Source organism: Cellulomonas sp. P4_A2 (assembly GCF_056402515.1).
On sequence record NZ_JBFUHG010000009.1, the window covers coordinates 1 to 108675 of the forward strand.

Annotated in this window: 106 protein-coding genes and 1 pseudogene; 47 read left to right on the top strand and 60 right to left on the bottom strand. The window is 72.0% G+C overall.

All coding sequences use genetic code 11. The features are described from left to right. The 3 genes from cobA to AC1DUE_RS11025 form a co-directional block, all read left to right on the top strand. Positions 1-901: uroporphyrinogen-III C-methyltransferase (gene cobA, locus AC1DUE_RS11015; RefSeq protein ID WP_477039462.1), on the top strand; the 901-nt coding region annotated here is incomplete at its 5' end. A 2-nt stretch (positions 902-903) separates the two neighbouring features. Next, positions 904-1674: a dihydrofolate reductase family protein gene (locus AC1DUE_RS11020; RefSeq protein ID WP_477039463.1), complete on the top strand. Its 771-nt coding sequence runs from the start codon at positions 904-906 to the stop codon at positions 1672-1674. Next, the gene (locus tag AC1DUE_RS11025; RefSeq protein WP_477039464.1) at positions 1671-2156 is read left to right on the top strand and encodes a hypothetical protein; all 486 of its coding nucleotides are present in this window, start codon (positions 1671-1673) and stop codon (positions 2154-2156) included. The genes AC1DUE_RS11020 and AC1DUE_RS11025 overlap by 4 nt, the downstream gene beginning before the upstream one ends. A gap of 76 nt (positions 2157-2232) precedes the next feature. On the opposite strand, the gene AC1DUE_RS11030 is transcribed toward AC1DUE_RS11025, so the two are convergent. Further along, positions 2233-3012, bottom strand: coding sequence for a helix-turn-helix transcriptional regulator (locus AC1DUE_RS11030; RefSeq protein ID WP_477039465.1), 780 nt, complete (start codon positions 3010-3012; stop codon positions 2233-2235). Between the two features lie 158 nt (positions 3013-3170). On the opposite strand from AC1DUE_RS11030, the gene AC1DUE_RS11035 reads away from it, so the two are divergent. Next, on the top strand, positions 3171-3386 hold the full coding sequence (locus tag AC1DUE_RS11035) for a hypothetical protein (protein ID WP_477039466.1): 216 nt from the start codon (positions 3171-3173) through the stop codon (positions 3384-3386). A gap of 3 nt (positions 3387-3389) precedes the next feature. Here the strand turns inward: AC1DUE_RS11035 and AC1DUE_RS11040 are convergent, their stop codons facing one another. Beyond that, positions 3390-4637, bottom strand: coding sequence for a carboxylate--amine ligase (locus AC1DUE_RS11040; RefSeq protein ID WP_477039467.1), 1248 nt, complete (start codon positions 4635-4637; stop codon positions 3390-3392). Further along, positions 4634-6088 (bottom strand): NADP-dependent phosphogluconate dehydrogenase, encoded by a 1455-nt coding sequence (gndA, locus tag AC1DUE_RS11045; protein WP_477039468.1) that lies wholly within the window; start codon positions 6086-6088, stop codon positions 4634-4636. The genes AC1DUE_RS11040 and gndA overlap by 4 nt, the downstream gene beginning before the upstream one ends. A 167-nt stretch (positions 6089-6255) precedes the next feature. Here gndA and AC1DUE_RS11050 point away from each other — a divergent pair, with 167 nt between their 5' ends. From AC1DUE_RS11050 to AC1DUE_RS11070, 5 genes are all read left to right on the top strand, one after another. After that, positions 6256-6840 (top strand): DUF3000 domain-containing protein, encoded by a 585-nt coding sequence (locus AC1DUE_RS11050; RefSeq protein WP_477039469.1) that lies wholly within the window; start codon positions 6256-6258, stop codon positions 6838-6840. Between the two features lie 38 nt (positions 6841-6878). After that, entirely contained in the window at positions 6879-7424 is a 546-nt protein-coding gene (locus tag AC1DUE_RS11055) for a helix-turn-helix transcriptional regulator (protein ID WP_477039470.1), read from the top strand. A 189-nt stretch (positions 7425-7613) separates the two neighbouring features. After that, positions 7614-8801 carry an HRDC domain-containing protein gene (locus AC1DUE_RS11060; RefSeq protein ID WP_477039559.1) on the top strand — a complete coding sequence of 396 codons (1188 nt, stop codon included), beginning with the start codon at positions 7614-7616 and terminating at the stop codon, positions 8799-8801. Between the two features lie 127 nt (positions 8802-8928). Beyond that, positions 8929-10164 carry a thiolase family protein gene (locus AC1DUE_RS11065; protein WP_477039471.1) on the top strand — a complete coding sequence of 412 codons (1236 nt, stop codon included), beginning with the start codon at positions 8929-8931 and terminating at the stop codon, positions 10162-10164. Continuing rightward, positions 10161-12254, top strand: a complete 2094-nt coding sequence (locus AC1DUE_RS11070) for a 3-hydroxyacyl-CoA dehydrogenase NAD-binding domain-containing protein (RefSeq protein ID WP_477039472.1) — start codon at positions 10161-10163, stop codon at positions 12252-12254. The genes AC1DUE_RS11065 and AC1DUE_RS11070 overlap by 4 nt, the downstream gene beginning before the upstream one ends. Positions 12255-12311: 57 nt before the next feature. Here the strand turns inward: AC1DUE_RS11070 and yjfF are convergent, their stop codons facing one another. The 11 genes from yjfF to dxs all read right to left on the bottom strand — a co-directional run bounded on the left by yjfF (position 12312) and on the right by dxs (position 27686). Continuing rightward, on the bottom strand, positions 12312-13331 hold the full coding sequence (yjfF, locus tag AC1DUE_RS11075; RefSeq protein WP_477039473.1) for a galactofuranose ABC transporter, permease protein YjfF: 1020 nt from the start codon (positions 13329-13331) through the stop codon (positions 12312-12314). After that, positions 13331-14365 carry an ABC transporter permease gene (locus tag AC1DUE_RS11080; RefSeq protein ID WP_477039474.1) on the bottom strand — a complete coding sequence of 345 codons (1035 nt, stop codon included), beginning with the start codon at positions 14363-14365 and terminating at the stop codon, positions 13331-13333. Before AC1DUE_RS11080 ends, yjfF begins: the two co-directional genes overlap by 1 nt. Continuing rightward, the gene (locus AC1DUE_RS11085; protein WP_477039475.1) at positions 14362-15903 is read right to left on the bottom strand and encodes a sugar ABC transporter ATP-binding protein; all 1542 of its coding nucleotides are present in this window, start codon (positions 15901-15903) and stop codon (positions 14362-14364) included. The genes AC1DUE_RS11080 and AC1DUE_RS11085 overlap by 4 nt, the downstream gene beginning before the upstream one ends. Before the next feature lie 99 nt (positions 15904-16002). Beyond that, entirely contained in the window at positions 16003-17019 is a 1017-nt protein-coding gene (locus AC1DUE_RS11090; protein WP_477039476.1) for an ABC transporter substrate-binding protein, read from the bottom strand. A gap of 210 nt (positions 17020-17229) precedes the next feature. After that, positions 17230-18732, bottom strand: coding sequence for an L-arabinose isomerase (gene araA, locus AC1DUE_RS11095; protein WP_477039477.1), 1503 nt, complete (start codon positions 18730-18732; stop codon positions 17230-17232). Continuing rightward, positions 18729-19469: an L-ribulose-5-phosphate 4-epimerase gene (locus AC1DUE_RS11100; protein ID WP_477039478.1), complete on the bottom strand. Its 741-nt coding sequence runs from the start codon at positions 19467-19469 to the stop codon at positions 18729-18731. The genes araA and AC1DUE_RS11100 overlap by 4 nt, the downstream gene beginning before the upstream one ends. A 3-nt stretch (positions 19470-19472) precedes the next feature. After that, on the bottom strand, positions 19473-21038 hold the full coding sequence (locus tag AC1DUE_RS11105; RefSeq protein WP_477039560.1) for a xylulokinase: 1566 nt from the start codon (positions 21036-21038) through the stop codon (positions 19473-19475). Between the two features lie 458 nt (positions 21039-21496). Continuing rightward, a complete protein-coding gene (locus tag AC1DUE_RS11110; protein ID WP_477039479.1) occupies positions 21497-22510 on the bottom strand; it encodes a LacI family DNA-binding transcriptional regulator in 1014 nt (337 codons plus the stop codon). Between the two features lie 97 nt (positions 22511-22607). Then, positions 22608-23441 carry a pyruvate formate-lyase-activating protein gene (gene pflA / locus AC1DUE_RS11115; RefSeq protein ID WP_477039480.1) on the bottom strand — a complete coding sequence of 278 codons (834 nt, stop codon included), beginning with the start codon at positions 23439-23441 and terminating at the stop codon, positions 22608-22610. Then, a complete protein-coding gene (gene pflB, locus AC1DUE_RS11120) occupies positions 23438-25711 on the bottom strand; it encodes a formate C-acetyltransferase (protein ID WP_477039481.1) in 2274 nt (757 codons plus the stop codon). Before pflB ends, pflA begins: the two co-directional genes overlap by 4 nt. Before the next feature lie 91 nt (positions 25712-25802). After that, positions 25803-27686, bottom strand: coding sequence for a 1-deoxy-D-xylulose-5-phosphate synthase (gene dxs, locus AC1DUE_RS11125; protein WP_477039482.1), 1884 nt, complete (start codon positions 27684-27686; stop codon positions 25803-25805). Between the two features lie 110 nt (positions 27687-27796). Between dxs and AC1DUE_RS11130 the strand changes: the two genes are divergently transcribed. The 5 genes from AC1DUE_RS11130 to AC1DUE_RS11150 are packed head-to-tail and all read left to right on the top strand — an operon-like array spanning position 27797 to position 31924. Then, a complete protein-coding gene (locus AC1DUE_RS11130) occupies positions 27797-29251 on the top strand; it encodes a GuaB1 family IMP dehydrogenase-related protein (protein WP_477039483.1) in 1455 nt (484 codons plus the stop codon). A gap of 5 nt (positions 29252-29256) precedes the next feature. Beyond that, positions 29257-29949 carry a type 1 glutamine amidotransferase gene (locus tag AC1DUE_RS11135; RefSeq protein WP_477039484.1) on the top strand — a complete coding sequence of 231 codons (693 nt, stop codon included), beginning with the start codon at positions 29257-29259 and terminating at the stop codon, positions 29947-29949. Beyond that, on the top strand, positions 29946-30620 hold the full coding sequence (locus tag AC1DUE_RS11140; RefSeq protein WP_477039485.1) for an NUDIX hydrolase: 675 nt from the start codon (positions 29946-29948) through the stop codon (positions 30618-30620). Before AC1DUE_RS11135 ends, AC1DUE_RS11140 begins: the two co-directional genes overlap by 4 nt. Continuing rightward, a complete protein-coding gene (locus AC1DUE_RS11145) occupies positions 30620-31483 on the top strand; it encodes an aminoglycoside phosphotransferase family protein (protein ID WP_477039486.1) in 864 nt (287 codons plus the stop codon). The genes AC1DUE_RS11140 and AC1DUE_RS11145 overlap by 1 nt, the downstream gene beginning before the upstream one ends. 12 nt (positions 31484-31495) lie before the next feature. Then, positions 31496-31924, top strand: coding sequence for a DUF1801 domain-containing protein (locus tag AC1DUE_RS11150; RefSeq protein WP_477039487.1), 429 nt, complete (start codon positions 31496-31498; stop codon positions 31922-31924). Here the strand turns inward: AC1DUE_RS11150 and AC1DUE_RS11155 are convergent. From AC1DUE_RS11155 to AC1DUE_RS11180, 6 genes are all read right to left on the bottom strand, one after another. Further along, positions 31910-32785 carry an SRPBCC domain-containing protein gene (locus AC1DUE_RS11155; RefSeq protein WP_477039488.1) on the bottom strand — a complete coding sequence of 292 codons (876 nt, stop codon included), beginning with the start codon at positions 32783-32785 and terminating at the stop codon, positions 31910-31912. The genes AC1DUE_RS11150 and AC1DUE_RS11155 overlap by 15 nt on opposite strands. After that, entirely contained in the window at positions 32782-33099 is a 318-nt protein-coding gene (locus tag AC1DUE_RS11160; RefSeq protein ID WP_477039489.1) for an ArsR/SmtB family transcription factor, read from the bottom strand. The genes AC1DUE_RS11155 and AC1DUE_RS11160 overlap by 4 nt, the downstream gene beginning before the upstream one ends. A gap of 108 nt (positions 33100-33207) precedes the next feature. Then, positions 33208-35952: an aconitate hydratase AcnA gene (acnA, locus tag AC1DUE_RS11165; RefSeq protein WP_477039490.1), complete on the bottom strand. Its 2745-nt coding sequence runs from the start codon at positions 35950-35952 to the stop codon at positions 33208-33210. A 183-nt stretch (positions 35953-36135) separates the two neighbouring features. Then, positions 36136-36309 carry a translation initiation factor 2 gene (locus tag AC1DUE_RS11170; protein ID WP_477039491.1) on the bottom strand — a complete coding sequence of 58 codons (174 nt, stop codon included), beginning with the start codon at positions 36307-36309 and terminating at the stop codon, positions 36136-36138. A gap of 77 nt (positions 36310-36386) precedes the next feature. Beyond that, positions 36387-37643 carry a class I SAM-dependent RNA methyltransferase gene (locus AC1DUE_RS11175; RefSeq protein WP_477039492.1) on the bottom strand — a complete coding sequence of 419 codons (1257 nt, stop codon included), beginning with the start codon at positions 37641-37643 and terminating at the stop codon, positions 36387-36389. Beyond that, the gene (locus tag AC1DUE_RS11180; protein ID WP_477039493.1) at positions 37633-39636 is read right to left on the bottom strand and encodes an APC family permease; all 2004 of its coding nucleotides are present in this window, start codon (positions 39634-39636) and stop codon (positions 37633-37635) included. The genes AC1DUE_RS11175 and AC1DUE_RS11180 overlap by 11 nt, the downstream gene beginning before the upstream one ends. A gap of 118 nt (positions 39637-39754) precedes the next feature. Between AC1DUE_RS11180 and AC1DUE_RS11185 the strand changes: the two genes are divergently transcribed. Both AC1DUE_RS11185 and AC1DUE_RS11190 read left to right on the top strand, forming a co-directional pair. Continuing rightward, positions 39755-40405 (top strand): potassium channel family protein, encoded by a 651-nt coding sequence (locus AC1DUE_RS11185; protein ID WP_477039561.1) that lies wholly within the window; start codon positions 39755-39757, stop codon positions 40403-40405. Further along, the gene (locus AC1DUE_RS11190; RefSeq protein WP_477039494.1) at positions 40402-41076 is read left to right on the top strand and encodes a potassium channel family protein; all 675 of its coding nucleotides are present in this window, start codon (positions 40402-40404) and stop codon (positions 41074-41076) included. Before AC1DUE_RS11185 ends, AC1DUE_RS11190 begins: the two co-directional genes overlap by 4 nt. On the opposite strand, the gene AC1DUE_RS11195 is transcribed toward AC1DUE_RS11190, so the two are convergent. The 4 genes from AC1DUE_RS11195 to dut form a co-directional block, all read right to left on the bottom strand. After that, positions 41009-41773 (bottom strand): DUF3159 domain-containing protein, encoded by a 765-nt coding sequence (locus AC1DUE_RS11195; RefSeq protein ID WP_477039495.1) that lies wholly within the window; start codon positions 41771-41773, stop codon positions 41009-41011. The two genes, AC1DUE_RS11190 and AC1DUE_RS11195, sit on opposite strands and share 68 nt — an antisense overlap. Further along, entirely contained in the window at positions 41766-42134 is a 369-nt protein-coding gene (locus AC1DUE_RS11200) for an OB-fold nucleic acid binding domain-containing protein (RefSeq protein ID WP_477039496.1), read from the bottom strand. Before AC1DUE_RS11200 ends, AC1DUE_RS11195 begins: the two co-directional genes overlap by 8 nt. After that, entirely contained in the window at positions 42131-42895 is a 765-nt protein-coding gene (locus AC1DUE_RS11205; RefSeq protein WP_477039497.1) for a DUF3710 domain-containing protein, read from the bottom strand. Before AC1DUE_RS11205 ends, AC1DUE_RS11200 begins: the two co-directional genes overlap by 4 nt. 145 nt (positions 42896-43040) lie before the next feature. Beyond that, positions 43041-43511 (bottom strand): dUTP diphosphatase, encoded by a 471-nt coding sequence (gene dut, locus AC1DUE_RS11210; RefSeq protein ID WP_477039498.1) that lies wholly within the window; start codon positions 43509-43511, stop codon positions 43041-43043. Between the two features lie 39 nt (positions 43512-43550). Between dut and AC1DUE_RS11215 the strand changes: the two genes are divergently transcribed. After that, positions 43551-44033 (top strand): DUF3093 domain-containing protein, encoded by a 483-nt coding sequence (locus AC1DUE_RS11215; protein WP_477039499.1) that lies wholly within the window; start codon positions 43551-43553, stop codon positions 44031-44033. 71 nt (positions 44034-44104) lie between these two features. Here the strand turns inward: AC1DUE_RS11215 and AC1DUE_RS11220 are convergent, their stop codons facing one another. Together AC1DUE_RS11220 and AC1DUE_RS11225 are read right to left on the bottom strand one after the other, a co-directional pair. Further along, positions 44105-44404 (bottom strand): DUF4193 domain-containing protein, encoded by a 300-nt coding sequence (locus AC1DUE_RS11220; protein WP_028046491.1) that lies wholly within the window; start codon positions 44402-44404, stop codon positions 44105-44107. A gap of 160 nt (positions 44405-44564) precedes the next feature. Beyond that, on the bottom strand, positions 44565-45371 hold the full coding sequence (locus AC1DUE_RS11225) for an inositol monophosphatase family protein (protein ID WP_477039562.1): 807 nt from the start codon (positions 45369-45371) through the stop codon (positions 44565-44567). 121 nt (positions 45372-45492) lie between these two features. On the opposite strand from AC1DUE_RS11225, the gene sepH reads away from it, so the two are divergent. Then, the gene (gene sepH / locus AC1DUE_RS11230; RefSeq protein ID WP_477039500.1) at positions 45493-46551 is read left to right on the top strand and encodes a septation protein SepH; all 1059 of its coding nucleotides are present in this window, start codon (positions 45493-45495) and stop codon (positions 46549-46551) included. A gap of 1 nt (position 46552) precedes the next feature. On the opposite strand, the gene AC1DUE_RS11235 is transcribed toward sepH, so the two are convergent. From AC1DUE_RS11235 to AC1DUE_RS11250, 4 genes are read right to left on the bottom strand one after another with little or no spacing between them, the layout of a single operon-like run. After that, positions 46553-47203 (bottom strand): thymidine kinase, encoded by a 651-nt coding sequence (locus AC1DUE_RS11235; RefSeq protein ID WP_477039501.1) that lies wholly within the window; start codon positions 47201-47203, stop codon positions 46553-46555. Between the two features lie 28 nt (positions 47204-47231). Next, positions 47232-48431: an alkaline phosphatase family protein gene (locus AC1DUE_RS11240; RefSeq protein ID WP_477039502.1), complete on the bottom strand. Its 1200-nt coding sequence runs from the start codon at positions 48429-48431 to the stop codon at positions 47232-47234. Further along, positions 48428-49045, bottom strand: a complete 618-nt coding sequence (locus AC1DUE_RS11245; protein ID WP_477039503.1) for a DUF5998 family protein — start codon at positions 49043-49045, stop codon at positions 48428-48430. Before AC1DUE_RS11245 ends, AC1DUE_RS11240 begins: the two co-directional genes overlap by 4 nt. Next, positions 49042-51723, bottom strand: a complete 2682-nt coding sequence (locus tag AC1DUE_RS11250) for a bifunctional acetate--CoA ligase family protein/GNAT family N-acetyltransferase (protein ID WP_477039504.1) — start codon at positions 51721-51723, stop codon at positions 49042-49044. The genes AC1DUE_RS11245 and AC1DUE_RS11250 overlap by 4 nt, the downstream gene beginning before the upstream one ends. Before the next feature lie 103 nt (positions 51724-51826). On the opposite strand from AC1DUE_RS11250, the gene AC1DUE_RS11255 reads away from it, so the two are divergent. After that, on the top strand, positions 51827-54301 hold the full coding sequence (locus AC1DUE_RS11255; protein WP_477039505.1) for a DNA gyrase/topoisomerase IV subunit A: 2475 nt from the start codon (positions 51827-51829) through the stop codon (positions 54299-54301). Here AC1DUE_RS11255 and AC1DUE_RS11260 read toward each other — a convergent pair. The 4 genes from AC1DUE_RS11260 to AC1DUE_RS11275 form a co-directional block, all read right to left on the bottom strand. Continuing rightward, complete coding sequence (locus AC1DUE_RS11260; RefSeq protein ID WP_477039506.1) at positions 54273-55058, bottom strand: lysoplasmalogenase; 786 nt, start codon at positions 55056-55058, stop codon at positions 54273-54275. The genes AC1DUE_RS11255 and AC1DUE_RS11260 overlap by 29 nt on opposite strands. Positions 55059-55176: 118 nt before the next feature. Then, positions 55177-56205 (bottom strand): GNAT family N-acetyltransferase, encoded by a 1029-nt coding sequence (locus tag AC1DUE_RS11265; RefSeq protein ID WP_477039507.1) that lies wholly within the window; start codon positions 56203-56205, stop codon positions 55177-55179. A gap of 47 nt (positions 56206-56252) precedes the next feature. After that, a complete protein-coding gene (locus AC1DUE_RS11270) occupies positions 56253-56612 on the bottom strand; it encodes a DUF2200 domain-containing protein (RefSeq protein ID WP_477039508.1) in 360 nt (119 codons plus the stop codon). 22 nt (positions 56613-56634) lie between these two features. Beyond that, entirely contained in the window at positions 56635-58761 is a 2127-nt protein-coding gene (locus AC1DUE_RS11275) for a DNA gyrase/topoisomerase IV subunit B (RefSeq protein ID WP_477039509.1), read from the bottom strand. A gap of 217 nt (positions 58762-58978) precedes the next feature. On the opposite strand from AC1DUE_RS11275, the gene AC1DUE_RS11280 reads away from it, so the two are divergent. Then, on the top strand, positions 58979-59188 hold the full coding sequence (locus AC1DUE_RS11280) for a DUF7455 domain-containing protein (RefSeq protein ID WP_477039510.1): 210 nt from the start codon (positions 58979-58981) through the stop codon (positions 59186-59188). 86 nt (positions 59189-59274) lie between these two features. After that, a complete protein-coding gene (locus AC1DUE_RS11285) occupies positions 59275-59538 on the top strand; it encodes a hypothetical protein (RefSeq protein ID WP_477039511.1) in 264 nt (87 codons plus the stop codon). Here AC1DUE_RS11285 and AC1DUE_RS11290 read toward each other — a convergent pair. The 3 genes from AC1DUE_RS11290 to AC1DUE_RS11300 all read right to left on the bottom strand — a co-directional run bounded on the left by AC1DUE_RS11290 (position 59526) and on the right by AC1DUE_RS11300 (position 62953). Further along, on the bottom strand, positions 59526-61127 hold the full coding sequence (locus tag AC1DUE_RS11290) for an RNA polymerase sigma factor (RefSeq protein ID WP_477039512.1): 1602 nt from the start codon (positions 61125-61127) through the stop codon (positions 59526-59528). The genes AC1DUE_RS11285 and AC1DUE_RS11290 overlap by 13 nt on opposite strands. 203 nt (positions 61128-61330) lie before the next feature. After that, positions 61331-61720: a universal stress protein gene (locus AC1DUE_RS11295; protein ID WP_477039513.1), complete on the bottom strand. Its 390-nt coding sequence runs from the start codon at positions 61718-61720 to the stop codon at positions 61331-61333. Between the two features lie 114 nt (positions 61721-61834). Continuing rightward, positions 61835-62953, bottom strand: coding sequence for a DUF4192 domain-containing protein (locus AC1DUE_RS11300; protein ID WP_477039514.1), 1119 nt, complete (start codon positions 62951-62953; stop codon positions 61835-61837). Between the two features lie 143 nt (positions 62954-63096). Here AC1DUE_RS11300 and AC1DUE_RS11305 point away from each other — a divergent pair, with 143 nt between their 5' ends. Next, positions 63097-63630, top strand: coding sequence for a hypothetical protein (locus AC1DUE_RS11305; protein WP_477039515.1), 534 nt, complete (start codon positions 63097-63099; stop codon positions 63628-63630). Between the two features lie 10 nt (positions 63631-63640). After that, positions 63641-64762, top strand: a complete 1122-nt coding sequence (locus tag AC1DUE_RS11310) for a polyprenyl synthetase family protein (RefSeq protein WP_477039516.1) — start codon at positions 63641-63643, stop codon at positions 64760-64762. A 154-nt stretch (positions 64763-64916) separates the two neighbouring features. Here the strand turns inward: AC1DUE_RS11310 and AC1DUE_RS11315 are convergent, their stop codons facing one another. After that, a complete protein-coding gene (locus AC1DUE_RS11315) occupies positions 64917-65330 on the bottom strand; it encodes an Rv2175c family DNA-binding protein (protein WP_477039517.1) in 414 nt (137 codons plus the stop codon). 142 nt (positions 65331-65472) lie between these two features. Between AC1DUE_RS11315 and AC1DUE_RS11320 the strand changes: the two genes are divergently transcribed. Both AC1DUE_RS11320 and pknB read left to right on the top strand, forming a co-directional pair. Then, positions 65473-66627, top strand: coding sequence for a LysM peptidoglycan-binding domain-containing protein (locus AC1DUE_RS11320; protein ID WP_477039518.1), 1155 nt, complete (start codon positions 65473-65475; stop codon positions 66625-66627). Between the two features lie 31 nt (positions 66628-66658). Next, entirely contained in the window at positions 66659-68686 is a 2028-nt protein-coding gene (gene pknB, locus AC1DUE_RS11325; RefSeq protein WP_477039519.1) for a Stk1 family PASTA domain-containing Ser/Thr kinase, read from the top strand. 39 nt (positions 68687-68725) lie between these two features. Here pknB and AC1DUE_RS11330 read toward each other — a convergent pair whose 3' ends face one another. The 3 genes from AC1DUE_RS11330 to AC1DUE_RS11340 all read right to left on the bottom strand — a co-directional run bounded on the left by AC1DUE_RS11330 (position 68726) and on the right by AC1DUE_RS11340 (position 72177). After that, entirely contained in the window at positions 68726-70081 is a 1356-nt protein-coding gene (locus AC1DUE_RS11330; protein ID WP_477039520.1) for a class II 3-deoxy-7-phosphoheptulonate synthase, read from the bottom strand. Continuing rightward, positions 70078-71298 carry a pyrophosphate--fructose-6-phosphate 1-phosphotransferase gene (locus AC1DUE_RS11335; protein ID WP_477039521.1) on the bottom strand — a complete coding sequence of 407 codons (1221 nt, stop codon included), beginning with the start codon at positions 71296-71298 and terminating at the stop codon, positions 70078-70080. Before AC1DUE_RS11335 ends, AC1DUE_RS11330 begins: the two co-directional genes overlap by 4 nt. 78 nt (positions 71299-71376) lie before the next feature. Beyond that, positions 71377-72177 carry a lysophospholipid acyltransferase family protein gene (locus AC1DUE_RS11340; protein ID WP_477039522.1) on the bottom strand — a complete coding sequence of 267 codons (801 nt, stop codon included), beginning with the start codon at positions 72175-72177 and terminating at the stop codon, positions 71377-71379. Positions 72178-72290: 113 nt separating this feature from the next. Between AC1DUE_RS11340 and AC1DUE_RS11345 the strand changes: the two genes are divergently transcribed. Continuing rightward, complete coding sequence (locus AC1DUE_RS11345) at positions 72291-72833, top strand: hypothetical protein (protein ID WP_477039523.1); 543 nt, start codon at positions 72291-72293, stop codon at positions 72831-72833. Between the two features lie 4 nt (positions 72834-72837). Here AC1DUE_RS11345 and AC1DUE_RS11350 read toward each other — a convergent pair whose 3' ends face one another. Then, on the bottom strand, positions 72838-73782 hold the full coding sequence (locus tag AC1DUE_RS11350) for an ROK family glucokinase (RefSeq protein WP_477039524.1): 945 nt from the start codon (positions 73780-73782) through the stop codon (positions 72838-72840). A gap of 200 nt (positions 73783-73982) precedes the next feature. Between AC1DUE_RS11350 and AC1DUE_RS11355 the strand changes: the two genes are divergently transcribed. Then, the gene (locus AC1DUE_RS11355) at positions 73983-75797 is read left to right on the top strand and encodes an AMP-dependent synthetase/ligase (RefSeq protein WP_477039525.1); all 1815 of its coding nucleotides are present in this window, start codon (positions 73983-73985) and stop codon (positions 75795-75797) included. Positions 75798-75800: 3 nt separating this feature from the next. On the opposite strand, the gene AC1DUE_RS11360 is transcribed toward AC1DUE_RS11355, so the two are convergent. Continuing rightward, positions 75801-76013, bottom strand: coding sequence for a hypothetical protein (locus AC1DUE_RS11360; protein WP_477039526.1), 213 nt, complete (start codon positions 76011-76013; stop codon positions 75801-75803). A gap of 35 nt (positions 76014-76048) precedes the next feature. Then, a complete protein-coding gene (locus AC1DUE_RS11365; RefSeq protein WP_477039527.1) occupies positions 76049-77344 on the bottom strand; it encodes an NYN domain-containing protein in 1296 nt (431 codons plus the stop codon). 77 nt (positions 77345-77421) lie between these two features. Here AC1DUE_RS11365 and AC1DUE_RS11370 point away from each other — a divergent pair, with 77 nt between their 5' ends. After that, positions 77422-79314 (top strand): DEDD exonuclease domain-containing protein, encoded by a 1893-nt coding sequence (locus tag AC1DUE_RS11370; protein WP_477039528.1) that lies wholly within the window; start codon positions 77422-77424, stop codon positions 79312-79314. Positions 79315-79322: 8 nt separating this feature from the next. Beyond that, on the top strand, positions 79323-79604 hold the full coding sequence (locus AC1DUE_RS11375) for an Lrp/AsnC family transcriptional regulator (RefSeq protein ID WP_477039529.1): 282 nt from the start codon (positions 79323-79325) through the stop codon (positions 79602-79604). A 28-nt stretch (positions 79605-79632) separates the two neighbouring features. Here AC1DUE_RS11375 and trpD read toward each other — a convergent pair whose 3' ends face one another. Then, positions 79633-80679 carry an anthranilate phosphoribosyltransferase gene (gene trpD / locus AC1DUE_RS11380; protein ID WP_477039530.1) on the bottom strand — a complete coding sequence of 349 codons (1047 nt, stop codon included), beginning with the start codon at positions 80677-80679 and terminating at the stop codon, positions 79633-79635. After that, complete coding sequence (locus AC1DUE_RS11385; protein ID WP_477039531.1) at positions 80676-81104, bottom strand: hypothetical protein; 429 nt, start codon at positions 81102-81104, stop codon at positions 80676-80678. The genes trpD and AC1DUE_RS11385 overlap by 4 nt, the downstream gene beginning before the upstream one ends. A 311-nt stretch (positions 81105-81415) precedes the next feature. On the opposite strand from AC1DUE_RS11385, the gene ctaE reads away from it, so the two are divergent. From ctaE to AC1DUE_RS11410, 5 genes are all read left to right on the top strand, one after another. Further along, the gene (gene ctaE, locus AC1DUE_RS11390) at positions 81416-82063 is read left to right on the top strand and encodes an aa3-type cytochrome oxidase subunit III (RefSeq protein WP_477039532.1); all 648 of its coding nucleotides are present in this window, start codon (positions 81416-81418) and stop codon (positions 82061-82063) included. Positions 82064-82131: 68 nt separating this feature from the next. Beyond that, complete coding sequence (qcrC, locus tag AC1DUE_RS11395) at positions 82132-82917, top strand: cytochrome bc1 complex diheme cytochrome c subunit (protein WP_477039533.1); 786 nt, start codon at positions 82132-82134, stop codon at positions 82915-82917. After that, entirely contained in the window at positions 82914-83957 is a 1044-nt protein-coding gene (qcrA, locus tag AC1DUE_RS11400) for a cytochrome bc1 complex Rieske iron-sulfur subunit (RefSeq protein ID WP_477039534.1), read from the top strand. Before qcrC ends, qcrA begins: the two co-directional genes overlap by 4 nt. Then, positions 83954-85699 (top strand): cytochrome bc1 complex cytochrome b subunit, encoded by a 1746-nt coding sequence (gene qcrB / locus AC1DUE_RS11405; protein ID WP_477039535.1) that lies wholly within the window; start codon positions 83954-83956, stop codon positions 85697-85699. Before qcrA ends, qcrB begins: the two co-directional genes overlap by 4 nt. Before the next feature lie 99 nt (positions 85700-85798). Further along, positions 85799-86401, top strand: a complete 603-nt coding sequence (locus AC1DUE_RS11410; RefSeq protein ID WP_477039563.1) for a superoxide dismutase — start codon at positions 85799-85801, stop codon at positions 86399-86401. 73 nt (positions 86402-86474) lie between these two features. Here the strand turns inward: AC1DUE_RS11410 and AC1DUE_RS11415 are convergent, their stop codons facing one another. From AC1DUE_RS11415 to ctaC, 4 genes are all read right to left on the bottom strand, one after another. After that, positions 86475-86825: an META domain-containing protein gene (locus AC1DUE_RS11415; protein WP_477039536.1), complete on the bottom strand. Its 351-nt coding sequence runs from the start codon at positions 86823-86825 to the stop codon at positions 86475-86477. A gap of 108 nt (positions 86826-86933) precedes the next feature. Next, the gene (locus tag AC1DUE_RS11420; RefSeq protein ID WP_477039537.1) at positions 86934-87332 is read right to left on the bottom strand and encodes a cytochrome c oxidase subunit 4; all 399 of its coding nucleotides are present in this window, start codon (positions 87330-87332) and stop codon (positions 86934-86936) included. Beyond that, positions 87329-89149 carry an aa3-type cytochrome oxidase subunit I gene (gene ctaD, locus AC1DUE_RS11425; RefSeq protein WP_477039538.1) on the bottom strand — a complete coding sequence of 607 codons (1821 nt, stop codon included), beginning with the start codon at positions 89147-89149 and terminating at the stop codon, positions 87329-87331. Before ctaD ends, AC1DUE_RS11420 begins: the two co-directional genes overlap by 4 nt. Then, positions 89149-89988, bottom strand: a complete 840-nt coding sequence (gene ctaC, locus AC1DUE_RS11430) for an aa3-type cytochrome oxidase subunit II (RefSeq protein WP_477039539.1) — start codon at positions 89986-89988, stop codon at positions 89149-89151. The genes ctaD and ctaC overlap by 1 nt, the downstream gene beginning before the upstream one ends. Positions 89989-90342: 354 nt before the next feature. On the opposite strand from ctaC, the gene AC1DUE_RS11435 reads away from it, so the two are divergent. Both AC1DUE_RS11435 and AC1DUE_RS11440 read left to right on the top strand, forming a co-directional pair. Beyond that, a complete protein-coding gene (locus AC1DUE_RS11435; RefSeq protein WP_477039540.1) occupies positions 90343-91473 on the top strand; it encodes a cysteine desulfurase family protein in 1131 nt (376 codons plus the stop codon). A gap of 5 nt (positions 91474-91478) precedes the next feature. Then, entirely contained in the window at positions 91479-91691 is a 213-nt protein-coding gene (locus tag AC1DUE_RS11440; protein WP_477039564.1) for a sulfurtransferase TusA family protein, read from the top strand. 23 nt (positions 91692-91714) lie between these two features. Here the strand turns inward: AC1DUE_RS11440 and AC1DUE_RS11445 are convergent. Next, a pseudogene (locus AC1DUE_RS11445) lies at positions 91715-92029 on the bottom strand (HesB/IscA family protein); the annotation flags it as partial. Positions 92030-92170: 141 nt separating this feature from the next. Then, positions 92171-93361, bottom strand: coding sequence for a glycerate kinase family protein (locus tag AC1DUE_RS11450; RefSeq protein ID WP_477039541.1), 1191 nt, complete (start codon positions 93359-93361; stop codon positions 92171-92173). A gap of 65 nt (positions 93362-93426) precedes the next feature. Between AC1DUE_RS11450 and nadA the strand changes: the two genes are divergently transcribed. From nadA to AC1DUE_RS11470, 4 genes are read left to right on the top strand one after another with little or no spacing between them, the layout of a single operon-like run. Beyond that, the gene (gene nadA, locus AC1DUE_RS11455) at positions 93427-94623 is read left to right on the top strand and encodes a quinolinate synthase NadA (RefSeq protein WP_477039565.1); all 1197 of its coding nucleotides are present in this window, start codon (positions 93427-93429) and stop codon (positions 94621-94623) included. 1 nt (position 94624) lies between these two features. Beyond that, positions 94625-95224: a DJ-1/PfpI family protein gene (locus AC1DUE_RS11460; protein WP_477039542.1), complete on the top strand. Its 600-nt coding sequence runs from the start codon at positions 94625-94627 to the stop codon at positions 95222-95224. Beyond that, positions 95221-95544, top strand: a complete 324-nt coding sequence (locus tag AC1DUE_RS11465) for an antibiotic biosynthesis monooxygenase family protein (protein WP_477039543.1) — start codon at positions 95221-95223, stop codon at positions 95542-95544. The genes AC1DUE_RS11460 and AC1DUE_RS11465 overlap by 4 nt, the downstream gene beginning before the upstream one ends. Positions 95545-95570: 26 nt before the next feature. Beyond that, positions 95571-96194: a VOC family protein gene (locus tag AC1DUE_RS11470; RefSeq protein ID WP_477039544.1), complete on the top strand. Its 624-nt coding sequence runs from the start codon at positions 95571-95573 to the stop codon at positions 96192-96194. Here AC1DUE_RS11470 and AC1DUE_RS11475 read toward each other — a convergent pair. Beyond that, positions 96185-97546, bottom strand: a complete 1362-nt coding sequence (locus AC1DUE_RS11475; RefSeq protein WP_477039545.1) for a M20/M25/M40 family metallo-hydrolase — start codon at positions 97544-97546, stop codon at positions 96185-96187. The two genes, AC1DUE_RS11470 and AC1DUE_RS11475, sit on opposite strands and share 10 nt — an antisense overlap. A gap of 32 nt (positions 97547-97578) precedes the next feature. Between AC1DUE_RS11475 and AC1DUE_RS11480 the strand changes: the two genes are divergently transcribed. Continuing rightward, positions 97579-98157, top strand: coding sequence for a DUF3043 domain-containing protein (locus tag AC1DUE_RS11480; protein WP_477039546.1), 579 nt, complete (start codon positions 97579-97581; stop codon positions 98155-98157). A gap of 9 nt (positions 98158-98166) precedes the next feature. Beyond that, entirely contained in the window at positions 98167-99177 is a 1011-nt protein-coding gene (locus AC1DUE_RS11485) for an aldo/keto reductase family protein (RefSeq protein WP_477039547.1), read from the top strand. A gap of 1 nt (position 99178) precedes the next feature. Here the strand turns inward: AC1DUE_RS11485 and AC1DUE_RS11490 are convergent, their stop codons facing one another. Then, the gene (locus AC1DUE_RS11490) at positions 99179-99670 is read right to left on the bottom strand and encodes a YczE/YyaS/YitT family protein (protein WP_477039548.1); all 492 of its coding nucleotides are present in this window, start codon (positions 99668-99670) and stop codon (positions 99179-99181) included. A gap of 197 nt (positions 99671-99867) precedes the next feature. Between AC1DUE_RS11490 and yczR the strand changes: the two genes are divergently transcribed. Continuing rightward, a complete protein-coding gene (yczR, locus tag AC1DUE_RS11495; protein WP_477039549.1) occupies positions 99868-101328 on the top strand; it encodes a MocR-like transcription factor YczR in 1461 nt (486 codons plus the stop codon). Here yczR and AC1DUE_RS11500 read toward each other — a convergent pair. Genes AC1DUE_RS11500 through AC1DUE_RS11515 form a run of 4 tightly spaced genes read right to left on the bottom strand, consistent with a single transcriptional unit; the run spans position 101325 to position 103366 of the window. Further along, a complete protein-coding gene (locus tag AC1DUE_RS11500; RefSeq protein ID WP_477039566.1) occupies positions 101325-101537 on the bottom strand; it encodes a hypothetical protein in 213 nt (70 codons plus the stop codon). The genes yczR and AC1DUE_RS11500 overlap by 4 nt on opposite strands. Then, positions 101537-102601, bottom strand: a complete 1065-nt coding sequence (locus tag AC1DUE_RS11505; RefSeq protein ID WP_477039550.1) for a quinone-dependent dihydroorotate dehydrogenase — start codon at positions 102599-102601, stop codon at positions 101537-101539. Before AC1DUE_RS11505 ends, AC1DUE_RS11500 begins: the two co-directional genes overlap by 1 nt. A gap of 10 nt (positions 102602-102611) precedes the next feature. After that, positions 102612-103010 (bottom strand): hypothetical protein, encoded by a 399-nt coding sequence (locus AC1DUE_RS11510; RefSeq protein WP_477039551.1) that lies wholly within the window; start codon positions 103008-103010, stop codon positions 102612-102614. After that, entirely contained in the window at positions 103007-103366 is a 360-nt protein-coding gene (locus AC1DUE_RS11515) for a hypothetical protein (protein WP_477039552.1), read from the bottom strand. The genes AC1DUE_RS11510 and AC1DUE_RS11515 overlap by 4 nt, the downstream gene beginning before the upstream one ends. Positions 103367-103406: 40 nt before the next feature. Here AC1DUE_RS11515 and AC1DUE_RS11520 point away from each other — a divergent pair, with 40 nt between their 5' ends. Then, complete coding sequence (locus AC1DUE_RS11520; protein ID WP_477039553.1) at positions 103407-104879, top strand: leucyl aminopeptidase; 1473 nt, start codon at positions 103407-103409, stop codon at positions 104877-104879. Here AC1DUE_RS11520 and AC1DUE_RS11525 read toward each other — a convergent pair. Then, the gene (locus AC1DUE_RS11525; protein ID WP_477039554.1) at positions 104876-105301 is read right to left on the bottom strand and encodes a hypothetical protein; all 426 of its coding nucleotides are present in this window, start codon (positions 105299-105301) and stop codon (positions 104876-104878) included. The two genes, AC1DUE_RS11520 and AC1DUE_RS11525, sit on opposite strands and share 4 nt — an antisense overlap. Positions 105302-105396: 95 nt before the next feature. Here AC1DUE_RS11525 and AC1DUE_RS11530 point away from each other — a divergent pair, with 95 nt between their 5' ends. Beyond that, positions 105397-105948 carry a TetR/AcrR family transcriptional regulator gene (locus AC1DUE_RS11530; RefSeq protein ID WP_477039555.1) on the top strand — a complete coding sequence of 184 codons (552 nt, stop codon included), beginning with the start codon at positions 105397-105399 and terminating at the stop codon, positions 105946-105948. On the opposite strand, the gene AC1DUE_RS11535 is transcribed toward AC1DUE_RS11530, so the two are convergent. Further along, a complete protein-coding gene (locus AC1DUE_RS11535) occupies positions 105945-106289 on the bottom strand; it encodes an oxidoreductase (protein ID WP_477039556.1) in 345 nt (114 codons plus the stop codon). The two genes, AC1DUE_RS11530 and AC1DUE_RS11535, sit on opposite strands and share 4 nt — an antisense overlap. A gap of 187 nt (positions 106290-106476) precedes the next feature. On the opposite strand from AC1DUE_RS11535, the gene lpdA reads away from it, so the two are divergent. Next, complete coding sequence (gene lpdA / locus AC1DUE_RS11540; protein ID WP_477039557.1) at positions 106477-107862, top strand: dihydrolipoyl dehydrogenase; 1386 nt, start codon at positions 106477-106479, stop codon at positions 107860-107862. 30 nt (positions 107863-107892) lie between these two features. Beyond that, on the top strand, positions 107893-108675 hold a 783-nt coding region (locus AC1DUE_RS11545; protein ID WP_477039558.1), incomplete at its 3' end, for a biotin/lipoyl-containing protein.

Below are 108675 nucleotides of genomic sequence, written 5' to 3' on the forward strand. Positions count from 1 at the left end.
CCTCTGGTGCGTCCGGGCCGACGACGCCGCCGTGTCGAGCGCCTGGACCCCCGCGGTCGCCCCCTCGGGGGATGTCACCGTGGCGGTCGGCGCCGGCGGCGACCCCCGCCGCGCGACGGCCCTGCGCAACGCGATCTCGCTGCTGCTCGACACCGGCAGCCTCCCGCTGCGCCGGCACCGGCCGACCGCGGGGAGCGTCGTGCTCGTCGGCGGCGGCCCTGGCGACCCCGGCCTGATCACCACGCGCGGTCGGCGCGCGCTCGCGGAGGCCGACGTCGTGGTCGTCGACCGGCTGGCTCCCCGCGCCCTGCTCGCCGAGCTGGACCCGTCCGTCGAGGTCATCGAGGCCGGCAAGTCGCCGCACGCCCACACGCTCACGCAGACGGAGATCAACGCTGTGCTCGTCGAGCGCGCGCAGGCGGGCAACCGCGTCGTGCGCCTCAAGGGCGGCGACCCGTTCGTGCTCGGCCGGGGCGGCGAGGAGGTGCTGGCCTGCATCGCCGCGGGTGTGCCCGTCGAGGTCGTCCCCGGCGTCACCAGCGCGCTCGCCGTTCCGGCCGCCGCGGGCATCCCCGTCACGCACCGCGGGATGTCCCGCCAGCTGACCATCCTGTCGGCCCACGACACGGCCCCGGACTGGGCCACGCTCGCCCGTCTGGAGGGCACGCTCGTGCTGCTCATGGGCGTCGCGCAGCTGGGCTCCCACACCCGAGAGCTGCTCGCGCACGGCAAGGACCCCGGCACGCCCGTGGCGATCGTCGAGAACGGCACCCTGGCCTCGCAGCGCACCACCGTCGGCACGCTCGCCGACATCGCGACGCTCGCGCGTGAGCGCGGTGTCGGCAACCCGGCCGTGGTCGTCGTCGGCGACGTCGCGGCCCTCGCGGACGTCCTCGGCTGACGATGCCCGACCTTCCGGCGCTGGACGTCCTGCTGCCCCTCGGTGGGCGGCGCCTGGAGCCGCGTCCCGGCGAGCCCGAGCTGTTCGCGCTCTTCGGCGACTCCCCCGGCGTCCGCGCCAACATGGTGAGCACCGTCGACGGTGCCGCCGCGGGTGCCGACGGACGCAGCGGCTCGATCAACGGCCCCGCCGACTGGCGCGTGTTCCGGGTGCTGCGTGCGCTCGCGGACGTGGTCCTCGTCGGCGCCGGGACCGTCCGGGCGGAGGGCTACAGCGCGCTGACCGTGCCCGCCGACCTCGCCGAGGCACGCGCGGCGCGCGGCCTGCCCGCCGACCTCGAGCTCGCCGTGGTCTCGACCTCCGGCGACCTGCCCGACGCGCTGCTCGACGGCGCCCGGCCGCCGCTCGTGCTCACCGTCGCCGACAACCCGGCCCTCGGCGGGCTGCGCTCCCGGATCGGCGACGACCGCGTCCTCGTCACGGGTCCCGGGCACCGCGTCGGGGCGCGGGACGCCGTCGACACCCTCTCCGCCCGAGGCCTGACGCACGTCCTGGCCGAGGGCGGTCCGTCCCTGCTGGCCGACCTGGTCGAGGCGGACGCGGTCGACGAGGTGTGCCTGACCTGGAGCCCGCAGCTGGTCGGCGGACCTGCCGGTCGCATCCTCGGCCAGCCGTCGTGGTTCTCCCCCGCCCGCCCGCTGCACCTGGCGCACCTGCTCCACGCGGACGGCGTGCTGCTGGGGCGCTGGCAGGTGACTAGGCTCGGCGCGTGACCGACACGATCATCGTCCTCACGGAGGACACCCTCTCCAGCTCCGACGTCGACAAGCTCATCGCGCTGCACGCGGACGAGACCTACGCGTACCGCGTCCTCGTCCCGGCGGACTCCGACCAGCCGCTCGTCTCGACGATCATCGACAACCTCAGCATGGGCGAGCTGCGCGAGGCGTGGAACCGCGCCCGCGGCAAGGAGCCGTCGAAGCCCGAGGCCAAGGCGACCGCCGACGAGCAGCTCGCCGGCAGCATCTCGGCGTTCGAGGCCGCCGGCCGCGTGGCCACCGGCTCCGTCGTCGACGACGACCCGCTCCCCGCCCTCAAGTCCGCCGTCGCCGATGGTGACGTCGCCGAGATCGCCGTCGTCACGTATCCGCACGCCGTCGAGGACACGTTCCACCGCGACTGGGCGTCCCGCGCCCGCGACGAGCTCCAGGTCCCGGTCCTGCACCTCTACGCGGGAACCAGCGAGCTCGGCTGACCTTCGCCGCCGGGACCAGCGAGACCGTCGGCGGTCGTGGATCCCCGCCGGGGCCCGCGATAGTCCGAGGATCTCGTCACCGCGTGCGTGGACGAAAGACCGTCGGCGCGTGGGGCAGGGCGAGCGACGCCGCAACGGCGGCGCTGTGCACCCCCATCCGCTCGCGGACGTGTTCCAGGTGCTTGTGCACCGTCGAGACGGCGACGAACAGGCGCGCGGCGATCTCTGCGTGACTGAGCCCGGATCCGACCAGCGCGAGCACCTCCCACTCGCGGGGGGTCAGCTCGGGCACACCGGCCCGGCGGCGTTCGGCGTCGAGCCAGATCTCCTGCACGTGCGGGCGCAGCAGTGCGGCCACCTGGCGATCCCGCTCGTCGAAGCCGGGCCACTCACGCCGGCAGAAGAGGATGCGGCGAACGATGCCGGCCGGGGCCGGCAGCGACACCAGCATGTGCGTCTGGATGTCGTCCCCGAACTTCTGCCGCCGCGCCTCGTTCTTGTCCTTGGTGGAGATGAAGTCGGTGGTGATGACGACGCTGGTGAGGTCGCCCGTGCGTTGGGGGTAGCTGCACATCGGGTCGGCCCACCACCCGCTGAACCAGCCATCGGGCGCGTCGAACACCGTCTGGTCCGAGGACCAGTGCCCGTCTTCGCCGGCAACCTGCTCGCGATCCCAGCGCCCCTGGTCGGGTGCGTAGACCGTGTAGCCGATGTCCGTGTCGCGATCGAGCAGCCCACGCAGCCCGTCGAGCAGCGCCCACGGGACGTCGGGGCCCGGCTCGTCGTGGTACGCGTCGGCGATCAGGCGCACGAGGGCGTCGCCGTCCCCTGCGTGCAGGTGACCTATCGGATCCATCGCGGTCCCCTCCCGCTCGTCCCTGATTCGACGGTAGACCGCGACGCGTGAGTCGGAAATACGTCCGAGTGCGAATGTCCGCACCGATCTGCGACGGGCAGCGTTGACGGCAGCGGACCGGACCCTGGAGCCGATCCCGAGCCGGCGGGGAGACGACCATGACGACGTGGGAGCGTGCGACGACAGCGACCGGCGCGATGATCGCGGTCGCCTGCTTGGCGCTCGGCGGAGCGGGCACGTCCGAGGACCGACGGCCCGCTCGGTCGACCGACGCGATCGTGTCGGCCGCCTGCACACCCGTGGAGACCCCCGCCGGCACGGCGAGCGGGGTCGGGACTGCGCCCCACGCGCCCGGCACCATGCGCGCCGTATGACGGTCAGAAGCCCGTCGACGTGACCTCGGGGTACCAACGGCGGAACTTGCGGACCTGGTTGACCAGCGCCATCGCCACGTACAGGCGTCGCCGGGGCGACTGGTCGCGGGCGTAGCGCAGGGGGTGGGCGACGGCCTTGGCCCGCATCAGCCGCCGGACCCGGGCATTCAGGGCCGGATCCTTCACGTACCGCAGGAGGAGCCGGTGCGGGACGACGGAGTAGAGGATCTCGCGCTCGACGACGACCGGTTCCACCGCGATGCCGTCGACCTGGTCCTCCACGACGAACCGCATGGGGTTGGCCCCGGCCGCGGTCACGTAGTAGTTGTTCCGGCCGATGCGCGGGTTGACCTCGAAGAACCGGAACTTCCCGGAGCGCGGGTCCACCTTGACGTCGAAGTTGGCGAAGCCCCGGTAGCCCGTCGACGCCAGGAACGTGCGGGCCTGGTCGAGCATCTCGTCGTCGCGCGTGGTGATCATCGCCGCGGGGTTCCCCAGCCCGGACGGCGTGTGCTCCTCGAGCAGCACGTGCGCCGAGCAGAGCAGTGTGATCTCGCCACGACTGTCGACGTACGCGGTGATGGAGCGCATCTGCGTGTCGTCGCCCGGGACGAGCTCCTGGACGACGAAGCGCCCCTGGAAGCCCGCGTCCCGCAGCGCCTGCCAGAGCCACGACAGCTCGTCCGGGGTCGCGATCTCGAAGACCTTCTTCTTGCCCTCGAACTCGACGTCCTGGTAGTCCGCGCTGCTGGCCGCCTTGGCGATCAGCGGGTAGTCCAGGTCGACCGGCGCAGCCGCCCAGGGCCCCGAGAAGTCCTGCACGATCGTCCGCGGCACCGAGATGCCGAGGTCCGTGCAGATCTGGGCGAACGTGGCCTTGTCCGAGATCTTGTCGAGCAGGTCCTCGGACAGGAACGGCACCACGTAGTGCTGCTCGAGCACCCCGCGGTGCTGCACGACGACCCGCACCAGCCAGTCCGAGTTCGCCATGAGCAGGAGCTTGTCGTCCGGATGGGCCTGGGCGACCTCGAGCAGCCGGTCGACCAGCTGCTGCGGGTCGTGGCCGTCGGCGACGATCTCGTGCCGCACGATCCGCGAGTGGGCCACCGGACCCAGGGCCGCACCGGCGACGACGACCGACGTGACGCCGTAGGCCTCGTGGAACGAGCGGGCCAGGGCGTACACGCCGATGTCGGCGCCGAGGATGACGGGCTGGAGAGGTCCGGTTCTCGAGGTGAGCGCCTCGCTCACGCGGGCTGCTCGGTGCGGTCGCCGGTCCAGAGCGTGTGGAACGTGCCGTCCTTGTCCGTGCGGCGGTACGTGTGCGCGCCGAAGAAGTCGCGCTGCGCCTGGATCAGAGCGGCAGGCAGGTGCTTGGCCCGGACACCGTCGTAGTACGCGAGCGACGACGAGAACGCAGGCGTGGGAACACCGGCCAGCGCCGCACCGGAGACGACACGGCGCCACGCCGCGAGGCCGTTGCCGACCGCGCCGGTGAAGTACTCGTCGGCGAGCAGCAGCGGCAGGTGCGCGTCGCGCTCGTACGCCTCGGTGATGCGGTTGAGGAAGCGCGCGCGGATGATGCAGCCACCCCGCCAGATGCGGGCCATCGCGCCGCGGTCGACGTCCCAGCCGAACTCGTCGCTGGCGGCGGCGATCTGGTCGAAGCCCTGCGAGTAGGCGACGACCTTCGAGGCGTACAGGGCGAGCCGGACGTCCTCGATGAAGGCGTCGCGGTCCGTGATGGCGAACGGCGTCGCGTCGGCCGGCAGGGCTGCCGCACCGGCCGTGCGCTGCGGGACGGAGCCGGACAGTGCGCGGGCGAACGTCGCCTCCGCGATGCCGGTGATCGGCACGCCGAGGTCGAGCGCGTTCTGCACGGTCCAGCGGCCCGTGCCCTTCTGCTCGGCCTGGTCGAGCACGATGTCGACGAACGCGCTGCCGGTCTCCGCGTCCACGTGCGCGAGCACGTCGGCGGTGATCTCGATGAGGAACGACTCGAGGTCGCCCGTGTTCCACTCGGCGAAGATCTGGCCGATCTCCGCCGCCGAGGCACCCAGCCCCTGGCGCAGCAGGTCGTACGCCTCCGCGATGAGCTGCATGTCGGCGTACTCGATGCCGTTGTGCACCATCTTCACGAAGTGGCCGGCACCGTCCGGGCCGATGTAGGTGCAGCACGGCACGCCGTCGACCTTGGCGGAGATCTTCTCGAGGATCGGGCCGAGGGACTCGTAGGACTCCTTGGTCCCGCCGGGCATGATCGACGGGCCGAGCAGGGCACCCTCCTCGCCGCCGGACACGCCGGAGCCGACGAAGTGCAGGCCCTTCTCACGCAGCGCCGCCTCGCGACGGATCGTGTCGGGGAAGTGCGCGTTCCCGGCGTCGACGACGATGTCGCCCTCCTCCAGGAAGGGCACCAGCTCGTCGATGACCGCGTCCGTGGGGCCGCCGGCCTTCACCATGATGATGATCTTGCGGGGCTTGGCCAGCGACGCGACGAAGTCCTCGACCGACTCGGACGGGACGAAGTCGCCGTCGTCACCGTGGTCCGCGACGAGCGACTCCGTCTTGGCGTACGACCGGTTGTGGATCGCGACCGTGTACCCGTTGCGGGCGAAGTTGCGGGCCAGGTTGCGGCCCATCACGGCCAACCCCGTGACGCCGATCTGCGCGGTTCCGGTGGCGGTTCCTGAGGCGACCATGCGGGAGAGCTCCTTCGAGACGTCGGGGCGTCGTCCGCCTTCCGGCCGCAGGCCGGCGGGGACGGGTCCGGGGTGCTGGGTGCGCGCGTCAGCCTAGTCCGCAGCGGCGTACGACGAAGCGGCGTGCCGGACCGTAAGACGCCGCCGCCGTGCGTACGCTCCACACCGTGACCCCCGCCGGCCCAGACGACGTCCCCGTCGAGTTCGTCAGCGCTCTGCGCTCGCTGCGCCAGGTGACCGTCCGGCCCGAGGTGATCCTCGACGAGGTGCCGGGACCGGCACGCATCGCACCCTTCTCGGCTGCGCTCACGGCGGAGGTCCGCACGGCACGCCGCTCCGTCGCCGCCGCCGAGCTCGCGTCGGGGCGCTTCGTCGTCCTGTTCGACCCCGCCGGCCAGGAGGCGTGGGAGGGCAACTTCCGCCTCGTGACCCTGGTCCGGGCGACGCTCGAGGCAGAGGTGGGCGCCGACCCCCTGCTCGCCGAGGTGGCCTGGAGCTGGTTCGTGGAGTCGCTGCGGGAGTCCGGGCTCGACCCGCACGCCGCCGGGGGGACCGTGACGCGCGTCCTCTCCCAGAGCTTCGGTGCCCTGGACCGCAGGTCCGAGCAGACCGAGCTGGAGATCCGGGCGTCCTGGACCGCAGCCGACGAGAACCTCGCCCCGCACCTGACCGCCTGGGCCACGCTGCTGTGCACCGCGGCCGGCCTGGAGCCGCTGCCCGACGGCGTCGTGGCGCTCGGACCGCGTCGCTGAGCCTCAAGTCGGCCGTCGAGGCTGCCGATGACACGCACGTGAGCATCGAGCCGCTGCGACGAGACCTGGCCCAGGCACGTGGGCCCGAGCTTCGACGTACCCTGACGAGCTCACGCCCCGGGACCTCCACCCCCGTGGCGCCGAGCCCGACCAACCCCGCCACGCAGCAGATGTGCGTCGTCGTGACGGAGGTGGCCGACGGTGACGGCGGTGCCCTCGTGCGCAACCTGCGCCGTCGAGGCGCCCCGCGGGTCGTCGTCCTGACCCGTCGCGCCGCGCGCCCCGAGCTGAGCATCCTGCTGGCCGGCGGCCTGCGCGGCGCCATCGCGAGCGCGACCTCGCCCACCCTGCCCCGGGCCGCGGCTCCCGCGGCCGCCCCGCCGCCCCTGCCGGAGCTGACCGCGCGCGAGGTCAGCGTGCTCAAGCTCGTGGCGGACGGCCGGACCAACCGGCTCATCGGCGAGGAGCTCGGCCTGTCCGCGCTCACCGTCAAGAGCCACCTCGCGCGCATCTCGCGCAAGCTAGGCACCGGCGACCGCGCCGAGCTCGTCGCCATCTCCATCCGCGGCGGCGTCCTGTCCTGACGGGCCTGACCCGTTTGCTCCCGCGCGGCCTGCGCGGATGCGTCCGTCCCGTCGCTTACCGTTGCACTCATGCGACCTGAGGCGACCCCCGACCTCCCCGCCGGGGGGTCTGAGCCGCCTGCCGTCGAACCTTCCGTGGACCTTCCCGACGAGCCCGCCGGCGACGTCTCGGAGGCTCCGGAGGTCGTCATGCTCACCGAGCCGGCCGAGGGCATCCCGCCGGTCGTCGAGACCGCCGAGGCCCTCGCGGCCGTCGTCGCCGCCTTCGGCGCGGGCACCGGCCCGGTCGCCGTGGACGCCGAGCGCGCCTCGGGCTACCGCTACGGCCAGCGCACCTACCTGGTGCAGATCCGACGCGAGGGCGCCGGGACCGCGCTGATCGACCCGATCGCCGTCCCCGACCTGTCGTCGCTGTCCCAGGCGCTCGTCGGCGTCGAGTGGGTCCTGCACGCGGCGTCCCAGGACCTGCCGGGTCTGGCCGAGCAGAACATGCTGCCCAGCCGCGTGTTCGACACCGAGCTCGGTGCCCGGCTGCTCGGCATGGAGCGCGTCGGGCTGGCCGCCGTCGTCGCCGACGCGCTCGGGCTCGGCCTGGCCAAGGAGCACTCCGCGGTCGACTGGTCCACGCGCCCGCTCCCGTCCGAGTGGCTGCGGTACGCCGCGCTCGACGTCGAGGTGCTCGTCGAGCTGCGCGAGATCCTGGCCGAGCGGCTGGCCGTCGCCGGCAAGGCCGAGTGGGCCGCCCAGGAGTTCGAGGCCGTCCGCACCGCACCTCCGCCGCCTCCGCGCGTCGAGCCCTGGCGCCGCGTCTCCGGCCTGCACGCGATCCGCGACGCCCGCCGCCTGGGCGTGGTCCGCGAGCTCTGGCTCACGCGTGACCTGAACGCCCGCCAGCGGGACATCTCCCCCGGCCGCGTCCTGCCCGACCACGCGATCGTCGCGGCGGCGCAGGCCCTGCCGCGCACCGTCAACGAGCTGACGGCGCTGCCGGCCTTCGCCGGCAAGGGCACGCGTCGGCGGGCCACGCTCTGGCAGTCGGCGATCGACCGCGCCATGGCCGAGCCCGACAGCGACCTGCCCTCGGTGCGGGGACCGAAGAGCGACGCGCCTCCCCCGCCGCGCGCCTGGGCCGAGAAGGACCCGGCGGCGGCTGCGCGCCTGGCCGCGGCGCGCGAGGCCGTGGCGGCGCTGTCGACGCAGTGGTCCGTCCCGGCGGAGAACCTCCTGCAGCCGGACCTGCTGCGCCGGCTGTGCTGGACCCCGCCCACCACGCTGGACCTCGACGGGATCAGCGGATTCCTGACCGCCGGCGGCGCTCGCCCGTGGCAGGTCGAGCTCGTCGCGCCGCGACTCGCCGAGGCGTTCGCAAGCCTCTAGACAGCCCGGTTACCGACGGGTAACTTACGCGTCGCACGAATCCCGGTACTCGGGGTATCGTCTAATGGTCGCGGGCTCGCAGTCGCGTGCCCGCCGGACACCGTCGTCCCGCCTTTGGAGGCCCTGGATGCCCACCCCCGCACCGCGAGTCCGTCGCGTCGTGTTCGTCGACGGGGTACGCACCCCGTTCGGTCGCGCACGCAAGGACGGCCTGTACGCGAACACCCGCGCCGACGACCTGTCGGTCAAGACGATCCGTGAGCTGCTGCGCCGCCACCCGGAGCTGCCGCCCGAGCGGATCGACGAGGTCGCCATCGCCGCGACCACGCAGCAGGGCGACCAGGGCCTGACCCTCGGTCGCACCGTCGGCGTGCTGGCTGGGCTGCCCCGGTCCGTGCCCGGGTACGCGATCGACCGCATGTGCGCGGGCGCCATGACCGCGGTGACCAACACGGCCGCCGCGATCGGCGTGGGCGCCCAGGACGTCGCCCTGGCCGGCGGGGTCGAGCACATGGGTCACCACCCGATGGGCTTCGACGCCGACCCGAACCCGCGGTTCCTGTCCGAGCGCCTGGTCGAGAACGACGCGCTCAACATGGGCGTCACGGCCGAGAACCTGCACGACACGTTCCCCGCCCTGACGCGGGAACGTGCGGACGCCTACGGCGCCGCCAGCCAGGCCAAGTACGCCGCCGCGCTGGCCGCCGACAAGATCGACCCCGACCTCGTGCCCGTCGCGCTGCGCGACCCGGAGAACGGCTGGGGCCTGGCCACCGCCGACGAGCCGCCCCGACCGGGCACCACCGTCGAGGCGATCCAGAAGCTGCCCACGCCCTTCCGCCCGGGCGGCCGCGTCACGGCCGGCACCGCCGCACCGCTGACCGACGGCGCCGCGTCCTGCCTGCTCGCCGCCGAGGACACCGCCGCCGAGCTCGGCCTGCCGACCCGGATGCGCATGGTGTCGTTCGCCTACGCCGGCGTCGAGCCGTCGATCATGGGCATCGGCCCCGTCCCGGCCACCACCAAGGCGCTGCAGCGCGCCGGGCTGACCATCGAGGACATCGGCCTGTTCGAGATCAACGAGGCGTTCGCCGTACAGGTGCTCTCGTTCCTCGACGCATTCGGCATCGCCGACGACGACCCGCGGGTCAACGAGTACGGCGGCGCGATCGCCGTCGGCCACCCGCTGGCCTCGTCGGGCGTCCGCCTCATGACGCAGCTCGCCCGCCAGTTCGCCGACCACCCCGAGGTCCGCTACGGCCTCACGACGATGTGCGTGGGCCTCGGCCAGGGCGGCACCGTCATCTGGGAGAACCCGCACCACCCCGACTACGAGTCCTACACCGAGGAGAGCGCCAAGTGAGCGACGAGCGCGTCACCCACTCCCACGCCCGCGACGTCCGCCTGCCCGGCGGTGCCGGCACGCTCGCGCTGGTCACCCTCGACAACGGCCTCGACCACACGAAGCCGACGACGCTCGGCCCGGTGGGCATCGCCGAGCTGACCGAGACCCTCAAGGCGCAGCAGGCACGGGCCGCGGCAGGCGAGATCGTCGCCGTCGCCGTGACCGGCAAGCCGTACTTCCTGGCGGCCGGAGCCGATCTGAGCCAGGCGGGCACGATCCCCGACCGCGACGCCGCCCTCGCGTTCGCGCGCGCCGGCCACGCCGTCTACGAGCTGCTGCACTCGATGGGCGTGCCGACGTTCGCGTTCGTCAACGGCATCGCACTGGGCGGCGGCCTCGAGCTCGCCCTCAACTGCGACTACCGCACCGCCGCGTCCGACGTACGCGCTCTGGCCCTGCCCGAGACGGGCCTCGGCCTGGTACCCGGCTGGGGCGGCGCCTACCTCGTGCCGCGCCTGGTGGGCATCGAGAAGGCGATCGACGTGATCTTCACGCGGCCCGCCGCCAACAAGCCGTACTCGGCGACCGAGGCCGGCTCGTTCGGTCTCGTCGACGTGGTCCTGGACCCGGCCGACTTCCTCGAGGAGTCGATCCGCTGGGCCGCTCGCGTGGTCACCGGCGAGGTCGTCGTCGAGCGCCGTCCGCTCGACCCGACCCCGCTGTGGGACGGCGCGGTCGCCGCCACCCGGCAGCGGCTGGACGCCGTCGTCGCCGGCTCGCGCCCGGCGCCCGGACGCGCGCTCGACCTCGTCGCGGCCGCGCGCACCGAGAACCGGGCCGAGGCGTTCGCCGCCGAGGACGAGGCGCTCGCCGACCTGATCATGAGCGACGAGATGCGCGCCAGCGTGTACGCGTTCGGGCTCGTCTCCGGCGGCAAGCGTCCCGCGGGCGCACCCGACCGGTCGCTCGCGCAGCCCGTCACGCGCGTCGGCATCGTCGGCGCCGGCCTCATGGCCGCGCAGATCGCGACCCTGTTCGCGCAGCGGCTCGGCGTGCCGGTCGTCATGCGCGACCTGGACCAGGAGCGCGTCGACAAGGGGCTCGCTGCGGTCAAGGCGACCGTGGACCGGCTCACGTCGACGGGCCGGATGGGTCAGGCCGCCGGTGCCCGCCTCCTCGGCTCGATCCACGGGACCACCGACCTGGCCGAGTTCGCATCCTGCGACCTGGTCATCGAGGCCGTCACCGAGATCCTCGACCTCAAGAAGCGCGTCTTCGCCGAGCTCGAGACGGTCATCTCCCCGACGGCCATCCTCGCGACGAACACGTCCGCCCTGTCCGTGACCGCGATGGCCGCGGACCTGCAGCATCCCGAGCGCGTCGTCGGTCTGCACTTCTTCAACCCCGTGGCCGCGATGCCGCTGGTCGAGGTGGTGCAGGCGCAGCAGACGTCGCTCGAGGCGCTGGCCACCGGGTTCGCCGTGGCGTCCAAGCTGCGCAAGACGGCGGTGCTCGTGGCCGACCGCCCGGGATTCGTCGTCAACCGGCTGCTCGTCCTGCTGCTCGGCGTGATCGTCGACGCGGTCGAGAACGGCACGCCCGTCGAGGTGGCCGACCGTGCGCTGCGGCCCCTCGGACTGCCGATGCCGCCGTTCGAGCTGTTCGACCTGGTGGGACCGGCCGTCGGGCTGCACGTCCTCACGTCGCTGCGCGAGGACCTGGGCGACCGGTTCCCGCGCTCGCCGGGATTGGAGAAGCTCGTCGCCGACGGCACCAAGGTCGTCCTGCCGGCACCCGCCAAGGGACTGCCCAAGCCCGTCGACCCGGCCATCCAGTCGGCGTTCACGGGGCCCGCGCAGGCCGCGCCGCTCGACGAGGCGGGCGTGCTCGACAGCGTGCTCACCGCGCTGACGGTCGAGGTCGGGCACATGCTCGAGGAGGGCGTCGTCGCCACCCCGCAGCAGATCGACCTCTGCATGATCCTCGGTGCGGGCTGGGGCTTCCACCTCGGCGGCCTCACGCCCTACCTGGACCGCACGGGCTACTCCGAGCGCGTCCTGGGCCGGCGGCTGCTCCCCGACGGGTTGGCGAACGTCCCGACTGCGTGAGCACAGAGAGGGAGGCGGCGGACCACCGGTCCACCGCCTCCCTCGTGCGTTGCCCGGCTAGCGTCTGCGGAGCGCCAGGAGCCGCTGCAGGACCACGAAGACCAGCAGCAGCGCGCCGATGAAGATCTTGGTCCACCAGGAGCTCAGCGTGCCCTGGAACGTGATGATCGTCTGGATCAGACCCAGCACGACCACACCCATCACGGACCCGAGGACGAAGCCGCTCCCTCCGGTCAGCAGGGTGCCACCGATGACCACCGCGGCGATCGCGTCGAGCTCCATGCCCACGCCCGTGAGCGAGTACCCGGACCGCGAGAACACCACGAAGAGGAGTCCGCCGATGCCCGCGCACGTCCCGCTGATGACGTAGACGAGCACCTTGGTGCGGGCCACGGGCAGGCCCATGAGCCGGGCGGACTGCTCGCTGCCGCCGATGGCGTAGACCGTGCGACCGAACCGCGTGTAGTGCAGGGTGACGAACGCGATCAGCACCACGGCAAGTGCGATGACTCCGCTGGGCGTGATGTCGAACGTGCCGAAGAGCGGCCACCGGGTCTGCGAGAGAGAGACGATGGTCGGGTCGGTGATCGGGATCGACTCGGGCGCGACGATGTAGCACAGGCCTCGGGCCAGGAACATCGCCGCCAACGTGGCGATGAACGGCTGTACCTCGAAGACGTGGATCATCAGCCCGACGGCGAGGCCGATCAGCGTTCCGACGAGGACGGCCGCCGGGATGGCGAAGGCGGCACTCCAGCCGTGCGTGAACATCCACGCCGACACGCACGTGGACAGGGCCAGGACCGCACCGACCGACAGGTCGATGCCGCCCGTGAGGATCACGAAGGTCATGCCCACCGCGAGGACCACGAGGAACGAGTTGTTGATGAGCACGTTGGCCATGACGCGGCCCGTGAGGAAGTTCTCGTACAGGTTCCCACCGATGGCGAGCATCAGGACGAGCACGATGACCGTGCCGAGCACGGGGATGTAGCGGTCGTCGATCCGGAACCTGCGGCGACGGGAGGTCGTCGAGGGGTCCGACACGGTCGGCGAGGTGAGCTGGTCGGTCGCCATCAGGCCGGAACCTCCACGGGCGCGGGGGCGGGGGCGGCTGGTCGACGTCGACCCCATGAGCTGTTCCGCACCTTGGGTGACTGCAGCAGGCAGACGACGATGACGACGAGCGCCTTGAACAGCGACACTGCGTTGGCCGGCACACCGAGGATCGTGATCGTGAGCGTGAGCGTCGTGATCACCAGGGCGCCGACGAGCGTGCCCGCCAGGGAGAACTTGCCTCCCGCGAGCGACGTGCCTCCGATGACGACCGCGAGGATGGCGTCGAGCTCGATGAACAGGCCGACGTTGTTGGCGTCGGCCGCCATCGTGTCGGCACTCTTGATGAACCCCGCGATGCACGCGAAGAGCGCGCACAGGATGTAGACGGTCCAGATGATCGTCCGCGCCCGCACACCGGCGAGCCGGCTGGCCGACGGGTTGATGCCGACCGCCTCGATGAGCACCCCGAGCGCCGTGCGGCGGGTGACCAACGCCGTCACCACGAAGAAGAACCCGGCGATCAGCGCCGCGTTCGGCAGGCCGAGCGTGTACCCCGACGCGAGCGACTTGTAGGGGGCGCTCGTCACGGTGGTGATCTGGCCGCCGGTGATGAGCATGGCGATGCCGCGACCGGCCGTCATCAGGACCAGTGTCGCGATGATCGGTTGGATGCCGACGACCGCGATGAGGAACCCGTTCCAGATCCCGATGACGAGGCACACCAGCAGGGCGGTGGCCATCGCGGAGGCCACCGTGGCCACCGACCCGGGGTCGGGCGAGGAGGCGATCTGCGTCAGCGCGATCGCACCCGCGATCGCCATGACGGCGCCGACCGACAGGTCGATGCCGCGTGTCGCGATCACCAGCGTCATGCCGAGCGCGACCAGGAGCAGCACGCTCGTGCGACGGATGATGTCGATAGGACCGCCGAACAGGTGCCCGTCACGGACCTCGATGTCGAGGAACGTGTGCGACTTCAGCACGCTGGCCAGCAGCAGGGCGAGGAGCGCGACGACGGGCCAGAACAGGCGGTGCCGGGTGATGGTGCTCATGACTCAGCCCCTCCGCTCGCGATCAGGTGGACCACGTCGTCGGTGGTGACGTCGTCCGAGTTGGTGATCTGGGCGACCAGACGGCGGTCGCGCAGCACGGCGATCCGGTGCGAGAGCCGCAGGACCTCCTCGAGCTCGGCCGAGATGAAGACGACGGCCATGCCCTGGGACGCGAGCTCGGCGACGAGCTTCTGGATCTCCGCCTTGGCGCCGACGTCGATACCGCGGGTGGGCTCGTCGAGGATCAGCAGCTTGGGCTGCGTGGCGAGCCACCGGGCGAGCAGCACCTTCTGCTGGTTGCCGCCCGAGAGGTTGGCCGCGATCGCCTCCGGGTTGGCGGGACGGATGCCGAGCGCCTTGATGTACCCGTCGACGACCTCGTCGGTCTTGCGGCGGGACACCTTCCGCAGCCAGCCGCGGTCGGCCTGCAGCCCCAGCGTGATGTTCTCGCGGACGGTCAGGTCGCCGACGATGCCCTCGGTCTTGCGGCTCTCCGAGGAGTAGACGATGCCGCGGGCCAGCGCAGAGCGCGGGGTGCGCAGCTTCGTCGGCTCGCCCAGCACCCGCACCTCGCCGTGGTCGGCGCGGTCGGCGCCGTACAGCAGCCGCGCGAGCTCGGTGCGGCCGGAGCCCAGCAGTCCGGCCAGCCCGACCACCTCGCCGGCGTAGACGTCGAGGTCGAACGGCTCGATCGACCCCTTGCGCCCCAGGCCGATGGCCTGCACGAACGGTGCGGTGTCGGAGCGCTCGGCGACGGACCGCTTGGGCGCCTCCTCGAGCTCCTCGAGCACCTCGAGGGCGCGGCCGATCATCTTCTGCACCAGCTCGACGCGCGGCAGCTCGGACGGGCGGTACTCCCCCACCAGCGCCCCGTTGCGCAGCACGGTCAGACGGTCGCTGATCGCGTAGACCTGGTCGAGGAAGTGGGAGACGAACAGGATGGCGACGCCGCTGTCGCGCAGCCTGCGGACGACGTCGAACAGCCGAGCGACCTCGTCGGCGTCCAGGCTCGAGGTCGGCTCGTCGAGGATGAGCACGCGGGCGTCGACGACCATGGCCCGGGAGATCGCCACGAGCTGCTGCACGGCGAGCGAGTGCGCGGACAGCGACGACTTGGGGTCGATGTCGAGGTTGAGGGTGGCCAGGTGGTCACGGGCCGCGCGGCGCGTGCTGCGCCAGTCGATCACGCCGGCCCGGCGCACCTCGTGCCCGAGCATGATGTTCTCGGCGACGGACAGGTTGTCGCAGAGGTTGACCTCTTGGTACACGGTGCTGATCCCGGCGTCCTGCGCCTGGGCGGGGCCCGTGAAGGACCGTTCCTGCCCGTCGACGACGATGCTGCCCGCATCGATCGCGTACACGCCGGTGAGCGCCTTGATGAGGGTGGACTTCCCGGCACCGTTCTCGCCCATGAGGGCGTGCACCTCACCGGGGAACAGGCGGAAGTCGACACCGTCGAGGGCCTTGACCCCCGGGAAGCCGAGGGTGATCCCCGACATCGTGACGATCGGGGGGTCCTGCTGCTGCGTTGCGGTCATCGTCGACCTTTCCTCCGAACCGACCGTACGGGTCGGCGGGATGAGCCGCTCCCCGGGGCGKGGGCCCCGGGGAGCGGCGTGGACAGGGTCAGATGTCCGTCAGTACTGCCGGTCGGGCAGGGCCGCGATCGCCTGCTCCTGGTTGAACTCGCCGTCCTGCGTGACGATGCGCGGCTCGACCGTGCCACCGCTGTTCAGCGTCTTGATGATCTCCGCCAGGTCCGGGCCGAGCAGCGGGTTGCACTCGACGATGTAGCTGATCTTGCCCTCGGAGAGCGCGACCATGCCGTCGTGGACGCCGTCGATGCTGACGACCTTGATGTCCTTGCCGGGCACCTTGCCGGCAGCCTCGATCGCCTCGATCGCACCCAGGCCCATGTCGTCGTTGTGGGCGTAGACCACGTCGATGTCCGGGTACGCCTGGAGGAAGCCCTCCATGACCGTCTTGCCCTCGGCGCGCGTGAAGTTACCGGTCTCCGACGCGATCACCTTGACGTTCGGGTTGTCCTTGATCGCGTCCGCGAAGCCGGACTTGCGGTCGTTCGCCGGTGCCGAGCCCGTGGTGCCCTGCAGCTCGACGACGTTGATCGGCTCCGTGCCGAGGGTGTCGGAGACGTACTTGCCGATCCGCTCGCCCTCCTGGACGAAGTCCGACCCGATGAACGTCTTGTAGAGCGACGTGTCCTCGGTGTCGACCGCGCGGTCGGTGAGGATCACGGGGATGTTGGCCGCCTTGGCCTCCTCGAGGACCGCGTCCCAGCCGGACTCGACCACGGGCGAGAACGCGATGTAGTCGACGCCCTGGGCGATGTACGACCGGATCGCCTGGATCTGGTTCTCCTGCTTCTGCTGCGCGTCCGAGAACTTCAGGTCGAAGCCTGCGTCCGCGGTCAGGGTGTCCTGGATGGACTTGGTGTTGGCCGCGCGCCAGCCGCTCTCCGAGCCGACCTGGCTGAAGCCGACGACGATGGCGTCGTCGCCGCCGCCACCGGCCTGCGCGGTCGAGCCGCCACTGGCGTCGTCGCCGCTGTCGCTGCCTCCGCACGCCGCCAGACCGAGTGCGAGTGCTGCGACGCCGGCGACGATCGCGCTGGTCCTGAACCTCTTGCTGAGCATCTGATTCTCCTCCTTGAGAACGACAGGCACGCTGGACCGGCCCACGCCGGCCGGTCCGCGCCGCGAAGTCCCAGGCACGGGACCCGCGAGCACCGCTGCGTCCGGCGAGGGCCGGTCGGCAGCGGGTTCAGCTAACCGATGTTAGCGCTCACATCGTGCGGAGTGCCTCCTCTTTTTGTTGCGTTCTGATCACGTTCTTGTCGATACGTGTCACAAGCCCTGCGCCACCCGGAAGTACACCTGGTTCCAGCGGACCTGGTCCTTGAACCCCCGGCGGGTCGTGCCCTCGTCGATCACCAGCAGCTCCGTGCGGGCGATCTCGGCGAAGTCCTCGAACACCTCGATGCCGACCGCGGTCGACAGGACCGTGTGGTGCGCTCCGCCCGCCGTGAGCCACGCCTCCGCCGAGGTGCGGAAGTCGGGCCGCGGCTCCCAGACCGCTCGCGCGACCGGGAGGTGCGGCAGGGGTGCGGACGGCGCGACGACGTCGACCACGTTGGCCGTGAGCCGGAACCTGTCGCGCAGGTCGGCGAGCGACACGACGACGCCGACGCCCGGGTCCGCGTCGAACACCAGCCGGACCGGGTCCTCCTTGCCGCCGATGCCGAGGGGGTGCACCTCGAGGCTCGGCCGCGCGGTGGTCAGCGTCGGGCAGACCTCGAGCATGTGCGCCCCGAGGATGCGCTCGGCGCCCGGGGTCAGGTCGTAGGTGTAGTCCTCCATCAACGAGGCGCCGCCGGGCAGCCCGGCGCCCATCACCTTGGCCGCTCGCACGAGGATCGCGGTCTTCCAGTCGCCCTCGGCGCCGAAGCCGTAGCCGTCCGCCATGAGCCGCTGCACCGCGAGCCCGGGCAGCTGGCGCAGGGCGCCGAGGTCCTCGAAGCTCGTCGTGAAGGCCTTGGAGCCGAGCTGCTCCAGCAGGGTGCGCAGCGCCACCTCCTGGCGGGCGCCGTAGCGCAGCGACTCGTGCCGCTCCCCCCCGCGACGCAGCTCGGGCGCCACGTCGTAGAGGTCCTCGTACTCGGCCACGAGCTTGTCGATGTCCGGGTCCGCCACCTCGTCGACGGCCGCGACCAGGTCGTTCACGCCCCAGGTGTTGACCGAGACGCCGAACCGCAGCTCGGCCTCCGTCTTGTCGCCCTCGGTCACGGCGACGTTGCGCATGTTGTCGCCGAACCGTGCCAGGCGCAGGTCGTTGGTCGCCGCCCAGCCTGCGCAGGCGCGCACCCAGGTGGCGATCGAGGCCGTGACGGCCGGGTTGCTCACGTGACCGGCGACGGTCTTGCGCGGCGCGCCCAGGCGGGTCGCGATGTAGCCGAACTCGCGGTCGCCGTGGGCGGCCTGGTTGAGGTTCATGAAGTCGAAGTCGATGGTGTCCCACGGCAGCTCGACGTTCGCCTGCGTGTGCAGGTGGAGCAGCGGCGTGCGCAGCGCGTCGAGCCCCGCGATCCACATCTTGGCCGGCGAGAAGGTATGCATCCAGGTGATCACGCCGATCACGGAGTCGTCGGCGTTGGCCTCGAGCGCGGTCCGGCGGATCGCGTCCGACGTGGTCAGCACCGGCTTCCAGACGAGCGTCGCCGGCAGCTGCGTGCCGAGCACTCGGGCGATCTCCTGCGACTGCTCGGCCACCTGCCGGAGCGTGTCCTCGCCGTAGAGGCCCTGGCTCCCGGTCAGGAACCAGATCTCGCGGTCGGCGTACGGCTTGGTCATGAACGGTCCTCCGTGAGGGTCTGTCCGTACACGTGCTGGTAGCGCGCGTAGAGCGAGTCGATGTCTTCCTGGGCGATCCGGACGGTCGGGCCGAGCTGGCGCGCGATGTGCACCGTGCGCGCCACCTCCTCGACCATCACCGCGGCCTTCACCGCCGCGAGGGCGTCGCGGCCCACCGTGAACGGTCCGTGGTTGCGCATGAGCACGGCGGGGCTGCGGGAGTCGCGCAGCGTCTCGACGATGCCGCGGCCGATCGAGTCGTCGCCGATCAGGGCGAACGGGCCGACCGGGACGTCGCCGCCGAACTCGTCGGCCATCATCGTCAGCACGCACGGGATGGGTTCGGCGCGGGCCGCCCACGCCGTCGCGTACGTCGAGTGGGTGTGCACGACCCCACCGACCTCGGGCATGTTCCGGTAGACGTAGGCGTGGGCCGCGGTGTCCGACGAGGGCGCGCGGTCTCCGTCGACAAGCTTCCCGTCGAGGTCGCAGACGACCATCGAGCTCTCGGTGAGCTCGTCGTACGTCACGCCGGACGGCTTGATGACGAACAGGTCGTCGAGCCCGGGTCCCGTCGCCGGGTCGACCACCACGCGCTGCGACACGTTCCCGGCCGTCCACACGACCAGACCCCACCGTGGGAGCTCCGCGTGCAGGCGCGCCACGACGTCGCGGGTGCGGGCGACCGCCTCCAGGACCGGGCGGGTGTACGTCGTCATGTCGGTCTCCTGTGCCATGTCCTAGACCGCCTCCACCGCGGCGCGCTCGATCGCGAGGCCCGCGCTGTAGCGCTCGAGGTAGGTGTCGAACCCCTGGACGTCCCCCGCGTCGGGCGCCACCGTCTCGGCGACCGCGTCGCCGAACACGCGCGTGCTCAGGTAGGCGCTCAGGTCCTGCTCCGGCGCGGCGTCGAGGTAGGCCGCGAGCACCGCGATCCCCCACGCCCCGCCCTCGCCCGCGGTCTCGCCGACCGTCACCGGCGCCCCGACGGCGGCGGCGAGCAGCCGCTGCGCCACCCCGGCCGTCCGGAACATCCCGCCGTGGGCGTACATCGCGTCGAGCTCGACGCCCTCCGCGGTCAGGACGCGCATCCCTATGCTCAGGGTGCCGAACGCGCCGTAGACCTGGGCACGGACGAGGTTGGCGAGCGTGAGCCGGCTGTCGGGGGTCCGCACGATCAGCGGACGCCCCTCGGACAGCCCGGTGATCGGCTCGCCCGAGAGGTAGTTGTAGGCGAGCAGTCCCCCGCCGTCGGGCTCGCCCGCGAGAGCCTCGCGCAGCAGGACCCCGAACACCTCGTCCGACGAGGTCGGGTGTCCGAGGGCCGCGGCGAACTGACCGAAGACCTCCGCCCACGCCCCGAGCTCGCTCGCACCGTTGTTGCAGTGCACCATCGCGACGAGGTCGCCGGCCGGGGTGGTCACCAGGTCGAGCTCGTGGTGGACCGTCGAGAGCGGGCGTTCGAGCACGACCATCGCGAAGATGCTGGTGCCGACGCTGACGTTGCCCGTGCGCGGCGCGACCGCGTTGGTGGCGACCATCCCGGTGCCGGCGTCGCCCTCGGGCGGGCAGAGCGGGATGCCCGGCTGCACGGTCCCGGTCGGGTCGAGGAGCGCGGCGCCCGCCTCGGTGAGCCGGCCGGCCTCCTGACCGGCGAGCAGGATCTCGGGGAGCAGCAGCGCGAGGTCCGGACCGGGGTACGCGGCGAGCATGCGCGCGTCCCACGACCGGGTCGCCGGGTCGATCGGGAACATGCCCGAGGCGTCGCCGATGCCGAGCACCTTGCGGCCGGTGAGCTGCCAGTGGACGTAGCCCGCGAGCGTGGTCAGGAAGCGCACCTGGGGCACGTGCGGCTCGGCGTCGAGCGCGGCCTGGCGCAGGTGCGCGACGGACCATCGCAAGGGGATGTTGTGGCCGAACAGCCCGGTCAGCTCGGCGGCGGCCGGCCCGGTGCTGGTGTTGCGCCAGGTGCGGAACGGCACCAGGAGCTCGCCGGCCTCGTCGAAGGGCAGGTACCCGTGCATCATCGCGGAGACGCCGATCGCGCCGAACGTCGCCGGGCGCACGCCGTACTGCGCCTCGGCGTCGTCGAGCAGCGCCGCGACACTCTCCCGCAGACCCGTCCACACCGCGTCGAGGGAGTACGTCCAGACCCGGTCGACGAACTGGTTCTCCCAGTCGTGGCTGCCGCTCGCGAGCGGTGCGAGGTCCGGACCGACGAGGACGGCCTTGATGCGCGTGGACCCCAGCTCGATGCCGAGCGTCGTCCGACCGCTCACGAGGGCCTCGACCGGGTCGAACGTCATCACGCTGCCTCTCTGCAGACGACCGCGGCGGACGCCGGCGGCCGGTTGAATGTTAGCGCTAACATCGCCCGTCTTGTCCACACCGGCTTGGTCTCATTTCGGTCTCGGTCCTCCCGAGGTCGGCCAACGCCCGCCCGACCGGTCCGTGCGGCCGAGCTCACGAACGCCGCCGACGCCCGCCCGGTCGGCGCGTGCGGCCGTGCGCACGAACGCACCCGAGGCGCAGACGGTCTGCGCGTGCGGCCGAGCTCACGAACGCCGCCGACGCGCGCCCGGGCGGCGCGTGCGGGGTGCTCACGAGGTTGCCCGCACGCACCGCCCGGCCTCCGCGTGCGGACATAGCCGCGCCAGGGACAGGAGTGACTGGTGGGACGCGTGAGGCACCTCACCAGTCACACGTGTCCCAAGAGGGGCTAGGTCGACACAGAACTGGACGCCCTGACGGGGGCCGAGCAGGCTCAGCTCGGGCGGACGGAGCTGGCGCGGACGACCAGCTCGGCGGGGATGCGCTGGTGCAGCGTCTGCTCCCCCGCGAACGCGGCCTGCAGCGACGAGACGGCCAGCCGTCCGAGCGCCCCGAAGTCCTGCCGGACCGTGGTCAGGGGCGGTGTGTAGTGGGCGGACCCGACCTCGTCGTCGAACCCGACGAGCGCCACGTCCGACGGCACGCGGACGCCTGCCTCCCAGAAGGCGTGCAGCAGACCGAGGGCGAGCTGGTCGTTCGCGGCGAAGATCGCGGACGGCAGCCCCTCGCGCGCCAGCCGCAGGCCGAGGTCGTACCCGTCGGCGGCGTCCCAGGCGGCCTCGATGTGCTGCGGCGCCCCGGGCCCGCTGATCTCGCGCCAGCCCGCGAGGCGGTCCTGCGCGTCGAACCAGTCCTGCGGCCCCGCCACGTGCAGGACCGAGGTGTGGCCCTGGTCGAGCAGATGCTGGGTGGCGAGCCGGGCGCCGTGCCGCTGGTCGACGCCGACCGCGTGCAGGTAGGTCTCCGCGGGCAGGTCGGAGGCCGAGGAGATGAGGACGACCGGGACGGGCAGGTCGATCGCGGCGATGGCGGCGGCGACCTCCGTGGTCGGCGCGATGATCGCGATGCCGTCCACGCCGTGGCCCAGGAAGTGCTCGACCGCAGAATGCATCGTCTCGCCGTCGAACGTGCGGATCGTCGCGACGGAGACGTACCAGCCGACCTCGCGAGCGGCCTCCTCGAGGCCGACCAGCGTGCTCGTCGGGCCGTAGAGGGCGGTCGCGGGCGTGACGACGCCGAGCACCCCCGACCGGCGGGTGACCAGGGCCCGGGCGGCGCTGTTGCGGCGGTAGCCGAGCTGCGCGATCGCGTCGTTGACGCGCTCGCGCGTGGCCGGCCGGACCGACGGGTGGTCGTTGAGCACGCGCGAGACGGTCTGGTGCGAGACCCCCGCGAGCGCGGCGACATCGCTCATGGCCGGCGGCCGCGCAGAGGTCGTGCCGGTCATGTGCCCACCTTCGGACGCCGAGGGGTACGACGAACCGACGGCGCCCGGTCGATCTCGTCTGTGAGTGTCTGCTGGGCCCACGGTAGTGCGCCGGACGTCAGTAGACGGTCAACCCCCGCGCCCGGAACACCGAACGCGCCTCCTCGACCTGCGACGGGCTCGGCGGCACGGTGTCCTCCAACGCGTACTCGAGGCCCAGCTCGGCCCACTTGTCGCGCCCCATCTGGTGGAACGGCAGCACCTCGACACGCTCGGCACCGCCGAAGGCGACGATCTCGTCGGCGGCAGCCGCGACGTTCGCGGGCGAGTCGGTCAGGCCGGGGACCAGGACGAAGCGCACCCAGATCGCGATGCCGCGGTCGTTGAGGCGCCGCCCGAACTCGAGGGTGGGCCCGAGCTCGCGCCCGGTGACCCGGTGGTACGTGTCCGGCAACCCGGACTTCACGTCCAGCAGCACCAGGTCGAGGTCGTCGAGCATCGCGTCGGTGCAGTGCGCGCCGAGGAAGCCGGACGTGTCGAGCGCGGTGTGCAGGTCCAGCTCCTTGGCGCCGTGGAGCAGCGACGCCGTGAACGCCGGCTGCATGAGGGGCTCGCCGCCGGAGACCGTCAGGCCGCCGCCGGTGGCCGTGAGAACGGTCCGGTACCGCGCGAGTCGACCGAGGATCGCGTCGGCGGTGACGTCCGTCCCGCGGCGCATCTCCATCGTGTCGGGGTTGTGGCAGTAGAGGCAGCGCAGCGGGCACCCGGCCAGGAACACGGTCATCCGGGTGCCGGGCCCGTCGACGGCCGTCACGAGCTCCCACGAGTGCACGGAGCCGAGCTCACCCGTCCGGATCGACTCCAGCCGCGCGCTGCGGTCGAGCTCGATCGCGGACAGGCCTGCCGTCCCGGCATGTGCCCGTGGGAGCCCCAGGCCCACGGTGGTACTCATACCGAGCCGTGGAACGTCCGGGAGAGCACGTCCAGCTGCTGCTCGCGGGTCAGCCGCACGAAGTTCACGGCGTAGCCCGACACGCGGATGGTCAGCTGGGGGTAGTTCTCCGGGTGGAGCATCGCGTCCTCGAGCGTCTCGCGGTTGAGGACGTTGACGTTCATGTGGAACCCGTCCGACAGCACGTACGCGTCGAGGAGCCCGACGAGGTTGCCGACCCGCTCCTGCGGCGTCCGGCCGAGGCCGGCGGGCAGCACGGTCGAGGTCAGCGAGATGCCGTCCTGAGCCTGCTCGTAGGGGATCTTGGCCACCGACAGCGCCGACGCGAGCATCCCGTGGGAGTCCCGCCCGTTCATCGGGTTCGCGCCGGGTGCGAACGGAGCGCCCGCGGGCCGACCGTCGGGTGTCGACCCGGTCGCCTTCCCGTAGACGACGTTCGACGTGATCGTCAGGACCGACTGCGTCGGGACGGCGTCGCGGTACGCGGACAGCGTGCGGAGCTTGCCCATGAACGTCTCGACGAGCCCGACCGCGATGGAGTCGGCGCGGTCGTCGTCGTTCCCGTAGGTCGGGAAGTCGCCGTCCACCACGTAGTCCGTGACGAGTCCGCCGGGGACCCGGACGGGGTGCACGGCCGCGTACTTGATGGCCGCGAGCGAGTCGGCCACGACCGACAGCCCGGCGATGCCGCAGGCCATGGTGCGCAGCACGTCCGCGTCGTGCAGCGCCATCTCGAGGCGCTCGTACGCGTACTTGTCGTGCATGTAGTGCACGCAGTTCAGCGCGTCCATGTAGGTCTGGGCCAGCCAGTCCATCATCGTGTCGAACTTGGCCATCACGTCGTCGTAGTCGAGCACGTCGCCGACGACGGGGTCGGTGGCCGGTGCGACCTGGCGACCGGTGATCTCGTCGCGACCGCCGTTGATCGCGTACAGCAGTGCCTTGGCCAGGTTCACGCGGGCGCCGAAGAACTGCATCTGCTTGCCCACGCGCATCGGCGAGACGCAGCAGGCGATCGCGGCGTCGTCGCCCCAGGCCGACCGGATGAGCTCGTCGGACTCGTACTGCACGGCCGAGGTGTCGATCGATACCTGCGCGCAGAACCGCTTGAATCCCACCGGCAGGCGGTCGCTCCAGAACACGGTCAGGTTCGGCTCCGGCGCCGGGCCCAGGTTGTACAGCGTCTGCAGGTACCGGAACGACGTGCGCGTGACGAGCGGCCGACCGTCCTGGCCGATGCCGCCGATCGTCTCGGTCACCCAGGTCGGGTCGCCCGAGAAGAGCTCGTCGTACTCCGGGGTGCGCAGGAAACGTACGATCCGCAGCTTGATGACGAAGTCGTCGACGAGCTCCTGTACCTGGTCCTCGGTCAGCACCCCGGCGTCGAGGTCCCGCTGCAGGTAGATGTCCAGGAAGGTCGAGGTGCGGCCCAGCGACATCGCCGCGCCGTTCTGCTCCTTCACCGCCCCGAGGTAGGCGAAGTACAGCCACTGCACGGCCTCGCGGCCGGTGGTCGCCGGCTCGGAGATGTCGTAGCCGTACGACGCCGCCATGGTCTTCAGCTCGTTGAGCGCGCGGATCTGCTCGCTGTTCTCCTCGCGGGCGCGGATGACGTCCTCGGACGAGCGGCGGGTGTCCAGGGCGGCGCGCTCCTGGCGCTTCGCCTTGATCAGAGCGTTGACCCCGTACAGCGCGACGCGGCGGTAGTCGCCGATGATGCGGCCGCGTCCGTAGGCGTCGGGCAGGCCGGTGATCAGGTGCGACGAGCGCGCGGCCCGGACGTCCGGCGGGTAGACGTCGAAGACGCCGTCGTTGTGCGTCTTGCGGTACGTCCCGAAGATCTTGCCGACCACCGGGTCGGGGTCGAAGCCGTAGGTCTCGAGCGACTTCTCGACCATCCGGTAGCCGCCGTTGGGCATGATCGCGCGCTTGAGCGGCGCATCGGTCTGCAGGCCGACGACGAGTTCGTTCTCCTCGTCGATGTAGCCGGGGGCGTGCGACGTGATGGTCGACGGCGTGTGGACGTCGATGTCGTAGACGCCGCGCTCACGCTCGGCCGGGAACATCTCGCTCAGTCGCGCCCAGAGCGCGGTCGTCCGGGCGGTCGGACCCGCCAGGAACGCCGCGTCGCCCTCGTAGGGCGTGTAGTTGCGCTGGATGAAGTCCCGGACGTCGATCCGGTCCACCCAGGGGCCCGGCGCGAATCCTTGCCAGCCAGGCTCGCGGTCGCGTGCGCTGTGGTCGGTGGTGGGCACCGTGCTGGTGGACATCTGTGCTCCTCATGGGGTCGGTACCTCGACCCTAGAAGTGGCGGAGCGCGCGAGACCCGGGCCGAATGGCCCTAGGAGGACGTCGCGTAGGTCACACTCTACGACCGAGCGCGACGAGGGTGTCGCGCGCGATGTCCGTGGGGCGCAGGCGGAGCGTGCCGACGAGCTGGTCGCGCGTCGCGTGGTCGAGGAACGCCCGCGGGATGCCGAACGCCTGGACAGGGGTGGTCATCCCGGCCTCGGCCGCCCGCTGGCCGACGAGGGCCCCGATGCCGCCGTCGACGACGCCGTCCTCGATGGTCACCACGTGGTCGTGCTCGCCGACGAGCTTGGTCAGCGACTCGGGCACGGGCAGGACCCACCGGGGGTCGACGACGTCCACCCGCAGGCCGTGCGCGGCGAGGATGTCGGCGACGTCGAGCGCGGTGCCGACCATCGAGCCGATCCCCACGACGAGCACGGACGGGGCGTCGACCGGACCCTCGTGGCGCGCGAGCAGATCGACGCCGTCCAGGTCCTCGAGCGCGGGGATGGGGTCGCCCAGGGCGCCCTTGGGGTAGCGCACCACGGTCGGTGCGTCGTCGACGTCGACGGCGGCACGCAGGGCGGCGCGCAGGGTGGCCTCGTCGCGCGGTGCCGCGAGCCGCAGCCCGGGGACGATGCCGAGCATCGCCATGTCCCACATGCCGTTGTGGCTGGCGCCGTCGTCACCGGTCAGGCCGGCTCGGTCGAGCACGAACGTGACGCCCGCCTTGTGCAGCGCCACATCCATGAGCACCTGGTCGAAGGCGCGGTTGAGGAACGTCGCGTAGATCGCGACGACGGGGTGCAGGCCGCCGAACGCCATGCCGGCGGCGGACGTCGCGGCGTGCTGCTCGGCGATGCCGACGTCGAACACCCGCTCGGGGAACTCGGCCGCGAACGGCGCCAGGCCGACGGGCTGGAGCATGGCGGCGGTGATCGCGACGACGTCCTTGCGACGACGGCCGATCTGGACGATCTCGTCGGCGAACACGCCGGTCCAGCCGAACCGCGACGGCGCCAGCGGCAGGCCGGTCTCGGGGTGGATCCTGCCGACCGCGTGGAACCGGTCGGCGACGTCCTGCTCGGCCGGGGTGTACCCGCGGCCCTTCTCGGTGATGACGTGCACGATCACGGGCCCGCCGAACGCCTTGGCGGCCGCCAGCGACCGCTCGACCGCCCGGATGTCGTGCCCGTCGACCGGACCGACGTACTTGATGCCGAGGTCCTCGAACATGCCCTGCGGCACCAGGACGTCCTTGATGCCCTTCTTCATGCCGTGCAGCGCGTCGTAGGTGGCCCGCCCGGGGGGACCGGCGCGCCGCAGCGTCCGCTTGCCCCAGGTCAGCACGTTCTCGTAGCCGCGCGTCGTGCGCAGGGTGTCCAGGTGGTGCGCCATGCCGCCGATCGTCGGCGCGTACGAGCGCCCGTTGTCGTTGACGACGACGACCAGACGCCGGTCCTGCCCGTCGGCGATGTTGTTGAGCGCCTCCCAGGCCATGCCTCCCGTGAGGGCGCCGTCGCCGATGACTGCGACGACGTGCCGGTCGCCGCGGCCCTGCAGCTCGTTGGCCTTGGCGATGCCGTCGGCCCAGCTGAGGGCCGTCGACGCGTGCGAGTTCTCGACGACGTCGTGGTCGGACTCGGACCGGCTCGGGTACCCGGACAGGCCGTCGCGGCTGCGCAGCCTGGAGAAGTCGGTGCGGCCCGTCAGGAGCTTGTGCACGTAGGCCTGGTGACCGGTGTCGAAGACCATGGTGTCGAGCGGCGACTCGAACACGCGGTGCATGGCGATCGTCAGCTCGACGACGCCGAGGTTCGGGCCCAGGTGCCCGCCGGTCCGGGAGACGGACTCGACGAGGAACGTGCGGATCTCGGCGGCGAGCTCGTCCGCCTGCTTCGCGCTGAGGCGGCGCACGTCCAGGGGGGAGCTGATGCGATCGAGCTGTCCCATTCGGCGTGCACCTGCCTTTCCTGCGAGTCGGATCGTCACACTCTAGGACGTCGGGACCAGGAAGCACGTCCAGCGCGGCGCACTACAATCGACCGGAAAGGGGAACACCCATGCGCTTCCTGCCTGGCCACTCGGCCACCTCCGACCTCACCTACGGCGACGTGTTCCTGGTCCCGTCGCGTTCCGAGGTCACCTCTCGCTTCGACGTCGACCTGACGTCCGTCGACGGCACCGGCACCACCGTCCCGATCGTCGTCGCCAACATGACGGCCGTCGCGGGCCGCCGGATGGCCGAGACGGTCGCCCGCCGGGGAGGCATCACCGTGCTCCCCCAGGACGTCCCGACCGACGTCGTCGCCGAGGTCGTCGCCTCGGTCAAGGCGAAGGACACGGTCATCGAGACCGCGGTCGTCGTCGGCCCGCACGACACCGTCCACACGGCGCTCACGCTCATCGGCAAGCGGTCCCACGGCGCCGCCGTTGTCGTCGAGGACGGCCGCCCGATCGGTGTCGTCACCGAGGCGGACTGCGGCGGCGTGGACCGCTTCACCCAGGTCGGCGCCGTCATGAGCGCCGACCCGACGACCGTCGACCTCGCGGTCCTCGAGGAGGGCGGGCACCGCGGGCTGGAGGCGGCGTTCGAGAAGCTGCACGCGGCCCGGCGCCGGTTCTCCCCCGTGGTCCGTGACGGCGAGCTCGTCGGCGTGCTCACGCAGGTGGGCGCGCTGCGCTCGTCGATCTACCGCCCCGCGCTCGACGCGGACGGCCGGCTGCGCGTCGCCGCTGCTGTCGGCATCAACGGCGACGTGAAGCAGAAGGCCTCCGAGCTGCTCGAGGCGGGCATCGACGTCCTCGTCGTCGACACCGCGCACGGGCACCAGCGCAAGATGCTCGACGCCCTGAGCGCGGTGCGCTCGCTCGACCCGCAGGTCCCCGTCGTCGCCGGCAACGTGGTGACGGCCGCCGGGACGCGAGACCTGATCGAGGCCGGCGCGGACATCGTCAAGGTCGGTGTCGGTCCCGGGGCGATGTGCACGACGCGCATGATGACCGCCGTCGGCCGCCCGCAGTTCTCGGCCGTCCTGGAGTGCGCCGCCGAGGCGCGCCGGCTGGGTCGGCACGTCTGGGCCGACGGAGGCGTGCGGCACCCCCGCGACGTCGCGCTCGCGCTGGCCGCCGGTGCCTCCCAGGTCATGGTCGGCTCCTGGTTCGCGGGCACGCACGAGAGCCCCGGCGACCTGCACGCCGACGGCACCGGCCGGCTGTACAAGGAGAGCTTCGGCATGGCCTCGGCGCGTGCGGTCGCCGCCCGGACGCGCGGCGGGACCGCTTTCGAGCGTGCCCGCAAAGCGCTCTACGAGGAGGGCATCTCGTCGTCGCGGATGTACCTGGACCCCAAGCGGCCGGGCGTCGAGGACCTCATCGACCACATCACCGCGGGCGTGCGCTCGGCGGCGACCTACGTCGGCGCGACGTCGCTCGACGAGCTGCACGAGCGCGCCGTCGTCGGCATCCAGTCGGCGGCCGGCTACGAGGAAGGGCGTCCGTTGCCGGACGGTTGGTGACCGGCGTGCGACCCGTCCTGATCCTCACGCACGCCCCGCACGAGGGCCCCGGCCTCATCGCGCCGGGCGTCGACGCTCCTGTGCGCGTCCGCACGGTCCTCGACCTCGAGGACCCGCGCCTACCCTCGCTCGACGAGGTGTCGGGCGTCGTCGTCATGGGCGGCAGCATGGACGCGGACGACCTGACCGAGCACCCCGGCCTGGCCGCCGAGCAGCGCCTGCTGGCGCAGGCGGTCGAGGCCGACGTCCCCGTGCTCGGCATCTGCCTGGGCATGCAGCTCCTCGCCCTCGCGCTGGGCTCCCGGCTCCGTCGGCGTACCGGCACGGAGATCGGCTTCGCCCCGGTGCAGGTCGTCGCCGACGACCCGGTGCTCGCAGCGTTCGGCGACCGCCCGAACGTCCTGCACTGGCACGCGGACTCCGTCGACCTGCCGTCGGGCGCGACCCTGCTGGCCTCGACGGAATTGACGCCGGTGCAGGCGTTCCGGGCCGGCAGCGCGCTCGGCCTGCAGTTCCACCCCGAGCTCGACGCGGGGATGCTCAACCTCTGGCTCTCGACGCCGGACATGGTCGGCCACCTCGCCGACGACGAGGTCGAGGCGATCCGAACCGCGGGCGCCGAGCAGCTCCCGGTCCTCGTGCCCGCGGCGGAGAAGGCGTTCGCGGTGTTCGGGGAGCGCGTGCGGGCCCGCGGATGACCGCGTCGAGCCCGGACATCAAGGGTGCGCGCGACGAGCTCGTCGAGCTCTGCATCCAGGGCGTCGACTGGAAGGTCGACCCCGCGCGCGTGCTGAGCGACCCCTCCGACGCTCGCCCGGCCGCCGTCCTGGTCCTGTTCGGCGAGCTCGACGGCACCGGTCCCCTGGCCACCGCCCACGACCTCGACGTGCTGCTCCAGCGGCGCGCCGCCGGTCTGGGCAGCCACGCCGGGCAGATCGCGTTCCCCGGTGGCCGGCTCGAACCGAAGGACCGCGGACCGCGCGAGGCCGCCCTGCGCGAGGCCGTCGAGGAGACGGGCCTGGACCCGTCGGGAGTCGACATCCTCGGCACGCTGCCGCCGCTGCCCGTGCCGGTGAGCAACCACCTGGTCACACCGGTCCCGGCCTGGTGGACGCGCCCGTCGCAGGTCGCCGCCGTGGACCACGCCGAGACGGTCGACGTGTTCCGGGTGTCGGTCACCGACCTGCTCGACCCGAAGAACCGCGCGAGCGTGGAGCACACCCGCTGGGGCCGGACCATCCGCACGCCGGCGTTCGTCGTCGACGGGGTCCTGGTCTGGGGCTTCACGGGCATCGTCCTCGCGCGGATGTTCGACGCGCTCGGCTGGTCGGTGCCCTACGACGAGACCCGCACGGTCTCCGCCCGCTGATGGTGCACCCCGTCCCCGAGATCGAGGTCACCGAGCATCTCGCCCGGACCCTGCTGTTCGAGCAGCACGCCGACCTCGCCGACCTCCCGCTGACCTGGGCCGGCACCGGCTGGGACAACGCGCTCTGGAAGGTCGGCGACCACCTGGCCGCCCGCTTCCCGGTGCGCGCGATCGCCGCGCCGCTCGTCACCCACGAGCAGACGTGGCTCCCTGTCCTGGCGCCCCGCCTGCCGGTGGACGTGCCCGTCCCCGTGCGGGTCGGTGCGCCGTCGGCCACCTACCCGTGGTCGTGGAGCGTCGTGCCCTGGTTCGACGCGATCGCCGCGCACCACACGGCCGTCCCCGACCGGACCGCCTGGGCCGTCCAGCTGGCGGAGGTGTTCTCGGCGCTGCACCGGCCAGCTCCCCCGGACGCGCCGGTGAACCCCTTCCGTGGCACCCCGGTCCCCCGCGACGCGATCGTCGAGCGACTCGAGCGGGTGGACGTCCCTGACGCCGACCGGGTGCTCGAACGCTTCCGGGACCTTGCCGACGCACCCGCCTGGGACGGTCCGGCGCTGTGGCTGCACGGCGACCCTCACCCGGCCAACCTGCTCGTGCACGACGGAGCCCTGCGCGCCGTGATCGACTTCGGCGACGTGACGTCGGGCGACCCGGCCTCGGACCTGTCCACCGCCTGGCTGACGTTCGACCGCGACGGGCGGGCGGCCTTCCAGGACCGGCTCGACCACGACGACGCGACGTGGCGCCGCGCGCAGGCGTGGGCCCTGCACATGGCGGTCGTCATGATGACGCACCCCGAGGACCATCCCGCCCTCGCCGTCGTCGGCCGGCACTGCATCGCCGAGGTCCTCGCGGGCTGACATGCTGGCTCGATGGCGAACAAGACCACCGCCACCGACGCCGATGTCGCAGCGTTCCTCGCCGCGGTCGTAGGTCCCGTCCGTCGGCGCGACGCGGGGCAGCTGGCAGCCCTCATGACCCGGGTGACGGGCGAGCAGCCGCGGATGTGGGGCCCGAGCATCGTGGGCTTCGGCACGTACCACTACCGCTACCCGTCCGGGCGCCAGGGCGACATGGCCGCCGCCGGCTTCTCGCCGCGCAAGGCGGCCACCACGATCTACCTGCCCGAGGGAGTCGGGGCGCACGCCGACCTGCTCGCCGCGCTCGGTCCACACACGCTCGGCAAGGGCTGCCTGTACGTCAAGGACCTCGCCTCGGTGGACCTCACGGTCCTCGAGCAGGTCGTGCGTCGCTCGTACGCCGCGGTGACGGGCGGGACGTTCGGCTCACGAGCCGGCTGACCCGCCCGGGACCGGGACGATGTAGGAGACGAGCCCGGCGATCAGGTCGCCCCGGAACGTGAACGCGTCCGAGAAGCGGAACGCCTGCCCGACGCCGTCGGCGTCCTCGAAGTCACCGCCGCCGAGGACGACGACCACGTCGCCGGCCTCGATCTCCCGCTCGACCGTGAGTCGCGGGAGGGTGGCACCGGTGGGTCCGTCGATGAGCGACTCGAACTCCGACTTCCCGGCCGCCGTGGCGTGCCCGACGATGTCCCACGTCACGTCGTCGGAGAGGCAGGCGAGGATCGTCTCGTGGTCGCCGGCCCGGAAGCCGTCCAGGTACCGGTCGACGACCAGCTGACGCGGGCTCGCGAGCACCGAGCGGTATTCCGCCTCGATCACCGGCAGCCGGTCCCAGTCCCACGGCTCGGGCGTCCCGTCGAGCGCCGGCTCGAGCCGGTCGAGCGAGTGGTGCAGGCCGACGATGTGGCCCTGGGCGAGGGCCGCCGCGATGTCGGGGGTGTCCTGCGTCAGCCGCAGCACGCAGCCGTCGCCGTCGGGCGTGAGCTCCCAGGTGAGCGTGACGGCGCGGTCGAAGTGGGTGTGCACGAGCCGGTACGGCGCGTCGATCTCGAGGATCTCGCAGGTCATCGCGGCCTCGCCGAACTCGGGTGCCGCGAACGAGATCTCGCCGCCGACGACGAGGTCGACGGTGATCGTCGCCGGGAACGGCAGCCACCAGCCCGCGAGCCCGTCGGAGGTCGTGACGGCCTCCCACACCCGCTCGACGGGGTGCGCCAGTCGTCGTTCGAACCGGATGCTCCCCCGGCGCCCGTGGCGTTCGACGGTGCCGTGCGCAGTGGCGGTGGTGGTGGTCATGGGAGGTCCTTCCGGTCGAGGTGGGCTTCGAGGCGGTCGAGCTGCTGGTCCCAGGCGCGGCGGTGCTGCTCGAGCCAGTCGTCGAGCTCGCGCAGCGGCGCGAACCGCGCGCGGTAGCAGCGGCGCTGGCCGTCCTGCCGGACGTCGACCAGGCCGGCGGATCGCAGCACCTTGAGGTGCCGGGACACCCCGGGCTGGTGCATGCCCACCAGGTCGACGAGCTCGCCGACCGAGCGTTCCTCGTCGCGGACGGCGTCGAGGATGCGCAGGCGGGTGGGTTCGGCGATCGCGTCGAGGGTCCCGGCGAGGCTCATGCGACCAAACATACCCCGTGCCATATATATGCGTCAACGCATACGCCACCTCGGCGAACGACACGAGCCCGGCCCCGCGACGGGGACCGGGCTCGTGGAGAGCGGGCGTCAGGCCTTGACCAGCGACCTCAGCACGTACTGCAGGATGCCGCCGTTGCGGTAGTAGTCCGCCTCGCCCGGGGTGTCGATTCGGAGCACCGCGTCGAACGAGACGACCGAGCCGTCCTCCTTCGTCGCCGTGACCGCGAGCGTCCGGGGCGTCGTGCCCTCGTTCAGGGCGGTGACGCCGACGATGTCGAACGTCTCCGTGCCGTCCAGGCCGAGCGAGTCGGCGGACTCGCCCTCCGGGAACTGCAGCGGCAGCACGCCCATCCCGATGAGGTTCGACCGGTGGATCCGCTCGAAGCTCTCCGTGATGACCGCCTTGACGCCCAGCAGGCTGGTGCCCTTGGCGGCCCAGTCGCGCGACGAGCCGGAGCCGTACTCCTTGCCGCCCAGCACGACGAGCGGGATGCCCGCCGCCTGGTAGGCCTGCGAGGCGTCGTAGATCGACGTCTGCTCGCCGGTCAGGAGGTTCGTCGTGAACCCGCCCTCGACGCCGGGGACCAGCTGGTTGCGCAGGCGGATGTTCGCGAACGTGCCGCGGATCATGACCTCGTGGTTGCCTCGGCGCGAGCCGTAGCTGTTGAAGTCGCGGCGCTCCACACCGTGCTCGGCCAGGTACAGGCCGGCGGGGCTGTCGGCCTTGATCGAGCCTGCCGGGCTGATGTGGTCGGTGGTGACCGAGTCGCCCAGCTTGGCCAGCACGCGCGCGCCGTGGAAGTCCACGACCGGCGACGGCGTCGCCTGCATGCCCTCGAAGTACGGGGGCTTGCGCACGTAGGTCGACTGCGGGTCCCACTCGAACGTGGCGCCCTCGGGCGTCGGCAGCGAGCGCCACCGCTCGTCGCCGGTGAACACGTCGGCGTAGTCCGCCGTGAACATCGCGCGGTCGATCGACGCGTCGATCGTCGTCTGGACCTCCTCCGGGGACGGCCAGATGTCCCGGAGGAAGATCGGGTGGCCGGCCTCGTCGCGACCCAGCGGGTCGGACTCGAAGTCGAAGTCCATGGTGCCCGCGAGCGAGTACGCGATGACCAGCGGCGGCGAGGCCAGGTAGTTCATCTTGATGTCGGGGTTGATGCGGCCCTCGAAGTTGCGGTTGCCCGAGAGCACCGCGGCGACGGCCAGGTCGTGCTCCTGGACGGTCTCCGACACCTTCTCGTCCAGCGGGCCCGAGTTGCCGATGCACGTGGCGCAGCCGTAGCCGACCAGGTGGAAGCCCAGCTTCTCGAGGTACGGCCACAGGCCGGCCTTCTCGTAGTAGTTGGTGACGACCTGCGAGCCCGGGGCCATCGACGTCTTGACCCAGGGCTTGGCCGTGAGGCCCTTCTCGACGGCCTTCTTCGCGACGAGGGCCGCGGCGATCATGACCGACGGGTTCGACGTGTTGGTGCAGCTCGTGATCGACGCGATCGCGACGGCACCGTGGAACAGGTCGTACGAGCGGCCCTGGGTGTCCGTGACGGGGTACGTACGCGTGGCCGACGACGTGATCGCGGGCGAGTCGGACGCCGGGAACGACTCCTCCTCGGCCTCGTCGACGCCGTTCGCGGCCTCGGGCGCGTAGGTGGGCAGGTCGCGCTGGAACTGCTCCTTGGCCCGCGACAGCTCGATGCGGTCCTGCGGGCGCTTCGGGCCGGCGATCGACGGGACGACCGTCGACAGGTCCAGCTCGAGGTACTCGGAGAACACGGGCTCGATGTAGGAGTCGAGCGTGGGGTCGAGCCACATGCCCTGCTCCTTGGCGTACGCCTCGACGAGCGCGAGCTGCTCCTCGGAGCGACCGGTCAGGCGCAGGTAGTCCAGGGTCACGCGGTCGATCGGGAACATCGCCGCGGTCGAGCCGAACTCGGGGCTCATGTTGCCGATCGTCGCGCGGTTGGCCAGCGGTACGGCCGCGACGCCGGCGCCGTAGAACTCGACGAACTTGCCGACGACGCCGTGCTGGCGCAGCTTCTGCGTGATCGTCAGGACGATGTCGGTGGCCGTCACGCCGGGCGGGATGGTGCCCGTGAGCTTGAAGCCGACGACGCGCGGGATGAGCATCGAGACGGGCTGGCCGAGCATGGCCGCCTCGGCCTCGATGCCCCCGACGCCCCAGCCCAGCACGCCCAGGCCGTTGACCATGGTGGTGTGCGAGTCGGTGCCGACGCAGGTGTCGGGATATGCGCGACCATCCCGGATCATGACCACGCGCGCCAGGTACTCGATGTTGACCTGGTGCACGATGCCGGTGCCCGGCGGGACGACCTTGAAGTCGTCGAACGCGGTCTGGCCCCAGCGCAGGAACTGGTAGCGCTCGCGGTTGCGCTCGTACTCCAGGGCGACGTTGCGCTCGAAGGCGTCGGCGCGGCCGGCGACGTCGATCTGCACCGAGTGGTCGATGACCAGCTCGGCGGGCGCGAGCGGGTTGATGCGTGTCGCGTCGCCGCCGAGGTCGACGACGGCCTCGCGCATGGTGGCCAGGTCGACCACGCAGGGCACGCCGGTGAAGTCCTGCATGATCACGCGCGCCGGCGTGAACTGGATCTCCGTGTCGGGCTGCGCGTCCGGGTCCCACGTCGCCAGCGCGTTCACGTGGTCGGCGGTGATATTCGCGCCGTCCTCCGTGCGCAGCAGGTTCTCCGCCAGGACCTTCAGGCTGAACGGGAGCTTCTCCACTCCTGGGACGGCGGAGAGGCGGTAGATCTCGTAGGAGGCGTCACCGACCTCGAGTGTTCCTTTGGATCCGAAGCTGTCGACGCTGCTCACGGGGGCTCCTTCGCTGGCGAGAACGTGCCGGGGATGGGGGTCACCCGGGCTGCTGGCGAGTGCGTCCTGTCACCCTACGGGGCGCGGGCCGCGATTTATCTCGACATCAAGATACATCCTTTGGCGGCCCTCCGCACACAGATCGACCCCCGTCTCGCGACGAGGGTCGACCGGATCAGCGCGTCAGCCGGTCGACCCGGCCCGCTGCGCGTCGACCGCGTCCTGCGCCTTGCGCTCGGCCTCGATCGCCCGCTCGTGCGACCGGGGGTCGTACTCGGGCGTGCCCTGCTTGTGCAGCTCCTGGGTGACCAGCCGCTTCGCCTCAGCCAGCCGGCTCACCGGATCCTTCTCGCTCACCGTGCCGCTCCCCTCTGCCGGGCCCAACGGTCCGGCTGCGATCCACGCTAGCCCCGCGTGCGGGCGCGCGCACCGCCTCAGCGCGCCAGGACCGCGACGGCCTCTAGGTGGTGCGTCATCGGGAAGAGGTCGAACGCCTGCAGGTCGGCCAGGGCGTACCCGTCGGCGGCGAACAGGGCGATGTCGCGGGCCAGCGCGGCGGGGTCGCACGCGACGTAGACCACGCGCTCCGGTCGCAGGGCCGTGATGCCCGCGACCACCGCACGACCCGCTCCCGTGCGCGGCGGGTCGAGCACGACCGCGTCCGCGTGCACGACGTCGGAGTCCGCGTCCACGGTGCCCGTGAGCACCTTGGCCACGTCGCCGGCGTGGAGCTCGACGTTCGCGCGATCGTGCAGGTTGCGTCGGGCGTCCTTGACTGCGCGGGCATCGCCCTCGACCGAGACGACCTCACCGGTCTCGCCCACCGCGTCCGACAGCGGGGCGGTGAACAGCCCGGAACCCGAGTAGAGGTCGAGCACCGCGGCGCCGTCGACGTCGCCCAGGCCCGCGAGCACGGCCTTGACCAGGAGCTCGGGTGCCTCGCGGTGAACCTGCCAGAACCCGGCGCCGGCGACCCGGAACGTGTACGCGCGCTCGCCCAGCTGCACGTGCTCGCGCACCGCCGTCCGGGCGTTGGTCCGGCCGTCCATGCGCCCGCGCCCGAGGTCGTACGGTGCGTCGTCGACGAGCACCACGGGCGTGTCGCCGCTGGACGGGGCGACGGCCTCCACGCGCGCGCCGGCGGACCAGCGGCGACCGAACAGGTCGAGGGCCACGATCGCCTCGCTGGCCAGCGGCATCGAGTCGAGCACCTTGATGGTGTGGGACCGGAAGCCGTGCATCCCGGCCCGGCCCTCGGCGTCCGCGACGAGGTCGATCCGCGTGCGCCACCCCAGGCCGCCGCGCTCGTCGTCGCCGGGCGCCGCCTGCACGGGGACGTCCAGGTCGAGCTTGGCCAGCCGCTGGAGCTGCTCCGCCAGCACGGCCTTCTTCCAGGCGCGCTGACCGTCCAGCGAGACGTGGGCGAGCTCTCCCCCGCCGACACCCCCCGGACCGGCCGCGGGCCACGCCGACTCGACGCGGTCCGGCGAGGCGTCGAGGACCTCGACGGCGTCGGCGCGCCAGAACTTCGAGGTGTCGCCGAAGTCCGTCAGCCGGGCACGGACCTTCTCGCCGGGCAGCGTGTGCCGGACGAAGACGACCCGACCCTCGTGGCGGGCGACGCAGTGCCCTCCGTGGGCGACGGGCCCGATCTCGAGCTCGACGACAGGTGCTTCAAGGTCAGTAGCCACGCGGAACCGTACCCCGGACCGGGTCCTCGAGCCCCGTCTGGCCCTCGGTGGAGGCCAGCTGCCACGGCACGGACGCGACGACGACGCCGGGCGTGAACAGCAGGCGTCCCTTGAGCCGCAGGGCGCTCTGGTTGTGCAGCAGCTGCTCCCACCAGTGCCCGACCACGTACTCGGGGATGTAGACGACGACGAGGTCGCGCGGGCTGTCCCGCCGGACCGAGCGCACGTAGGTGAGCACCGGGCGCGTGATCTCACGGAACGGCGAGTCGAGCACGCGCAGCGGCACGGGGATCGCGAGCTCCTCCCACTGGGCGCGCAGGGTCTCGACGTCCTCGGGGTCGACGCCGACCGTGAGGGCCTCGAGGATCTGGGGCCGCGACGCCCGGGCGTAGGACAGCGCACGCATCGTCGGCCGGTGCAGGTGGCTGACCAGCACGATCGCGTGCACGCGGCTGGGCAGCGCCCGCGCGGAGGCGGCGTCGGCGCCGAGCGCCAGCTCGGCGCGGACCTGCATGTAGTGCCGGTGGATCGACTTCATGAGCACGAAGACGACCGCCATGGCCAGGATCGCGATGTAGGCGCCATGAGTGAACTTCGTGACGAGCACGACCACCAGGACCGTCGCCGTCATGGCGAACCCGACGGTGTTGATGACGCGCGAGCGCTTCATGGCGGCGCGTGCGGCGGGCTCGGCCTCGGTGCGCAGGTGCCGTGTCCAGTGCTTGATCATGCCGAACTGGCTGACCGTGAACGAGACGAAGACGCCGACGATGTAGAGCTGGATCAGCCGGGTGACCTCGGCGTCGAACGCGATGATGAGGGCGATCGCCGCGAGCGCCAGTGTGACGATCCCGTTGGAGAACGCGAGCCGGTCGCCGCGGGTGTGCAGCTGGCGCGGCAGGAACCCGTCGCGCGCCAGGATCGAGCCGAGCACCGGGAAGCCGTTGAACGCGGTGTTCGCGGCGAGCACGAGGATGAGGCCGGTGACGATCGAGACGATGACCGCCATCCACGGGAAGTCGTGGAACACCGCGGTCGACAGCTGGCTGATCACCGGGTGCTGGATGTAGGTGGCCTCGACCGCCTGCCCGTTGCGGGTCAGCTGCGTCATCGGGTCGTCGGCGAACGTCACGTGGGTGGCGCGCGCGAGCAGCAGGATCGACATGATCATGGTCACCGAGATGCCACCGAGCAGCGCCAGCGTCGTCGCCGCGTTCTTCGACTTCGGCTTCTTGAACGCGGGCACGCCGTTGCTGATGGCCTCGACACCGGTCAGTGCGGCACAGCCCGACGCGAACGCGCGCAGGATCAGGAAGAAGCCCGCGATCCCCGCCAGCCCCTCGTTGAGCCCGTCACCGGGGAGCAGCTGCAGGTCCGCGCTCTCGGCCATCGCCAGGTTGCCGGTGGCGAACTGGATCGCACCGACCACCGCGACCGCACCGATCGCGAACATGAACAGATAGACGGGGATCGCGAACAGGCTCCCCGACTCCTTGACGCCACGCAGGTTGGCCACGGTGAGCAGCACGACGAGCCCCACGGCGAACGCCGCCTCGTGCCCGCGCAGGGGTGGGAAGGCCGTCGCCGCGTACTGGGCGCCCGACGAGATCGACACGGCCACCGTCAGCACGTAGTCGACCAGCAGAGCGGAGGCGACCGTGACGCCGGCATTCGAGCCGAGGTTCGTCGTCGCGACCTCGTAGTCGCCGCCGCCCGAGGGGTACGCGTGCACGTTCTGCCGGTAGGAGGCGACCACCACGAGCATCACGAAGACGACCGCCAGCCCCACCCACGGAGAGATCACGAGGGCGGAGGCCCCCGCCAGCGAGAGGGTCAGCAGGATCTCGTCGGGCGCGTACGCGACCGACGAGAGCGCGTCCGAGGCGAACACGGGCAGCGCGATGCGCTTGGGGATGAGCGTGTGGCCGAGCCTGTCGCTGCGGACGGGTCGTCCGAGCAGCAGGCGTTTGGCGGCATCCGAGAGGTCCGACACGATGGCTCATGCTAGGCGGCTGCGGACCGTCTGACACCACCGACGCCCTGCCCGCCTGGGTCGGGGTCTCGCAGAGAGCCGCGGGACGTATAGCGTGCGCCCTGTGCACTTCGTGATCATGGGCTGCGGACGAGTGGGCGCCACGCTGGCGCAGAACCTCGAGGAACACGGGCACTCGGTGTCCGTCATCGACCAGAACCCGGAGGCGTTCCGACGCCTCGACCCGTCCTTCGAGGGCAACAAGGTCACGGGTCTGGGCTTCGACCGCGACACGCTGAAGCAGGCCGGCATCGAGGACGCGTTCGCGTTCGCGGCGGTCTCGGACGGCGACAACTCGAACATCCTGGCCGCTCGGGTGGTCCGCGAGACGTTCGGCATCGAGAACGTGGTCGCCCGCATCTACGACCCGCACCGCGCGGAGATCTACCAGCGGCTCGGCATCCCGACCGTCGCCACCGTGCGCTGGACCGCCTTTCAGGTGCTGCGCCGGCTGCTGCCCATGGGTGCGACGGACGAGTACCGCGACTACTCGGGCAAGATCCAGCTCTCGCAGATCGACATCCACGAGGGCTGGGTGGGCAGGCCCCTGCGCGCCCTCGAGGAGGCCAGCGGCGCCCGCGTCGCGTACGTCACCCGCTACGGCGACGGCATCCTGCCGACGTCGACCACCGTCCTGCAGGAGAACGACACCGTGCACGTGCTGCTCCTCGCCGCCGAGTCCGCCCTCGTCGAACGGATCCTCACCTCGGCGCCGGCGGTGTCCGAATGAGGGTCGTCATCGCCGGGGCGGGGTCCGTGGGCCGGTCCATCGCGCGCGAGCTCCTGGGCCACGGCCACGAGGTCACGCTGATCGACCGCCAGCCGTCCGCGATGCGCGTCTCGCAGGTGGCCGACGCCGACTGGCTGCTGGCGGACGCGTGCGAGCTGCCCACGCTGCGCCAGGTCAAGGCCGACGAGGCCGACGTGGTCGTGGCCGCTACGGGCGACGACAAGGCCAACCTCGTCATCTCGCTGCTCGCCAAGACCGAGTTCGGGGTTCCCCGCACGGTCGCGCGCGTGAACAACCCGAAGAACGAGTGGATGTTCGACGAGGCGTGGGGCGTGGACGTCGCCGTCTCCACCCCGCGCATCATGACGGCGATGGTCGAGGAGGCCGTGACCGTCGGTGACCTCGTGCGGATCTTCACGTTCCACCAGTCGCGCGCGGACATCCTCGAGCTCACGCTCCCCGAGGACTCCCCCCTGGCCGGCGTGCGCGTCGGTCAGATCCAGTGGCCGTCGGACACCGTGCTCGCCGCGATCGTGCGCGACACCCGGCCGATCGCCCCGACCGCGGACGACACGCTCGAGGGTCGCGACGAGCTGCTGTTCGTCACGGGGCGGGACGCGGACGAGACCGAGCTGGAACAGCTCTTGACCCGCGGACCAGCATCCAGCTGAACCAGAGGGCCAGCGCGGTCCCGGGCACGCCCATCACGAGCTTCGCGGTGCCGAGCCACGCGGTCTCGGAGGCGAAGTACAGGGGAAGCTGAACCGCGAGCCGCAGGCCGAACAGCGCCACCAGCGGCCAGGTCGCCAGCGCGTACCGGCGACGCAGCACCGGGTCCGCGTGCCAGTCCACCGCCGCGGCGAAGCTGCCCGTGCTCGACAGCGGACCCTCCGGCCGGAACAGGCCCATGACCAGCCCGACGAGCGGCCAGCCGACGACGATCGAGAGCAGCGTCGCCAGGAAGTACGCGACGTTGACCCAGAGGCCGTAGGCGAAGTAGTCGTTCGCGTCGCCGGTCTTCCAGGCCCAGAAGACGCCGATGCCGACGCCGACCATCCCGGCGAACGCCTGCGTCGGTGGGGTGCGCTGGGCGAGCCGCACGATCACCGCGATCACGGCGGCGGCGGACGCCGCGACCAGGGCCGGCTTCAGGGTCTGACCGGTCGCGAGATAGACGACGACGAAGAGCAGCCCGGGCGCGACGGCCTCGATGATCCCCCGGACGCCGCCCATGGCGGCCATGGCGGAGAACTCGTCGGCCGCCAGCACGCGCATGCCGCGCAGGCCCCCCTCCTCGGGAGGGACGACCTCGTCGATCGCGTCTATCCCCTCGAGCGGCCGGCCGTCGTCCGGGTGCGACTCACTCACCGGGACGCGGCCGCAGCTCGTAGCGCGGGTTGAACACGGTGCGGCGACCGTCGACGAGGCAGACCAGCCCCTCGATCTTCAGGCGACGACCGGGCTCGATGCCGGAGATCTCGCGCCGGCCCAGCCAGACGAGGTCCAGCGAGCCGCTGCCGTCGTACAGCTCGGCCTCGAGCGCCGGGACGCCCTCGCGCGGGCGCAGGGTGACCGACCGGATGACCCCGGAGACGCTGGCGCGCGAGCGGTTGCTCAGCTGGTCGACCGGGGTGCACCCGACGGACCGGTGTGCGTCCTGGCGCTCCTCGTCGGCCTCGATCTCGGCCTGCGACGCGACCGCCTTCTTCAGGCGCTCCTTGAGGCTCATCGGGTCTCCGTGATCTCGGGTCCGCGGGTCAGCGGGTCGAAGCTCGGCGTCTCGGCCTCGGTCGGCTCCGCGGGGCTGAGCTCGGGGTTGGCCGGACCGGGCAGCGTCAGGGTGAGCAGGTCGCGGGGCGCGCGTGCATCCGTGCCGCGCACGACGACGATGCCCGCGAAGACCTTCTCGAGCGGCGCGGCGGCGGCGGGATCGACGGCCGCACGGCCGGTCAGCACGCCGCGCACGAACCACCGCGGTCCGTCGGCGCCGACGAACCGGGCGGGCCGGTGGCCGGTGCGGCCCTCGGGGGTGCGGATGGGCAGCCGGGCGAGCAGCTCGCGGCCGAACGGTCCGGGCAGATCGTCGACCGACCCACCCTGCTGGGTCACCGACTCGGCGATCTCGCCGCGGATCTCGTCCCAGATGCCCTCGGTCCGCGGTGCGGCAAAAGCCTGGACCTGCAGGGACGAGCCGTCCAGCAGGATTGACGCCGCGGAGACGGTGTCCGTCGCCTTGTCGATCTCCATCCGCAGCTCCATGCCCTGCACACCCGGGATCCGGATCGCGCCGAGGTCCACCCGCGCGATGTCGTCGGTCACCTCGTCGGCGTCCCACGGACCGCCGGTGCGCTGGAACGGCTCGGCGTCGACCTCGACGACCTCGTCGAGCTCGTCGACCTCGTCGGTCTCGGACTCCTCGACCGGTGCGTCGGCGGCGTCGATAGCCTCATCGGTGGCGGCGTCCTTCCCACCACGTCGGAACAGACCCACGTTGCTCACTCCTCCTCGACGCGCGCACTGCGGCGCACGTTGCTGCCTGCACGAGCGCAGACCGTCCCTCTACCCGAACACCACGCTCACGACTGCGGCGACGGGCTTCTCTACCGAAGACAGTAGCCCCGCCACCTGTGCCCACCTAGCCGGCCGGTGCCGCCTTCCACCCGCCGCTGGACCCGAACCCGCCCTCACCGCGGTGCGACCCCGGCAGGTGGTCGACCGCGACGAACCGCGCCCGCTCGACGCGCTGGATGACCAGCTGCGCGATGCGGTCGCCGCGGTGCAGCTCGAGGGCGTGCTCCACGTCCGTGTTCAGCAGGGTCACCGCGATCTCGCCGCGGTAACCCGCGTCGACGGTGCCGGGCGCGTTGACGATGGTCAGGCCGTGCCGCATGGCCAGGCCCGACCTCGGGTGCACGAAGGCCGCGTAGCCGTCGGGCAGCGCGATCGCGACACCCGTCGGGACCGTCACCCGGCCCTGCGGCGGGATCACCACGTCGATGCGCGTGACCAGGTCCGCGCCCGCGTCACCGGGGTGTGCGTAGGAGGGTTCGGGAAGGTCCGGGTCCAGGAGCTGGAGCAGGACCTCGGGGCTGTGGTCGGCCGTCACGGGGCCAGACCCTACCGGCCCGGATGGGATGCTGGGGGCATGCCCGACGTTCCCGGCGGCACTTCGTCGCCCGCCTCCGTCCCCACGAGCACCGTGTACTCCGAACGGCTCACCCTCGGGCCCGTCGGCTGGGTGCTGCTGATCGTGTTCGGCGCGATGATCGGCATCGCGTTCCTGCCGGTCGCCGCGTGGCTCGCGGTCGTGCTCGGCCTCGCGGTGGTCGTCGTCGGCATGTTCGCCCTGGTCGCCACCGCGCCGGTCGTGCGGGTGGACGGCACGACGCTGCAGGCCGGCCCGGCGCGTATCCCGCGGGACCTGGTGGGCGGCGCGACGGCGCTGGACGCGGCCGGGGTGCGGACCGAGCTGGGCCCCCGTCTCGACGCCCGCGCCTACCTGTGCCAGCGGGGGTGGATCCACACGGCCGTCCGCGTCGAGCTCGTCGACCCGCTGGACCCGACGCCGTACTGGATCGTCTCCACGCGCCACCCGGACGCCTTGGTCGCCGCCCTGACCGGATCCTGAGAACCTGCCCCGAGAAACAGCGCGGCCGGCCGCCCCGTGGGGACGACCGGCCGGTCAGGTAGGTGAGCGCGTCAGGCGGCGCACTCGGAGCAGACGGGGTGACCGTCACGCTCGTAGGCGAGCTGGCTGCGGTGATGCACCAGGAAGCAGCTCGAGCAGGTGAACTCGTCGGCCTGACGGGGCAGCACGCGCACGGAGAGCTCTTCGCCCGAGAGGTCCGCTCCAGGGAGCTCGAACCCTTCGGCCGCCTCGGTCTCGTCCTCGTCCACCACGCCCGAGTTCTTGTCGGAACGCCGGGCCTGGAGCTCCTGGAGCGAGTCCTCGCTCAGGTCCTCCTCGGTCTTGCGCGGGGCGTCGTAGTCGGTAGCCATGTCTGGCGTCACACTCCGTGTCTTGGTCGTACTCGGGGAACTCGTACGCGGGATCAATGCGCCGGAGCGGCGTTTTGTTCCCTGTCGCGGGTGGGATTCTGCACCACATCCGCCGGATGCGCGAACAGTGACAGAACATCTTCTGGATCAGGCCCGTTGGTCAACTGTCCTGGTCAGCGTTGGATGCCTCCAGGTAGGCGACCAGCTCCTCGACCCGTCCGGGTGGTCCGGCGACCGTCATGGCCTCCCCCGCGGGTCGCCCGCGCAGGCCGGTGACCACGGCACCGGCCTCCCGGGCGACGAGCGACCCGGCCGCGAGGTCCCACGGCTGCAGGCCCCGCTCGTAGTAGAGGTCGAGGCCGCCCGAGGCGAGGGTGCACAGGTCGAGCGCGGCCGACCCGATGCGACGGATGTCACGTACCTGCGGCAGCAGACCGGCCACGACACGCGCCTGGGCCCTGCGCCGCGCGGCCACGTAGCCGAACCCGGTGCCGACGAGACTGTCGATCAGCGGCTGCGCGTCGTTGGCCCGCAGCGACCGGCCGTCGAGGGTCGCGCCGAGCCCCAGACCGGCCAGGAACACGCGGCCGTCCTTGGGTGCGACGACACACCCGGCGAGCACCGTCCACGTCGCCGGGTCGGGAGGCGTGCCGCCGGGCGTGCTCACTGCCGCCACCGACACCGCGTACGCGGGCAGGCCGTAGAGATAGTTGACCGTGCCGTCGATCGGGTCGACCACCCACCAGATGCCCGACGAGCCCGGCGTCAGCGACCCCTCCTCGCCGAGGAGCCCGTCGTCGGGCCGCAGCTCGGCGAGCCGGCGACGCAGCAGCGCCTCGGAGGCGAGGTCCATGGCCGTGACGACGTCCTGGGCGCTCGACTTCGTCGCGGCGACGGAGATCTGACCCTCCCGGCCCTCGCGCACCAGGTCGGCGGCCTCGCGGGCGACGATCTCGGCGACCTGCATCAGGGAACGGATCTGTTCGGTCACCGGTCCATCCTGTCAGCGGTCCGGCGGCGCACCGCCCAGCGTCCACGGCTGCGGGCCGGATCGGTGGCAGGCTCGTCCCGAGGTACTGGGAGGTCGAATGGCTGAGCTCGAGCTGGTGGGTCTGCACGAGGACGGGGAGCATCTCGTCCTGGTGGGTCCGGACGGTGCGCGATTCCGGCTGCGCATCGACGAACCGCTGCGTGCTGCCGTGCGCCGCGACCGTCCGCAGCTCGAGCAGCTGCGCGCGGAGAGCGCGGGCACCCTGAGCCCCCGGGAGATCCAGGCACGCATCCGCGCCGGCGCGACGACGCAGGAGGTCGCCGACTCCGCGGGCCTCCCGATCGAGCGCGTCAGGCGGTACGAGGGACCGGTGCTGGCCGAGCGCGAGCACATCGCCGAGCAGGCCCGCGGCACGCGCGTCGGCCGCGAGATGGGCTCGCCCGTCCTCGGTGACCTCGTCACCGACCGCCTGGCCGCCCGTGGCGTCGACCTCGCGTCGCTCGCCTGGGACTCCGCGCGCGACGCCAACGGTCCCTGGGTCGTCCTGGCCCGGTTCACCGTCGACGACTCCGAGCGCGAGGCCCGCTGGACCTTCGACCCGTCGAAGCGCACCGTCGTGGCCGACGAGGACGAGGCACGCTGGCTGTCCGAGACCGAGCTGCCCGACGAGCCCGTGTCGCGTCGTCACCTCGCGGCCGTCCGGGACGTCGTGTTCGACTTCCAGCCCGACGGCACGACCGTCCGCACGGCGGCCGCGTCGACGGCCGTCCTGCCGGACCCGGCACCGGAACCCGATCCCGTGGACGAGACGGCCGCGCTCCTCGACGACCTGCGCGACCGCCGCGGCGTGCGCCAGGCGCTGGAGCTGGACGACGACGACACCGAGGAGTTCGAGGGCTTCGGTCCGCAGCACGCGTTCGACTTCGGGCGACCCGACGCCGACGTCCCGGGCGCTCACCCGCAGGACGCCGAGCCGGCCGAGGAGGCCGTCGTCTACCCGGCGCCGGTCATGGTCCCGTCGCCCACGCCGATCGCCCTCGCGGCGGACTCGGCCGACCACGACGAGCACGGCGACCGCCCCCGGGCGGCGGCGCGCCGCGGGCGTGCCAAGGTCCCGAGCTGGGACGAGATCGTCTTCGGGGCGAAGCCCGAGTAGCTCAGCCGGTCTCGAAGTCCAGGGTCTGCATCGACGGAGACGACGCCCGGGCGGCCGCAGCGGTCATCCGGCGCATGTGGTGGCGACGGCACAGCACCTCGTAACCGACCTCGTCGGCAGCCGAGCCGACGTCGCCGACGACCACCTGCGCGCCCTCGACCACCATCGTCCCGTTGACGGTCCGGGCGTTGTGGGTGGCGCGGGCGCCGCACCAGCACAGCGCCATCACCTGGAGCACCTCGACGCGGTCCGCGAGCTCGACCAGGCGGGCCGCCCCGGGGAACAGCCGGGCTCGGAAGTCCGTCGAGATCCCGAACGCGAACACGTCCACGCCGAGCTCGTCGACGACCCGCGCGAGCTGCTCGACCTGCCGGGCGGTGTAGAACTGCGCCTCGTCGCCGATCAGGTAGTCCACCGGGTGCCCGTGGGTGCGACGCGCGACGACGTCCGCCCAGAAGTCCGTCGTGTCCTCGACCTCGAGCGCGCGCTGCGTCAGGCCCAGGCGCGAGGAGATGACCGCCTTGCCCGCGCGGTCCTGCCGGGTGAACAGGATCCCGTCGCGGCCGCGCGCCGCATGGTTGTGGTGCATCTGGAGCGCCAGGGTGGACTTGCCGCAGTCCATGGTCCCGGAGAAGAAGACGAGCTCGGCCACAGGTCAGGAACCGCCCTTCAACGCATGATCATGCGACGACGACGCACGGCACGAGCATCTCGAGCCGGGTCAACGATCCGTGTACCCCGATGAGCTCGAGCGAGGCGGGCGTCTGGGTCGCCGAGTCCACGACGGTCGCGCGGCCGGTCATCGCGACGACGACGTCCCCGATGATCGGCACCACGTGCTCGGCGACCTCGCCGAACCAGCCGTGCTCGGACGCCTCCGCCCGGGTCGCGACGACCGCGGCGGAGCCGAGCACGTCGCGCCAGCGTCCGGCGACCGCCTCGGGGTCGGCGCCGCGCTCGAGGTGCAGGTGCAGCGCCCGGGGCTCCCCCGCCGCCAGCTCGACGCCCGCGCCGAGCACAGGGTGGGTCGCCAGGTCCCAGCGCTGGCCCAGGTCGACGTCGACCATGCCGTGGTCCGCGGTGACGAGCAGGAGGGTGTCCTTGGGCAGGCTGCGGGCGAGCCGTCCGAGCTCGAAGTCCAGCTCGGCGAGCGCGTCGCCCCACTGCAGCGAGCCCCAGCCGTGGTGGTGGCCCGCCTTGTCGACGTCGCCCCAGTACAGGTACGCGATGCCGGGCCTGCGCAGCGCGGCGACGGTCGCGTCGACGCGCTCGGAGAGCGACTCCGCACGCGCGTAGTCCGGACCGCGCAGCGCCGCCTCGGTCAGCCCCGAACCGGCGAAGCGCGCCGGACCGATGCTCGTCACCGCGGTGCCGGCGGCCGTCAGCCGCTCGAACATCGTCGGCTCGCGCTGCCACTCGCGTGCGGGCGGCAGGCCGGTCCAGCTCACGAGGTTGCCGAGCAGGCCGGTGGCGGGATCGCGCACGGTGTACCCGAGCATCCCCGTACGACCAGGCGGCACCCCCACGCCGAACGTGCCCATGGCCGTCGCGGTCGTGGACGGGAACGTGCTGGTCAGGGGCGTCGACGCCCCGAGCTGGCGGCGCAGGAACGGTGCGTGGCCCGCGCGCTCCGCCAGGTTGGCGTACCCGAGCCCGTCCACCAGCACGACGCAGACCCGCGAGGCTGCCGGCAGTCCCAGGAGGTCCTGCGAGTGCGCACTGTCGATCCCGGGCAGGTCGACGCCGAGCGACCCGGCCACGGCCGGCAGGACGTTGCCGAGGCAGGGGTACGACGAGCTCGGCGCGACCAGGTCCGCGGCCTCGAAGGCGGCGAGCGCATCCCTGGACGCGGTCGTGAGGACCGACTCCACGTCCGTCATCGGGCGCGGGCGCTGGCCGCCGAGAGCTGACGCGCGAACGCCGTGGCGGCGCGCACGTGCTCCGCGCCCTCCGCCAGCGCGCTGACGCGCACCACGACGTCGTCCGGCGCGAGCGTCCCCGTGAGCCCGTGGTCGGCGTCGCAGCTCGGGTCGCCGCACGTGGCGGGCTCGAGGTCGACGCGGGAGACCGCTCCCCAGCCGATCACGAGGGTCAGCTCGGAGGCTCCGGTGCCGGCCTTGTGCTGGTCGGGCTGGCCGACCACGTGGGTCAGGGCGACGGACTTCAGCTCGGACAGCGGGACCGCCTCAGTGGTCGCCGAGGCGCTCGCCGACGGGTGCTCCGAGTCGGCGGGATGGTCGTCCACGTGAGCGACGACGAGCCGGGTCGGTGTCAGGACGAGGACGGTGACGTGACGTCGCACCTCGGCGGCGTCGAACGTCGTCTCGGGATGGACCAGATGGGCGACGACGTCCTCGTCGGCGAGGGCCACGTCGAGCACGTCACCGACGAGCTCGGGGTAGTAGCCGGCACGGTGGAGGTCGACACGCAGGTCGGTGGCAGGAGCGGACACCCGGACATCCTCCCACTCGCGGCGACCGGACGGGCTGCTCATGTGGAGGACAGCCTCCTGGTCGCGTCCGCACGATCGGCACGGGCGACCGAGGCGCGCGCGCCCAGCACGACCGCCCCGCTCTCCGAGACGACGACGGGGTTGAGCTCGAGGGAGCGCAGCTCGGGCAGGTCGTCGGCCAGGACCGCGACGCGCGCGATGAGCTCCTCGAGGGCGCCGACGTCGAGCGCCGGCAGGCCGCGGTACCCGAACAGCCGCGGAGCCGCCCGGGCCGAGCGCACCAGCTCGGCGACGTCGACGTCCGTGAGCGGCGGCACGCCGTACGCGACGTCACCGAGCAGGTCGGACGCGTCGCCGGCCAGCCCGAAGCTGATGATCGGGCCGAACAGCGGGTCCTCGACCGAGCGGACGACGCACGCCGACCCGTGCGGCGCCATCGCCTGCACCTCGAGCGGCGGCTGGTCGTCCGCGTCGAGCGTCGCGGCCAGGGCCAGCACCTGCTCGACGTCCCCGCGCAGCTCGGCCTCGTCGGCGATGTCCAGCCGGACCCCCCCGAGGTCGGCCCGGTGCCGCAGCGCCGAGACCGTGGTCTTGAGCGCGACCGGCCAGCCGATCCGTTCGGCCGCGGCCACGGCCTCGTCGGCGTCCTGCACCAGGTGCGACGGCACGACGTCGATGCCGACGGTCGCGAGCAGGGCCGCGACCCGCTCGGGGTCGAGGGTGACCGCGCCGCCGTCCTGGGAGAGCCAGCCCGCGACGAGCCGGCGAGCGGTGCGCGTGTCGGCGCCGGCCGGGTGCAACGACAGCCCGCGGTCCGCCGACCGCCACTGCGCGTACCGGGCGGCGCGGCCGAGCGCGAGGGCGCCGTCCTCCGGGGTGCTGTAGGCCGGCACGGTCCACGCCCGGCCCGCCTCGTCGGTCGCCGTGAGCTCGGACGTCACGCCGTGCAGCTCGTCCATGCAGGCGACCGTGGTGCGGCCGGTGCGGGCCGCGGCCGTCGCGAGCTCCGCCTGGAGCACCGGGTCGGGGCCGCCGACGGTCGGGATGCGCACAGCGACGACGACGTCGCTCTCGGGGTCGTCGTACAACGCCGTGACCGCCTCCCGTACCTGCCCGGCGTCGGCGTCCTCCGGCAGCAGGACCACCCGCCCCGACGCGACGAGCCCCGCCGCCGTGGCGGCCTCCGCGACGAGGGCCGCCGTCGAGGCCGAGCTCGCGAGGATCGCGGTGCGCCGGCCGGCCGGCAGCGGCTGGAGCGCGAGCACCTGCGCGACGTCGAGCATCTGGTGGGTGTTGTCGACGCGGACGACCCCGGCCTGGCGCAGCATCTCGGCCAGCGTGCGCGGCGGAGCGTGCGTCGCACGGACGGCATGCCCCGGCGGGACCACCTGGCCGGAGCGTCCCGCCGTCACCACGATCACCGGCTTGAGCTGCGACAACCGGCGGGCCACGCGAGAGAACTTGCGCGGGTTGCCGATCGACTCCAGGTAGAGACCGACGACGTCCGTGCCCTCGTCGTCAGCCCAGAACTGCATGAGGTCGTTGCCCGAGACGTCGGCGCGGTGGCCGGCGGACACGAACTCCGACAGCCCGATCCCCCGCCTCCGCACGGCCGCCAGCAGGGCCACGGCCATCGGGGCGGACTGGCAGAACAGCCCGATCCGGCCCGCGGGCGGCGGGACCTGGGCCAGGGAGGCGTTGAGCAGAGATCCCGCCCGGTGCGCGAGCAGGCCGTACGAGCCGGGCCCGACGACGCGCATCCCGGAGCCGTGCGCGACACGGAGGAGGTCCCGCTGCCGTTCGAGCCCCTCCGGCCCGTCCTCGGCGAACCCGGCGGACAGGAGCACGATCCCGCGCACGCCGAGCGGCGCCAGGTCCCGGACCACGTCGACCGCGTCCTGCGCGGGCACGGCGACGACCGCGAGCTCGACGGGTCCGAGCACGTCCACGAGCGCGAGCGACGGGGCACCCGGCACGCCCACGGTGTGCACGACCAGGTCGGGCTCACCGGCACGCAGGTCGGCCAGCACGCCCGCCGCGAGCCGCCCGACGAGCGACGCGTCGTCGACGCCCGGACCGACCACGACGACCGAGCGCGCCTCCAGCAGCTGCCGCACCGAGCGCGCCTCGGCCCGGTGCTCCCGGTCCGCCATGACGGCCAGCGAGCGATCGGTCGGGTCGATGTCGAAGCTCAGCGCGACGACGCCGTCCTCGGTGCGCTGCCGCACCACGTAGCCGGCCTCGCGGAACACCGAGATCATCCGGCCGTTCTGGGGCAGCACCTCGGCGACGAAGCGCCCGACCCCGCGCTCCCGGGCGGCCGCGGCCAGGTGCTCGAGCAGCACCGAGCCCAGTCCCCGGCCCTGGTGGGCGTCGGCGACGTTGAACGCGACCTCGGCGTCGTCGTCGTCGATCCGGTCGTAGCGGGCCACACCGATGATGTGCTCGACGTCGCCGGCGTTCGCGACGGCGACGAGCGCGACGCGGTCCACGTGGTCGACGTTGACCAGGCGCTGCAGGTCGCGCTCGGAGAGCCGCTCCATGGCGGCGAAGAACCGCATGTAGATCGACCGTTCCGACTGGCCGACGTGGAACGCCTGCAGCGCGTCGGCGTCGCTGGGCAGCATCGGCCGGATGTGCGTGGTGGACCCGTCGTGCAGCACGACGTCCGCCTCCCACCCGGCCGGGTACGCGGGTGCGTCGTCGTCGACGTCTGCCATGTCCGTCAGGCTAGTGCGCCTCCTGCGCGCCGCAGCCGGACTTGGCCGCGGACGGTCCACAATGGTCGCCGCACAGCAGTCCGGCCCCCGAGGAGCACCAACGATGGCGCGTCGCCCCGCGACCCCCGACGTCCCGCCCGAGGACGTCGTCGAACGCATCGTCGACATCGACGTCGCGACGGAGATGGAGGGCTCGTTCCTCGAGTACGCCTACTCCGTCATCTACTCCCGCGCACTGCCCGACGCTCGCGACGGCCTCAAGCCCGTGCAGCGCCGCATCCTGTTCCAGATGTCGGAGATGGGCCTGCGCCCGGACCGCCCGTACGTGAAGTCGGCGCGCGTGGTCGGCGACGTCATGGGCCGCCTGCACCCGCACGGCGACACCGCCATCTACGACGCGATGGTCCGCCTCGCGCAGCCGTTCTCCCTGCGCCTGCCCCTCATCGACGGGCACGGCAACTTCGGTTCGCTCGACGACGGGCCCGCCGCGCCCCGGTACACCGAGGCGCGCATGGCACCGGCCGCCCTGGCGATGACCACGGGTCTCGACGAGGACGTCGTCGACTTCGTCCCGAACTACGACAACAAGCTCCAGCAGCCCGAGGTCCTCCCGGCCGCGATCCCCAACCTGCTGGTCAACGGTGCCGCGGGCATCGCGGTCGGCATGGCCACGAACATGGCCCCGCACAACCTCGTCGAGGTGATCGCGGCGGCCCGCCACCTGGTGCTGCACCCGGACGCGACGCTCGAGGACCTGCTGCGGTTCGTGCCCGGGCCCGACCTGCCCTCCGGCGGCAAGATCGTCGGCCTCGACGGCGTCCGCGACGCGTACCGCACCGGCCGTGGCGCGTTCCGGACGCGGGCGACCGCCCGCATCGAGAACGTCACGCCCAAGCGCAAGGGCATCGTCATCACCGAGCTGCCCTACGGCGTCGGCCCGGAGAAGGTCATCGAGAAGGTCAAGGAGGGCGTCCAGACCAAGAAGCTCACCGGCATCTCGGACGCCATGGACCTCACCGACCGCACGCACGGTCTCCGGCTCGTGATCGAGGTGAAGACCGGCTTCGTGCCCGAGGCGGTGCTGGAGCAGCTGTACCGGTTCACGCCGCTGGAGGACTCGTTCTCCATCAACAACGTCGCTCTCGTCGCCGGCCAGCCCAAGACGCTCGGCCTGCGCGAGCTGCTGGTGGTGTGGGTGGAGCACCGGCTCGTCGTGGTGCGACGGCGCTCGGAGTTCCGGCTGGCCAAGCGGCTCGAGCGCCTGCACCTGGTCGAGGGCCTGCTCATCGCGATCGTCGACATCGACGAGGTCATCCAGGTCATCCGCACGTCCGACGACGCCGACACGGCGCGCGCCCGCCTGCGCAGCGTCTTCGACCTCTCCGAGCCGCAGGCCGAGTACATCCTCGAGCTCCGGCTCCGCCGCCTGACCCGGTTCTCCCGCATCGAGCTGGAGAAGGAGCAGGAGCAGCTGGCGACCGAGATCGCCGAGCTGCGCGAGATCCTGGCCGACGACGCCCGCCTGCGCACCCTCGTCTCGGACGAGATGGCCGAGGTCGCCGCCACCTACGGCACGCCGCGCCGCACGATCCTGCTGGAGTCGGCCGGCGGCACGTCCGTCACCGGCGCACCGGCGGCCCGCGGTTCTGCAGCCCCTCTGGAGATCGCCGACACGCCTTGCTGGGTCCTGCTCTCGGGGACCGGTCTCCTGGCCCGGACCGCGTCCGAGGACCTCCCTGCCCGGGTCGAGGGGGCGCGCCGCGCCAAGCACGACGTGGTCTCCGGGACCGTGCTCACCACGGCGCGCGCCGAGATCGGTGTCGTGACGTCGCAGGGCCGCATCGTGCGCGTCTCCGTGCTCGACCTGCCCGCGCTCCCGCCCACGGACGGCACCCCGAGCCTGTCCGGAGGCGTCCCGCTCGGCGAGGTGGTGACGCTGCTGCCGCGCGAACGCGTGGTCGGGCTGGCGTCGCTCGCTGCCGACGCCCCCACGCTCGCGCTCGCGACCGCGCAGGGCACCGTCAAGCGGGTCGCGCCCGGTGACGTACCCGGCAACCGCGACGCGTGGGAGGCCATCGCGCTCAAGGACGGCGACGAGGTGGTCGGCGCGGTCGCCGTCGTTGACACCGACGAGCTCGTGCTCGTCGCGTCCGACGCGTCGCTGCTGCACTTCGCCGCGTCGGCCGTGCGGCCGCAGGGACGCGCCGCGGGCGGGATGGCCGGCATCAAGCTCGCGGCCGGCCAGCGGGTCGTCGCGTTCGCAGCGGTGGCCGCGGACGTCGTCGCGCAGGCTGTCGTCGTCACCGTCGCCGGTGCCTCCGGTGCCCTCCCGGGGACGCAGGCCGGGTCCGCCAAGGTCAGCCCGTTCGAGGTCTACCCGGCCAAGGGACGTGCCACGGGCGGCGTGCGGGCGCACCGGTTCCTGCGCAACGAGGACGCCCTGATCCTCGCGTGGGTGGGCGTCGGCCCGGCCTGGGCCTCGGGGTCGGGCGGTCAGCCGATCGAGCTGCCCGCGCTCGACCCGCGTCGCGACATGTCCGGGACGGCCCTCAGCGCGCCGGTACACGCGGTCGGCTGAGCGTCCGCGCCGCGCGGACCATCGAGACCACGTTGTCGGGCACGCTCGGCCGGCTCACCACCGGCCGCGGTGCCCGCTCGGGCGCCCGCCGCTGCCGGGCGTTGCGCTCGACGACGGCCGCCGCGATCAGCGCCTGCGCGACGACATAGGTGAGCATGACCCAGAAGTCCTGGTGCGGCAGGTTCCACGCCGGGACGAACTCGCCGAGCGCGATCAGACCGTCGGACACCAGGAACACGGCGCCGCCGATCCCTGCGAGCCGACCGACGCCGGTGGACAGGACCGCCATCGCGGTCAGGCAGCCGCCGTACACGGCGACGGGGACCAGCAGGTCGCCGGCGCCGCCCGCGCACGCGCCGACCATGCCGACGAGCACGGCCGCGTACGGCAGCAGGAGCACAGGCCGCCGGTGCAGGACCGAGCGCCGCGCGTCCGGTGCGAACGCGACGACGAATGCCACCTGCGCGAGCAGGAAGAAGCCGACCATCACCAGGAAGGACGCGTCGTCGCCGACGAAGGAGGGCAGGAGGTCGCCGAGCCAGGAGAAGCCGAGCGCGACGAGCACCCAGGTCACCAGGTGCCCGCGCGGCCACCGCGTGGCGGAGACGAGCGTGCCCGCCAGCACGGGCATGAGAGCCCACTGCGCGACGCGAGCCACACCGTCGGCACCGACCCACTCCGCCGACACCTGGACGAGCGCGACGACCACGAAGGCCGCGGCCCAGATGCGTGCGGCCCAGGACAACGTCCGTCCCACCACGACCTCCTCGACGCCGGGCGACGTCGACCGGCAGCAGCGCGAGACGTCGTCGTCCCGCCGCGCCCGATGCTAACGCGCCCCGAGCCGTCTCCATGACGGCCCTGCGGGTGAGGTGTCAGAGGTCGATCGCGAACATCGTCGAGCTGTGGAAGACGACATAGCCGAGGTTCGTGTACAGCCGGTGTGCGCCCGACTGGTTGGCGGTGTCGACGCCGAGCTCGGCGTACTCGATCCCATCGGCCTTGTAGGCCGTCATCGCGGCGCTGAGCAACGCACCCGCGAGGTGCCGGCCGCGCCAGGCCCGGCGGACGCCGAGCAGCTCGGTGTAGCCCGCGCTGTACCCGGTGATCTCCCAGTCCTGCTCGTAGCGGCCGGAGAGCAGGTAGCCCGCGACCTCACCCGTCGCGTCGTCGACCGCGGCGAAGCTCCAGGTGGGCGCGAACATGCTGCGTCCCTGCGCCCACTCCTGCGCGGTACGCGGCTCGCTGCCCCAGTGGTCGGCGAACGCCTCGTTGTGCGCGAGCCGCACCTGGTCGTCCAGCTCGGGCGTCCAGGGCACGATCGAGATGCCGTCCGGTGCGGGGATGTCCGGCAGCGCGACGTCGAGGGGACGCTTCATCTCCGCGTAGAAGCGCGCAGGAGCGAAGCCGGACGCGCGCAGCAGGCGGATCTTGGTCGGGGCGTCGTCGTCGGTGAAGACTGCGATCCGGGCCGGTAGCTCCTTGCCCGCCTCGGCGATCTTCTGGCGGCCCCGGCCCATCGACCACGCGAGCAGCTCGCGGCCGATCCCGCGTCCACGCCACAGCGGGTCGACCCCGCCGTCGAGGAACGCCCGCACCACACGGGTGTCGCCGGGGGGCTGGTTCACCTGCGCGTACGCGCGGAACCGTCCGTCGGCGTCGACGGCCCCGAGCGTGTCGAGCTCGTGGTTCTTCCACTCGCCGTCGAAGTGCTCGTCGACCTCCCCCTGCGACGTGCGGTACGGCGCGTGGTCGGCCTCCTCGATCGCCGTCAGCAACCGGGTCAGCTCGGCGACGTCGTCGCGGGTCAGCGGCCGCCAGACCAGGCCGGCGAGCCCGTCGAGCGACGGGAGCTCGGCCGGTGCAGCGGCGCGCTCGGCGATGGGGGTCTCGGTGGCGTTCACGACGACCACGATTCCGGGCGGGGCCCCGCCGGGCAACCGAAAAGTGCCTAGGAGGCCGACCCGCGCAGGATCGAGGTCATCTTCTTGCCGCGGGCCACCTCGTCGACGAGCTTGTCCATGTATCGGATCTTCTGCATCAAGGGGTCCTCGATCTCCTCGACGCGCATCCCGCAGATGACGCCTGTGATCTGCGAGGCGTGCGGGTTCAGGCCGGGCGCCTGCGCGAAGAACGTCTCCAGGTCGATCTCGTCGGCGATCGCCTTCTGGAGGCCGCCCTCGTCGTAGCCCGTGAGCCACGTGATGACCTCGTCCACCTCGTCCTTGTGGTGGTCCTTGCGCTCGACCTTCTTCACGTAGAGCGGGTAGATGCTGGCGAAGCTCATGCCGAAGATGCGGTGTCCTGCCAACGTCCCGTCCTTCCGTCCCGACTCAGGCGTCGATGCGGCTGCGGTCGAGCCCGTCCGCACCGGCGACGATGAAGTCCTTGCGCGGAGCGACGTCCGAGCCCATGAGCAGCTCGAAGATCTCCTCGGCCCGCTGCGCACCCTCGACCGTGACCCGGCGCAGCGTGCGGTGCCGCGGGTCCATCGTCGTCTCGGCCAGCTGGTCGGCGTCCATCTCGCCCAGGCCCTTGTAGCGCTGGATGTCGTCCTTGTAGCGCTTGCCGGCACGATCCAGCTTCTTCAGGGTGGCCGCGAGCTCGGCCTCGGAGTACGTGTACACGTACTCGTTCTTGCGCCCACCGCCGCCGATCACCTCGATGCGGTGCAGCGGGGGCACGGCGGCGTACACGCGCCCGTCCTCGACGAGCGGGCGCATGTACCGGAACAGGAGCGTGAGCAGCAGGGTCCGGATGTGCGCGCCGTCGACGTCGGCGTCGGTCATCAGCACGATCTTCCCGTAGCGCGCCGCCTCCAGGTCGAACGTGCGGCCCGAACCCGCGCCGACCACCTGGATGATCGCCGCGCACTCGGCGTTCTTGAGCATGTCCGAGACGGACGCCTTCTGGACGTTGAGGATCTTGCCGCGGATGGGCAGGAGCGCCTGGAAGTCCGAGCTGCGGGCCAGCTTGGCCGTGCCCAGGGCGCTGTCGCCCTCGACGATGAACAGCTCGCTGCGGCCCACGTCGTCCGACCGGCAGTCCGCCAGCTTGGCGGGCAACGAGCTGGTCTCCAGGGCGTTCTTGCGGCGCGAGATCTCCTTCTGCTTGCGCGCGGACAGGCGGGCGCGCATCTCGCCGACGATCTTGTCGAGCAGCAGCGACGACTGCGCCTTGTGGTCCCGCTTGGGCGACGCGAAGATCGCCGCGAGCTCCGTGTCCATCACGCGCGCGACGATGGCCCGCACCGCACCCGTGCCGAGGACCTCCTTGGTCTGCCCCTCGAACTGCGGCTCCGCCAGGCGGACCGTCACGACGGCGGTCATCCCCGCCAGGACGTCCTCCTTGTCGATCCGCTCCGAGGTGTCCCGTGCCGAGATCTTCAGCCGGCGCGCGTTCGCCTCGACCTGCTTGCGCAGCGTGCGCAGCAGCCCGGCCTCGAAGCCGGCCATGTGCGTCCCGCCCTTGGGGGTCGAGATGATGTTGACGAAGCTGCGGACCTCGGTGTCGTAGCCGGTCCCCCAGCGCAGCGCCACGTCGACCTCGCAGGTCCGCGCCACCTCCTGCGCGGTCATGTGCCCGCGCTCGTCGAGCACCGGGACGGTCTCGTGGAACGTGCCCGACCCGGTCAGGCGCCACGTCTCGGTGACCGCCGGGTCCGGGGCCAGGTGGTCGACGAAGTCCACGACGCCGCCGCTGTGCAGGAACGTCTCCTCGTGGGGGCCGTCGGCGCCCGGCGTACCGGCGATGCGGCGTTCGTCGCGCACCATGAGCGTCAGGCCCGGCACCAGGAAGCTCGTCTGCCGCGCCCGCGTGACCAGCTCGTCGTAGGCGAAGACCGCCGTCTTGGGGAAGATCTGCGGGTCTGCCCAGTACCGCACGCGCGTGCCGGTCTTCGCACGCGCGACCTTCCCGCCCAGCTCGAGCGACGAGCCCGAGACGAAGGGCTCGAAGGCAGAGTCCGGCCCGATGCCGCCGCGGTCGTCGAACGTGCCCGGCTCGCCCCGGCGGAACGTCATGCGGTGCGTGCGGCCGTTGCGGTCGACCTCGACGTCGAGGCGCGAGGACAGCGCGTTGACGACCGAGGCGCCGACACCGTGCAGACCGCCCGACGCGCCGTACGAGCCGCCGCCGAACTTCCCGCCCGCGTGGAGCTTGGTGTAGACGACCTCGACACCCGTCAGGCCCGTCTTCGGCTCGACGTCGACCGGCACCCCGCGACCGTTGTCGCGGACCTCGACCGAGCCGTCCGCGTGCAGCACGATGTCGATCCGGTCGCCGTGGCCGGCCAGGGCCTCGTCCACCGAGTTGTCGATGATCTCCCACAGGCAGTGCATCAGGCCGCGGCTGTCCGTGGTCCCGATGTACATGCCCGGGCGCTTGCGCACCGCCTCGAGGCCCTCCAGCACCGACAGGTGGCGGGCCGTGTAGCCGGACTGCGAGGAGGTCGTTGTCACCGGCCGATCGTATCCGTCGGTCCCCACATGGCCCCGCTGCCATGCCGCTGCGACGCGCGGGGGCCGCTATCTCGCGGTATGTCCGCTTCTCGTCCTGTTACGGCAGATCTCGATTTGTTTCGGGACGGTCACAGTCCACTACGCGGTGAGCGAACCACCCGCTCTGGGTGCCTACAAACGGGGAACGAGATGGTTGTATGGACGTGTGACGGGCACCATGACGCAACCACTGACCGCGGCCGACCGCTGCGACCGCTGCGGCGCGCAGGCCTATGTCCGGGTCATCCTCCCGGTCGGAGAGCTGTTGTTCTGCGCGCACCACGCGCGCGAGCACGCGCCGAAGTTCGCCGCGCTCGCCACCCACGTGCAGGACGAGACCGACCGCCTGCTGGCCGAGCACGGAGCAGGAGCCGGCGCCGCCACCTGAGCGCGCACGGCACCAACCGAAGACGGCGACGAGGCCCGGACCGCAATGGTCCGGGCCTCGTCCGTCTCCGGGTCGACGAGCCGTGCGTGATCTACGACGCGGCTGACACGCGCTCCGCCGCGACGTCGGCCCAGGCAGCGCTCGTCACGAGCGCGCGAGCCTGCATGTCGCCCGGCCAGCGCAGCCTGGCGCTGCTCGGGCGCACCGCGCCACGGCTGGCCGTAGACGAGCTCGACGTCCGTCACCCCGATGAAGCCGAAGATCGCCGGTTGACGCAACGAGGCCCGGACCAACCGGTCCGGGCCTCGTCGTGCGTTCGTTCGGTGCTGCTGGCGCGTCAGTCCAGGTAGTCGCGCAGGACCTGCGACCGCGACGGGTGGCGCAGCTTCGACATGGTCTTCGACTCGATCTGCCGGATCCGCTCGCGCGTCACCCCGTAGACCTTGCCGATCTCGTCGAGCGTCTTGGGCTGACCGTCGGTCAAGCCGAACCGCATCGACACGACGCCGGCCTCGCGCTCCGAGAGCGTGTCGAGCACCTGGTGCAGCTGCTCCTGGAGAAGCGTGAAGCTCACGGCGTCGGCCGGGACCACGGCCTCGGAGTCCTCGATGAGGTCACCGAACTCGCTGTCGCCGTCCTCGCCGAGCGGCGTGTGCAGCGAGATGGGCTCGCGGCCGTACTTCTGGACCTCGACGACCTTCTCGGGCGTCATGTCGAGCTCCTTGGCCAGCTCCTCCGGCGTGGGCTCGCGGCCCAGGTCCTGGAGCATCTGGCGCTGGACGCGCGCGAGCTTGTTGATGACCTCGACCATGTGCACCGGGATACGGATGGTGCGGGCCTGGTCGGCCATGGCGCGGGTGATCGCCTGACGGATCCACCAGGTGGCGTACGTCGAGAACTTGTAGCCCTTGGTGTAGTCGAACTTCTCGACCGCGCGGATCAGACCGAGGTTGCCCTCTTGGATCAGGTCCAGGAACAGCATGCCGCGGCCCGTGTAGCGCTTGGCCAGCGAGACGACGAGTCGCAGGTTGGCCTCGAGCAGGTGGTTCTTGGCGCGGCGGCCGTCGTTGGCGATCCACTCGAGCTCGCGCTTGATCTTGGGCTCCATGGTGACGCCCGAGTTCAGCCGCTCGTCGGCGAACAGGCCCGCCTCGATGCGCTTGGCCAGGTCCACCTCCTGCTCGGCGTTCAGCAGCGCGACCTTGCCGATCTGCTTCAGGTAGTCCTTGACCGGGTCGGCTGTGGCGCCGGCGGTCACGACCTGCTGGGCCGGGGCGTCGTCGTCGTCGGCGTCGGAGTAGACGAAGCCGCTGTCCTCGGACTCCTCCTCCTTGGCGGCGGGCTTCTTCTCACCGTCCTCGGACTCGTCGTCCTCGTCAGCGACCTCGACGGCCTCGACGACCTCGCTCACCTCGGCGACGACGTCGACGACCTCGATGTCCTCGATGTCGATCTCCTCGCCCTCGACGGGCTCGTCCTCGGACGGCTCGGCGTCGCCGGCCTTGGCGGCCGTTGCCTTGGCGGTCGTCGTCTTGGCGGCCGGAGCTGCCTTGGCACGCGTCGTCTTCGGCTTGGCAGCGGCGGGCGCGTCCGGGTCGGCCGTCGCGGTCGCCCGGCGACGGGTCGTCGTCGCGCCCGCGCTCTCCTCGGCCGCCACGACTGCCTTGGCCGTCGGACGGGCCTTGGCGCTGGTCGCAGCGGCGACGCGGGCCGGCTTGGCCGTGGGGGCGGCGGGCTCGGAGACACCGATGCCGGCCGTCGCGAGGCCGCGGACGACGGCGCGCAGGCGCTTGGCGTCCTGGACGTCGGCCTGCTCGCACGCGGTGCGCAGTTCCTCGGCACCGACCGTGCCGTGCGTGCGGCCGCGAAGGACGAGCTCCTGCAGAGCGGGGTGCTCGAACTCACGCGGAAGTGCGGGGTGCGGGGTCTGGGACGACACGAACGACCTTTCGGCAACGCGACACCGGGAGGGGCCGGGAGTCTAGATAGATATTGTACCGACCTCGCGGGCCTCTCGCCGTTACCTCGGGCACGACGAGACGACCGCCAGGGGCGGATTTTGCGGGGTTGCACGCTTACAACGGACGAGCGCCGCCAGAGATTCCCGCCCGGACCAACCCGGCGAGCCGTCGCAGGACGGCGTCAGGTCGGCTTCACGGTGAGCACGGGGCACGCCGCGTCGAACAGGACGCGCTGGGCGTTGGCTCCCAGGATGAGCTTGCCCACCGGGCTGCGCCGACGAAGTCCGAGGACGATCAGCTGGGCGCCCACCTGCTCGGCGGTCGAGATGAGGTCGTCTGCGACGTCACCGCTCTCCAGGAGCCGGACCTCGTGATCGATGCCGGCCTCGGTGAGGCGAGCCCGGACCTGGTCGAGGTCGGCCTCCACGCTCGCGCGCTCGTCCGCGGGCTCGCCCGGACGCGCGCTGACGACCACGACGACCGGAGTCTGACGCACTCGTGCCTCGTCGACCGCCGCCTCGAGAGCTGCCCGACCTTCGGAGGTGGCCAGATAACCCACCACGATTCCCATCGGTCTCTCCCGTCCACGTCGACTTGGCCCCTCCGTGACCGTACCCGAGGCGGGCCTGCACCACGACCGCATCGTCGGAGCGTCGAAACCCCAGGTGGGAACGGCCGTCGCGGGTCAGCCGGACCGCCGTACCCACCCGGGTGGGATGCCGGCCCCGAGCGCGTCGCCGAGGAGCGCTGCCAGCCGGTAGCCCGGTTCCGCGGCGAGCGCGCGGTCCAGGAGCACCCCGGCTCGCGCACCGTCGCCCCGCCACCACGCCAGCAGGGCCAGCAGCGTCAGTGCGGGCGCCTGCGCGCCGGCCCGACCGTGGGCGACGACCCCCTCCAAGGCCGCCTCGTGCGCCGTCGTCTCCGGCTCCGGAGGGTCCACGGCCCGGGACGGGTCGATGATCTTCGCCATCGCGGCACCGAGCGCGTCGTCGAGGCCGTCGGAGCCCGCAGCCACGACCCTCTCGGCCAGGTCGTCGGTCCCGGGCACGAGCGCGACGAGCACCGCGTCGCGCACCAGGCGGTCGTCGAGGCCCGCCTCGAGCCTCCCCCACGGCACGCGGCGGCCCGCACCGTCCGCCGCCGACACCCGTCGTACGACCTCGCGCCACGCGACGACCGAGTCGAGGCGCCACGACGCCACGGCCCCCGGACCGCACACCAGCGCCTCCTCACGATGGGTCTCCCACCGCCGTCGAGCCCGCGCGACCGTGCGTCGGCGCTCGGCTCCCGCCGACCGGATGCGGGCGATGTCTGCGCGCGAGTCGGCGACCGCGGAGCCCGCGAGCACCAGCTGCGCACCGATCTGGGTCGAGTCGAGGTCGACGAGCGGCCGGCCGCCGGGCGGGCAGCAGTCGTCGACACAGTCCAGCGAGAAGTACCCCGTGTCCGTCACGACCCACGCCGGCACGTCACCGAGCGACGGCTCGGCCGCGTCCCGGAAATGTCGCGCMGCGCGCKGCGCCGGGCCCGCGACACCGCGCGGGTCGTCGTCCGTGTAGAGGACGAGGACCCCGCTCTCGGCGTCGTCCCGTCCGAGGTAGGCGAGGAGCCGGCGGGCGAGGGCAGGACCCTGATGCGGGTCCGCGAGGTGCGGCAGGTCGACCCGCACGACCAGCCCGACCCGCCCGCGTGGCGCCCGCAGGCTGACGGCCACGACGCTGTCCCGCGGACGGAAGCCGAGCCGGTGCGGGACCAGTGCGAGCAGCTCGCGGGCCTCCCTCATGCGGACTGTGGTGATCTCCATGGGCCCAGCCCACCGGCCCGAGGACCGCCGTGACGGCCGCACCGCAGTTCTGTGGGCGAGCCGTGCCGAGGCGAGGGTTGTGGTCGCGTCGGCTCCGGTCGAGCGATGTCCGGTCGCACATCCCGGCCCGCTAACCTGACCCGATGCCCAGCCGGTCCACCCTCGTCGCGCGCGCAGCAGCAGTGGCTGCGGTCGCCGTCACCGTGCTCGGCGCGGCGGGCTGCACGACGAGCAGTCCCGGCGTCGCGACCGCCACCGGCTCGACCGCCGTGACGGCGTCGCCGAGCCCGACGGAGACCCTCCTGCCGGGGGCCGACAGCCCGCACTCCGCCGTCGGGAAGGTGGTCGACGGATTCCCCGTCGACCTGATCCCGGTGCCGGACGGCGCCGAGGTGCTGGTCTCGTCGGCCGAGCCCGTGGAGGGCACGGACCTCACCGAGGTGAGCCTGAACCTGCGTTCGCAGGCGGACACCGCGACCCTGCTCGCCGCCGTCAGTGCCCCGCTCGTCGCCGCCGGATTCGTCGCGGGCGCTCCCCCGGCCGCCGAGCCCGGGCTGTCCGCGCAGTCGACGTTCTCCCGCGCCGACGGCTCCGAGCTGCTCGTCGTCGGCATCCTCGACCGCGACGGCGTGCGCACCATGACCCTCGGCGGGCGGGTGCGGCTGCCCGCGCCGTAGGCTGCCCGGCGTGACTCCCTCGACCCCCGCCCTCGTCGACGTCGAGGACGTCCGTGCTCGTGTCGACGCGGTCCTGGCGCGGCACGTCGCGCAGCTGCGCACCGTCCTCGCGGCCGCGAGCGGCGACGCGGACCGGCTCGCGGACGCGGTCGCGCAGATGCTCTCGGGCGGCAAGCGGCTGCGGGCCGCGTTCTGCTACTGGTCCTGGCGCGCCCACGGCGGCCGTGCAGGCAGCGCCGAGGCCGACGCGGTGATCCGTGTCGGAGCGGCGCTCGAGCTGTTCCAGGCCGCGGCACTCTTCCACGACGACGTGATGGACGACTCCGACACGCGACGCGGCTTCCCAGCGGCACACCGGGCCTTCGCCGCCCTGCACGACGCGCACGGTCTGACCGGTGACGCCGAGCGGTTCGGCATGTCGGCCGCGATCCTGCTCGGCGACCTGACGCTGGTCGCCAGCGAGCAGGAGTTCGCCGGCGCCCTCGCGACGCAGCCCGTGCAGCGGGCCGAGCGCGCACGGGCGGTCTTCGACCTCATGCGTACCGAGGTCACGGTCGGGCAGTACCTCGACGTCCTTGCCCAGGCGCTCCCGTGGGGCGACGACCCGGCCGCCGACGAGGTCCGCTCCCGGGAGGTCATCCGCGCGAAGGCCGCGCGCTACAGCGTCGAGCACCCGTTCACGCTCGGTGCGGCGCTCGCCGACGCGGACGAGCCGGCCCTCGCCGCGTGCCGGGCCCTCGGCCTGCCGCTCGGAGAGGCGTTCCAGCTGCGTGACGACCTGCTCGGCGTCTTCGGCGACCCTGTCGCGACGGGCAAGCCCGCCGGCGACGACCTGCGGGAGGGGAAGCGCACCGTACTCACGGCCCGGGCGGTCGCGCGGGCCCGCGCGGTCGGCGACGAGGCGACCGTCACTCTTTTGCGCACCCGTCTGGGTGATCGCGGCCTTTCCGACGCGGATGTCACCCAGGTGGCCGACGCGATCAAGGCCACGGGCGCGCCGGACGACATCGAGCAGCTCATCGAGGAGCTCTCCGGAACCGCGTTCGACCTCATCGACGCACGGCGCTGGCCGGACCCGGCGCGAGGCCAGCTGGTCGGCCTGGCGCATGCGGCGGTGGACCGGCGCGCCTGAGGCACAACGGCCCGCCGCTCCCGAACACAGCGGTGGACCGACGCGCCTGAGGGCACAACGGCCCGCCGCTCACCAACAACGCGGTGGACCGGCGCGCCTGAGGCACAACGGCCCGCCGCTCCCGAACACAGCGGTGGACCGACGCGCCTGACCTCTAGAGCTCGGCGGCCGCCAGGCGCCGGATCTCGGTCTTGCGACCCGCCCGCAGCGCGTCGATCGGCGTCCCGGGCAGCGCGTCCTGCGCGGTGAAAAGCCACTCGATGGCGTCCTCGTCGGAGAACCCGGCGTCGGACAGCACGGTGAGCGTGCCCTGCAGCGAGGCGAGGACGGTCCACGGCTCGTGCGCCTCGGGCTGCGTCGGCTGCGCGGGGTTGGCCAGATGCCCCGGGACCAGGAACGACGCCGGGATCGAGAAGACGCGCGGGTCCCCGCGGCGGGTGCCCACGATGCGGCGCTCCTGGACGATCCGACGAACCTTCGAGGGGTCCGTGCCGAGGCGGTCGGCGACGTCGGGGACGGTGAGCCACTCACCTACGAGGAGGTCCAGGGCGTCTGCAGATGCGTTCACCCGACCAGAGTACGCATCCGGGAATTACACCTCGGCAATTCCGCCCCGCGCTTTCCAGGCCGGAATCCGTGGGCTACCGTCACTTTTGTTCACTCCTGTCACACAGGACCCTTCTCTTTACTTTCGCAACATGAGGTGCGCCATGGCCCAGTCCGCTGCAGCCCGTTCCGTCGGGCTCCGCCGCGCCGCCACCGGGACGGGTGCGCTCGCGCTGGTCGCGATCGCCGCGACGGCGACCGGTGGGGCCGCCCACGCCGACGAGCAGGTCACGGTCCGGTCCGGAGACACGGTCAGCCACATCGCGGCCCGCAGCGGGAGCACGGTGGCCGCCATCGCCCGCGCGAACGCGCTCGCCGACGTGTCGCGCATCCGCATCGGCCAGGTCCTCACGATCCCGACGGGCGCCGCGGCGGCCGCACCCGCCCCCGCAGCAGCACCCGCGCCCGCTGCCGTGGGCTACACCGTCGTCTCGGGCGACACCGTCGGCCGCATCGCCGCGCGCTACGGCACGAGCGTGCAGGCGGTCATCGCGGCGAACGGCCTGGACGCGCGCGCCATGATCCGGATCGGCCAGACCCTGACCATCCCGGGTGCGGCGTCCGCGGCCGCGCCTGCTCCGGCGCCCGCTGCCGTCGCGCAGGCCGCCAGCTCCACCGCGTACACGGTGAGGTCGGGCGACACGGTCACCGGGATCGCGACGAAGCTCGGCTCCTCGGTGCCCGAGATCATCGCCGCGAACGGGCTCGACGCGCGCGCGCTCATCCGCATCGGACAGACCCTGACCGTCCCGGTCCCCGCACCGGTCTCGGCGTCGGTCGGCAACACCTTCGCCGGACGGACCTACTCCGACCAGGTCGTCGCGGCGGCCAACGCGAACCTGGCCGCCCTGCGCGGCACGTCGGTCCCGACCAAGAGCCAGATGCAGGCGAAGATCGCGGCGACCGCGAGGGCGATGGGCGTCGACCCCGCGCTCGCGCAGGCGGTCGCCTTCCAGGAGTCGGGCTTCAACCACGCCGTCGTCTCGCCGGCGAACGCGATCGGCACCATGCAGGTCATCCCGAGCTCCGGGGCCTGGGCCTCCGACCTCGTCGGGCGCCCGCTGAACCTCGTCGACCCCGACGACAACGTGATCGCGGGCGTCGCGATCCTGCGGTCCCTCGTCTCGAACGCGCCCGACCTGCCGACGGCGATCGCCGGGTACTACCAGGGCGCCACGTCCGTGAAGCGCAACGGGATGTTTGCGGACACCCGTCGCTATGTCGCGAACGTGCAGACCCACATGACGCGCTTCCACTGACAGCCGGTCCTGCGCCCGTAGACTCCTGCGCGTGGGAACAACCGTCACCGATCCGCTCGTCGGCCGCCTGGTCGACAGCCGGTACGAAGTCGTGTCCCGCATCGCGCGTGGCGGCATGGCGACCGTGTACCTCGCGGTCGACCGCCGCCTGGACCGGGACGTGGCGCTCAAGGTCATGCACGCGCACCTCGCCGAGGGGGCGTCCGGCACCGACTTCGTCGCCCGGTTCCGCCGCGAGGCCCGGACCGCCGCCCGCCTGACGCACCCGGGGCTCGTCGCCGTGTACGACCAGGGCGTCGACGGCGAGACCAGCTATCTGACGATGGAGTACGTCGACGGCTCGAACCTGCGCCGCTACCTCGGCGAGCGCGGCGCGCTGACCGTCGGGGACGCCCTCCGGATCGGCGAGTGCGTGCTCGACGCCCTGGCGACGGCGCACCGCGGCGAGCTCGTGCACCGCGACATCAAGCCCGAGAACGTGCTGCTGGCCACCGACGGGCGGGTCAAGCTGGCCGACTTCGGCCTGGCCCGCGCGGTCACCGAGGTCACCTCGACGACGACGGGAACCGTGCTGGGCACGGTCGCCTACCTGGCGCCGGAGCTGGTCACCCGCGGCCTGTCCGACGCGCGCACCGACGTCTACGCGTGCGGCATCCTGCTCTTCGAGATGCTGACCGGCCGTCAGCCGTTCACCGGCGAGACCCCGATCCAGGTCGCGTTCCAGCACGTCAACAACGACGTCCCCGCCCCGTCGGAGCTGGTGAGCTGGCTGCCGATCGAGATCGACGAGGTCGTCCGCTCGCTCGCGGCCCGCGACCCCGACGACCGCCCGGTCGACGCGGGTGCGGCCCTCGCGCTGCTGCGCAGGACGCGCCTGGCCCTGGACGAGGAGACCCTCGAGCGACGCGCGGACATCGCACCCTCGATCGTCCTGCCGGCCGCGACCGACCCCGACGAGACCGACCTGAGCCCGGAGGCGGAGGCCGAGGTCGACGACGCGTCGCAGGACGCTCTCGAGGAGGTCTCCAGCGACCAGGCCGAGACGACTCGGCTGGAGTCCGACGCGCGCGGCGCGACCGTCGCCCTCCCGATCGGACTGGGCGTCAGCGCCGCGGAGCTCGACCAGGGCGGTCCGCCCCCGGTCAAGAAGCGGCACACCGCCCGCTGGATCATCCTGCTCGGCCTGCTCGCGGCCCTGATCGGGGGTGCGGCCTGGTGGTACGTGGAGTACGGCCCGGGCGCGTACACCACGGTCCCGACGATCGTGCGGCAGGACGAGGCGCACGCGACCCAGATCCTGGAGAACGCCGGGCTCGAGGCGAACGCGACGAAGGAGTTCAGCTCCGACGCGCCGATCAACGAGGTGTTCTCGACCGACCCGGGTGAGGGCAGCCGCATCCGCAAGGGCGGGACCGTCACGTTCGTCGTGTCCAAGGGCCCCGACCTCGTCGTCGTCCCGGACGGTCTGGTCGGCGTGCCCCAGGCGGACGCCGAGGCGGCGCTCACGGCCGCCGAGCTGACCCCGAACCTCGGCACGGCCCAGGACAGCGACACCGTGCCGGCGGGCAACGTCATCAGCGCGACCATGCCGGACGGCATCACGCCCGCCGAGCCCAGCGCGAGCATCACGCGGCACGCGGTCGTCACGCTCGTCATCTCGAACGGTCCGGCGCCCGTGACGATCACCTCGGTGGTGAACCTCTCGGTCGAGGACGCCACGAAGCTGGTCGCTCCCGACAACTTGAAGCTCGCGCCGACCGAGGTGTTCAACGGCGACGTGCCTGCGGGCCTGATCATCGACCAGGTGCCCGCACAGGGCGCGCAGGGGCACCGCGGCGACACGATCACGGTCAACGTGTCCAAGGGTCCCGAGCTCGTCACCGTGCCCGACGTCGTGGGCAAGAGCAGCGAGGACGCGCAGGCCGCGCTCGAGAGCGCCGGCCTCGTCTACAAGGGTCAGAAGTACCTGGGCGGGATCTTCAACAAGGTGCGCTTCCAGGACACCGGCGCCGGGACTCAGGCGCCGAAGGGCTCCACCGTCACCGTCACGATCTGGTAGCCCGCCCGGCGCTCGGCCGGGCGGACCGTCCAGCTCGGGTCAGCTGGCCGCGCGCAGGAGCTCGACCACCTGGAACGCCATCTCCAGCGACTGCTGGTGGTTCAGGCGGGGGTCGACGAGGGTCTCGTAGCGCCGCGACAGGCCCTCGTCGTCGATCTCCTCGGTGCCACCCAGCACCTCGGTGACGTCGTCGCCCGTCAGCTCGATGTGCAGCCCGCCCGGGACGGTGCCCAGCCCGCGGTGCACCTCGAAGAAGCCGGCGACCTCGTCCATGACGTCGGAGAACCGGCGGGTCTTGTACCCGGAGGCCGACGTGATGCCGTTGCCGTGCATCGGGTCGCACACCCAGGTGACGGGACGGCCGTCGGCGGTGACCTTCTCGACGAGGGACGGCAGCAGGTCGCGGACCTTGCCGGCACCCATGCGCGTGATGAAGGTGATGCGCCCTGCCTCGCCGCTCGGGTTGAGCTTGTCGATGAGCGCGAGCGCGTCGTCGCCGGTCGTCGTCGGGCCCAGCTTGATGCCCAGCGGGTTCTGCACGCGCGAGAAGTAGTCCACGTGCGCGCCGTCGAGCTGACGGGTCCGCTCGCCGATCCAGACGAAGTGGCCGGAGCAGTCGTACGGCAGGCCGGTGCGCGAGTCGATCCGCGTGAGGGGTCGCTCGTAGTCGAGCAGCAGACCCTCGTGGCTGGCGAAGAACTCGACCGTGCGCAGGGCGTCGAAGTCGGCGCCGCAGGCCGCCATGAAGCGGATCGCGCGGTCGATCTCGGCGGCGATCTCCTCGTAGCGGGAGTACGCCGGGTTCGCCATGAAGCCGCGGTTCCACTCGTGCACGCGCAGCAGCGAGGCGAAGCCGCCCGTGGTGAACGCACGGATCAGGTTCAGCGTCGACGAGGACGTGTGGTACGCCTCGAGCAGCCGCTGCGGGTCCGGCGTGCGGGCCTCGGGCGTGAACTCGAAGCCGTTGATGATGTCGCCGCGGAACGCGGGCAGCGTGACGCCGTCGCGGGTCTCGCTGTCCGACGAGCGGGGCTTGGCGTACTGCCCGGCCATCCGGCCCATCTTGATGACGGGCAGGCTCGCACCGTAGGTCAGGACGACCGCCATCTGCAGGATCGTCTTGATCTTGTTGCGGATGTTGTCCGCCGTGGCCTCGTTGAACGTCTCCGCGCAGTCGCCGCCCTGCAGCAGGAACGCCTCACCGCGGCCGGCCGCGGCCAGCTGGGAGCGCAGCGCGTCCGCCTCGCCAGCGAACACGAGCGGCGGGACGGTCGCGAGCTTGTCGGTGACCCGGGCCAGGGCGACCGCGTCGGGCCACTGCGGCTGCTGGACCGGCGACATCGAGCGCCAGGCGTCCAGCCCGGCGACGACCTGCGGGTCCGGCTCGACGGTCATGAGTGGCTCGCCGGGACGAGGTCCTGGCCGATGTCCGCGAGCAGCTCGCCGAACCACGGCTGGGACACGTCGAACGCCTTGCCGCCGGCGATGCGCGGGAACTCGATCGCGCGCAGCACGTCGCCCTGCTCCTCGTCGTGACCGATCACGCCGGACTCGCCACGCAGCGCGCACTCGACGGCCAGGTCCGTCATCGACTTGATCAGGCGCAGGTCCTCGGCGTTCGCGGCAGCGGCGCGCGAGTAGTAGCCGGACTTCTGCACCATGACCTTCTCGGCGCCCAGCTTCTCGGCGAACTGCTTGGCGAACCACTGACCGGGGTTGATCGTGTCGAGGCGCACGTGACCGAACGCGTCGCGCAGCACCTCGGTGCCCGAGGACTCGAGCTGGTCGACGATCTCGTGCATGCCGGCACCCTCGGACAGGAAGATGTTGACGTTGCCCTGGGTGTCCATGACCGTCTTGAGGCGGGCGGCCTCGGCGTCGATGTCGAGCGCGAGCTCGGGCAGGAACACCGCGTGGATGTCCCAGCGCTCGCGCGTCAGACCGATGCCCGGGACCCACTCCTGGGTGTCGAGCCACGTGCGGTAGTCCGCCGCCGCGACGGCGGTGAGCCACCCGCAGTGCCGGCCCATGACCTCGTGCACGATGAGCATGCGCGGGCCGGAGCGGTGCTCGCCGATGATGTTCGCGGCGAACCCGGCGGCCTCCTCGGCCGCGGTCCACGCGCCGAGGGACTGCTTGATCGGCACGACGTCGTTGTCGATCGTCTTGGGCAGGCCGACCACGGTCAGCTCGTAGCCGTTGTCGTGCAGGTAGGCGGCGAGGTCCGCCGCCGTCGTGTTCGTGTCGTCGCCACCGATGGTGTGCAGCACGTCGACGCCGTCGGCCTTCAGGCGCTCGGCGGCGACCTGCAGCGGGTCCTCGCCCTCCTTCACCAGGCCGCGCTTGACGCAGTCGGCCGCGTTGGTGAGCTTGACGCGCGAGTTGCCGATGGGCGAGCCGCCGAACCTGTGCAGGATCCCGGCCTTGGCGCGCGTCTCGTCGTCGATGACGATCTTGTCGCCGCGCAGGAGACCGTAGTAGCCGTGCTCGTACGCGATGATCTCGATGTCGGGAGCGATCTCCGTGTAGCGCTCGATGAGCCCGCCGACGGCGGACGACAGGCACGGAGCGAAGCCACCTGCGGTCAGGAGGGCGACGCGACGAACCGACATGAGAAACACCTCTCGTTGACACCATCGGCGCGCACGGGCAGCGGCGCGCCCCAGAAGCCGGCGCTCAGACCGACCGGGTCATCCTACTGACGTCTCGGGCTCGCCCTCGGGCGGTACCGGTACCTGGACGTCCGGCACCGGGCGTSCGCCGGGGGCGGCGGGCAGGTGGTCCGTGGCGTCCCCCGCCACGGCGGGGTGGCCGGTCGCGATGCGCGCCTTCTGGGTGGCCGCGTACACGTCGACATACTCCTGGCCGGACAGCGCCATGATCGCGTACATGATCTCGTCGGTGACCGAGCGCAGGATGAACCGGTCGTTCTCCATGCCCTGGTAGCGGCTGAAGTCGAGCGGCTCGCCGATGACGACGCCGATGCGCATGACCTTGGGGATCCGGCGCCCGGGCGGCTGCGCCTCGTCCGTGCCGACCATGGCGACGGGCACGACCGGTGCGCCGGACTCGAGCGCGAGGCGCGCGATCCCCGTCTTGCCGCGGTACAGGCGGCCGTCCGGGCTGCGGGTGCCCTCGGGGTAGATGCCGAACAGGTCGCCGTCGCTCAGCCGCCGCAGGCCCGTGCGCAGGGCTGCCTCGCTGGCCTTGCCGCCGCCGCGGTCCACCGGGATGGTGCCGACACCGCGCATGAACCCTGCCGTCAGCCGGCCCTTGACGCCCGATCCCGTGAAGTACTCCTGCTTGCCGATGAAGACGAGCTCGCGGTCCAGGACCAGGGGCAGGAAGAACGAGTCGATGACGGCGAGGTGGTTGCTCGCGAGGATCGCGGCACCCTCCTCGGGCACGTTCTCGGCGCCGCGCACCCACGGGCGGTAGATCAGGTGCAGCAGCGGACCGACGAACACCCGCTTCATCAACCAGTAGAACAACGGTTCACCTCTCGACCCGACCCACGGACTGTGCGCTCACCCGAGCCAGAGCTCGCACGTGCCAGGCCCCCACGTGCCACGCCGACCGCTCGGCACGACTCTAGAGTGCTCTCATGGCACCACGCCCCGACGACCCCGACGACGGAGTCCCGCCGCACGGCGCGGACGTCCCCGAAGGGACCGGTCCGCCCTCCGACGAGGACGTCTGGAACGGCATCGTCGCGCAGCTCGGGGACATCGACGGCTACGACGGTTCGACGCCGGTGGAGCCCGAGAGCACCAGGCCCCTCGACTTCCCGGTCGCCCCGTGGGTCGCGGACAGCCGCGTCGTGCGTCCGGCGCCGGACCTCTCGGGCCGCGACTGGGAGGGGACGGCCCAGTTCGACGAGGCGGAGGCAGCCGTCGACGCGGGCGAGCACTTCGTGCCTCCGGACCCCGGCCCGGTGCTCGGCGGAGACCCGTTGCTCACGATGGCGTGGATCGCCGCGGTGGGCATGCCGCTCTTCCTGCTCGTCGTGGTCATCGCCTGGCCGGCCGCACCTCCCGCCCTGATCCAGGCGGCCGGCGTCGTGTTCGTCCTGGGCGTGGCCGTGCTGCTCTGGCGCATGCCCAACCGCCGCGACCCCGAGGACGACGACACGGGTGCCGTCGTCTGAGAGGTCAGACCCGCGCAAGGTCCGCCGCGCCGACCATGCCGGCGTCGTTGCCCATCGAGGCCACGACGAGCGCCGCCTCCGGACGGTGCCCCCGGGCGGAGAGCTGCTCGGCGAAACCCCGACGCGCCGGGGCGAGCAGCAGGTCGCCCGCGGCAGCCACACCGCCGCCGACGACGATCAGCGCCGGGTCCAGCAGGGCCGTGGCGGACGCCGCGCCCTCGCCGACCCACCGGCCGAGCTCCGCGAGCAGCTCGACGGCGAGCGGGTCGCCGTCCTGGGCCGCCTGGGTGATCTGCGGACCGGTGAGACGGTCGACGTCCCCGCCGGCGAGCTCGAGCAGCCGCGTCGCGCGGTCGGGCTGGATGATGATCGTGGCCTGGGCGTCGCGCACGAGCGCGCTCCCCGAGGCGTACTGCTCCCAGCAGCCCTCGTGGCCGCAGCCGCAGTAGTGCCCACCGGGGACGACACGCATGTGGCCGATCTCGGCCGCCACGCCCCACGCACCGCGCACGAGCTTGCCGTCGGTGACGATCGCTCCACCGAGGCCGGTGCCCACGGTGAGCATGAGCATGTCGTCGACGTCACGCCCCGCTCCGTACCGGAACTCGGCCCAGCCGGCGGCGTTGGCGTCGTTCTCGACGACGATCGTCACGTCGTCGTCCAGGAGCGCTGCCACGCGGTCGCGCAGCGGGTAGTCGCGCCAGGCGATGTTCGGGGCGAACAGCACCGACGAACGGTCGGCGGAGACGAATCCGGCGGCGGCCAGACCCATCGCGTTGACCTCGTAGGACTGGCTGAGCTCGGCGTAGACGTCCGCGATGGCCTTGTCGATCCCGGCCGCGTCGTCGGGAGAGGTGTCGCGTCGGGTCTGCGCCAGGATCTCGCCGTCCTCGTCGACGACTCCTGCCGCGATCTTCGTCCCGCCGATGTCCACACCGATGGCGTGCATGTTCCCGTGTGCTCCTACGCGCTCGTACTCTGCTCGCGACCGTCCGGTGCGGTCCCCCACGCTAGCCGCCGCCGTGGGTCGGCGCGCACCCCGTCCGACCGACGTCCGGGACCGCGACGCGCAGCGTACCCAACCTGCCCGGATGGCCGCGCGCGTCCCGTATCCTCGTCGCACACTTCGCCACTGTCACTGGAGCCAGCATGGACGAGTTCCGAACTCCTCTGCGTCTCGAGGTCGACCCCTCGAACAACCTGAACGACCTTCTTGCCGAGCGCGTCACGGGAACCCCGGACCGCGTCGTCGTCGAGCACAAGACGCAGAAGGGCGGGCCCTGGATCCCGCTCACCGCCCAGGAGTTCGACGCCGAGATCGTCGCCGTCGCCAAGGGGCTCGTCGCCCGTGGCGTCGAGCCGGGCGACCGCGTCGGGATCATGTCGCACACGCGCTACGAGTGGTCGCTGCTCGACTGGGCCGTCTGGGCGGCCGGTGCCGTCCCCGTGCCGCTGTACGAGACGTCCTCGGCCGAGCAGGTCCTGTGGATCCTGACCGACGCCGACGTGTCGCTCCTGGTCGTCGAGACCGCCGCCCACGCCGCCACGGTCGAGGAGGTCCGGGCGGACGCCCCGACCCTGCGCGAGGTGCTCCTGCTCGACGAGGGCGCCATCGACACGATCGTGGCCGGCGCCGACTCGGTGTCCGACGAGGAGATCGCCCGCCGCCGCGGCCTGGCCGGGCTGTCCGACGTCGCCACGGTCATCTACACGTCCGGCACCACGGGCCGGCCCAAGGGTGTCGAGCTCACGCACGGCAACTTCTACGAGCTGACGGTGAACACGGTCGCCGACCTGTACGAGGTGGTCGGCGAGCCCGGTGCGCGCACGCTGCTGTTCATGCCGCTGGCCCACGTCTTCGCCCGCTTCATCGAGGTGCTCTGCATCCCCGCGGGTGCAGTCCTCGGGCACACGCCCGACACGACCACGCTGATCGAGGACCTGGCCTCGTTCCGGCCCTCGTTCATCCTCGCCGTGCCCCGCGTGTTCGAGAAGGTGTACAACTCGGCCGAGCAGAAGGCCGCCGCGGGCGGGAAGAGCGCGATCTTCCAGCGGGCCGCGAAGACGTCGATCGTCTACTCGCGTGCGCTGGACACGCCGCGGGGACCGAGCGCCTGGCTCAAGCTCCAGCACAAGGTCGCCGACGTCCTCGTGCTCAAGCGCCTGCGCGCGGCGCTCGGCGGGAACGCGAAGTACGCCATCTCCGGCGGAGCCCCCCTGGGCGAGCGGCTGGGTCACTTCTACCGCGGGCTCGGGCTCAACGTCCTCGAGGGCTACGGCCTGACCGAGACGACCGCGCCCGCGACCGTCAACCGCCCCGGCAAGGGCACCAAGATCGGCACGGTCGGCATCCCGATGCCCGGAACCTCCATCCGGATCGCCGAGGACGGCGAGATCGAGGTCAAGGGCATCCCGGTGTTCCGCGGCTACCACGCGAACGACGCGGCGACGCAGGAGTCGCTGGTGGACGGCTGGTTCCGCACGGGCGACCTCGGCTCCCTCGACGACGAGGGCTACCTGCGGATCACGGGTCGCAAGAAGGAGATCATCGTCACTGCTGGCGGCAAGAACGTCGCCCCGGCGGTGCTCGAGGACCGGCTCCGGGCGCACCCGCTGATCAGCCAGGTCGTCGTGGTGGGCGACCAGCGTCCGTTCATCGGCGCGCTGATCACGCTGGACCCCGAGGGCGTTCCCGGGTGGCTCACGGCGCACGGCAAGCCCGAGATGAGCGTCGCCGAGGCGGCCAAGGACCCCGACGTCCTGGCCTCGCTCGACCTCGCCGTCGAGAAGGCCAACAAGGCCGTCTCGCGGGCCGAGTCGGTGCGCAAGTACCGCATCCTCGCCGACGACCTCACGATCGCGAACGGCTACCTCACCCCGAAGCTCAGCATCCGCCGCGCGCAGGTGCTCAAGGACTTCGCCGGCGAGGTGGACGCGCTCTACGCGACGTCGGCGTCCGACTGAGGGTCAGATCGCCTTCACCATCCGCAGGGGCGGCACCAGGCCGGAGGCGGCGAGCACCTCGATGGCTCGCCGCTCGCCGGCGTCGAGCTCCGCGGGCACGGGGGCCCGAGCCGGCTCTGCGGGCGACCGCGTGCGCACGGGGATGGTCAGGAACGTCACGACGCAGTCCGCGCACGCGGCGCCGCGCTGGGTGCAGGTGTCGCAGTCGATGATCATGCGCCGGACGCTAGCGACGACCACCGACAGTCACCTCAGAGGTGCTGGATCCGCGCGACGAGCGTGCGGGACGGGACCACCCACGCGCCGGCGGCCTCGACGTCCCGCACGATCTCCTGGTCGCTCGTCACGACGACGAGCACGCGTCCGGGCGGCTCGGCGTGCACGAGCCGGCGGATGAGGTCGTCGGCGATCTCCCCGACGGCGAACAGGACGCGGACCCCCCGGGCGTGGCCGCCGGTCGCGCCCTGGCCCTCCTGCCCGTCGAAGCACACGGTCACCTCGGCGCCGGTACGCGCCGCCACCCCCGCGAGCCCGTCGACCAGGCGGCGCCGCTGCTCGGCGAGCGTGAGGTCGCCGAAGCCCGTCTTGGAGACGTTGTAGCCGTCGACGAGCAGGTGCGCCCACGGCTGGCGGAGCAGCTCCTCGAGCAGGGCGGGGTCGTCGATCGATCGACCGCGAGAGCTGGGTCGGGCCGCGGCCTGTTCCACGCCCGGGCCGACGAGGTCGGCCGGCTTGTCGCCCGCGGGCGGCAGGGCCAGCTCGGAACGCAGGCCGCTCGCGGCGTCGACGATCGTGTCCAGGAGGAGCCGGACCCGTGCGTCGGCGAGCTTGCGGGCGGCGCGCAGCTCCGCGCGTGCGGCGGTCCGCTCCGCCGATGACGCACGCCGCTCGTCGTGCGCCGCCTGCAGGTCCTGAGCCGCCTGGGCCTGGGCCTGCACGGCGGCGTCGAGCACCGCCTGCGCCTCGTCGGCGGCGCGACGACCCTCGCTGCGCGCGCGGTCGGCGTCCGAGCGCAGCCGGCGCAGCTCGCGCTGGAGGCTCGTGAGCTGCTCCTGCGCCGCCCGCCCGTCCTGCGTCGCGGTCGCCAGGTCGGCGCGCACGCGTTCGGTCTCCGCCTGCGCCTTCGCCAGGCTCGCCCGGAGCTGAGGAAGCTCGGCATCGGCCCCTGAGGCCTCGGGGGGCACGAGGCTCCGCCAGCCGGGCACCCCGAGCAGCCACGCCCCCGCGGCCGCCTGCGGCGACGGTTCCGGGTGCTCGTCGACGACCTGCGCGGCGAGCGCGGGGTTCGCCTGCGCCCAGACGCGCGCGACGCCCTTGCGGAAGACGTCCTCCTGCTGGAGCGCGGTCCACAAAGGGCCGGCCCCCGCGGAGGCGCGGCGACGCGGAGCGAACCGGTGCACGGCGCGCAGGGACGCAGGCACCTCGACGGGCTCGAACGTGCCGAGCGCGTCGGAGGCCGCCTGGACGAGCGCGGAGCGCACGGTCGGCGGGACGTCGGACCGGTCGGCGGGCGCGCCTGCGGCGTCCTCGAGGTCGGTGCCGGTCATGCCAGCACCCTAGGCGGACGCCGGGCCTCCGGTGCGGCGCGGCGGTCGTGTCGGTGACCGTGGGTAGCGTCCGCCCCATGTCGTCCGTCCGCCGCCTACGCCCCGTGTGGGCGGACGCCACCCCGGCGCCGGACGCGCGGCCGCACCAGCCCACCCTCGAGGACCTCGGCACACCGCTGTCGGACGTGACGTTCGTCGTCGTGGACCTTGAGACGACGGGCGGGACGCCCGCCGACTGTGCGATCACCGAGATCGGTGCGGTCAAGGTGCGGGGCGGGGAGGTGCTCGGCGAGTTCCAGACGCTGGTCGACCCCGGCGGGCCGGTCCCGCCGTTCATCCAGGTGCTGACCGGCATCACGACCACCATGCTCATCGGCGCTCCGCCCATCGAGGAGGTGCTGCCCAGCTTCCTGGAGTTCTCGCGCGGGGCCGTGCTCGTCGCGCACAACGCGCCGTTCGACATCGGTTTCCTCAAGGCGGCCGCCGCCAGGACGGGGCACGCATGGCCGGGCAACAAGGTGCTCGACACGGTGCGTCTGGCGCGCCGGGTGGTCACGCGCGACGAGGCTCCGAACCACAAGCTCTCCTCGCTCGCGGCCCTGTTCCACGCGACCGTCACGCCCAACCACCGGGCGCTCTCGGACGCGCAGGCCACCGTCGACGTGCTGCACGCGCTCCTGGGTCGCCTGGCGCCGCTCGGCATCACGCACCTCGAGGACCTCGCCACGGCGACCGACCCGGTCCCGCAGGACGTCCGCCGCAAGCGGACCCTCGCGGACGGCCTGCCGGACTCCCCCGGCGTGTACCTCTTCCGCGGGCCGGGCGAGGAGATCCTCTACGTCGGCACGTCCACGACGTCCCTGCGGCAGCGCGTGCGCAGCTACTTCACGTCGGCGGAGAAGCGCAGCCGCATGATCGAGATGGTGCGCGTCGCGCACCGCGTCGACCCGATCCCGTGCGCGACGCCGCTCGAGGCACGCGTGCGCGAGCTCCGGCTCATCGCGGCCCACTCCCCCCGGTACAACCGCCGGTCCCGCTTCCCGGAGCGCATGCCCTGGGTCCGGCTGACGTCCGAGCCCTACCCGCGGCTGTCCGTCGTGCGCGAGGTCAAGGCCGACGACGGTGCGACGTACATCGGGCCGTTCGCGTCGGCCAAGACCGCCCAGCTCGCCCTCGACGCGCTGCACGAGACGTTCCCGATCCGGCAGTGCACCCGGCGCCTGCCGCTGGTCGCGCCAGCCGGCTCGTCGGCCTGCGTGCTCGCCGAGATGGGTCGGTGCGGTGCGCCCTGCATCGGGGACGCCCCCGACTACGCGGCGGTCGTCGCGGCGGTCCGGCACGCGATGCTCGCCGACGCCGACGCGGTGGTCGGCGCCCACGCGGACCGCATCGACACGCTCGTGGACCAGGAGCGGTTCGAGGAGGCGGGCACCGTGCGCGACCGCCTGGGCGCGTTCCTGCGAGGAGCGTCGCGCGCGCAGCGGTTCGCGCCGGTGTCCGCGTGCCCCGAGCTGGTCGCCGCGCGCAGGACGGAGGACGGCGGCTGGGAGCTCGTGCTCGTCCGGTACGGCCGGCTCGCGGGCMCCGCCCGCGTCGACCGGCGCACCGACCCCCGACCCGCGATCGCGACCCTGCAGGCGTCGGGCGAGCACGTCGAGGCACCGGTCGCTCCCGCGCCGGCGGCGCACCCCGAGGAGACCGACCTCGTGCTCACCTGGCTCGACCAGCCCGGCGTGCGGCTCGTCGAGGTCGCGAGCATCTGGGCCTATCCCGTGCGCTCGGCCCTGCGGCTGCGCGACCCGGCCGCGGCCGTCGCGACCGTGCTCCGCCCGCGCGAGGCCCTGGGACAGCTCCGGCTCCACCCGGCGGAGGCGCTCGGCGACCGGCCGCCGGTCGTCCTGACCGGCGAGCTCGACGACGCCGACGCGCAGGTGCTGCCCACCGGCGTCCGGCGGCCCCGCACGGCATGATGGCGACCATGCTCACCGCCATCGTGCTCATCGACTCGGACGCCGCACGGATCCCGGAGGTCGCGGCCGCGATCGCCGACATCTCGGGCGTCAGCGAGGTCTACTCCGTCACCGGCGAGGTCGACCTCGTCGCCATGGTCCGCGTCCGCGAGCACGACGACCTCGCCGACGTGATCGCCGACAAGATCAGCAAGGTCGAGGGCGTCCTGCGGACCCAGACCTACATCGCGTTCCGGACGTACAGCCAGCACGACCTGGAGCAGGCGTTCAGTCTCGGGCTCGAGGACTGACGCGTCCCGGTCTGACCTCGGTGACCGACTAGGCGGCGCTGGCCGCCCGCCAGCGGGCCAGCACGTCGGCCGCCCGGCCACTGTCCAGGGCCTCCCGCGCGTGCCCGGCGCCCGCGAGCAGCCGCTCGGTCAGCGACCCGTCACTGGTGCCCGGAAGCGTCCCGTCGGCGACGAGCGCGGCCGCGGTGTTGAGCACGACGGTCTCGCGCACCGGCCCCTGCTCGCCGCCGAGGAGCCGGCGGGCGACGTCGGCGTTGTAGTCGGCCTTCGCACCCCGCAGCGACGCGAGCTCGATCCGGGCGACACCGAGGTCTGCCCAGTCCACGACCGACTCGTCGACGAGGCCGTCGCGGACCTCCCAGATCTTCGTCGGGCCGGTGGGGGCGATCTCGTCGAGCCCGTCCTCGCCGCGGAAGACGAGCGCGCTGGCGCCCCGACCCGCCAGGACGCCCGCCATGAGCGGGGCCATCCGGGCGTCGGCGACACCGATCGCCGCGGACCGCGGCTGCGCCGGGTTGGTCAGCGGGCCGAGGAAGTTGAAGGCGGTCCCGATGCCGAGCTCGCTGCGCGCGGGTGCCGTGTGCCGGAACGACGGGTGGAACACCTGGGCGAAGCAGAAGGTGATGCCGACCTCGGTCGCCAGCTCGGCGACGCGGGCGGGCGCGTGGTCGAGCCGGATCCCGAGCGCCTCGAGCACGTCGGCCGAGCCGGACGACGACGAGGCGGCCCGGTTGCCGTGCTTGACCACGGTGAGCCCGGCGCCGGCCACGACGAGGGCGGACATGGTCGAGATGTTGACCGTGTGCGACCGGTCGCCACCGGTGCCCACGATGTCGATGGTCCGACCCGGCACGGTGATCCGCACCGCGTGCTGGAGCATCGTGTCGGCGAGGCCGGTGAGCTCGGTGACGCTCTCGCCCTTGGTCTTCAGGGCGATGAGGAACGCGGCGACCTTCGGCGTCGACGCCTCGCCGCTCATGATCTCGCTCATCGCCCAGGCGGTCTGCTCGGACGTGAGGTCCTGCCGGGCGACGAGCGTGGCGAACAGGTCCGACCAGGTCGGAGCGTCGGTCATCGGGCGACGGCCCGCGCCTCGACGAGCGCCGCGACGGCCGCGTGCAGCTCGACCGGGTCGAGCGGGCGGCTGACGACCGCCTCGGCGTTGGACCACGAGGCCAGCCAGGCGTCCTGCGGTCGACCGGTGAGCACCAGGACCGGGGGGCACCGGTAGATCTCGTCCTTGAGCTGGCGGGCCAGGCCCATCCCACCGACCTTGTCGGCCTCACCGTCGAGGATCAGCAGGTCCAGGCCGCCGGCCTCGGTGCTCGAGATGACCGCCGCAGCCGTCGCGACCTCGACCCACTCGATGTCCGGCGCGCCCCGACGAAGACGTCGTCCGACCGCCAGCCGCACCTGCTCGCGCGCGTCGACGTCGTCGCTGTACAGCAGGATCCGCGGTGCCGGGAGGGCGGCTGCGTTCTCGGGCTGGCCCGTGCTCATGGAGGTCCTCACTCATCGTCGACGTGCGTCCGAGGGGAATCTTGGCACGGGTCGCGGCGAGGCGGTGAGGAGCAACACAAACTCGTCGTCGGGACCCATAGCACGGGGTCCGCGACGCGCCGGTCCGTCGACGGTCCGACCTGCGGCGCGACCGGTCGTGGACGGCCTGCGCGAACGGCGGTCTGCCGCGTGATCGTGCGGCCGACAGGGTGCTGCTCCTCGCGCGCGCGGGCGCCGATCCTGACGGTGTGACATTTACCCGTCGACGCTCCGCAGCTCCAATGACCCATGGCGGGGCGGGTTCGGCCATAATGGCCAACGTGTCGACCGCAACGGCTGCCCCCCGCACCAGCCCCCACGTGAGCGTCAACCGACCGAACCCCGTGTCGGTAGGGACCATCGTGTGGCTGGCCAGCGAGCTCATGTTCTTCGCCGGCCTCTTCGCCATGTACTTCACGCTGCGGTCCGCCGCTCCCGAGGAGTGGGCGTTCTGGACCGCGAAGCTGAACATCCCGTTCGCGACGGCCAACACGATCGTCCTGGTGCTGTCGTCGGTGACCTGCCAGGCCGGGGTGTTCGCCGCCGAGCGATTCCAGCCGGTGCGCAGCGGCTCGCTGCTGAACGCGCGCCGCTGGGGCATGAACGAGTGGATGACGCTGACGTACCTGATGGGCGCGGTCTTCGTGTCGGGGCAGATCTACGAGTACGCGAACCTGGTGCGCGAGGGCCTGACCCTCTCGTCCAGCCCGTACGGCTCGGTCTTCTACCTGACGACCGGCTTCCACGGTCTGCACGTCCTCGGCGGTCTCATCGCCTTCATCTTCCTGCTCGGCCGGTCGTTCACGGCCAAGCGGTTCGGTCACCACGAGGCGACCACCGGCATCGTGGTCTCCTACTACTGGCACTTCGTCGACGTGGTCTGGATCGCGCTGTTCGCCATGATCTACCTGCTCAAGTAGCAGGGGCGGGCCTCGTCGCCCGCCACAACTGAATCCCATCCCCCAACGTGCGAGACGAGGATCGATCCGTGAAGGCACTCGCAGCCCGCAGGCAGGATCGGCGTGCGCCGATCGTGCTGCTCCTGCTGGCGCTGCTGCTCACCGGTGGGCTGTACGCGGTGCTGGCACCGACGTCGGCCAGGGCGACGACCGTGAAGGCCGACGCCAGTGACATCGCGACCGGTGAGAAGCTGTTCCAGGCCAACTGCGCCACGTGCCACGGACCCTCGGCGGCCGGCACCGCGAGCGGACCGTCGCTGATCGGCGTCGGCGCCGCAGCAGTGGACTTCCAGGTGGGCACGGGCCGCATGCCGGCCCAGATGAACGGCCCGCAGATCGAGGCCAAGCCGGTCCAGTTCGAGCAGGAGCAGATCAACCAGCTCGCCGCGTTCGTGGCCTCGCTCGGTGACGGCCCCGCCATCCCGACCGCGGAGATGGTCGACCCGGCGCTCGGCAACGCGTCCAACGGCATGGCGATCTTCCGCACCAACTGCGCGATGTGCCACAACGCGGTCGGCGCCGGCGGCGCCCTCTCGCAGGGCAAGTTCGCGCCGAAGCTGTGGGACACCACGCCGACGCACATCTACGAGGCCATGCTCACCGGCCCGCAGTCGATGCCCGTGTTCAACGACGCGAACATCACGCCCGAGGAGAAGCGCGACGTGATCGCGTTCATCGACCAGCAGGGTGGCGCGTCCCCGGGCGGCCTGACCCTCGGTGCCCTCGGACCCGTCAGCGAAGGCCTCTGGGCGTGGGTGGTCGGACTCGGCCTGCTCATCGGCGCAGCGGTCTGGATCGGAGCCAAGTCCTCGTGAGCATCCACGACCCGGCCCCCGAGGCCACGACCGACAACTCGCTGGTGCTGCGCGAGGACGGGACCTACCCCGAGCGGTTCGAGGACCCGGGCCACCCGGAGCACCACGACCGGATGGGCGACAACGACCCGAAGGCGAACAAGAAGGCCGAGCGCCAGGTCGTCTTCTTCTTCGTCCTGTCGGTCATCGCGACCATCGGCTTCCTCGTCGCGTACTTCGCCATTCCCCCGGGCGAGACGCCCGAGTCGATGCGGCTGTCGAACTTCCTGCTCGGTATCGGGCTCGCGGTGTCGCTGCTCGGCATCGGCATCGCCGCGGTCCACTGGGCCAAGGCCCTGATGAACGACCACGAGAAGGCCGAGGAGCGGCACGAGCAGCGCAGCTCCGACGAGACTCGTGAAGCCGCCGTCGAGGTGCTCAAGGAGGGCGCCGCCGACTCGGCGATCGGCCGCCGCGGACTGCTCCAGGGCACGATGATCGGCGCGCTCGCGCTCTTCCCGCTCGCGATCATCGTGCCGATCGTCGGCAACGTCGGCGACGACTGGAACGTCAGCAAGTTCAAGTACACGATGTGGAAGAAGGGCACCCGTCTCACGACGGACCCGAGCGGACGGCCGATCAAGGCCGCGGACGTGACCGTCGGGTCGGTGTTCCACGTCCAGCCGGACAAGCTCGACGAAGAGGCGCACCCGCTCGACGAGAAGGCCAAGTCCATCGTCCTGATGGTCCGACTCAATCCTGAGGATCTCAAAGAATCCGAAGAGAAGAAAAGTTGGTCCTATAACGGGATCGTCGCATACTCGAAGATCTGTACTCACGTAGGCTGTCCGGTCGCGCTGTACGAGCAGCAGACCCACCACCTCCTGTGCCCGTGCCACCAGTCGACCTTCGACGTGTCGGACGGAGCGAAGGTCGTGTTCGGACCGGCGAAGCGGCCCCTGCCGCAGCTGCCGATCACCGTTGATGACGAGGGCTATCTGATCGCTCAGAGCGACTTCAATGAGCCCGTCGGCCCGAGCTTCTGGGAGCGTCTTACGTGACCACGACATCGACCCCCTCCCCGGTCGAGAAGATCGCCGCAGGCACGGCGGACTACCTCGACCAGCGCACCGGCATCGGTACCGCGGTCAAGGTCTTCGCGCGCAAGATCTTCCCCGACCACTGGTCGTTCCTGCTCGGTGAGATCGCGCTCTACAGCTTCATCACGATCCTGATCTCGGGCGTCTTCCTCACGCTCTTCTTCGTGCCGAGCATGAACGAGGTCGTGTACGACGGACCGTGGGTGGCCCTGCAGGGGCAGCACATGTCCGAGGCCTTCGCCTCGACGCTGAGGCTTTCCTTCGAGGTCCGCGGCGGACTGCTGATGCGGCAGATCCACCACTGGGCCGCGCTGATCTTCATGGCCTCGATCGTCACGCACATGATGCGCGTCTTCTTCACGGGCGCGTTCCGCAAGCCGCGCGAGGTCAACTGGGTGGTCGGCTTCACGCTGATGATCCTCGGGCTCGCCGCAGGCTTCACGGGCTACTCGCTCCCCGACGACGTGCTCTCCGGCAACGGTCTGCGGATCACCGACGGTGTGGTGCGGGCCATCCCGATCATCGGCAGCTACACGTCGTACTTCCTGTTCGGCGGCGAGTTCCCCGGTGACGTGCTGATCCCGCGCATGTTCACGGTGCACATCCTCCTGATTCCCGGGATCATCCTCGCGCTCATCGGGCTGCACCTGTTCTTCGTCGTGCTGCACAAGCACACGCAGTACCCGGGCTCGGGTCGGTCGAACAAGAACGTCGTCGGCTACCCGCTCTTCCCGATCTACGTGGCGAAGGCCGGCGGCTACTTCTTCCTCGTGTTCGGCGTCATCGCGCTCATGGCGGCGACCATGACGATCAACCCGGTCTGGAACTACGGCCCGTTCGATCCGTCCATCGTCTCCGCGGGCGCTCAACCGGACTGGTACATGCTGTTCCTCGAGGGGTCGCTGCGCCTGATGCCCGGCTTCGCCGAGGTCGTCATAGGTCAGTACACGCTCTCGCTGAACGTGATCATCCCGGCGATGGTGATCCCGGGCATCCTGTTCACGGCGCTCGCCCTGTACCCGTTCATCGAGGCATTCGCGACGGGCGACCACAAGGAGCACCACGTGCTCGACCGGCCGCGCAACCGGCCGTTCCGTACTGCGTTCGGCGCCTCGCTGCTGACCGCGTTCTTCATCCTCATCCTCGCCGGTTCGAACGACCTCATCGCAACGCACTTCCACCTGTCGATCAACGACATCACGTGGGGGTTCCGCGCATTGATCTTCCTGGGTCCGTGGTTCGCGTTCTGGATCACCAAGCGCATCTGCCTCGGCCTGCAGCGCAAGGACCGCGAGCTGGTCCTGCACGGCCACGAGACCGGTCGCATCGTCCGGTTCGCCAACGGCGAGTACATCGAGGTCCACAAGCCCCTCGACCAGCACGAGCGGTGGTTGCGCGTCCAGCACGACAACACGCGGCCGCTGGAGATCGAGCCGGCCGAGGACTCGCGCGGCGTGCGTCGCAAGGGCTACCGGCTCGACCGCATGCGGCAGCGGCTCTCGGAGACGTTCTACGAGGACCGCATCGAGCCCGTGACACCCGCCGAGCTCGTCGCCGCGCACTCCCACGGCGAGCACGACTCGATCGAGAGCGCCGCTCACGGTCCGGCCGAGCTGACCGGGGCCGGGGCGGGCACCGTCGGCGGTGGCCAGCACCTGGTCGATCCGAAGGATGAGACGGCCCCTGACGGGCGGAATCGCTGATCCTGAGCAACAGTTGTCCGAAGAGTGGGGGGGGGGGGGGGGGGGGGGGGGGGGGGGGGGGGGGGGGGGGGGGGGGGGGGGGGGGGGGGGGTTCCGGATCTGCCCTACGACTACGCGGCGCTCGAGCCGCACATCTCGGGGCGCATCATGGAGCTGCACCATGACAAGCACCACGCGGCCTACGTCGCCGGCGCCAACACGGCGCTCGAGAAGCTCGCTGCCGCCCGCGCGGCCGACGACTTCGCCGCGGTGAACCTCCACGAGAAGAACCTCGCCTTCAACCTGGGCGGGCACGTCAACCACTCGGTGTTCTGGCAGAACCTCTCCCCCGAGGGCGGCGACAAGCCGACCGGCGAGCTCGGCGCCGCGATCGACGAGTTCTTCGGCTCGTTCGAGGCGTTCCAGAAGCACTTCGCCGCGAACGCGCTCGGCATCCAGGGTTCCGGCTGGTCGATCCTCGCGTGGGACTCCATCGGCCAGAAGCTCGTGATCGTGCAGCTGTACGACCAGCAGAGCAACATCGCGCTCGGCCTCGTCCCGGTGGTCGTGCTCGACATGTGGGAGCACGCCTTCTACCTGGACTACGTGAACGTGAAGGCGGACTACGTCAAGGCGTGGTGGAACATCGTCAGCTGGGCCGACGCCGCTGCTCGCTTCGACCGCGCGCGCACCCAGACGGCCGGCCTGATCGTGGCCGTCTGACCGCCTGTACGCCCCGCAGAACGCCTGAGGGCCCGCACTCGTCGTCGAGTGCGGGCCCTTGGCAGTTCGTGCGTCAGGACTGCTTCTCGAGCGTCCCGATGTCCTTGCCCTTGTCGTCGAGGATCGTCATGGTGTCACCGTCGACCGTCGCCTTCGCCGCTCCTGAGAGCCACGTGTCCACGTCCTCGCACGCCATCATCGTCGCGGAGAACGGGCCGAACTCGATGTCGGAGCCGTCGAGCTTCCAGGTGCCGTTCATCTGGTTGCACCCGTCGGTCCCGCTGACGGAGCCGTCCGCCAGGAACTCGAGATCGACCGGCGGCTTGGAGTCCGGCTCTGCCCACTCACCCGTGATGTCGCTCTTCGAGGGTGCAGATCCGGAGGAGTCGTCGCTGGAACAGGCGGTCAGTGCCGCCCCTGCCACTGCGACGAGGATGATCGTTCGAACCACTAACGCGCGAGGATTCCTCATGCCAGGACGCTAGCAGTGTGAAATGCCTGCTCACAGGGGTGGAAACCCCGTGGTCAGACGTCAGTGGGCGTGCTGTCCCCGCGAGAACTCGAAGACCCAGCCCACCAGGCCGATGATGCCGAGCACGATGCCGATGTACGACATCCAGAATCCGACGGCCAGACCGGCGAACGTGATCGCGGCGGCGACGCCGAGGACCAGCGGCCACCAGCTCCAGGGGCTGTACACGCCCTGGTCGCCTGCGCCCTGCTCGATCTCACCGTTCGGGTCGTCCTCGGGACGCTCGTCGATCCGGCGGCCCAGCAGCGCGAAGTAGGCGCCGATCATGCCCACGAGCCCGCCGACGAGCGGGATGCCGACCGTGCCGACGGCCTCGCCGCCGCTCCACCAGGCGTAGATCAGGCCGATGGGGACGAAGAACAGCACCCCGTAGAGGAAGAGCTTGGTCTCGAGCTTCACTTCTCGTCCTCCCCGTCCGTGCTGGTCTCGGTGGCAGGCCGTTCCTCGACGATCGTCGCGGTCGACTGCTCGGGCTCGCCAGTGCCGTTCACGACGCGCTCGACGCCGAGCGACGTCTCACCGCGCCGGTCCGCCTCCCAGTCCAGCGGACCGGGATCGGGCTCGACGAAGTCCATGGCGGCGACCTCGGGGTGGTGCAGGTCGAATGCCGGACGCTCCGAGCGGATGCGCGGCAGCGACGTGAAGTTGTGCCGCGGCGGCGGGCAGCTGGTCGCCCACTCGAGCGAGGCCCCGTAGCCCCACGGGTCGTCGACCGTCACCAGCGGTGCGTTGCGCCACGTGGTGTAGACGTTCCAGAGGAAGGGCAGCGTCGACGCGGCGAGGATGACCGCACCGATGGTCGAGACCTGGTTCATCACCGTGAAGCCGTCGTCGGGCGAGTAGTCCGCGTACCGGCGGGGCATGCCCATGACGCCCAGCCAGTGCTGGATCAGGAACGTGGTGTGGAAGCCGACGAACAGCATCCAGAAGTGGACCTTGCCGAGGCGCTCGTCGAGCATCCGGCCGGTCATCTTCGGCCACCAGAAGTAGAAGCCGGCGAACATCGCGAAGACGACCGTGCCGAACACGACGTAGTGGAAGTGCGCGACGACGAAGTACGAGTCCGACAGCGAGAAGTCGAGCGCCGGGCTGGACAGGATGATGCCCGTCAGGCCGCCGAAGAGGAACGTGATGAGGAAGCCGATGGTCCAGAGCATGGGTGTCTCGAACGTGAGCTTGCCCCGCCACATCGTGCCGATCCAGTTGAAGAACTTCACACCGGTGGGCACGGCGATGAGCATCGTCATGAACGCGAAGAACGGCAGCAGGACCGAGCCGGTGACGTACATGTGGTGCGCCCACACGGTCACCGACAGGGCAGCGATCGCGATCGTGGCGTACACCAGGCCGCGGTAGCCGAAGATCGGCTTGCGGCTGAAGACCGGCAGGATCTCGGTGATGATGCCGAAGAACGGCAGCGCGATGATGTAGACCTCGGGGTGCCCGAAGAACCAGAACAGGTGCTGCCAGAGGATGGCGCCGCCGTTCTCGGGGTTGAACACCTGCGCACCGAACCGGCGGTCGGCGCCGAGCGCGAACAGCGCGGCGGCCAGCGGCGGGAACGCCATGAGCACCAGCAGCGACGTCACCAGGGTGTTCCAGGTGAAGATCGGCATGCGGAACATCGTCATGCCGGGCGCACGCATGGTGACGATCGTGGTGATGAAGTTGACGGCACCCAGGATCGTGCCGAACCCGGCGAGGGCCAGTCCGAAGACCCAGAGGTCTCCCCCGAGCCCCGGTGAGTACACGGTGTTGGACAGCGGCGCGTACGCGAACCAGCCGAACGACGCGGCACCCTGCGGCGTGAAGAAGCCGGCGCCGGCGATCGTGCCGCCGAAGAAGAAGAACCAGTACGCGAGCATGTTCAGCCGCGGGAACGCCACGTCGGGCGCGCCGATCTGCAGCGGCATGATCACGTTGGCGAAGCCCGCGAACAGGGGCGTGGCGAACAGCAGCAGCATGATCGTGCCGTGCATGGTGAACGCCTGGTTGTACTGCTCCTTCGACTGGAACACCTGCATGCCCGGGTCGAAGAGCTCGGCGCGGATGAGCAGCGCGAGCGTGCCACCGATCGCGAACCAGACGAACGACGTGATCAGGTACAGGTACCCGATGGTCTTGTGGTCGGTGGAGGTGATCCACTTGATCACCGTGCGGCCGAGCGTCTGGCGCGACGGCGCCAGTCCGGGGATGTGCTCCGCGACGGCGGCCATCAGTTCTCGCCTTCCTTCGCCGCGTCGGGCGCGGTGTCCTGCAGGCGGCTGTACTCGAGTCCGAGCGAGCCCTCCTGGCCGTTCTCCTTCAGCTGCGCGATGTGCGCGTCGTAGTCCTCGCGAGTCACGACCTTGACGTTGAACAGCATCGACGAGTGGTACTCGCCGCAGAGCTCGGCGCACTTGCCGAGGTACTCGCCGACGACCTTCGGCGTGACCTGGAACGAGTTCGTCTTGCCGGGGATCATGTCCATCTTCATGAGGAACGCGGGCACCCAGAACGAGTGGATGACGTCGCGCGAGTTGAGCGTGAACTCGACGGACTCGTCGACCGGCAGCCACAGGGTGACCTGGTCGCGGAGCACACCGGTGCCGGCGCTGCCGACGTCCTGGGCGTGCTGGCCGGTCTCGTACGCGTCGTCGTCGAGGTAGTTGAAGTCCCAGCTCCACTGCTTGCCGATGACCTGGACATGGTTCTGGGTCTCGGCCGAGGTGTCGATGATCGCCTCGGTGTCGCGGTTCGTGTAGTAGAAGAGCACCCCGACCATGATGATCGGCAGGATCACGTACATGATCTCGAGCGGCACGTGGTACCGGAGCTGCACCGGCAGGGTGTCGTCCGCCTTGCGCTTCCGGTAGACCGTGACGCACCACAGGATCAGGCCCCACGTGATGACGCCGACGACGAGGGCCGCGATCCAGGAGCCGACCCAGAGGCTGGTGACCCGGCCGGTCTGGTTGGTGATCTCGTTCTCAGACGAGCCAGGGAGCCAGCCGCGCTGCACCTCGGCGGAACAACCGCTGAGGGCGACGACGACGACGGCAAGCAGACCAGCCATGACCAGCGCTGGCCGCCGCTTGCGACGGGGGGTGTCCGGGTGCAACGGGGGGACCTCTCACTCGCGTCCCGACGGGCGCTCCCGCGGTGCTGGGGGCGTCGTCCGGGACCTTCGTCCTCGACTGGTGCAGCCTAGCGCCCCGGGCCGCGCGTTTCGTGCTGACGACGAGTGTTGACGACGCCGTGTCAGCACCACGTCGGTCACGTCCCGCTCCTCGGGACGGTGCCGCGGCACCCGTCGACGGGCTGCCCAGGGGGATCCTCTCCCGCCTGGTCACGGGCGTCTCGGGGTTACGGTGCGTGCGTGAGCACAGATGGCGAGCCCGAGACCACCGGGCCCCGTGACACCTCTGCTGTGACCGACGCCACTGGCGGGCGTGTCGTCCTCGACGCCGGCGGGCGCGCCCCGCTGCTCCCCGAGGCGCGGTCGGCGTTCCTCGAGGCCCTCGACCAGGGCTGGGCGGACCCGCGTCGGCTCCACGCCGAGGGTCGGCGCGCCCGCATGCTCCTCGACGGCGCGCGGGAGGCGATCGCCGCCGTCGTCCGCGCCCGGACGCAGGACGTCGACCTCGCCCCGTCGCACACCGCGACGCTGCACGGGGCCGTCCGGTCGGTGGCCCGCGGCCGACGACGCTCCGGGTCCGACGTCGTCGTCGGGGCGGTCGAGCGCGCAGCCGTCCTGAACGCCGCCGACTTCGCGGGCACCCGCGTCACCGTGCCGGTCGACGCGACCGGGCGGGTCGACCCGTCCGCGTTCGTCGATGCCGTCGGACGGCCCGGGGTGGCCCTGGCGGCCCTGCAGCACGCGAACGGCGAGGTGGGCACGCTGCAGCCCGTCGACGCCGTGCGCGAGGCCGCACACGCCGCGGGCGTCCCGCTGCTCATGGACGCGGGCGCGAGCCTGGGCCACGTCGACGTGGGCGAGGCGTGGGACCTGCTTGCCGCGGACGCGGGCGACTGGGGCGGTCCGGCCGGGATCGGGGTGCTGGTCACCCGCTCTGGCGTGCGTCGCTCCCCCGACTGGCCCGAGGACGAGGACCGCTGGTTCCCGGGCGGCGTGAGCGTGCCCGCCGCACTGGCCGCCGCGGTCGCGCTCCAGGTCGCGTCGGCGGCGGCCGACGACCGCAGGGCGCTGATCGACCGGGTCCGCACCCGGGTGGCCGCTGAGGTCCCGGACGTCGACGTGGTCGGCGACCCCGTGGACCGGCTCCCCCACGTCCTGACGTTCTCGTGCCTCTACGTCGAGGGCGAGGCGCTGCTCGGCGCGCTGGACGCCCGCGGGTTCGCGGTCGGCTCGGGGTCGGCCTGCACGTCGAGCGCGCTGGAGCCCAGCCACGTGCTGGCCGCGATGGGGGCGCTCACGCACGGCAACATCCGGCTCGCCCTGCCGCGCGGCACGCGGTCGGCGGACGTGGACCGGTTCCTCGACGAGCTGCCGGGGATCGTCGCCGGTGTGCGGGAGGCGTGGGGGGTCGGCTCGCTGTGATCGTCGTGGACGCCCGTGGGCTGCGCTGCCCCGCGCCGGTCATCAGGCTCGCGCGCGCCGCGAAGGACGCCCCGGTCGGCAGCACGCTCACCGTGCTGGCCACGGACCCGGCAGCCGTGCACGACGTGCCGGCCTGGGCTCGGATGCGCGGGCACGTCATGGTGGGGTCGACCGAGCAGGACGGCGTCCACGCACTGACCGTCCGCACGCAGGCATGAGAAAGGGCCCCGGCATCCGCCGGGGCGTTCGGGTTGTCGATGGTGAAGCCCTGCTTCTCGATCGTGTCCGCGAAGTCGATCGTCGCGCCCTCGAGGTACGGGACGCTCATGCGGTCCACGATGACCTCGACGCCGTCGTAGTCCTTCACGGCGTCGCCGTCGAGCTGACGCTCGTCGAAGTACAGCTGGTAGATCAGGCCGGAGCAGCCACCGGGCTGGACGGCGACACGGAGACGCAGGTCGTCGCGGCCTTCCTGCTCCAGGAGGCTGCGGACCTTTCCGGCGGCGACGTCGGTGAGGAGGACGCCGTGCGTGGTGGTCTGCGTGGTCTCGCTCATATGTCTCTCCAGTGGGCTCACGGGACGGTGCTCGCGTCTGTCTGTCGATCCGCAACAGCACCGGGCTCCGAGTTGTTCCCCTCCAGGGTACGACCCTCCCGCGCAAACTTCGGTGTGCGATGCGTCGCACGGCGATTCAGGTCAGCGGGACCAGGTTCGGGCGATCCGCGTGGCGCGGGCGGCGAGCGTCTCGGCCGGTGCGGCCAGCGCCGCGCGGACCGCGTCGGGCGTCTCCGCGACCGCGTACGCCGCCGTGATCCCGGCGGCCGACAGCTCGCGACGACCCACCAGCACCTCCCCGGCGAGCACGATGGTCGGCACACCGTGCGCGAGGGCCCGAGCCGCCACCTCGCTCGCCGCCTTGCCGTGCAGCGACTGCCAGTCGAACCGGCCCTCTCCGGTCACGACGACGTCCGCAGCCGCGATGCGCCCGTCGAGCCCGACCGCCTCGGCGACGAAGCCGGACCCGGGCACCAGCCGACCTCCCAGGAGGGCGAGCCCGAAGCCCAGGCCGCCCGCTGCGCCGGCTCCGGGCGTGGTGGTCAGCCGGGTCGTCGCGGACGTGGCGCGGGCGCCTGCCAGCAGGTCCGGGCGGACCGCGTCGCCGAGCGCCGCGGTCGCCGCGTGCGCGAAGTCGGCCAGCGCGCGCTCGAGCTCCTGCGCCTGCTCGGGCGTCGCGCCCTTCTGCGGCGCGAAGCCCGCGCTCGCGCCCTGCAGTCCCAGTAGCGGCACGTCGACGTCGGTCGCGACGACCAGCTCGACGCCACGGAACCGGTCGCGCAGGTCACGCAGGCCGGCGAGGTCGTCGGCGGTCACGGCGCCCAGTGCTCCGCCCCCCAGGCCGAGGTCCTGCGACAGGCCCGGGACGCCCAGCGCGTCGGCGAGCCCGACGAGCGCACCGGCCCCGGCGTCGTTCGTCGCCGAGCCGCCGAGCCCGACGACGACGCGGGTCGCGCCCGTGCCGAGCGCGGCCGCGATCAGCTCGCCCGCTCCCCTGGTCGTCGTCACGCCGGGGTCGCGCCGGTCGGCCGGCACGAGCGGCAGCCCGATCGCCTGTGCGGACTCGACGTAGGCGGTCGTGCCGACGAGGAGGAGGACGACGGGCGTCGGCTCGCCGACCGGCGACGTCACCGTCACCGGCACGAGCGAGCCGCCCAGGGCTCGGTGCAGCGTCGCGACGAAACCGGGGCCTCCGTCGGACAACGGGCAGGTCAGCACCTCGTCGTTCGGTGCCACCGCACGCCAGGCGCCGGCGATCACGTCGCTCGCCTCGTCGGCCGTGAGGCTCGAGCCGAAGCTGTCGGGGGCGATGAGGACGCGCACGCCGTGCATCGTGGCACGCCTGGACGGCGTCGACTTTCAAGAACGAGTCCGTGTGCGAGGATCGGCGCGTGAGCGTGACCACGGATCGAAGCACCTTCTCCGAGCCGGCTCCGTCGGCGCTGCTGCTGCTGGGGCGCGGCATCGACCTCGCCTCCGAGCGCGGCGTCGAGTGCGTCGGCGACCTTCCCGCAGCCAGCGACCCGGACCTCGTCGAACGGGCCCGCGTGGCCCGCGCAGCACTGGGCACCCGCGCGTTCGTGCTCGGCCACCACTACCAGCGCGACGAGGTCATCGACTTCGCCGACGTCACGGGCGACTCCTTCAAGCTCGCCCGCGAGGCCGCCGCGCGGCCCGAGGCCGAGTTCATCATCTTCTGCGGCGTGCACTTCATGGCCGAGTCGGCCGACATCCTGACCTCCGACCACCAGCAGGTGATCCTCCCCGACCTGGCGGCCGGCTGCTCCATGGCGGACATGGCGGCGATCGACCAGGTCGAGGACGCGTGGGACGTGCTCGCCGACGCCGGGATCGCCGACGGCACGGTCCCCGTCACCTACATGAACTCGACGGCGGCCATCAAGGCGTTCACCGGGCGCCACGGCGGGACGATCTGCACGTCGTCGAACGCGCACGTCGCGCTGCGCTGGGCGTTCGACCAGGTCGGCGGCCTCGAGGGCACGGGCAAGGTGCTCTTCATGCCCGACCAGCACCTCGGCCGCAACACGGCGGTGCTGCAGCTGGGCCTCTCGCTCGACGACTGCGTGGTGTTCGACCCCCGCAAGCCGGGCGGCGGGCTGACCACGGAGCAGCTGAAGAACGCGCGGATGATCCTGTGGCGCGGGCACTGCTCGGTGCACGGCCGGTTCTCCGAGCGCAACGTCACCGACATCCGGGCGGCCGTCCACGACGTGACCGTGCTGGTGCACCCCGAGTGCAAGCACGAGGTGGTCACGGCCGCGGACATGGTGGGCTCGACGGAGTACATCATCAAGGCGCTCGACGCCGCGGCCCCGGGGAGCTCCTGGGCGATCGGCACCGAGCTGAACCTGGTCCGGCGGATCGCGGCGGCGCACCCGGACAAGAACATCCACTACCTCGACTCCACGGTCTGCTTCTGCTCGACCATGAACCGCATCGACCTGCCGCACCTCGTCTGGGCCATGGAGTCGCTGCTCGCCGGGCGGTCGGTGAACCAGATCGTCGTGGACGCCGACGTCGCGCACTGGGCACGCGTCGCTCTCGACCAGATGCTCGCCCTGCCCGGGTACTGAGGTGTCCACGGGGAACGGCCTGCGGGTCGGGATCTTCGTGTTCGACGGCGCCGAGGAGCTCGACGTCGTCGGACCCTACGAGGTGCTGAAGTACTGGGCCGACCACTCCGAGCTGCACCCCGAGGTGCTGACGTTCTCCGTGGACGGCGGTGGGGTCCGGTGCGCCAAGGGCTTGCGCCTCGTCCCGGACGTCTCCATGGCCGAGCTCGGGCCGCTGCACGTCCTGGTCTACCCGGGCGGCCACGGCACCCGGATCCTGCTGCGCGAGCCCCAGCACCTGGCGTGGGTGCACGAGATGCGCGCGACGACCCCGCTCCTGACGAGCGTCTGCACCGGCGCGCTCGTGTACGCGGCTGCCGGTCTGCTCAGCGGGCGCCCTGCGACCACCCACTGGGCGGCGTTCGACGAGCTGCTCGAGCTCGAGCCCGACGTGCTCGCGGACACCGAGTCCCGGTTCGTCGACGACGGCGACCTCGTCACGTCGGCGGGCGTGTCCGCCGGGATCGACATGGCCCTGCACCTCGTCGCGCGGCTCGAGTCGGTGGACGTGGCCCGCGACGTGCGGCGGGGCATCCAGTACGACCCCCAGCCTCCGGTATGACGGACCTGCTGTCCGCTCCGGTGCTCGAGCACGCCCTCCTCCCGGTCCGCCCCGGTGAGCACGCTGCGTTCGAGGAGGCCCTGGCAACCGCTCTGCCGCTCGTGGAGTCGGTCCCGGGCTTCCGGGGCGTGCACGTCTCGCGCAGCATCGAGAGCCCTGGCACGTACCTGCTGCTGATCGGCTGGGACTCGGTGGAGGCGCACACGGTCGGGTTCCGTGGGTCGCCGCAGTACGAGCGGTGGCGCGAGCTCCTGCACCACTTCTACGACCCGTTCCCGACGGTCGAGCACCACGTCCCGGTCGTGCCCCAGGATCGGTAGCTCACGCCCGGTGGTTGGATCGGCCGATGGCCCGCATGATCCCGCTGCTGCCCTGCGGTGACCTCGACGAGGCGCTCGCGTTCTACGGCGCGCTGGGCTTCGAGGTCACGTACCGCCAGTCCCGGCCGTACCCGTGTGCCGGGTTTCGACGTGGGCCGCTCGAGCTGCAGGTGTACGGCATGCCCGACTGGGACCCCCTGCAGTCGCACTCGACGTGCCTCGTGCTGGTGGACGACACCGAGGTGCTGTGGCGCGAGTGGGCCGACGGCCTGCGCGGGCTCTACGGGAAGATCCCCGTCCAGGGCCTCCCACGCATCACGCGTCCGCGCCGCCGCGCGAACGCGGACGGCGCCAGCGGTTTCTCGCTGGTCGACCCGAGCGGGAACTGGGTCCGCGTGTTCGGTGAGGGCTCCGGGTCCACGGCTGCGACGACGACGCTGGGCCGCGCGCTCGACAACGCCGTCGTCCTCGCGGACTCGAAGGGCGACGCCGCCCAGGCGCTCAAGATCCTGTCCGCAGCCGAGCGACGCGCTGACACGACGACGTCCCTGCACGACCGTGAGGCCGCGCTGGCATTCATCGCCGAGCTCCAGGAGCGACTCGGCGACGGCGAAGCGGCAGCGCGAGACCGGCTTCCCGGTCAGCCCTGAGCGAGCCGCTCCAGCAGCAGCGCCTCGGCCAGCACGACCTTGGCCAGCTCGCCGAGGTGCACCGACTCGTTGGCGCCGTGCGCGCGGCTGTCGGGGTCCTCGACGCCCGTCACCAGGATCGACGCGTCCGGGAACACGTCGAGCAGGTCCGCGATGAACGGGATCGACCCGCCCACGCCGATGTCCACGGGCTGCGTCCCCCACGACTGCGCGAACGCCCACCGCGCGGCCTGCATCGCCGGCGAGTCGGTCGGTGCCTGGAACGGCTTGCCGGACTCGCCGTCGGTGACCGTGACGCGGGCGCCGAAGGGGGCGTGCTCGAGCAGGTGCGTGCGCAGCGCCTCCATCGCGGCGGCCGGGTCCTGGCCGGGAGCAAGCCGGACCGAGAGCTTGGCCGACGCCCGCGGCGTGATCGTGTTCGACGCGCTCGCGACGCGGGGCGCGTCGAGGCCGATGACGCCGATCGCGGGACGCGTCCAGAGGCGGGCGGTGATCGGGCCGGTTCCTGCGAGACGGACCCCGTCCAGCACGCCCGCGTCCGCGCGGAACGCGGCCTCGTCGTAGTCGACGGTCGGGTCGGGGGCGTGCACCAGGCCTGCGACCGCGACGTCGCCGGCGTCGTCGTGCAGCGTCGCGATGAGGCGTGCGAGCAGGGTGGGCGCGTCGAGCACCGCACCCCCGAACATCCCCGAGTGCACCGCGTGGTCGAGCACGGCCACCTCGACGACGAGGTCGACCAGGCCGCGCAGCGAGGTGGTCAGGCCGGGCACTCCGACGGCCCAGTTGGTCGAGTCGGCGACGACGATCACGTCGGCGGCGAGCAGGTCGCGGTGCGCGGTGAGGAACGGCAGGAACGTCGGCGAGCCGATCTCCTCCTCCCCCTCGACGAAGACGGTCACGCCGACCGCGAGCTCGTCGGCCAGCACCCGCAGAGCACCGATGTGCGCGACGATCCCGGCCTTGTCGTCGGCCGCGCCCCGGCCGTAGAGCCGCCCGTCGCGCTCGGTCGGCTCGAAGGACGGGGTGTCCCAGTCCTCACCGGGCGGCTGCACGTCGTGGTGCGCGTAGAGCAGGACCGTCGGGGCGCCCTCGGGTCCCGGACGCCGGCCGACGACCGCCGGGGCGCCGCCGTCCACGCGCAGCACCTGGACGTCGTCGAAACCCACCCCGTGCAGGAGACCGACGACGGCCTCCGCGCTCGCCGCGACGTGCGCCTGGTCGAACTCCGCGTTGGAGACGCTGGGTATCCGGACCAGGGCCTCGAGATCCGCGCGCAGGGCGCTGAACTGGTCCGCCGTCCGCGTGCGGAGGGTCTGCGTCCGACTGTCGTTCGTGCTCGTCTCGTCCGTCACGCCTCAGCACGCTACTCGACTACCCTTGCTCCGTGCCCGGTAGCAGCAAAGACCAGCAGCCCGCCCTCTCCGAGGGCCCCAGCGAGCCCGTAGGCAAGGGCCGGCCGACGCCGAAGCGCAAGGAGGCCGAGGCGGCCAACAAGCGCCCGCTGGTCAGCTCCGACCGCAAGGGCGCGGGTCGCGCGCAGGCCGACGCCCGCAAGAAGCAGCGCAATCTCGAGTACCAGGCGATGCAGTCCGGCGACGAGAAGCACATGCCGGTCAAGGACCGCGGCCCGCAGCGCCGGTACATGCGCGACTACGTCGACGCGCGCTTCAACCTGGGCGAGTTCGTCCTGCCGGTGGCCGTCCTGCTGATCGTCGTGCAGCTCGCGTTCCAGAACAACCAGGCGATCGCCAGCGGCGCGATCCTGGCGCTCTACGCGTACATGCTCCTGTTCTCGGTCGACGCGTTCATCCTGTGGCGCAGCGTGAAGAAGCGCCTGAAGGCCAAGTTCGGCGACGACGTCCCGCTCAAGGGTGCGCCGTTCTACACCGTCGTCCGGGCGCTGCAGATCCGTCGCTCCCGCCTGCCCCGGCCGCAGGTCAAGAGGGGTCAGTACCCCAGCTAGGGTCGAGGGATGGTTTCCTACCGCTACCTCGGCCGCTCCGGCCTCAAGATCACCGAGATCACCTACGGCAACTGGCTCACGCACGGCTCGCAGGTGGAGAACGACACCGCGAAGGCCTGCGTCCGCGCCGCGCTCGACGCCGGGATCACGTCGTTCGACACCGCTGACGTCTACGCGAACACCAAGGCCGAGACCGTCCTCGGCGAGGCGCTGAAGGGCGAGCGCCGCGCAAGCCTCGAGATCTTCACCAAGGTCTACTGGCCGACCGGCCCCGGCGGCGCCAACGACTCCGGCCTGTCCCGCAAGCACATCCTCGAGTCGATCGACGGTTCGCTGGAGCGCCTGCAGACCGACTACGTCGACCTCTACCAGGCGCACCGTTACGACGAGTCCACGCCGCTCGAGGAGACGATGCAGGCGTTCGCCGACGTGGTGCGCTCCGGCAAGGCGCTCTACATCGGCGTCAGCGAGTGGACCGCGGACCAGATCCGCGCCGGCCACGCCCTCGCCCAGGACCTCGGCATCCACCTGATCTCGAACCAGCCGCAGTACTCGGCGCTCTGGCGGGTCATCGAGGGCGAGATCGTCCCCACGTCGACCGAGCTCGGGGTGTCGCAGATCGTCTGGTCGCCCGTCGCGCAGGGCGTGCTCACCGGCAAGTACCTGCCCGGCCAGCCCGTCCCGGCCGGCTCGCGCGCGACCGACGAGAAGGGCGGCGCACGGTTCATCGGACGCTTCCTCGAGCGGCCCGACGTCCTGCAGCGCGTGCAGGACCTGCGACCGATCGCCGACGAGCTCGGCCTCTCCCTCGCACAGCTCGCCGTCGCGTGGGTGCTGCAGAACCAGAACGTCGCCGCCGCGATCATCGGCGCCTCCCGGCCCGAGCAGGTGACCGAGAACGTCAAGGCGTCCGGCGTGGTCATCCCCGCCGAGCTGCTCGCGCGGATCGACACGATCCTCGGCGACTCGGTCGTCTCCGACCCCGCCGAGACGGCACGGAACGCGCCCGGACCCCGCTGAGCTACACCGTGACGGCCTCCGGCTCCGGCACGGGGGCCGTCACGGTGAACCGCGGCAGGAACACGTGCACGAGCGGGCCGATGGCCAGCGCGTACAGCACCGTCGCCGGCCCGAACGTCCCGCCGAGGATCCAGCCGGCGCTGATCACCGTGACCTCGATGCCGGTCCGGACCAGCCGGATCGACCACCCCGTCCGCGCGACGAGGCCCGTCATGAGCCCGTGCATGCGGAAGAACGGGTCGACGAGCAGGCTGATCACGGCGACGTTGGCCACGGTGCCGACGCCCGGGCGCTGCCGCAGCGGGATCCAGCACGCGAGCACGACGAGGCCGGTCAGCAGCGTCACCATCCCGAACGACAGGCCCGTGTGCTTGACGATGCCCTGCGTGAGCACGTCCCACGGCATCGAGCCCAGACCGGCGTGCACGACCATCGCGATCGAGAGTGCGTAGAGGACGAGCCCGAGCACGAGCTGGGTCGCGCGGCGGGTCACTCCGCCGTCCAGTCGTAGCGCGAGGCGGGCGGCGGTCGGTGGCCCAGGCCGTCGCGGCGGACGACGCGGGCCACGGCCACCACGAGGGTCGTCGTCACCAGGACTGCCAGAACTATCGATAGCCACATGCTCATGGTAAGCAAGCCTGGTTTACATGTGGCCTTTCGGAACATAGCCACTTCTGGAATAGTGGCTTCATGACCATCAGTGACCTCCCGGCGGACCGCCGCATCAGCGGGCAACGGCTGCAGTCCGTGCTCGGCGCCTGGCAACGTCCCGGTCCTGCCTACGCGGCGCTGGCCGACGCCCTGCGCGCCGCGATCCTGTCGGGCTCGGTGCCGCTGAGCACGCGGCTGCCCAGCGAACGCGAGCTGGCCGACGCGACGGGGGTGTCCCGCACCACGACCACCTCCACCTACGACCTGCTGCGCGACGAGGGCTACCTGGTCAGCCGGCGCGGCTCGGGCACGGTGACCACCCTGCCGAGCGGCCGCGGCGCACGCACGTCCTTTGCCGAGCCGCACGACGACGAACCCGCCGTGGTCGACCTGTCCATGGCGGCGCCGTCGGCCCCCTCGGTCCTGCACGGCGCCTACCTCGCCGCCCTCGACGCCCTCCCCCGGCACCTGACGGGGACGGGATACGCACCGCTCGGCCTGCCCGTCCTGCGCGAGGCGGTCGCCGCCTGGTACTCCCGCCGCGGCACCCCCACGACCCCCGACCAGATCCTGGTGACGACGGGTGGCCAGCAGGCCATCCACCTCCTCGTGCACGCGCACGCCGGCCCCGGCGACCGCGTCGTCGTCGAGCACCCCACCTACCCGCACGCCATCGACGTGGTGCGCGGTGCCGGTGCTCGCCCGGTGCCCGTCCCGTCCGGCGAGCGCGGGCTGGACATCGACCTGCTCGAGTCGACCATCCGCCAGGTCGCGCCGCGGCTGGTGTACCTGATCCCCGACCACCGCAACCCCACCGGGACGTCGCTCGACGACGACGAGCGCGCCGCCGTGCGCGCCCTGGCGCGTCGCTACCGCACGACCGTGGTGGGCGACGAGGTCATGACGGAGCTGACGCTGGACGGACCGGCGCCGTCCTCGTTCGCCGGCGACGGGACCGGTTCGGCGTTCGTCGTCTCGATCGGGTCGGCGTCCAAGTCCTTCTGGGGCGGCCTGCGCGTCGGCTGGGTCCGCGGCCACCCCGACCTGGTGGCCCGCCTCGCGTCCGCCCGCGCGAGCGTCGACATCGGCACGCCGCTGCTCGAGCAGCTGGTGGTCACCGAGCTGCTCTCCCGGCCCGCGGACCTGCTGGACCGCCGTCGCGTCGTGCTGCGCGAGCACCGTGACCTGCTGGCCGGCCTGCTGCTGGACCGCCTGCCGTCCTGGCGCTTCGAGCTCCCGCGCGGCGGCCTGTCGCTGTGGGTCGACCTGGGGGCGCCCGTGTCCAGCGCGCTGGCCGCGATCTCCGTCCGGCACGGCGTCCGCGTCGTTCCCGGGACCGCCTTCGGCGCGGACGGCAGCTTCGAGCAGAACCTGAGGGTGCCGTTCACCACGTCCCCCGACCAGATGCGCCGCGGGGTCGCGGCGCTGGCGGACGCGTGGGCGAGCCTCGGCATCACCGAGCCGTCGACCGGACCGGCGCGCGTGCACGCGATGGTCTAGGTGTAGGGCAGCGTCAGCGTCGGGGTCGCCTGCGTGCCCTCGTGCAGCAGCCGGACCGCGTGCACACCCTGCGCGGCGAGCGTGCGCCAGTGCTCGCCGAGCCACTGCTCGGCGTCGTACTGGGTGGTGAACACGGGGCTCACGGGGTTGCTCACGGCCTCCGCGTCTGCGCCGTCGAAGCGCCACTCCCACTGCGGTCGCAGGACCATCACGCGACCGCCTTGCGCTGCGCGGGCGAGCGGAGCGCCTGGTCGGCGCCGAGCGCGCGCGTGATGCGCGACGGCCAGAACGGGCCCTCGTAGATCAGTCCCGTGTACCCCTGCACCAGGGTGGCTCCGACGGCGACGTACTCGCGCGCGTCCGCGGGGGTCGTGATCCCCCCGACGCCGATGATCACGGCGTCCGGGCCGAGCCGGCTGCGCAGCCGGGCGACGACGTCCAGCCCGCGCGCGAGCACCGGCGGACCGGACAGGCCGCCCGGTCCGAGGTCGTGCGCGATCGTGGTGTTGACCGCGACGATCCCCTCCAGCCCGAGCTCGGCGGCGAGCTCCGCGACCGCGTCGACGTCCTCGTCGGACAGGTCGGGGGCGATCTTCACCAGCAGCGGGACCGCGGGCTTGCCGGCCTTGGCCGTGGCCTCGTCGGCCGCGACCCGGGTGGCCTCGAGGATCGGGCGCAGAGCCTCGACCGACTGCAGGTCCCGCAGACCCGGGGTGTTCGGCGACGAGACGTTGACCACGAGGTAGTCCGCGTAGGGCGCGAGCCGGCCGGCGCTCGTCGCGTAGTCGACCGGAGCCTGCTCCGCCGGGGTGACCTTGGTCTTGCCGATGTTCACGCCGACGACGAGGCGACGACCCGCCGGGGTCGCGCGCAGCCGGCGCAGGCGCGCGGCGACGTCGGCGGAGCCCTCGTTGTTGAAGCCCATCCGGTTGCGCAGCGCGCGCTGGTCCAGGACGCGCCACAGCCGTGGCGGCTCGTTGCCGGGCTGCGCGCGGGCGGTCACGGTGCCCACCTCGACGAACCCGAAGCCGATCATCGTCAGGCCGGCGACCCCGACCGCGTTCTTGTCGAAGCCGGCGGCCAGCCCGAACCGGGACGGGAACCGGCGTCCGAACACCCGCACCTCCCCCGACGCGGGCGACGCGAAGACCCGGGCGACGAGCCCGCGCAGCAGCGGGACGCGCGCGACGCCGCGGATCACGCCGAACGCGACCTCGTGCGCGCGCTCGGGGTCCATGCGGCGGAAGACGAGGTCGAAGAGCAGGCGGTACACGCGCTCAACCCTAGGCGGTGCGGGCGGGGCGGCCGGTGCGCCACAGCCACAGCAGGCCGAGGAACGGCAGGACCAGCGGGATGTAGCCGTAGCCCTGCCCGAACGCCGACCAGACCGTCTCGTCGGGGAACTCGCCGACGTCCGCGAGCGACAGGACGCCCACGGTCAGGACGCCGACGAGCTCGATGCTCACCGCCCACCAGGCGAGCGTGCGCCGGTCCTTGGCCAGGGCGATGGTCGCGACGACGTAGACGAGGCCCGCGGCGAGCGAGAGCAGGTACGCGAGCGGTGCCTCGTCGAGCTTGGTGGTCACCTGGTAGAGGCCGCGGGCGGTCGCGGCGAGCGCGAGGATGCCGTACACGGCGACGAGCAGGCGCCCCGGCCCGCTGGCGGTCGAACGGGTGGTCACACGGTCCCCCAGATCTGCAGGAGTCGGTACTCCAGGAATGCGACGGTCAGTGCGGCCACCAGGAGCACCACGGAGCTCCAGCGCGTGCGCTCCGCGAACGCCCAGGCCGCGGCGATCGGCAGGATCAGCGCCTGCGTCAGGACGTAGCCCCACAGGAGCACGCCGTCGACGTCCGGCGACCCCGTGGCCGCCAAGACGCCCGCGACGAGCGCCTGCACGACCAGCACGGCCTCGACCACCGCGCCGCCCCAGAGCTGACGCAGGACCACGGCGCGGTCGCGGACGACGAACCACAGGGCCCAGCCGCCGAGCGCAACGCACAGGGCGACGACGAGCAGCGCGAGGGCGACGATCACGGTGCCCCACCGTACCGGCGCTCCGACCTATAGTCGGACGGTGACCGTGACGCTGACCTCCCAGGACCCTGCCCGCCTCACCGTCGACGCCCTCGTGGTCGCCGTCGCCCAGCAGGACGACGCGCCCGTCGTCCTGGGGGCGGACCGGCTGCCCAAGGAGCTGCGCACGCTCCTCGCGTCCTCGGCGTCCGCCCTCGGCATCACCGGTGCCGCCGACGAGGTCCGCCGGCTGCCCGGCACCGGCCTGTCGGCGTCCGTGCTGGTGCTCACCGGCGTCGGCTCGGGCCCCCTGACGCCCGAGACCCTGCGTCGTGCGGCCGGTGCGGCCACCCGTGAGCTGGCCGGGACCGCGAGCGTCGCCCTGGCCCTGCCGGCCGACGAGACGGCCGACGTGGCGGCCATCGCCGAGGGCGCCCTGCTCGGCGCCTACGCGTTCACGCGCTACCACGAGTCGAAGGTGCCGGTCTCGACGATCCAGATCGTCACCAAGCACGCCCGCGACCGCGCCGCCAAGGCCGCCCTCGAGCGCGCCTCGGTGGTCGCCGCGGCCGTGCACGGCACCCGTGACCTGGTGAACACCGCACCGAACGACCTCTACCCGGCCGCGTTCGCCGACCTGGCCAAGTCCGCCGTCAAGGAGTCCGGCGCGAAGGGCCTGCGCGTCACCGTGATCGACGACAAGGCGCTCCTCGCGGGCGGCTACGGCGGCCTGACCGGCGTCGGACAGGGCTCGTCGCGCGGCCCGCGTCTGGTCAAGGTCGCCTACTCGCCGTCGCGCGCCAAGGGCAAGGTCGCGCTCGTCGGCAAGGGCATCACGTTCGACTCCGGCGGCATCTCCATCAAGCCCGCGGCGGGCATGGAGGCGATGAAGTCCGACATGGCCGGTGCGGCCGCCGTGCTGAACATCGTCGTCGCGGCCGCCAGGCTCGAGCTGCCCGTCGCGGTCACCGGGTGGCTGTGCCTCGCCGAGAACATGCCGTCAGGGACCGCCCAGCGGCCGTCCGACGTCATCACGATCCGCGGCGGCAAGACCGTCGAGGTGCTGAACACCGACGCCGAGGGTCGCCTCGTCATGGCCGACGGTCTCGTCGAGGCCGTCGCCGAGAAGCCCGACGTCGTCATCGACATCGCGACCCTGACCGGTGCGCAGATGATCGCGCTCGGCAACCGGATGTCCGCGGTCATGGGCACCGACGACGTGCGTGCCGAGGTCGTCGCCGCGGCGGGCGCGTCGGGCGAGCAGTTCTGGCCGATGCCGCTGCCCGCCGACCTGCGTCCCGGTCTGAAGTCGAAGGTCGCCGACATCGCGAACATCAGCGACCGGTTCGGCGGGATGCTCACGGCCGGGATCTTCCTGCAGGAGTTCGTCGGTCAGACGCCGTGGGCGCACCTCGACATCGCCGGACCCGCGTTCAACGAGCGCACTGCCCACGGCTACACCCCGGTCGGCGGCACCGGCGTGGGCGTGCGCACGCTGCTGGCCCTCATCGAGGGCCGGGCACCGCAGGTCTAGGACCCCTGGGCGGCTCGCGCGGCCAGCGCGGCGAACTCCGGCTTGCCGAACGCCGTGCCGAACAGGCCCCAGCCGCCCTCGGCCGCCTCCGTGAGGACCACCCAGGTCTGGACGCCCTCCCCGACGAGGTCCGTCACGATCCGGGTGGCCTCGCGGGTCAGCTCGCGCTGGCCCTCGCGGTCGAGCGAGTCGGGCGGCGTGATCACCTGGATGCGCACCGCACGGGCCGTCGGGTTCGCGGCCGTGGTGACCTGCGGCAGCCGGTGCACGAACGCGGCGGTGTTCTCGGTGAAGAACGGGCCGATGACCTCTTCGCGGTGCCCCTCGGCCCGCAGGACGGCCAGGGTCAGGTCGGTGGCCAGCTTCTGGTCCGCGTCCGCGGGGACGAGGTCGTCGGGGACGTAGACGTCGATCATGGGCATGGCTGGCTCCTCTTTCCGAAGAACGATGACGACAGACTATGATGATGTACATAGAACGTAAGTTATGCAGTTCGTCATAGTCAAGGGAGCGACGGGTGGCAGGCGAGACGAAAGCGCGGATGGTCGACGGCGCCGTGCGGCTCCTCGCGACCCAGGGCACCCAGGGCACCTCGTTCGCCGACGTGCTCGAGCTGACCGGCGCGCCCCGCGGCTCGATCTACCACCACTTCCCCGACGGCAAGGACCAGCTGCTCGCGGCGGCCGTCGACCTCGCCGGCGCCCGCGCGCTCGAAGCCGTCGACCAGTGGGCGGGACGCACGCCGCAGGAGGTCACGGAGTCGTTCCTCGGGCTCTGGCGCGCCGTGCTCACCCGCTCCGGGCTGCGCGCGGGCTGCGCGGTGCTCGCGGTCACGGTCTCCGCCGGGTCGCCCGAGCTGCTCGAGCACGCCGCCACGGTCTTCCGGTCCTGGCGCACGCGGCTCGCGGACCTGTTCGTGGACGGCGGGATGGGTCCCGACGAGGCGGCGGGCTTCGCGGCGACCCTCGTCGCGGCGTCCGAGGGGGCCGTCGTGGTCAGCCGGGCCGAGCAGTCGATGGAGCCGTTCGAGCTCGTCGCGGACCAGCTGCTGCGGATCCTGCCGGGCTAGAGCCCGCTGGCGCGCTTCTTCGTGATGCGCTGCCGCGAGTTGTAGTCGCGCACGCGCTGCGGGTACCCCGTGCGCTGGACGTCGTAGATCGGGATGTTCATCTCGCGCGCGATCTGGGCCGCGGCCTCACCGTCGGGCACGCGCCGGCGGGTCCACTCCCCGTCCGTCGCGACGAGCATCACCGTGGTGGGTGTCGAGTTGGTGCGCGGCTCGACGTAGGCCTCGACGCCGACACGCGTCAGGATGAACTCCTTGAGGTGCGCGACCGTGGCGTCGCGCGCCGACTTGTCGGTCGGTGCGTCGTTGGCGGCCGGATGCTTCCGGCGCGAGAACAGGCCCATGCCTCGTGAGGGTACATTCCGGAGCCGTGCGATCCCTGTGATGCACGAGACGAAACAATGGTCATGGGACGAATGTTCTGAGTGTCACAGAAGCGCGTCGGGCGTCCGGGTCGTTCCGGACCTGCGGGGATGACAAGATGGTCGGCGAGCTCGAGACCACAAAGTCTGCGTAATGAGGAGTCTGCACGTGGCCGACACCACCGGCACCGCTTTCGACATCGTCGTCCTGGGCGGAGGCAGCGGCGGCTACGCGGCTGCCCTCCGAGCAGCCCAGCTCGGGAAGTCCGTCGCACTTGTCGAGGCCGACAAGGTCGGCGGGACCTGCCTGCACGTGGGGTGCATCCCCACCAAGGCCCTGCTGCACGCGGCCGAGCTGGCCGACCACGCCCGAGAGGGCGCCCACTACGGCGTGCACACCACGCTCGAGAAGATCGACATGGCGGGCGTCAACGAGTACAAGGCGACCGTGATCAGCCGCCTGTACAAGGGCCTGCAGGGACTCATCAAGTCCCGCAAGATCACCGTGTTCGAGGGCTACGGCAAGCTCGTCGCCAAGGACACGGTCGAGGTCAACGGTGAGCGCATCACCGGCGAGCACATCATCCTCGGCACGGGCTCCTACGCCCGCACGCTGCCCGGCCTCGAGATCGGCGGCCGCGTCATCACGTCCGACCAGGCCCTGCAGCTCGACTGGGTGCCCAAGTCCGTGATCGTGCTCGGCGGCGGTGTCATCGGCTCCGAGTTCGCGTCCGTCTGGAAGTCCTTCGGGGCCGACGTCACGATCATCGAGGCGCTCCCCCACCTCGTCGCCAACGAGGACGAGGCCCTGTCCAAGGCGTTCGAGCGCCAGTTCCGCAAGCGCGGCATCAACTTCAACCTGGGCGTCCGGTTCGCCGGTGTCACCCAGGACGACAACGGCGTGCACGTCTCGCTGGAGGACGGCAAGACGTTCGACGCCGACCTGCTGCTCGTCGCCGTCGGTCGCGGACCGCGCACCTCGGGCCTCGGCTACGAGGACCAGGGCATCACGCTCGACCGCGGCTTCGTCATCACCAACGACCGCCTCCACACCGGCGTCGGCAACATCTACGCCGTCGGCGACATCGTCCCCGGCCTGCAGCTGGCCCACCGCGGATTCGCGCAGGGCATCTTCGTGGCCGAGGAGATCGCCGGGCTCAACCCCGCGACGATCGTCGAGTCGGGCATCCCGCGCGTGACGTACTCCGACCCCGAGGTCGCCTCGGTGGGCCTGACGGAGGCGCGCGCCAAGGAGGTCCACGGTGCCGACAACGTCGAGTCGCTCGAGTACAACCTCGGTGGCAACGGCAAGAGCCAGATCCTGGGCACGCAGGGCTTCGTGAAGCTCGTGCGCCAGAAGGACGGCCCGGTCGTCGGCATCCACATGATCGGTGCGCGCGTCGGCGAGCTCATCGGGGAGGGCCAGCTCATCGTGAACTGGGAGGCCTACCCGGAGGACGTCGCGTCGCTCGTGCACGCACACCCGACGCAGAACGAGGCGCTCGGAGAGGCGCACCTCGCCCTCGCCGGCAAGCCGCTGCACGCCCACAACTGACCACACGATTCGAAGGAGACACGAGCGGTCATGTCCGACAACGTGCAGCTGCCCGCCCTCGGTGAGTCCGTCACCGAAGGGACCGTCACTCGCTGGCTGAAGAACGTCGGCGACACGGTGGAGGTCGACGAGCCGCTGCTCGAGATCTCGACCGACAAGGTCGACACCGAGATCCCGTCGCCGTTCGCCGGCGTGCTCGAGCAGATCCTGGTCCAGGAGGACGAGACCGTCGAGGTCGGCGCCACGCTGGCCGTCATCGGTTCGGGCTCCGGCTCGGGTTCCGACGAGGGTTCGTCGGCGCCCGCCGAGGCCGAGGCCCCCGCGCAGGACGCCCCTGCCCAGGACGCTCCGGCCGAGGCGGCGCCCGCCGAGGAGCCCGCCGCCGAGGCGGCCCCCGCCGAGGAGTCCGTCGAAGAGCACGAGGAGCCCGCCGCGGCGGCTCCGGCCGAGTCCGGCGGTGTCGGCGAGAACGTGACGCTCCCCGCGCTCGGTGAGTCCGTCACCGAGGGCACCGTCACGCGCTGGCTCAAGAGCGTCGGCGACACCGTCGAGGTCGACGAGCCCCTGCTCGAGATCTCCACGGACAAGGTCGACACCGAGATCCCGTCGCCGTTCGCGGGCACGCTGCAGCAGATCCTGGTCCAGGAGGACGAGACCGTCGAGGTCGGCGCCGTCCTGGCCGTGATCGGGTCGGGCGCCTCGGCACCGGCCGCTGCCTCGGCTCCTGCCGCCGCGCCGGCTCCGGCCGAGCCGGTCGCCGCCGAGCCTGCTCCCGAGCCGCAGACCGCGCCCGAGCCGTCGGCGGAGCAGGAG

What these genes read in the sequence shown, in the direction of transcription:
- AC1DUE_RS11225 (WP_477039562.1), bottom strand. Translation starts at nt 45,371, where the DNA reads ATGCAGGTCGCCGAGATCGTCGCCCGCGAGGCCGCCGACCTGGTGCGC.
- AC1DUE_RS11465 (WP_477039543.1), top strand. Translation starts at nt 95,221, where the DNA reads ATGACGGACCTGCTGTCCGCTCCGGTGCTCGAGCACGCCCTCCTCCCG.
- AC1DUE_RS11240 (WP_477039502.1), bottom strand. Translation starts at nt 48,431, where the DNA reads ATGACGGACGTGGAGTCGGTCCTCACGACCGCGTCCAGGGATGCGCTC.
- AC1DUE_RS11065 (WP_477039471.1), top strand. Translation starts at nt 8,929, where the DNA reads ATGCCCACCCCCGCACCGCGAGTCCGTCGCGTCGTGTTCGTCGACGGG.
- AC1DUE_RS11350 (WP_477039524.1), bottom strand. Translation starts at nt 73,782, where the DNA reads ATGCACGCCATCGGTGTGGACATCGGCGGGACGAAGATCGCGGCAGGA.
- AC1DUE_RS11470 (WP_477039544.1), top strand. Translation starts at nt 95,571, where the DNA reads ATGGCCCGCATGATCCCGCTGCTGCCCTGCGGTGACCTCGACGAGGCG.
- AC1DUE_RS11385 (WP_477039531.1), bottom strand. Translation starts at nt 81,104, where the DNA reads ATGAGCACGGGCCAGCCCGAGAACGCAGCCGCCCTCCCGGCACCGCGG.
- AC1DUE_RS11320 (WP_477039518.1), top strand. Translation starts at nt 65,473, where the DNA reads ATGGCCCAGTCCGCTGCAGCCCGTTCCGTCGGGCTCCGCCGCGCCGCC.
- AC1DUE_RS11535 (WP_477039556.1), bottom strand. Translation starts at nt 106,289, where the DNA reads ATGGGCCTGTTCTCGCGCCGGAAGCATCCGGCCGCCAACGACGCACCG.
- yjfF (WP_477039473.1), bottom strand. Translation starts at nt 13,331, where the DNA reads ATGGCGACCGACCAGCTCACCTCGCCGACCGTGTCGGACCCCTCGACG.
- AC1DUE_RS11080 (WP_477039474.1), bottom strand. Translation starts at nt 14,365, where the DNA reads ATGAGCACCATCACCCGGCACCGCCTGTTCTGGCCCGTCGTCGCGCTC.
- AC1DUE_RS11150 (WP_477039487.1), top strand. Translation starts at nt 31,496, where the DNA reads ATGGCGAACAAGACCACCGCCACCGACGCCGATGTCGCAGCGTTCCTC.
- AC1DUE_RS11485 (WP_477039547.1), top strand. Translation starts at nt 98,167, where the DNA reads ATGGTTTCCTACCGCTACCTCGGCCGCTCCGGCCTCAAGATCACCGAG.
- dxs (WP_477039482.1), bottom strand. Translation starts at nt 27,686, where the DNA reads ATGGGACAGCTCGATCGCATCAGCTCCCCCCTGGACGTGCGCCGCCTC.
- AC1DUE_RS11220 (WP_028046491.1), bottom strand. Translation starts at nt 44,404, where the DNA reads ATGGCTACCGACTACGACGCCCCGCGCAAGACCGAGGAGGACCTGAGC.
- AC1DUE_RS11185 (WP_477039561.1), top strand. Translation starts at nt 39,755, where the DNA reads ATGGGCTGCGGACGAGTGGGCGCCACGCTGGCGCAGAACCTCGAGGAA.
- yczR (WP_477039549.1), top strand. Translation starts at nt 99,868, where the DNA reads ATGACCATCAGTGACCTCCCGGCGGACCGCCGCATCAGCGGGCAACGG.
- AC1DUE_RS11450 (WP_477039541.1), bottom strand. Translation starts at nt 93,361, where the DNA reads ATGCACGGCGTGCGCGTCCTCATCGCCCCCGACAGCTTCGGCTCGAGC.
- AC1DUE_RS11375 (WP_477039529.1), top strand. Translation starts at nt 79,323, where the DNA reads ATGCTCACCGCCATCGTGCTCATCGACTCGGACGCCGCACGGATCCCG.
- pflA (WP_477039480.1), bottom strand. Translation starts at nt 23,441, where the DNA reads ATGAGTACCACCGTGGGCCTGGGGCTCCCACGGGCACATGCCGGGACG.
- AC1DUE_RS11360 (WP_477039526.1), bottom strand. Translation starts at nt 76,013, where the DNA reads ATGATCATCGACTGCGACACCTGCACCCAGCGCGGCGCCGCGTGCGCG.
- AC1DUE_RS11305 (WP_477039515.1), top strand. Translation starts at nt 63,097, where the DNA reads ATGCCCAGCCGGTCCACCCTCGTCGCGCGCGCAGCAGCAGTGGCTGCG.
- AC1DUE_RS11100 (WP_477039478.1), bottom strand. Translation starts at nt 19,469, where the DNA reads ATGGCACAGGAGACCGACATGACGACGTACACCCGCCCGGTCCTGGAG.
- ctaE (WP_477039532.1), top strand. Translation starts at nt 81,416, where the DNA reads ATGGCCAACGTGTCGACCGCAACGGCTGCCCCCCGCACCAGCCCCCAC.
- AC1DUE_RS11345 (WP_477039523.1), top strand. Translation starts at nt 72,291, where the DNA reads ATGGCACCACGCCCCGACGACCCCGACGACGGAGTCCCGCCGCACGGC.
- AC1DUE_RS11255 (WP_477039505.1), top strand. Translation starts at nt 51,827, where the DNA reads ATGGCGCGTCGCCCCGCGACCCCCGACGTCCCGCCCGAGGACGTCGTC.
- AC1DUE_RS11140 (WP_477039485.1), top strand. Translation starts at nt 29,946, where the DNA reads ATGACCGCGTCGAGCCCGGACATCAAGGGTGCGCGCGACGAGCTCGTC.
- AC1DUE_RS11215 (WP_477039499.1), top strand. Translation starts at nt 43,551, where the DNA reads ATGCCCGACGTTCCCGGCGGCACTTCGTCGCCCGCCTCCGTCCCCACG.
- AC1DUE_RS11330 (WP_477039520.1), bottom strand. Translation starts at nt 70,081, where the DNA reads ATGACCGTCGAGCCGGACCCGCAGGTCGTCGCCGGGCTGGACGCCTGG.
- AC1DUE_RS11245 (WP_477039503.1), bottom strand. Translation starts at nt 49,045, where the DNA reads ATGAGCAGCCCGTCCGGTCGCCGCGAGTGGGAGGATGTCCGGGTGTCC.
- AC1DUE_RS11020 (WP_477039463.1), top strand. Translation starts at nt 904, where the DNA reads ATGCCCGACCTTCCGGCGCTGGACGTCCTGCTGCCCCTCGGTGGGCGG.
- AC1DUE_RS11030 (WP_477039465.1), bottom strand. Translation starts at nt 3,012, where the DNA reads ATGGATCCGATAGGTCACCTGCACGCAGGGGACGGCGACGCCCTCGTG.
- AC1DUE_RS11190 (WP_477039494.1), top strand. Translation starts at nt 40,402, where the DNA reads ATGAGGGTCGTCATCGCCGGGGCGGGGTCCGTGGGCCGGTCCATCGCG.
- gndA (WP_477039468.1), bottom strand. Translation starts at nt 6,088, where the DNA reads ATGGTCGCCTCAGGAACCGCCACCGGAACCGCGCAGATCGGCGTCACG.
- AC1DUE_RS11105 (WP_477039560.1), bottom strand. Translation starts at nt 21,038, where the DNA reads ATGACGTTCGACCCGGTCGAGGCCCTCGTGAGCGGTCGGACGACGCTC.
- AC1DUE_RS11355 (WP_477039525.1), top strand. Translation starts at nt 73,983, where the DNA reads ATGGACGAGTTCCGAACTCCTCTGCGTCTCGAGGTCGACCCCTCGAAC.
- ctaC (WP_477039539.1), bottom strand. Translation starts at nt 89,988, where the DNA reads ATGGCTGGTCTGCTTGCCGTCGTCGTCGTCGCCCTCAGCGGTTGTTCC.
- AC1DUE_RS11200 (WP_477039496.1), bottom strand. Translation starts at nt 42,134, where the DNA reads ATGAGCCTCAAGGAGCGCCTGAAGAAGGCGGTCGCGTCGCAGGCCGAG.
- AC1DUE_RS11155 (WP_477039488.1), bottom strand. Translation starts at nt 32,785, where the DNA reads ATGACCACCACCACCGCCACTGCGCACGGCACCGTCGAACGCCACGGG.
- trpD (WP_477039530.1), bottom strand. Translation starts at nt 80,679, where the DNA reads ATGACCGACGCTCCGACCTGGTCGGACCTGTTCGCCACGCTCGTCGCC.
- AC1DUE_RS11085 (WP_477039475.1), bottom strand. Translation starts at nt 15,903, where the DNA reads ATGACCGCAACGCAGCAGCAGGACCCCCCGATCGTCACGATGTCGGGG.
- sepH (WP_477039500.1), top strand. Translation starts at nt 45,493, where the DNA reads ATGGCTGAGCTCGAGCTGGTGGGTCTGCACGAGGACGGGGAGCATCTC.
- AC1DUE_RS11365 (WP_477039527.1), bottom strand. Translation starts at nt 77,344, where the DNA reads ATGACCGGCACCGACCTCGAGGACGCCGCAGGCGCGCCCGCCGACCGG.
- ctaD (WP_477039538.1), bottom strand. Translation starts at nt 89,149, where the DNA reads ATGGCCGCCGTCGCGGAGCACATCCCCGGACTGGCGCCGTCGCGCCAG.
- AC1DUE_RS11250 (WP_477039504.1), bottom strand. Translation starts at nt 51,723, where the DNA reads ATGGCAGACGTCGACGACGACGCACCCGCGTACCCGGCCGGGTGGGAG.
- AC1DUE_RS11145 (WP_477039486.1), top strand. Translation starts at nt 30,620, where the DNA reads ATGGTGCACCCCGTCCCCGAGATCGAGGTCACCGAGCATCTCGCCCGG.
- AC1DUE_RS11060 (WP_477039559.1), top strand. Translation starts at nt 7,614, where the DNA reads ATGCTCACCGAGCCGGCCGAGGGCATCCCGCCGGTCGTCGAGACCGCC.
- AC1DUE_RS11500 (WP_477039566.1), bottom strand. Translation starts at nt 101,537, where the DNA reads ATGGTCCTGCGACCGCAGTGGGAGTGGCGCTTCGACGGCGCAGACGCG.
- AC1DUE_RS11525 (WP_477039554.1), bottom strand. Translation starts at nt 105,301, where the DNA reads ATGCCCATGATCGACGTCTACGTCCCCGACGACCTCGTCCCCGCGGAC.
- AC1DUE_RS11130 (WP_477039483.1), top strand. Translation starts at nt 27,797, where the DNA reads ATGCGCTTCCTGCCTGGCCACTCGGCCACCTCCGACCTCACCTACGGC.
- AC1DUE_RS11280 (WP_477039510.1), top strand. Translation starts at nt 58,979, where the DNA reads ATGACGCAACCACTGACCGCGGCCGACCGCTGCGACCGCTGCGGCGCG.
- AC1DUE_RS11035 (WP_477039466.1), top strand. Translation starts at nt 3,171, where the DNA reads ATGACGACGTGGGAGCGTGCGACGACAGCGACCGGCGCGATGATCGCG.
- pflB (WP_477039481.1), bottom strand. Translation starts at nt 25,711, where the DNA reads ATGTCCACCAGCACGGTGCCCACCACCGACCACAGCGCACGCGACCGC.
- AC1DUE_RS11335 (WP_477039521.1), bottom strand. Translation starts at nt 71,298, where the DNA reads ATGTCGGTTCGTCGCGTCGCCCTCCTGACCGCAGGTGGCTTCGCTCCG.
- AC1DUE_RS11295 (WP_477039513.1), bottom strand. Translation starts at nt 61,720, where the DNA reads ATGGGAATCGTGGTGGGTTATCTGGCCACCTCCGAAGGTCGGGCAGCT.
- AC1DUE_RS11110 (WP_477039479.1), bottom strand. Translation starts at nt 22,510, where the DNA reads ATGACCGGCACGACCTCTGCGCGGCCGCCGGCCATGAGCGATGTCGCC.
- araA (WP_477039477.1), bottom strand. Translation starts at nt 18,732, where the DNA reads ATGACCAAGCCGTACGCCGACCGCGAGATCTGGTTCCTGACCGGGAGC.
- AC1DUE_RS11160 (WP_477039489.1), bottom strand. Translation starts at nt 33,099, where the DNA reads ATGAGCCTCGCCGGGACCCTCGACGCGATCGCCGAACCCACCCGCCTG.
- AC1DUE_RS11090 (WP_477039476.1), bottom strand. Translation starts at nt 17,019, where the DNA reads ATGCTCAGCAAGAGGTTCAGGACCAGCGCGATCGTCGCCGGCGTCGCA.